This is a genomic window from Burkholderia theae, assembly GCF_048565265.1.
GTDB lineage: Bacteria > Pseudomonadota > Gammaproteobacteria > Burkholderiales > Burkholderiaceae > Burkholderia > Burkholderia theae.
This window is the reverse complement of the sequence record NZ_CP183462.1, coordinates 1-115,343: the sequence shown is the minus strand read 5'-3', so window position 1 is coordinate 115,343 and position 115,343 is coordinate 1. Positions and strand designations below refer to the sequence as shown.

Below are 115,343 nucleotides of genomic sequence, written 5' to 3'. Positions count from 1 at the left end.
ACGGCATCGCGAGCAGGATCTTCGCAGGGCGTTCCGAGCGGTTGTGCAGCGAACGCCGCTCGTCCGGCGCAAGACGGCACGAATCGAACGGCTGCAATTCGACTTCGACGCCGTCCACACTCACGCACACCTCGCCTTCCAGCACGACGTAATGCTTCTCGACGCCGGATCCGTCCATCGTCGTGTGCCCGCCCGGCTCGATCGTCGACACGCCGAGCCACAGCGATTCGGCCGGGCCTGCCTCGCGCCCTTGCAGGCGCACGCATTGCATGCCGAAGTGATTCGGCGGGAAGTATTCGGGTGCGTCGCGAAAACGCGTGACGTTCATGGCTTGAGCAGCACCCGGTTCGCGGTGCCGCCGAATACCGCCCGATACGCGTGCGCCGCGTCCGCAAGATCGAACACCGAGTCGGCATCGATCGGGAACGGCTTCAACGCACCGCGTTCGAAAGATGGCAACAACGCATCGAGAACATCCGCGCAGTGCTGCGTGTCGAGCGCGAGCGTGTCGATCCCGACGTAGGTGTGCTGCCCGCGATAGAACGCGAAGATGTCGAACGGCACCGCACGCTCGATCGTCGAGATGAGGATCTGCGTGCCGCGCACGGCCATCGCACGATTCGCACGCTCGAAGTACGGACTCCCGACCGTGTTGTACACGATGTTTGCGCCACGGCCGGCGGTCATCTCGAGCACGAGCTCGTCGAACGGCTCCGCTGACGCGTTGATCATCGTCACATCGGCGCTTGCGTGCCCGATGTACGACGGATCGTCGCGCACGACACCGATCACTTCCGCCCCCGCCATGGTCGCCAGTTGGACCGCCGCTTGCCCGACCTTGCCGTTGGCACCCAGCACGAGCACGACGTCGCCGCGCCGCACGCCGCCGGCACGGTGCAAGCCCTCGAACGCGGTGACGAACGGCACGCCGATCGCGCCCGCCTCGTCCATCGTCAGGTTGGCCGGTTTCGCGCGCACGCTGTGCGCCGGCACGACGAGATGGCTGGCGTGGGTGCCGTCGCGACGGATGCCCAGTTCGCCGCTGCTGCCCCAGACCTCCTTGCCGACCATCTCCGGCGGCCCGTCGATCACGCGCCCCGCGTAGTCTCGCCCCGGCGTGCGCGGCCATACCGCATGCGGCATGAAACCGAGTACGGCCTTCACGTCGCTCGGGTTGACGCCCGCGCTCGCGATCTCGATCAGGCAGTCGGTCGTATCGACCTGCGGAACAGGCTGGGTGTCGATGCTCAGTGCGAGCGCGCTGATATCAGCGCTTTTCTGCTGGACGCGAATGCATTTCATGCTCGATGGTTTCCTGGAAAATGTCGATTCGGACGCATGACGCGATGACCGTCGGGTCAGCGCGCATCGATCCGTGGCGTTGAATGTCGAACGTTGGATTGCGTTCAGGACGAGAGGCCGAGGCTTTCACGCGCGTCGCGGCTGGTCGCGATCTCGCCACCGAGCAGCGTGACGATCTCGCGGGCCCGCGCGACGAGCGCCGCGTTGCTTTCGGCCAGCACGCCCTTCTCGATATAGATGTTGTCCTCGAGGCCGACCCGCACGTGTCCGCCCGCGAGCCACGCCTGCGCGACGATCGGGAATTCGAAACGCCCGACCCCGAACGCGGACCAGATCGCCCCCGGCGGCAACAGGCCGCGCGCATAGAGCAGCGTTTCCGGTGACGCCCCGAACCCGTACTTGACGCCGCTGACGAAGGTCCACAGCCCGGGGCCGTCGAGCACGCCGCTCGCGATGAGATCCCGCGCCAGATGGATATCGCCGGAATCGAAGATCTCGAGTTCCGGCTTGACGCCGGCCCGGCGGATCACCTCGGCCATCCGCGTAACGTTCTTCGGGGTGTTGATCACGACCTCGGCGCCCGAGTTCATCGTGTTCAGGTCGAGACTGCAGATGTCGGGTTTCAGCGCGAGAATGTGCTCCACGCGCTTTTCGGGTGGCAGCAGCGTGGTGCCCGGCGCAGCCACCTTGGGATCGTCGTCGCTCGGAATGAAACGTCCGCCCGGGCCCGTCGTCAGATTGATGATCAGTTCGCGATCGACCGCGCGAATCCGGTCGATGACGTCGCGATAAAGCTCGAGGTCCATCGACGGTCTGCCGGTGGCCGGATCGCGGACGTGAATGTGCACGACGGCGGCGCCGGCCTGCGCGGCTTCGAGCGACGCATTCGCGATCTGCTCGGGCGTGACCGGCAGGCCCGGATGCTGGTCGGGTCGCGTGATGTTGCCCGTGACCGCGCACGTAATGATGGTCTTGCGAGGGTGCATCGGAAAGTCTCCAGGCAATCAGTTCAGCCGGCGGCCGCCATCGACGACGATCGTCGTGCCGGTACTGAACGTCAGCGTCGTTGCGCACGCAACGATGGCGGCAGCAACATCGTCCGGCGCGCCGATCCGGCGCAGCGGCGTCGTCGCGGCGGCCTTCTCGTTGAAATCGTCGCCGCGCCCGGGCACGAACTGCGTATCCACCACGCCGGGCGACACGTTCACGACCCGAATGCGCGGCGCAAGCGCGCGGCCGAGCGACTGCGCCATCACGTCGAGGCCCGCCTTGGCCGCGCAGTACGCGACATTGCTGCCGTTGCCGGTCGTGCCCGCGATGGACGACACGTTGACGACGAGCCCGTCGCCCGATTCGTCGAGCAGCGCACGGAATGCCCGGATCGCCGCGAACTGGCCGCGCCAGTTGACCTTCATGATCTCGTCGATCAGGTCGTCGGTCAGCGCGTCGAGGTCCGCGTGACGAACCGGCTTCGTGAAGCCGGCGGCATTCACCAGGATGCCCGCTCGCCCGTAACGCTTGCGCACATCGTCGGCGAGCGCGGCGAGCGTCGCGCTGTCGGTGATCGTCGCGAGCGCGCCCGAATGCCCTTCGCCGGGCAGTTTGTCGGCGATGCGCTGCGTGGCATCCAGGTCGCTTCGTCCGACCACGACAACGCGCGCGCCCGCTTCGGCAAAATGCAATGCAGTCGTGATGCCGATCCCGCCGGTGCCGCCGAGAATGACCGCGACTTTCTCGTTCAGGTTGCGTGACACTGTCCCCTCCTGTTCAGTCGATGGGCGGCGTCGGGTACGTCGGCGTACCGTCGGCCATGACGAATTCGAAATCGAGCGTGTAATACGCTTCGCCGGTTTCCGCGTGCGGCCCCGTCTGCGCGTCGTGGCGCTCGAAATTGCCGACGAGGCGACGATTCACGCCGAATACGACGTCCGAGTCGAGATGCTCCGAATCATCGGCAAACACCTGCGACACCAGCGTCGCATGACCTTCCGCGACGATCACGAAGTGAATGTGCGCGGGCCGGTACGGATGGCGGTTCTGCGCCGCGAGCAGCGTGCCGACGGGGCCGTTGATGGGCACCGGGTATCCGGCGGGGCGCACGGTTTTGAAGTGGAACCACCCTTGCGCATCGGTATGAAAGCGGCCGCGCAGGTTGCGGTCGGGCTGGCTCTGATCCTGGTTCTCGTAGAGCCCGACGGGCGATGCCTGCCAGACTTCGACCATCGCGTTCTTCACCGGCCGGCCCGACACGTCGACGACACGGCCGCGCATGAACAGCGGCGAGCCGGGCGACCCCGGGCTTGCGATCGACTGGCCGTTTTCGTAGGTCGGCGAACCGCCGCGGTAGAACGGCCCGAGCAACGCGCCCGGCGTGCGCTCCGTCGCGTCGGAATTGTTCAGCAACGCGACGAGCGTCGAAAAACCCAGCACGTCGGACAGCAGCACGACCTCGTTGTGCCGCTCGTTGCATGCGTGCCCTGCGGCACGGATAAACGAGAGGCCACGCTCGAACTCCTCGTCGGTCAGCTTCACCTGCTTCAGGAACGCGTGCCCGTGATCGACCAGCGCGTTGACGATCTCCTTCAGCCGAGCGTCCTGAGTCCCCGCCATCGCCGCCTTGACGATCGCGGTAACCGACGCGGGATCGTCGGTAATCGCACTTGCAACCGCATCTTCCGCCATGATTTCCTCAATGCAACCGTTTGCATAAATTGATGCAATAGTACTCGCCGGCCAGCCGCGACGGATAGAGCGTTAACCCTGAATCAGGCGAAATTTACGGAGGATATGGATATCATGCGAAACGCAACCGTTTGCACGAAAATGGTTCAGAAGCATGAACGGTGCCGACGATTGCATGCTGCGGGCGCGTGAGAGCGCGCCTGGAGATACGGCGGGGTGCCGTGCCCGACCCGCGCCGGCGCGGCGGCGCGGGTCGCAGCGCTGGAGCGTTACTGCCCAGGCGGGGTCGAGTCGTCGGCGCCTTTCTGGGCGGCGGCCTTGTGCTCTGCCCTTTGGAGGCTCTGAGGATAGTGATCGTCCTTGCTCACGCGATAACCATTCTTCTCGAGCGTGCTCAACTCCTGGTTCCGTTTGACCCGAGCCGCTTTGCGTTGCGCCTTGCGTTGCGCTTTCAGCGCCTGCTTCGACGTCGGGGCGTCGGGGGTGGCCGATGTTCCGTCCGCATCCTGTGCGTACGCGACCGGCGCACCCAGCAGCACGACTCCCGTCAGGACTGCGAGCACGAGCGGCGCCAAGCTGGACTTCTTCATGTGATTCTCCTTTTTTCGTCGATGATTGAATGACAGGGTTCTGCGTGCCGTCACCATTTCGACTGATATCGATCATGGCCTCATCCGATTCACGCCCTCCACAAGTAACACGACCGCAAAATGATTTTTCTTAAGACACCTGAATTCTCCTGATCGATCAACTAAACGATATGGCCATTTAATCGAACGCATAGCACGCTGTATGGCCCGCCGCGAATGGAATGCGAAAGCAACGCAAGCGCGTCGGGCATACACACGTTATTGCACTGAGGAAAGGGGTCATGAAGCTGTCACTCGAAGCCATCGAGATACTGGATGCGATCGACCGGACCAGCACGTTCGCCGAAGCGGCGACGATGCTGCATCGCGTGCCGTCGACGCTCAGTTATCTCGTGCAAAAAATCGAGAGCGACCTGGGGGTCGCGCTGTTCGATCGCAGTGGCCGCCGTGCGCAGTTGACGCGCGCGGGGCGCGTCGTGGTCGAGGAAGGCCGCCGGCTGCTCGTCGCGGCCGAGCAACTCGAGCGGAAGGCGCAGCGGATCCACGATGGCTGGGAGGCCGAGTTGCGCGTATGCGTCGACGAAATTCTTCCGTTCGCAAGATTCTGGCCCTACGTGCATGAGTTCGACGCGCTCGCGATGGATACGCGTTTGCGCCTGTCGACCAACGTGCTCGGCGGCACCTGGGATGCGCTGGTGTCGAGGCGCGCGGACCTGGTAGTCGGGGCGACGGGCGAGCCGCCCGCACTGACGGACATCGTCGCGCGCCCGATCGGCACGCTGCGTTATGTGTTCGCGGTGGCGCCGCATCACCCGCTCGCGCGGATGCCGGAACCGATTACGCTGCAAGTCGTGACGCAATATCGCTGCGCCGTGGTCAACGGCCCGTCACGTGAATCGCCGCTGCGCTCGACGGCGTTCGATCCTTCTCAACCCTGTCTCGCGGTACCTACCCTGGCGGCAAAACTTGCGGCGCAATGCGAAGGGCTCACCGTCGGCACGCTTCCCGCCAGCATCGCGGCCCGCGCGATCGACGAAGGCAGGCTCGTCACGCGCCGCGTGACCGGGATGCGCGAAACGGCCGAGTGCTACCTGGCATGGCGCGACGACGAAGCCGGACGCGCGCTGCAATGGTGGCGCGAGCGGTTCGACCACCGGGATCTGCTCGATCGATTCATTGCGCGAAAGTAAAGACTTCTGCGCTCGAACGATTCCCTGTTATTTCCCCTCTTTGATACTTCGAACATTTCGAATCAATAGATCGACTTTTTCGAAATGACATTCCGGAAACCTAAATTGATATTTTAAGCAATAATGTTTTACCAGCACGCGGATGCGGTCTCGGCTACACTGTTCTTACCGGTAGCTGACAAAGAGGTTGGAAGCGCCGTGCATAATCCGCATCCGAGGTAAATCGTTATGGAATCCTTGATTAAAGTATTGGCAATCGGCGTGATGATCGCCGTTCCCGCCGTGTCGTTCGCTCAATCGGAGCAACCGGCGAAGACCCGCGCGGAAGTCCGCAAGGAACTCATTCAAATCGAAAAGGCGGGTTACAAGCCGTCCATGGCAAGAAGTACGCAGTTCCCGGAAAACCTGCAGGCTGCCCAGGCGCGCGCCGCCGCGATGAACAACCCGAACACGGGCAACGGCCCGGCACAATGAGCGGCTCGTCGCAGTCCGGCCGCACCACGCCATCCAAAACGCAATAGTCCGACATTCGGCCCGCGGGCGCTCCCCGCGGCGGCCGAGCCCCTCACAGCAGCGGCAGCGTGAGCCGGATATGCTCGGCGAACGCCGCCGTCAGATGCGACGGCCGTTTCCGGTCAAATTTCAGCGTGATTCCTACAGCCGGCAACGGCGGCAACCGCGGATCGCCGTTGACGATCGCCAGGTCGGCCGGCACCGCCGTCTGCGTCATCACCGCGAACGCCTGCCCCGAGCGCACCAGCGCGATCAGCCCCGCGAGACTGCTGCTCGCATACGCGACCCGGTAATCGCGACCGGCGCGGTTCAACGCTTCGCACGCCGCGATGTGGTCGAGCGTGTCGCGATCGGACAGCGCGAGCGGCAGCGGATCGAAATGCGCGGGCTCGAGCCCCGGGTAGCCGATCCAGACCAGTTGCTCGCGGCGAATGATGTCGTCGTTCACACCATCGTCCGGCAATGAAATCATCGCGAGATCGACCGCGCGCTTCTCCAGCTGTTCGAGCAGCCGCGGCGTCGGCCCGCACACGATTTCCACGATCGCCTGCGGATGCTGGCTTGAAAACTGCCGCAGCAGCGACGGCAGAAACACCTCGGCGTAATCGTCCGGGCAGCCGAACCGGATGGTGCCCGACAACCCCGTGCCGCACAGGTCGGCCATCGCCTCGTCGTGCAACCGCAGGATCCGCTGTGCATGCACGAGCAGCCGCTCGCCCGGGTGGGTCAGCACCACGCCGCGGCCGGTGCGCTGGAACAGCGGCTGGTCGACGATATCCTCGAGCCGCTTCATCTGCTGGCTGAGCGCGGACTGCGTGCGCCCGACACGCGCGGCCGCGCGGCTCAGCGCGCGCACCTCGGCGATCACGACGAACGAACGCAGCAGGTCGATTTCAAGCGAAAGCCCCAAGGTATTAGCCCCTTTTCTAGCTCGCATAAGAACTATTCGTTTCCATCAAACCAGACGCGCGCCTAGACTGCAAGCGATCCCTGCCCTTGCCCGGAGAAGCCCGATGTCCCTGAACGACGACGCAACCTTCTGGCACAACGCCAGGCAGCATCTGGTCCGCTACGGCGGTACGTTCGAGCCGATGATCATCGAGCGCGCGAAAGGCAGCTTCGTCTACGACGCGGACGGCCGTGCGATCCTCGATTTCACGTCGGGGCAGATGAGCGCGGTGCTCGGCCACAGCCATCCGGACATCGTCTCCGTCATCAGCGAATACGCAGGCAAGCTCGACCACCTGTTCAGCGGGATGCTGTCGCGGCCGGTCGTCGACCTCGCGACGCGCCTCGCCGACATCACGCCCGACGGGCTCGATCGCGCGCTGCTTCTCAGCACCGGCGCGGAATCGAACGAAGCGGCGATCCGGATGGCGAAGCTCGTCACCGGCAAGTACGAGATCGTCGGCTTCGCGCAGTCGTGGCACGGGATGACGGGCGCGGCCGCATCGGCCACCTACAGCGCCGGCCGCAAGGGCGTCGGCCCGGCCGCCGTCGGCTCGTTCGCGATTCCCGCACCGTTCACGTACCGGCCGCGCTTCGAGCGCAACGGCACCTACGACTTTCTTGCCGAACTCGACTACGCGTTCGACCTGATCGATCGCCAGTCGAGCGGCAACCTCGCCGCGTTCATCGCGGAGCCGATCCTCAGTTCGGGCGGGATCATCGAGTTGCCGGAAGGCTATATGGCGGCGCTCAAGCGCAAGTGCGAAGAGCGCGGCATGCTGCTGATCCTCGACGAAGCGCAGACCGGCGTCGGACGCACCGGCACGATGTTCGCGTGCCAGCGCGACGGCGTGACGCCCGACATCCTGACGCTGTCGAAGACGCTGGGCGCCGGGCTGCCGCTCGCGGCCATCGTGACGTCCGCGGCGATCGAGGAACGCGCGCACGAACTCGGCTACCTGTTCTACACGACGCACGTATCGGATCCGCTGCCGGCGGCCGTCGGCCTGCGCGTGCTGGACGTGGTGCAGCGCGACGGGCTCGTCGCGCGGGCCAACGTGATGGGCGACCGGCTCCGGCGCGGCCTGCTCGACCTGATGGAACGATTCGACTGCATCGGCGACGTGCGCGGACGCGGGCTGCTGCTCGGCGTCGAAATCGTCACGGATCGCCGGACCAAGGAACCGGCCGACGGGCTCGGCGCGAAGATCACGCGCGAGTGCATGAACCTCGGCCTCAGCATGAACATCGTGCAGTTGCCCGGCATGGGCGGCGTGTTCCGCATCGCGCCGCCGCTGACCGTCAGCGACGAAGAGATCGACCTCGGCCTGGCGTTGCTGGAACAGGCGATCGCACGCGCGCTGTAACGGCGCGTGGTAACGCCCTTCCCCGCATGAAGCGATCCGTCGCGCCGGTTCGACCGACCGGCGCGACGGAAACGCAAACGTGTCGTCCGGATTCCCGCCCGATCAGCGCACGCCGGCCGCCCACGCCTCCGCATCCGCGCCGGCCGGAATGCGCATCGGGCTCGACGGATCGGTCGCCGCGCGCCACACCGCTTCGGCGACATCCTGCGCATGAGTGACCTGCCCCGACGGATCGAGCATGCGCGCGACCGCCTGCCCGACAAACTCCGCATACGCCTCGTGTTCGAAGCCGTGCATGTGCGCCCGCGCGTTGTCGCCGAAACGCGTGTCGGGCGCGCGGCCCGGCAGCACGAGATGCGTGCGCACGCCGAACGGTTCGAGTTCGACCGCCATCGATTCGGTGAACGCGTTGACCGCCGCCTTGCTGGCCCGATACGCGCTGACCAGCGGCAGCGCCTTCAGCGTGACGCTCGACGTGACGTTCACGACCACCCCGGCCCCGCGCCGGCGAAACTGCGGCAGCACCGCCTGCGTGACCGCGATCGTACCGATCGTGTTGGTCTCGAACAGCGCGCGCACCGTATCGAGCGGCGTGAGTTCGGCCGGCGCGGCCGCGCCGAAACCCGCGTTGTTGACGAGCACGTCGATCGGGCCTGCCGCGTCGATCGCCGCGCGGATGCTGTCCGCGTTCGTCACGTCGAGCGCCAGCACGCGCAGGCGCTCGGACGGCGGCAGCACGTCCTCGCGCGGCGTGCGCATCGTCGCGACGACCTGCCAGTCGCGGGCCAGGAAATGGCGGGCGATTTCGAGGCCGAAGCCGGAGGAACAGCCGGTAATCAGTACGGTCTTCATGCGAACTCCTGGGATGTGTGGGGCATGTGTCCGTACGATAGATGGCCGGATCCGTATTCGCTACAATTGAAAATCCGCTTTTCTTTTGCGAGAGTCCGGCGATGATCGATCCGCTGACCGAAGTCGTGACGCTGCTGCAACCGGGCGCGCGGCACTCCAAGTCCGTTCAATGCGCGAGCCCCTGGTCCGTCAGCCGCGCGGTCGCCGGCGAGCCGTTTTATTGCGCGATCCTCGACGGCGGGTGCCGCATCGCGATCGACGGGCACGCGCCGATCGAACTGCTGCCCGGTGATTTCATCCTGATCCCGGCGGCCTACGGCATCGCGATGTCGAGTCTCGCGCCGCTGCCGCCGGGGGTCAAAACGGGCCCGCCGCTCATGCTCGACAGCGGCGAACACCGGGTCGGCGATCCGGGCAACCCGGTCGATACGCGGATGATGGTCGGCCACTGCAGCTTCGGCTCGCCCGACGCGGCGCTGCTGGTGTCGCTGCTGCCGCAATGCGTGCACGTGCGCGGCGAACCGCGGCTGACCACGCTCGTGCAACTGGTGCGCGACGAATCGCGTGCGCAGCGGCCCGCGCGCGAGATCGTGCTGTCACGCCTGCTGGAAGTGTTGCTGATCGAGGCGTTGCGGTTCACGGCCGGCACGAACGCATCGCCCGGCCTCGTGCGCGGGCTCGCCGACAGCCGCCTCGCGGCCGCGATCCGCCGGATGCACGAACGCCCCGCGCATCCGTGGACGATCGTCGAGCTGGCGAAGGAAGCGGCACTGTCGCGCTCGACGTTCTTCGAACGCTTCAGCCGCGCGGTCGGCGTCGCGCCGATGGAATACCTGCTCACGTGGCGCATGGCGCTCGCGAAGGATCTGCTCCGCCGCAACGAAGGCCGCATCGCCGAGATCGCGGGGCGCGTCGGCTACAGTTCCGCGAGCACGTTCAGTGTCGCGTTCACGCGGCATGTCGGGCGGCCGCCGGCGCGGTATGCGCGTGATGAACAGGTGGTGGTGAACGAGGTCAGCGATGCACCAGCACGTTGACGAGCTTGCCGAACGGATCGCGCACATAAAAGCGCCGCACGCCCCACGGCTCGTCGACCGGGCCATATTCGACGGAAATGCCCGCCTCATGCACACGCACGAGCGCTTCGTCGAGATCGTCGACTTCGATCGACAGGTCGGGCGTCGGCGTGCCCGACCCGCCTTGCGCTGCAAAGCTGATCTGCACGTCCATCTGCTCGGCATTGCCGTAGGTCGCGATCCAGCCGTGGTCCATCAGCAGATCGAGACTGAAGATCTGCTGATAGAAGCGCTTTGCGTCGTCGACCGACTGTGTGTCGATATTGGCGACGATCCGTTTGACTTTCATCGGGTTCCTCCGCGAACCGGGTCGTTTCGCGAAGCTACACCGGAACCGCCTGCGCAACCAGCGGCTCAGCGCCCGGCCGCCTCCATCTCCGCGCGCCGGGCTCGCGTGGCCCGCTCGCCTGGCTTGCTGGCCAGCCACACGCCGATCGCGACGACAACGATGCCGAGGTAAGTCGACAGCTGGATGCTGTCACCGAACATCCACGCGGCCCAGGTCAGCGTCACGGGCGGTTCGAGATAAACGAGGGTCGCCACGCGCGTCGCGGGCATGCGCTTGAGCAGTGCCCACAACGTCAGGTACGCCATGAAGGTCGAGAACACCGTCAACCACACGACGGACACCCAGACATTCGGCTGGGTCGGCACGTGCAGGTCGCCCGTGACGATCCCGCACACCGCGAACAGGACGAGGCTGACGCCCCCCTGCACGAACAGCGGCAGAAACAGCCCGTCCTCGTTGCTGCGCGCGGCCGTCAGCGCGCGCCGCCGCTGATAGATCGTCGCGACCGACAGCCCCAGCGCGGAAACCAGCGGCAGGATGTACATGACGATGCTGACCGACCCGGTCGGCAACGCGTATTGCCCGCCGATCACGATGCCCACGCCGACGAATCCGGCGACGAGCCCGACCCACTGCCGCGCCCCGCTGCGCTCGCTGCCCTCCAGCGTCGTCATCGCTGCCGTGATGAGCGGTTGCAATGCGGCAATGACCGCCGCGATGCCCGGCGGCAGGCCATGCTGAATGGCCACGTAGACGCAGCTCAGATACAGGAACTGCGACAGGAAGCCGATCACCGCGTGATAGCGGATTTTTTCCAGCGTCAGGCGCCCGAGCTGCCGGTTGAGGACGATCGCCAGGCACAGCGTCACGAGCAGGAAACGCCAGAAGAGCAGGTTGAACGCACCGGCCGTCTCCGCGCCGAGCTTCGCACCGATGAAGCCCGAACTCCACGACAACACGAAAACAAGCTGGATCAGGAATAGCTGCATGGGCGAAGGCGCTCAGGATGTTGCCATGGACAAGCGGGTGTCTTTCAGATCCTCGGCCCGGATCGGTGCGAGCCCGAGGCGGTGGTACTGCATCTCCGCGTTGTCCCTGAGGCTGCGCCGCAGGGCCAGCCAGTTGACGATGGTGCGCGGAATGCCGTCGTCCGACGCGAGATGCCAGAAGCCGTTATCGTCCTCGCGCGTGTACGGGCAATGGAACGACAACACCAGCGACATGCGACGCCCCGCCGTTACCGGCTCGACGCCATGGAACAGCTTGCTGCCGTAGATGAGCAGCGCATCGCCCGCTCTGTCCAGGTTCGCCGTCTTCACATGCGTGCGCGCCGGGTCATGCCGGTCGAACGTCTCGGCGGTCGATTCGTAGAACAGAAAATTGCCGCCGGCATAGTCGGATCGATCCGACAGCACGATATTCAGCACGAAGCTCGTGCCGTCCGTGTGCCACATGCCCAACTGTTCCTTGCCGTCGTGCTGCGCCGTCGGATAGTAATAGTTGAACTGCGACCGCGCATTGACCATCGGATACGGGATCAGCGGCGCGCCGGCGAGACGCGACAGCCTCAACAGGAACGCGCGGTCGTGCATCATGTCGTCGATGAACCGCGAGCGGTTCGTCACCGCGCGTACCCGCTTCGAGATGATCCAGTTGCTGCTCGACGCGCTGCCTTCCAGCGCCCGGCCGATCTCGCGCAACGCGGCGATCGCCTCGTCGGTGAACAGCCCGCGCAGGCTGCACACCGCATTGAGCGCGCTCGTGCGCGTGCCGCGCATCGGCTCGTCGCCGTAGCCGAGATCGTCGAGGTTGCGGCGATATCGCAACTCGTAGCCGTCGCGCAGGCAATCGCTCGTCCAGCGCATCGGTTCCGTCGACGCATCCAGCGTGCCGCCGACGTTCGCGCCGCCGGCGAGCGACGTCTGCAACGCAAGCCTCACCCGGTCGAACCCGCGCGCAAACACCGGCAATGCATTCCCCTTGTTCATCGCGTGCCTCGCTTTCGCCGTTGCGGCGTTCAGCCCTTGAACTGGGCGATCTGGTACACGACGCTGCCATCCCCGCTGCGCAGCTCGTCGATCACGCGGCAATTGCCGTGACTGGCACGCACGTGGCGAAATTGCTCCGGCGTGTATTTCAGGCAGATGTTGGTGATCAGATGCCCGTCGGCGCCGGCTTTCGACACCGGCTGCAACGTGACCGCGACATGGAACTGGTCGCCGAGCAGGTTGAGCCGGACGATCGAAACATGATGCTCGCCGAGCGGCTCGAAGCCCTGCTGCCGGCTGACGATTTCGGAGAACCGCACCATGTTCTCGTTCCGGTAGAAGTTGTAGATCGGCTCTTCGCGGCCATCGACGAGCAGTTGCATCTCCGACACGACGTAGGTCGACTTGCCGCCGAGATTGCGAATCAGCCGGCCGATCGTCACGGGCAATTCATTGCCCTCCTGGAAACCGAGCATCGTGATCAAGGTCACGTCCTGGCCCAGGTCGATGTGATCCCACTGCACGTTCCGATAATCGTCGGCGATGTAGTTGAAGCAGCCGGGCGTCTTCAGGAACGGCATGATCGCGTGCCGCATCGCGTCTTCCGACGACTCGTTGATGTCGACGGCCGTGTAGCGCAAATGGTCCGGCCCGCCGCCGCTGACGGCCTTCATCAGTTCGGTCGTCTTGACCGGCTCCGGCCCGAGTTCGATGTAGTGCACATCGCGGCCGCGCGACAGCGTCGCAAGACGTTCGCTCAACGCACCGATCGCTTCCCGCAACGATCCGTTGCCGTCGCGGTCCGCGCACAGCGCCGGACTCCGTACGCCCAGTTCGTTCAGGTTCCGCATCAGCGAAAAAACTTCGCGCCCTGCCTCCCTGCGCTGCGCGCCATCGTCATGCCGCGCCAGCGTCGAATATTTTTCGTGATTCTCGACCGTCCATACCGACTCCGCCTTCAGCTTCCTGTCCCGCACCAGCGCATCTACGACAAAATCATTGATAGACATGAAATCGTTCCCCGGATACGTGTCACGCTTGATCGACCTGCCTGCATTCGTCTGCCTGTTGACCCGAGGATAGGGACGCTTAATAATTCCGTCAATCGACATTACGTGAATCACTAATTCGGAAAATCAGAATCATGCCGCGCACCCTGGACGTCGATCTGCTGCGTACCTTCCACGCCGTCGCGAAGCTCGGCCGCTTCAAGGACGCGGCCGTCTATGTGAACCGCAGCCCGTCGTCGGTCACCGCGCAGATCCAGAAGCTGGAAGAGATGGTCGCGCAGCGCTTGTTCACGCGAAACAACCAGTCGGTCGAACTCACGCAGTACGGCCACAAGCTGCTCGGCGACACCACGGAATTCCTGTTGAGCCACGATCGGCTCGTCGAATCGCTGTCGCCGCAGATGCTGACCGGCAAGCTGCGGCTCGGCATCCCCGATTCGTACGCGGCGCACTTCATGGCCGAGTTCCTGCCGCGCTTCGCCGCCGACCGGCCGTTGCTCGAACTGACGGTCGAAGCACGCTCCAGCGAGGAACTGCAGCTGCTGTTCGCGCGCGGCCAGCTGGACATCACGATCGCCGTGGTACCGAAGGCGCTGCCGCATGGCGAGCTGCTCAGCAAGACCCATCCGGTCTGGGTCGCTGCGCGGACGTTCAAGTTCAACCCCGATGCGCCGCTGCCGATCGCGGTGCAATTGCAGGGATGCCCGTACCGGGACACCGCGCTGAACGCGCTGAAGAAGGAGCGGATCGCACACCGGATGCTGCTCGAGAGCGCGAGTTCGCCGGCGGTCGAAGCCTGTATCGCCAACGGCCTCGCGGTCGGCCTGATCGAGCACGATCGCGTGTCCGGCAACCTGACGAGCCACGTTACGGGCATCGTGCTGCCCGATCTGCCGCCGCACCTGATCTATATCCTGACCGACGACGGCAATCGCGCCGCGCTGCATCTGCGCGACGTGCTGAAAAGCACGTTCAGGATCGGACAATGAAAACAGGGCCTCGAAAGGCCCTGTGTGAGTCGGTCTTGCGTTGGCGCTTCAAAACGACAGCGGCTATTTATTGCGCGTCCAGCAACTCGGGTTTGTTCGTCGTCACCCACGCCTTCACGTCGGTCATGAGCGCCGTCGCACTGGCAAGACATTCATTGACCGCGGACGCTTGAACCACGTCTCCGGAGTAATCGGACAGATTGCGCTGCTTGCGCAGCGCATCGAGGCTAACGCCGAGTAAGTTCTGCAAGGTCATCGTCGCTACCGATCAGGAAGATCTTGGGTTTTCCAAGCACGTCCCGCAAGAATGCGTCGTGCCCTTCGACACCGGCACGAAACTCGTCGGCTGACAGTACCTGAGGATTGATATCCCGCCCCAATGTCGCTTGAGCATCGTAAAGCATCCCTACCACCGCGGCGAACCCGACCGAACCGATCACCATCACGTCGACATCGCTGTCCGCCGTCTCCTGGCCGCGCGCGACCGAGCCGAACACGAAGGCCACGGCGATTTGCTCGGCGCAAGGCAGCAGTGCTTCAGCCAGCACGTCACCCATGCCTGAGGTCTTTCGCATGATCGAAGCCAGCTCCTCATAGATCGGACAGCTTCGATTGGCGCGATAAACCACCTGATTGCCCTGTCGATCCCGGCTCAAGATGCCAGCTTCGGCCAGTTTGCTCAGTTCCTTGTGCAGCGTACCGGGGGTTGTGCCCGTCAAACGGGCAATTTCGCGAACGTGCAACGCCTGATCAGGCCGCAACAGGAGCAGGCCCAGCACACGGCGCCGGTAGTCGCTAAATAGGGTCGGGGCGATGGATCGTAGCATGATTGGCTACGATTGTAGCCGAATTGGCTACGATATGTTGTTACGCTGAATGCGCTTGTCGGTCCGGATCGGCAAGCTGAATGTAGCCGATTAGGCTACGATCGAAGCCAGATCAGCTACATAATCGCTGCAAATCTGTGTTCCAAAGCGTCACAAGACGAAGACCACGCCAATCAGATCAGCACCGCCGCCGGCCCGTTGCAGGCCGGCGGCGTCCCTCCATCAACCGCCGAGATAAGCCTGCTTGATCCGGTCGTTCGCGAGCAGGTTCGAGCCCGTATCGGCGAGCACCACGCGCCCCGTTTCCAGCACATACCCGCGATCGGCCACACCGAGCGCCTTGTTCGCGTTCTGCTCGACCAGAAACACCGTCACGCCTTCCTCGCGGATCGTCCGAATGATGTCGAAGATCTGCGCGATCACGAGCGGCGCGAGGCCAAGCGTCGGCTCGTCGAGCAGCAACAAACGCGGCTTGCTCATCAGCGCGCGGCCGATCGCGAGCATCTGCTGCTCGCCGCCCGACATCGTGCCCGCCCGCTGCGTCGCACGCTCCTTCAAACGCGGAAACAGCTTGAACACATGCTCGGTGCCTTCGTCGATCTCGTGACGGCTCGCGAAGAACCCGCCCATCTTCAGGTTCTCGAGCACCGTCAGGCTCGGAAACACGCGCCGCCCTTCCGGCGAGATCGCCATCCCCTGCCGCATGATCTGGTGCGTCGACATCGCGGTGATGTCCTTGCCCTCGAACAGCACGCGGCCCGACGAGGCGCGCGGCGTGCCGCACACGGTCATCATCAGCGTCGTCTTGCCGGCGCCGTTACTGCCGATCAGCGTGACGATCTCGCCCTTGTTCACCTCGATCGACACGCCCGCGAGCGCTTCGACCGCGCCGTAGTGCGTATGGACCTGTTCCAGCTTCAGCATCACTCTTCCCCCAGATACGCCTTGATCACGCGCGGGTCGTTGCGGACCGCTTCCGGCGTGCCGATCACGATCGGCCGGCCGTGCTCCATCACGAGGATGCGGTCCGACACGCCCATCACGAGGCTCATGTCGTGTTCGATCAGCAGCACCGACACGCCGAACTCGCGGCGCAGCTTGTCGATCAGGTGCTGCAGCTCGATCTTCTCCTGCGGGTTGAGACCGGCCGCCGGCTCGTCGAGCATCAAGAGACGCGGCTCGGTGATCATGCAGCGCGCGATCTCCAGACGCCGCTGATGCCCGTACGACAGCGTGCCGGCCGGCCGGTTGGCGACCGACTTCAGCCCCATCCGTTCGAGCCACACGGCCGCGCGTTCGAGCGCTTCCTTCTCGGCGCGGCGATACGCGGGCGTCGAGAACAGACCGGGCAGCAGCCCTGCCTTCACCTTGCGGTGCTGCGCGACGAGCAGGTTCTCGACGACCGTCAGCGACTTGAACAGGCGGATGTTCTGGAACGTGCGCACCAGGCCCTTCAGCGCGATCTTGTGGCTCGGCAGCCCGGCGATCTGGTGGCCGTCGAGCTCGACCGCGCCGGAAGTCGGCTTGTAGAAGCCGCCGACGCAGTTGAACACCGTGGTCTTGCCCGCGCCGTTCGGCCCGATGATCGCGAACACCTCGTCGCGGCGCACGTCGAAATCGATGCCGTCCACCGCGAGCAACCCGCCGAAGCGCATCTGCAGCCCGGCGACCGTCAACAGTTCTGCATTCGCGCTCATTGCGGCAGCTCCACGTGGGGACGGCTCGCGGGCAGCAGGCCCTGCGGACGCCACATCATCATCAACACCATCACGAGACCGAAAATCAGCATCCGGTATTCGGCGAAGCCGCGCGCGACTTCCGGCAGCACGGTCAGCAGGATCGCCGCGAGAATCACGCCGAGCTGCGAGCCCATCCCGCCGAGCACGACGATCGCGAGGATCAGCGCCGACTCGATGAAGGTGAACGATTCAGGATTCACGAGGCCCTGACGCGCCGCGAAGAACGCGCCGCCGATACCGGCGAACGACGCGCCGAGCGTGAACGCCGACAGCTTGATGCGCGTCGGGTTCAGGCCGAGCGAACGGCACGCGATCTCGTCGTCGCGCAGCGCTTCCCACGCACGGCCCATCGGCATGCGGATCAGGCGGCTCGTCACGAACAGCGTGAAGCCGACCAGCACCAGCGCGATCAGGTACAGGAAGATCACCATGTGCTCGCCGCTGTATTCCAGCCCGATCAGTTCATGGAAGGTCTTCGCGCCTTCGACGCTCGCCGAGCGCGCCATCTCGAAGCCGAACACCGTCGGCTTCGCGATGCCCGAGATGCCGTCCGGGCCGCCCGTCAGGCTCGTCAGGTTGTTCGCCATCAGCCGGATGATTTCGCCGAAGCCGAGCGTGACGATCGCGAGATAGTCGCCGCGCAGCCGCAGCACCGGGAAGCCGAGCAGGAAGCCGAACGTCGCCGCCGCGATCGCGGCCAGCGGCAGGCATTCCCAGAACGACAGCCCGAAATACTGGTTGAGCATCGCGTACGTATAACCGCCGACCGCGTAGAACCCGACATAACCGAGATCCAGCAGCCCCGCGAAACCGACGACGATGTTCAGCCCGAGGCCGAGGATCACGTAGATCAGCGCGAGCGTCGCGACGTCCACCGCGCCGCGCGAACCGAAGAACGGCCACACGAGCCCGACCGCGAGCAGCACCCACACGATCACGCGCTGCTGCTGCGCGCCCATCGCGGGCACTGCCGGCAGCTTCACCGCCGATTTCGCGCGCATGAGCCACGGCTTGAACAGCTGGAACAGGAACACGGCCGCGACCGCGATCCACACCGGCCGCCAGTGCGGCGTCAGCACGACCTGATAACCGTCGAGCTGCAACTGCAGGCCGAGCACGGGGATCGTGAGGATCGCCGTCAGGAACGCGGCGGCCACGGCGTTTTTCAGCGCCTGGCCGAACGATGCGTCGGCGGCCGGGCGGCGAACGGAAATGACAGTACTCATCTGCGTCTCCCTCAAACCTTTTCGATGTCCGACTTGCCGAGCAGGCCGGTCGGGCGGAAGAGCAGGATCAGCACGAGCAGGCCGAACGCGACGACGTCCTTGTACTCGGCCGGCATGTAGCCTGCGGCAAAGGTTTCCGCGAGGCCGAGCAGCACGCCGCCGAGCATCGCGCCCGGGATGCTGCCGATCCCGCCGAGCACCGCGGCGGTGAACGCCTTGATGCCCGCGACGAAGCCGATATACGGATTCAGCTTGCCGATCGTCAGCCCGATCAGCACGCCACCGACGGCGGCCAGCATCGCGCCGAGCACGAACGTGAACGAGATCACGCGGTTCGTGTCGATGCCGAGCAGGTTCGCCATCTTCATGTCCTCGGCGCACGCGCGGCACGCACGGCCCATCCGCGAATGCCCGATGAACAGCGTGAGCGCGATCATCAGCACCACCGTCACGCAGACGATCATCAGGCGCGAATACGGGATGGTCACGTCGAAGTCGCCGCCGAGATGGATGTCGAACGCGCCGGAGATCAGCACCGGCACGGACACGTCGCGCGCGCCCTGGCCGATCTGCACGTAGTTCTGCAGGAAGATCGACATGCCGATCGCGGAGATCAGCGGCACGAGGCGCGGGCCACCGCGCAGCGGCCGATACGCGACGCGCTCGACCGCGAAGCCGTACAGGCCCGTGACGATCACCGACACGATCAGTGCGGCGCCGAGCACGAGCGGCAGCGGATAACCGGCGGAGACGCCGATCGCGGTCAGGGTCACGAGGCCCACGTACGCGCCGATCATGTAGATCTCGCCGTGGGCGAAGTTGATCATGCCGATGATGCCGTAGACCATCGAATAGCCGATGGCGATCAGCGCATAGATCGCACCCAGCGTCAGGCCGTTGACCAGCTGCTGGGCGAATTGAGGAAAGAAGTCAGTCATGTGCGGGAAGCTCCCGTTGGCACTGCGCCGCAGGCCGCAACCGGATCACGGCGCGACCGCGCGCAACGCACGGTGTTCGTCTCGGACCGCCCGTCAGCCGCGGAACGGCCAAATGCGCACGCGCCCTGCCCGGGTCACGGGCAGAGCGGGTGCGCGGGGCGGGTACTCCGTTTTTAGTTGGCGGCGGTCTTCGTCGCGTCCTTGTGCCACGTGTAGACGACGAACTTGAACGCCTTCAGGTCGCCCTGAGCGTCATACGCCACCTTGCCGATCGGCGTGTCGAACGTCGTCTTGTGCATGTACGCGGCGACCTTGGTCGGGTCGGTCGTCTTTGCGCCAGCGATCGCGTCGGCGATGATCTTCACCGCGGCGTACGACGGCATCTGGAACGGGCCGTTCGCATCGCGCTTCTTGTCCGCGAACGCCTTCACCAGTGCTGCGTTGGCCGGATCGGCCGTGAAGTCGGCCGGCAGCGTGACGAGCATGCCTTCCGAAGCCGGGCCGGCGATTGCCGTCACGTCCTTGTTGCCCACGCCTTCAGGCCCCATGAACGTTGCCTTCACGCCCTGCTCGCGCGCCTGGCGCATCAGCAGGCCCATTTCCGGGTGGTAGCCGCCGAAGTAGACGAAATCGACGCCTTGCGACTTCAGCTTCGTGATGATCGCCGAGTAATCCGAATCGCCGGCGTTGATGCCTTCGAACAGCACGACCGGGATCTTCGCGGCTTCGAGGTCCTTCTTCACCGACGACGCGATGCCTTGGCCGTACGACTGCTTGTCGTGCAGCACCGCAACCTTCTTCGGCTTCACGTTGTTGATGATGTACTTCGCGGCGGCCGGGCCTTGCTGGTCGTCACGGCCGATCGTGCGGAAGATGAAGTGACGCTTCTTGCCTTCGGTCAGCTGCGGCGCGGTGGCCGACGGCGTGACCATCACGATGCCTTCGTTCTCGTAGATGTCGGATGCGGGGATCGTCGAGCCCGAGCACACGTGGCCGATCACGTACTTGATCTTCTGGCTGACGATCTTGTTCGCGACGGCGACGGCCTGCTTCGGTTCGCATGCGTCGTCCATCATCACGACTTCGAACTTGTTGCCGCCCGCACCGCCTGCTGCGTTGATCTGTTCGATCGCGGTCAGCGCGCCGGCCTTCACCATGTCGCCATATTGGGCGACCGAGCCGCTCATCGGACCAGCGATGGCGATCTTCACGGTTTCCGCTTGCGCGGTGGCGGCGCCGGCGGCGAACAGCACGGCGGCGACGGAAATGGACGTAAGACGGGACAGCGTCATCTGGGAGCTCCTCGATGTTGTTTAGTCATACGGGCAAAGGCGGCATGACTTGCGCAATCGAACAGCACCCGGGGCGAGGACATGGGACACGCCCGAGACACATAGAAGACGGAACTCCAGCGGAATGTTGCGTAGCGGGGCCCGGCTCTTGCAGTCCCCGAAGGGGACGTCTGGTTCGGAAAGACATCATCGTGATGCGTCTTGCATTGCGCAAGCGTTTCGCCTGCCCCGCTTGCCAAACCGCTTGATCGGAGGGATGGTCCGACAGCCGTTGGCAAGGCAGTCGAAATTATATGGGCGTTTTTAAATCGTCTGTCAAAAATGCCGGTCGACCGAGGGAAAACACGTAGGGATGAGGGGGGGTCGGTAGCAATGACGGCGCAACCTTTCGGCTTCGATAACGGCTGCAGGGAGTGCAATCTGGTTGCTATTGAAGGGAGTGGTCGGGCGCTGTGCCTTGGTGGGTATGACATCTGCTGACAGGCGGTCGTGTTCGGTGTACTTCGGGCCGGCAAAGGGCCGTATCGGCGCGGTTCAATCGACTGATGATTGGTTTGGCGAGCACCATTGAGGTGCGTTGGATGGGGGTGCTCAAACCTACCGTTAGCCGACGGTTTTCTCGTCTTCGAAAGGTTGTAGTTATTAATATGAAATAATGTAGGCTCGCCTCTGCAATCCAGCCAGCCTCCCCGCGAAGCGCGTCCGCCGCGCTTCGTCGTCGCTTCAGAGCCGTTTCGACGGCCATCCGTTGCCCAGCCGCCAGCCAGTGATCTGCCGTTTTTTTCAATGCACATCACCTGATTTGGATCGCTGATGAATCATTCCTTCTGCCTGTCTTCCGCCGCCGCGATTGCGTGTGCGCTTTCTGTTTCCGCCGCCGATGCGTCGGGGCGCGATACGCTGACCGATCGGTCGGCCGGGACCAATGTGTTTCGCGCGGAGCGTCGTGCCGCCGCTCGTGACGATGGGCACGCGGCACGTGCGAATCGTCGCGTGCAGTACGCCGCGCCCGCCAAGCGCGGCCCGTTCGATACGCCCGATACGCGGCCGCTGCGTGTTTCGGGCGATGCGCTTGAGCCGCAGCCCTCTCGTGCGCGTGAATCTGATTGGGACTTGCCGGCAAACCGTGTCGCGCTCGGTGCAGGCGGCAGCGACAGCCTCGGGCGCGCATTGCCCGGAACCGAACAGCGCGCGCAGAACTGGAATGAATATCTGCGGGCTAACGGTTCGCGGCCGGCGGGTAGTAGCGGCTCATATGCGCCGACGCGGCCGTACGATGCCCCGCGTGGTCCGCATGGGGCACCGAATCCGTTTGATCCTTCGGTGCCGCAACCGGAGACGCGCACGTTTTACGACAACGGCGCAGGTACGCATTGCACAGCGACGGGTGGCGCGGGGACGTCGCGATCGTCTTGCAATATCGCCTGGTGATGCGTGGCGTCGGGCGGTAGCAACTGCCCGGCGCGCTGCGCGCCTTCGCGCAGCGCGGCCGCATCCTGCGGCGTTGCCTGTTACAGCTGCTTGATGACCAGCCTTCCCGGCTCAATCGTGATCTGCACCTTTCGGCCCGGGATAAAACGCGCATCGTTGACGAGCCACATTCCGCCGATCTTCATATACGGATAAAACGTATCCGGCCTGATGTGCATGCGTTTCGGTACACCCCAGGATTCCTGGATCGTTACGAAGCGTTCCGTGATCGGGGGACGTGCTTTATCATTCGCCTTAGCCATGGGCAACTCCACTGTAGTTGGCTGTGGTTAGCGGGTCGTGAGTGTTGGTAGCACTTGCGGCCCGCGCTCGTTTACGGCGGTGTTTGTGTGGTTTGGATTCCTCTGTTGTTGGTGGGTCGGTGGAAACGGGACTGCGACATGTGGATCAGGACGTCTGGCGTATCAATCCGCGCGCGCGATTATCACTGGCTGAACATTGCCCATTAGACAGTGTTTGTTGCTTGGGCGCACCCTATCCATTGGTTATAGGCGATCAAGGAGATCCACGCTCACGAACACTGCGAGCGCTGATGGGCGGCGAAAGCGAATCAGCGCGAACATCGATCTGTCGCAGCGAGCGATTGATCAGAACTTGACGATTCGAAACAGTTCGAATGAATCGGACCCGATTGAATACGTACGCTTAGATATGGATGTGACTATTACTCCGCCTTCGTGGTCATACAAATACACAAGAAGCTCTTGCATGGAATGTCCATGTTCAGCGTCTTACGCAGTCCGCAATCAATCTGAAGCGGGCGTCGAATATCCTGCAACCAACGTCCGCTTTTACTCAATTCCGGAACGGTCGCACATGCTATGTGCATAGCGTTGCCTAGCGGCACTTTAAACATTCGGGACCACCGGAGGTTGTAGCGAAGTAAAGGCCTCCAAGCGGGAACCATAGTGCTTTTCAAAGATAGCGCTGATCCTATCGTTAAATTCATCTTCGTCGCGCGGCAATACAAGCCAGGAATAATTAAGAACGAAGTCGCCGCTCTGCAATACCCATTGCCTCGTCAAATCGTAGAGAACTACTGCCGCAAAAAACTGATTGAACACCACAAGCACTTTCTCCTCCTCATGGTCCCTCAACTTTCGCGCAAAAATCCGCCCATCGTCTTCCCGGTCGGAAAACAAAGATAAATGAAATAGCCAAAGATCAAGATCGGACTTACTCGTCGCATGCGTAAGCCAGTAGCCCGGCCAGCAGAAAAAATCGGGGCGATCGAGCTTATCTTCGTTATATTTCAAGAACTCAGAAAACAAGACTCGCGGCACGATATTGTCAGAAGAAAAAGCAAATTTTTCGTGCTCTTCAATGAGCCTTTCTATTTTAGGCTGCCTCAATCTCCAACGCCTAATGATTTTCAACACATCTTTGTAACCATCGAAACCAGCTGCATCACACAGCCTATCCGTGACCTCCCAATATTCCTCCGCACTGTAATCAACGATTGCGGAACGAAGATCGGGCAACTCATCGCCAATAACCTTACATAAAATCGCAAACCTAATTCCCGGATCAGCATCCCGAAAAAAATACTGATAATCTTCAATAGGAATCGGAAAACCAGCCGTCGGATTAATGGACAGATCACAAACCAGAAGAAACAAAGCTACCAGCGGATCATCAACATTCATCGGCTCTGTTGAGTTCGTCAAACTGAGGAAAACTTTAAACGCCTCCCCATATACGTCTTCCAATAAACCGCCAGTCCGTGCCTGTTCGAACGTCAACCCCTCCCCGGCAAAGCCTACGAATTGCAGCTGATTGAAGCGCGCCTGCCCTTCGTAAATTTGGTGCAACCCTAATGGCGCTCGGACAATAGGTGTACCCAGATAGTAACCTTCCATCCTGTTCGCCTTCAGATTCGTAAGATTTACTTCGATTGGTTGCGGGTCAGGTATTACCAACCCTTCCTCATCAAATATTGTGCGAAGAAAACCGAGTACGTGATCGTACGTAACCAAAAAGGAGTGGCCAGCTGATTCAAAATAGCTATCTTTATAAATTTGAATATCGAACCTCGCCGGATCCATGGTAAGAAGAAGATAAAACTCCGTATCCATGAAATTATTGGTCACCGAATTCGCCAGCGAACCAACAGGCGAGTCGGCCGCCAACATCCCAAGCTCTCCTTGAAGACCAAGAGTTTTAATCGATTTTTTTGGGCCAACATCGTCAACAATCGAGCAGAGATTTTCTAGATTGACGTGAGCTTGCAGCGGCGGCAGCATACTCCTAATAAACCCACTAATTGATCCTTTGTGCTGCCACCAATGAATAGTCTCATGCAGGTAAGTAGAATAAGCTTGAATTTCTTCACTTGTAAATTCATCCTCCCCGCGCTCTGATTTATCAACAATAGAATCAACCAAATTATGAATTCGCGGATTCAAACGAAGAACAAATCGACGGCTCTCATACACTCCTCGCGCGTTCAAGCACGAGGCAAAATCTCCGCCTATAAATGCATAATCAGGGTCAAGCAGATCATGCAAAAAATCGAGGGGCTCACCGTCACCGATACGCATACGACTCCCGCCAGGTAAATTTTCATTCGATTGAGGATGCTCTCATTCTTACATCATAGTATCCGATCGGCATTTTTCGTTAAAGTTAAATGTTACATAGGTTGATCCAATGTAGCTTGTAAGTTTCAATACAATTTCCCCAAGCACCACCTTGACCACAAAATTGGGCGTTGACAGCCTTGTGGCAGCGAACTTCTGCTGAATTAACCGGAAGATCATCGCCTATCGGCAATGCCTTCCTCTGTCTCGCTAAGCAGCCTAATCGACCCGTTTGAGTCATACGAGTCGCTGCGCGGGAAGCGGTCATTTTCGAAATCCACCAGTCATTCGCTCACGCGGGTTCTCCGCCGCTTGTCGTTGCGATCGTCCCTTAGCACCACTCTGAGGGATAACCACCGTGTGAAGCCCTGGACTGGGTCAAGATCAAGGTCACATCTATGCCGATACGGCACTCGTCATTCGCGTTGCTTGTGTGTCAATCTCGATCGCTGAATGGTGTCGTTTTTCACACCTTCAAGGTATGCGATTGAAAAATCTTCGCTCTAGAGCAGTGGCTTGCCGAGAACAACCTACAAGAGAGTAGAATAGCACCATCTCAAACGATGCCATTTTGCCGTATGTATGCAAAAGAATATTCGCAACGAGCTTTGGATGCGTTGATACAGACCGACGAGATATCCGCGTTTCCCGCATTGTCCAAGAGACATAACCGCGACGACTACGTTCGGCGCATTTCAGCAAGCATTGCCAACAGAACATTCCGTTTCGCGCGCTTCGAACGATTACGCGTCGGCAAATTCCACGCATATGAGCCAACAAAACTGGGAGATCGCCTAATACTTCGCCGCCTTAATAATATTTTAAGACGAATATATCGAATTAAACAGTCTGACCGCAGCGATGTCGTTCAGCAATCTGTAAAGCTAATGACCGAACCTGCAGAAAAGTACGTCATCAAGCTCGATATAAAGGGATTCTACGAATCTATCGATCGAACAAAGCTGCTCGCGCAGCTTGATGAAGATCAGTTGCTCTCCGATCGATCACGATGGCTGTTGCGAGAGATTTTCAACAGTCTAGCCTCGGAAGTGCCTACCGGGTTGCCCCGAGGAATAAGTGTTAGTGCTACTCTATCCGAGATATTGATGCGGCGCATCGACCAGAAGGTCCGGCAAATAGATGGGGTTTATTTTGCTGCGAGGTATGTCGATGACTTGCTTCTATTTTGCACAAGCAGCCCTGCCGACATCGCGCAGAAAGTGCAAGCGTTACTGCCAGTTGGTATGACACTCAACGAAGCTAAGACACAAATCATCTTTGTCGGCTGTTGTTGTTCTCACGGATGCGTTCACATTGCTTCTGCCTGCCCATGTGCGTCGAAGTGTACATGCACGCCAGATCCACTTCAGCAGCGGGAGCTTAGTTATCTCGGCTATCGCATCAGCTTCCACAACGTTCCGAGTTCAAGCGAAAAGAAGAAAGGTATGAAAGTGGATGTTGGTCTATCGAAATCGAAGGTCAATCGATACAAGACGAGAATTGTGCTAGCGTTCTTAAGCCATATCAAAAATCCAGACTTTGAACTACTCCGCCAGCGTATTCGCTTTCTATGTGAGAACTCTCGATTCACCGGCCCCGGACTTCGTGGTCGACTCAAGACCGGGATCAGGTTCAACTATCCGCTAATCAATGATTACGTGGATCTGGTTGAACTTGACCGTTTTCTTCGAACACAGATATTCTCTAGCACTGGAGCTTACGGCGCCAAAATGGTGGCGTCGCTTAGCACAAGTCAAAAAGCCATATTAGCCACTTATTCTTTTCGATCAGGTCATCAAAGCCATCGATCCCGGCCGGTCCATTCGACGGCATTCAGCAAAATAAGAGCCTGCTGGAAACATGCGTAAGAAAATCGACGTCGACAAAAGCGACAAGCATCGGATCTTACATACAGAACTTCTTCCCTACGAAGTTCCACTTTTCTTTAACAATGATCGGCTGTACACGTTTGCGAAGTCTGAAGGCAAAATGGTTGTTCCCGAGATCGTGCGTATATTCATGACACAGGAGCGGTACACCGTTCCGTTCGAGTATCACGTTCGTCACGGCGTCGCTAGCAAACGAATGTTGGGAATCATCCATCCGGGTACGCAGCTCCGGTTCGCCAATTTCTATAGCGACTATCACCAGCTGTTGCTCTCGTTGTGTGGTAGAAGTGACTACACTCTTCGAGCTCCATTCCGTGTAGCGACACATTTTATTGAACGAAATTTGGCCACGCATGACAACGCCCTTAATGACGGCGACGTCGACACCGATGCCGGAAACGAGAGTGTTTCACAGTTTGCCTCATCCTATTTTTCCTACGGGAAGTATTCTCAGTTACATCAATTTATAGATTCCACGGAATTTCTTTATTTGGAATCTAAATTCTCAAAACTCATGAAGTTTGATGTAAAAAAATGTTTTGCAAGCATCTACACCCATTCGATTGCCTGGGCAGTCAAGGGAAAGGAACACGCCAAAGCGAATCGCCAGTTCGATTCCTTTGAGCAGGATTTTGATCGCCTTATGCATCAGGCGAATTACGATGAAACCAACGGAATCGTGGTTGGCCCCGAAGTGTCGCGGATATTTGCGGAAATTATCCTACAGCGCATTGACTTGAATATCGCAAGCACGCTAAAAAAACAAGGGCGTTCAAGCGAGTCATTTGCCATAAGACGCTATGTCGACGATTATTTTTTGTTCGCCAACGATGACAAGTCGCTACAAGATATTTTCAACGTCGCACAGCAAGAATTGCAGTTCTACAAGCTCTACGTCAACGAAGTCAAAACAACGAACGTTGACAGACCTTTCTCAACTCCAGAGTCAGCGGCAAAGTCCGCTGTGCAGCACGTGTTAGCCTCCACTCTGCTGGGTTGGTTGAAAGAACTTCGTCAATCCTTGGTGGCAGGCGAAGTTGAAACACTCTTGCCTCGGAGTGTGGAACTGCAACTTAGCGCCCCATTTCGGCTGGCGACGCGTATCGCCCGTGACGTCAAGATTGCAGTGAAACAGGCTAACGTCGATTTTGCGGTCACTACGGGCTATGCGCTTGGCGCGCTCACAAAGGAAATCTGGCGGCTACGGAAACACTTGGATATCAAGCGTCTTGCCCCCCAACAGATAGATCTGGTCACGAATCTGCTACTAGCGACCGTAGAAATATTGGTGTTCTTTTTGTCGATGGACTTTAGGGTTCGTCCAGCAATCCGCGCAACTCAGTGTATGGTCATGCTAAACGCCATGACCAATCGTGAAAACGGACTCAACGCCAACATTACCGAACTATTCGCGCGACGAACCAATGAGCTACTCCTCGCTCGCTCTATTGATGGACCAGGAGGGGTTGAGGCACTTAACCTATTGGCGACAGTTAAGGTTATCCGTGGTGATATTCTACTTTCAAGCAACGATTTACTCAGAGTGATTGGTGGCGCACCCTCGACCGCAATGGACAATCCTTACGCCGGGTTTTCTTATTTTGATTTTGTCTCAATTTTATTTTACATGGAAGACGGCGCTGATTTTACCGACATTAAATTAAAAATAGAAGAAGAAATAATCCGGCGATTCCGTGATGCAACGCAACTTTCCAATCAAACTGATCTGTGCATGTTATTCATGGATATCATCGGATGTCCGTGGGTATCGGACGCATCGAAGCTAGAGATCATCAAATTTGCGTTCCGGAAACTAAAAAATAGAGATCCCCAGATAAACGAAATAGGTCACGTGAAATCGTTCACCTCCAGTAAGCTAGGGTTTGTCGATTGGCACGGAATGTTGCATTTCGAGCGCATTTTGAATCGGAAAGAGTTGAAGGCCGTATACGACATGTAGTAGTCTCTCGGCGTGGGGTGTTGATGAGCTTACGGATTCATATACATTGGCCGTCCGGCCCAGTTTTACAGTGCCATGCAGCATCGACACTGTTGGGACGCCGGCTACTGACAGCCATACAGATGGACTTGTCCAGATGGTGCTTTTGGCCAGAGTGTCGACCAGAAGAGGAGCAAGGCATGTTGCTATGCGCTTGCTCCTGCGCTCACACGCCAGCAAGCGAGGCAGCACTTCACGCCCATCGATAGAAGGCCTCCCAGCGAACTCAATCAGCTGTTTCAATGACCGAATGCCAGCGCGTTAGCGAGCGACCGTTCTTGGCCCTACCATGACGCTCCCGTGTCGACCTGAACAGACCAGCCCGCCCGCTTTTTAGCAGGTAATCTCTCTCAATCGCTGCACGCAATTGCACGATTTTCCCCACCCTGCCCTGAAACAACGCCCCCTCACCTCGGCGAAACCACAATCGCCGCCCGCCGATTCTGCGCCCTCCCCACCGGCGTCTTGTTATCCCCCACCGGATCGCTCTTCCCCTTCCCGACAATCACGATCCGCTTCGCATCCAACCCCACATCAACGAGCTCAATCTCCACAACCTCAGCCCGTCTCCTGGACAACTCGAAGTCATAGTCATCCGCCCCTTCTTGATCCGAGTACCCATAAACCCGCACCCCATTAATCCCCACCGACTTGAGCGTCCGCCCGATCCTTTCGACAATCCGCCGCACATCCGGCTTGAGGTTGTACCGATCGAAGTCGAACAAAATCGGCCCGGTCGACCCGAATTCGAACCCCTCTCCGGTCTCCTGGAAACCGGCCGACTTGAGCGCCGTGACCTGCGTCTGCGTCAGCCCACGGTGAAGCGGCGGCGTCTTGCAGCCGCCCAGCAGCATGCACAGCAGCAGCGCGCCGCCGATGCACATCCGCCCAATGAACACTGGATACGAGTTTTTCATCTTCGACCCCTTCGAATGCGCCCGCATCGCGCGCGCATTTATTCATTAAACCTCTACTGCGGCCTCGTCCGCAGGGAAAAACGCTCAACCTCAAGCTGACCCGACAACGCCTTCAGCCAACTGCCACGACCCCGGCCGCGCACGCTTGGCGCGGTACATCGCGGCATCCGCCGCGCGCAGCAAGCCGCTCGCGTCCGACGCGTGATCGGGATACAGCGCAATACCGGCACTCATCATGGTGGCCACCATGCGGCCGTCGGACAGCTCGATCGACGGCACCATGCCTGACAAAATCTCGTCGGCGACACGGCAGACGCTGCCCGCTTCGCGCACCGCCGCCAACATCACCGCGAATTCGTCGCCGCCCAGGCGGGCGACGAGATCGGCCTCGCGCACCTGCGTGCGCAGCCGCGCCGCGATGCCGATCAGCACCGCGTCACCGGCGTCGTGGCCGAGACAATCGTTGATCTCCTTGAAGCGGTCGCAATCCAGATACAGAATGCCGACCCGCTGCCCCGTCACCCCGGCGTCGCGAAGAGCAAGCGCGAGGCGCGACTCGAACTGCACGCGGTTGGGCAGGCCCGTGAGCGCATCGTGCGTCGCCTTGTGTTCGAGCGACGCGTTTTCGTCGCGCAGCGTGTTCTGCCATTCTTCGAATTCGTCGAGCAACGCATTGAAGTCGTCACCGAGCTCGTTCAGTTCGGCAATCGTGGCAGGCTCGACGCGTTGCGCAAATGCACGCTCGCGTCGCACGGCGTGAGCAACGCCGGCCAGCGCGCGCAGCGGCGAAACGATGTTGCGCAGCAGACGCTTCGAGCTGACATACGCCCCGAGCACGCTGACGGCCAGGCAGCCGAGAATGCCGCTGACGCCGCCGAGCAGGAAGCCGAAGAACTGATGTCCGCGGCCGCGCACGACAACCTGGCCGACGATGATGCCGTCGTGCATCACCGGGACGGCCACGGGCCCGGGCAGCGCAAGGTCGGCAACGCCTCGCTCGAGCCGCGCGAGCTCGCCGCTGGCAGGCAACTGCCACGTTGCGAACGGCTGGCCCTTGCTGTCCGTGACCTCCACCTGCGCCACGTCCTCATCGCTGGCGATCAAGCCGATCGCCTCGTTCGCCGCGACGCGGTCGCCGAACACGAGTGCCGCCTCGACCGTATAACCGAGCGAGCGGGCCAACAGGTTCAGGTTGTTGCCGGCATACGCACGCAATGCGATCACGGCGACCACGATCAACGACACGGCGGCCATCGCGACGGCGACGAACGCGAGGCGCAGGTGCGCACGGCGCAACACGCTTTGCAGCGTCGGACGCGGCACGCGAGAAAGGGAAACGGGAGGCGCGTGCCGTGTCATGGTGCCCCCGGCCGTCGCGCGAGATTGAGCACGTTCGGGTGCACGCGCACGCCGCTGCGCGCGACGGCATCGAGATTGATGTCGAACGACACGCGTTCGCCGTCGACGTTGAGACAGAACATGCTGCCGGTGGTGCAGGACGGATCGTGTTCCGAGATCGTCAGGACCGGATGGCCGGCCACCGCGGTTCTCACCCGCGCTCTCTCGTCGTCGCCCAGGGTGCCGAGATAGACGACGTCGCAGGCCATGCCGAGCGACGGATCGTCGAAGCGGACGCGCTGCACGTCGAGCAGCGTCGAGCCGGCCTGCAGCGTGTCGGTCAGGCCGCGCGCGTAGTCGGGTCGGCCGGTTACGCACAGATGCAGGCGGACGGGTGTCGTTGGCCAGCGCGTGAAACTGATGATGCCCAGCACGACCTGACGCACGGCGGAGTCGTGTGACGAAACGGCGGGATCGGCTGGGTTTGCGGGGTTCGCGGCGGCGACGATGCGCACGGTGTCAGGCGAGTCGTTCACATCGGCAGGCGTCCCGGCGAGCACGCCGGGTGCCGCACCCAGCGCGCAAACGATTGCGATCAGTGCGTGGCGCAGCGAAGTAGCCCGGCCGGGTCGGCCGGACGTCGTCCGCGCGGCGATTGCCGCCGCGTCCGTTGGCGTCGTTGCAGTCGCAAGACTGGCAGCCGCCGCGCACACTCTCGCATCCATGATGGAAACATCCGCTGGCGTTGCCCCCCGGCGTTACCCTCTCCCTTCAACCATGCGCGCGCAGGCACCGTATCACGCACATGATTGCTTCATCTTAGGTAGAAAATCGCATCATCAACCAGTGGGATACACCCGCGAGAAAGGGTGGAAAGTATGGGGAATTGGTGCGGTGGGAGGCGATGCTTGCAAACGCAGAGCGGACGTCGATCCGGTGTCGGCGCGGGTGGATTGATCAGTGGATTGGATGAACGGCTGTGCCAACCTTCGTATGTTCTTTGGGGGAGCCGAGCCGCTTAGCAGTGCATGGGGGCAGCTATCCGAAACCACCCAGTTCGCGTTGACGGTATACGACGAGCCGAAGCTCGGGTTTCACCGTCGCATCGTTCCGCCGTCTGCGATCCGTCCTTGCTCCCAAACCTGAACGAATCGATGCAGTACTGATCCTTCTGGAACAATCCGCGCACCTTCCAACTAACGTAGGCCATCGCCATCGCATCGCCGCCCTGCCCCTTGCTCGCCGCAGCGGCCATCAACCGATAGCCTCGACATCGCCCTCGTTCGAAGCAGGCGTGAACACCGAGCCCGGCATCCGCCGGGCTCGGTGTTCAGCTCTTGCGGTCAGACTTGAACCATGGACCGAATTTCTCGGGATCGTCGCTCAGCATCCCGGCATTGCGTAGTGGCTTCGGTAAGTGCTTCACAAATACGATGAATTGAACAATAAACGCGGGCAGCCCAACTCCAAAGACCGAAACCCCATCGCTCCAGCCAAGTAGCAGTCTGCATACCCCGATCACCACAACTGTATTGCAGCCAGCCCCAGACGCCAAACAAACTACGAACCATATTTGGAGCGTCGCGTACAACCTGCACCAGTTCATTTTTGATCCCCCACTGCCTGCCGCACGTCATTGACGACCGCGGCCCCTTTCGACTCGACACCAAGAAGGAGTGCCCCTGCTTCGCGCCGTAGGGCCACGGCTGCTTAAGGAAAGGCAGCCAGTTCACGTTATCAATACGCGGGACCGTCACACCAAACATCGAAACAGGTCGATTGAGACCATCAGCAACACCAACCGGGTCGTTCTCCAACGAATCGCCGACCGTCTGCAACGGCTTGTACTCGAACAAACCTACTTCCTTCTGCCGGTTCACTCAATCCAACTGCGGCTTCAACTGCGCAGCCTCGACCTCGCTAATGAAGCTCCCGTTCCGCTCATCGCTTCCCGCTGGATACTCCGCCCAGCACTTCACCGCATAGCACACCGCGCGCGTCAGCGTCTCCTGCTCCACCTTGCCCTTACCTGCTTTCTCCGCGATCACCTGCCTCTCGTTGTCATGCAACCTCTGATTAAACCGATCAATCCCGCACGATTGGCATAACGTAATTCTTGTTTATACATGATGGAAACACAGATGAAACCCCACCAGAACCCATCACCTCAGCAAGTTTTGGCAATACCTTGGCATTCCACCCATTGAGAATTAACCACACATCCTTATCCGTTCTCCCCAAGAAATGAAGAAGCTCGCCGACAGAATAATCTTTATCGGCATAGAATTCCCATGCTCCATTCAACTTTTGAGCTATTTCATCGAGCGGTCCATCACATTCGATCAGGCGATGATGGTAAAATAGCGCAGTTTCCCACCGAAGTTGATAATCCAAATCCAATGGAAGATCTTCTTTGAAAATGATCCCCATATGTTGATTCGCCAGTCGCTCTGACAGATACCAAATATAACTATCTTCATACACAATACTACGACTACCCCCTGCAAAAACCGGGGATCCACACCCCATCAAAACAACAAAAAACATTACAAAATATCGAACAAAAGCACCACTCGCCACCTGCAAACTCTTCATACATCAGACCCCTCTCATATTAAAAAACGCACCGACCACCCGCTCCTTTCACACCCTGCATGTTTCACATGCGCTTTCGCATTGCCTTTAACACTGACCGAAAATGAAATTCAACTTCAGGCTCATCAGGCTCTCGAGCACTTTGAATATCGATCGATGCCAACGTCCCGGTTGTCAGCAGGCCCTTGTTCTGCGTCGCGGAACTCGCAATATAGGCACTCTATCGACCCGATCTCTTCTTCTCAGCGAACCATGTCACCGTGCCCGCGAACAAACCGAACAGAACTACAAACACCGCCATTCGACCTGCTCTATTCCATGTCGGCAACTGATATGGAATATCGTTAAACAACCACTGCAATGCCGGACCGGCAGCCAATTCCGAGATAGCAGTGCCAATTCCCATAACAAGAAACCAAAGCAGCACGTTGTATATCCAGCGAAACCATTCAAAGCCGGCCTTCGGTTTCATTTCTTCCCGGCTCCGTCAAGCCCGTTCTGTACAGTGGCGCCCGCTTTCTCTTGCACCACTCCGCCAACTGCACCACTTGCCCATGATGGAATTGGACTCAGAGGAACATACTTCGAGATACCCATTCCGATATCCTGCCACTCCTGCCGATTTCAGCTCGTCCGGTCAGACTTGAACCATGGACCGAATTTCTCAGGATCGTCACTTAACATTCCAGCTTTTCGCAACGGCTTCGGCAAAAATCGAATGTGAAAAATCAGAAGAACAATAAAGAATGGAAGGCCTATAGCAAATACAGAGATTCCATCACTCAGCCCCATCAGTTTCCGGCAAACTCCAATTACAACGACCGTATAGCAACCCGTACTAAAAACTGATACCAGGCAAACCATGAACCATATTTGAGCCGTCGCATAGAGTCGTCTCCAATTCATTTCTGCTCTCCTGCATGACGCATATCATTGATAACCGTTGATCCCTTCGAACCAATACCAAACAGCAGAATGCCCTGAGTCGTCCCATATGGTGCCGCTTGGTTGACGAATGGAATCAAGGTGTTGTTGTTGATACGCGGCACGGTTACACCAAACATCGAACCTGGACGATTCATACCATCAGCATTACCCATCTTGAGCGAGACTGGTGCTTTCAACGCCGCAATAGCAGCTAGCAGATTCAACCCATCATATGCGACATTCCCCCAACCGGCAGGCAATACTTCGTTAAATCCATACCGCAAAGGATTCACACCAGGAGAACTGATGCCACTGTAACGATTGTAAAGACCATCCGCACCTTCAGCGATATCACCCAATCCAAAAACGATCATTCCTCCACCGCCGAGAGCACAACCCAGACCGCTTGTACAAAGTCCCGCTCCCGTCTTTACTGTCACCCCCCCGACCACCACCTTGGCCGCATCCTTCGCCACTCCAACCGGATCGTTCTTCACCGCATCGCCAACCTTCTGCAACGGCGCGTATTCAAACAAACCCGATTCCTTCTGCCGATTCACCCATTCCAGTTGCGGCTGCAACTGCGCTGCCTCGACCTCGCTCACAAAGTTCTTAGTCCGGGCCTCGCTTTCCGCCGGATACTCCGCCCAGCACTTCACCGCATAGCACGCCGCGCGCGTCAACTTCTCCTCTTCTGCCTTATCCTTGCCCGCTTTCTCCGCGATCGCCTTCTTCTCCTCGGCATGCAACTGCCGATTAAACCGATCCACCCCCGCCCCGGCCATCGCCCCCGTCCCACCACCCACCAACGCACCCGCCCCACCCGCCAACACATTCGACGCAAGGTTCCCCAGCATTTCATCGACATTCGCGTTACCCGTCGGCCCCGCGTCCTTGATCGACTTGGCGATTTCATTCAATTCCGGCGCGAGCTTCGCCGACACCCCCGCACCCGCCGCCCCGCCAACCGCCCCCAGCCCACCACCAGTCAAGCCCCCTGTCAACGCACCACCAGCAACATGTAGCGCAGCCCGACTATCACCACCTTCGGCCCAATCCTTCGCGTCCTGCTGATACTGAGCCTTAAGCACTGGATCGCTCGTGCCGTCCGCATTCCTCAGCGCTTCATCGCGCTTCTTGTCCGCATACGATCCGACCTGCTTCGCAATCGTCTCCGCCGCCGCCTGCGCCGCATTGATCAGATCCGACTGATTGCCCAGCACCTGTTGCAAATCCGGCGTCTTGCCGACCGTGCCATTCAGGTTCGACGTATCACGCTCCAGCATCGCCACATCCTGCTTCTGATTCGCCTGATCCGTAATCGTGATGCTGCCGGCACTGACCGCGCTCTTCGTCGTTGCGCTACTGCTGTCGCTCTCGCTCACATACAGCGGCAACGCACCACCCGTGTTCTTCCCGCTCGTCGGCCCGTGCGTCGCGTAGTTGTTGCCGCCATTACCGACACCACCGCCCGCACTAACCCCAACGCTGCTCGCGTCGTATGCCGAGTGATTCTGGATATCCGAGAACGTCAGCGTTCCGGTCGTCAGCTGGTTCTTGTCCTGCGTCGCGGTACTCGCGATATACGCGCCCTTCAGGTCCGTATTGCCCTTGACCGTGATGTCGAAGCCGCCGTCTCCCGCCTGAATGCCTGTCTGCTCGTGCACGCCCGCATAGTTACCGCTCGCGCGACCGTTCTGCATGCTGACGCTGGCGCTCGCGCCGCCCATGCTCGCGTTGAACCCACCGCCCGAACTGCTCTGATGCGCGGCGCTCTGGCTCGTATCCTGCACCGACGCAAGATTCAGGTTCCCGCCGACATCCGCGATGACCTTGTGCGCATTGACGTTCGCTCCGACGATATTGGTATCGCCGCCGCTGACGATCGTCACGGTATTGGCCGCATTGATATGCGTGTTGTTCTGCGTCGCGGCATCCGAGTTCGCATCGCCATGCGCACGCGACATCGACGCCGACACCCCGAACCCACCCGTTCCATACGAAACACCCACGCCCGCACTCTTCGACTCGTTCGTGCTGCGCGTGCTGTCCTTGTCCGTGCTGTTGATCAGGTTGACCTTGTTGGTCGCTTCCAGCAGCACGTTCTTCGCCGTGACGTCCGAACCCTGGATCGTCACGTTGCCCTGCCCCGCGTTCTTGTCACCGGTCGCCACGAACGCGGCCGTCCCGCCCGCCTTCACGGTGCTGCCGTTGCTCCGCGTACTGTCCGCGGTGAACGTCGACTTGCTATGTGACGAACCGAAGCTCAGTTCCATCTTCGCATCGAGCTTGCCCTTCGGATCGTTCAGCGCGTTCGTCAGGTTGCCGGTCGCGCCGACCAGATCGGCCATGCCGCCCGCCGCCGCAATCGCGTGAAGCGCTGCCGCCCGTCCGTCCTGGCTGCCGCCCGCGCCCTGCGCCTGCTGGTTCACGTTCTGGACCGCATCGATCACCGGCGACTTCACCGCCAACGTGAAACCCGAGGTCTTCACTTCGTGGGTTTCTTCGTGATGACGATCCGTCCGCGACGCATCGATCACCACCTCCTTCGCGATGCCGATCACGTCGTTGCGCGCGACGATATCCGAGCCCGTGACATGCAGCTTGTTGCCGGCCTGCATGAAGACACTGCCATCGGTGCTGCCGATCAGGCTGCCCTGCGAACCCTTCACCGTATCGCGGCTGCTATCGATCGTCTGGTTCGTGCCATACGAGATCCCCGCGCCCGCACTACCGAGACCGGACTTCTTCACGTCCTTGTAGTGATATTCGCTCGAGGCCGTGTCCGCGGTCGTGACGGTAAGGTCGTGTCCTGCGACGAGGTTCACGTCGTGGGTGGCAGCAATCGTCGCGGCCTGCGCCGTGAGGTCGTTTCCGGCCTGCACGACGACGGCATTGCCCGACAAGGTCGTGCCGACCGCTTGGGTATAACTGCTCGAATCGATCGTGTGCGTCGACTTCGACGACAGGAAGCCGTGTTCCTTGCGATAGTGCTCGTCGTTCGCGCTCGCGCTCCGTTCACCGGCGTTCAGGTTGACGTCGTGCCCGGCGCTGATGCCGATCGCACCCCGCGCGTTCGCATACGCAGCCGTCGTGTTCACGTCATGGCCGGCGACGATCGCCAGGTTGCCGCCCGTCGCGATCTGCGTACCCGTGTCGCTCGACGCCGAATGTTCCGCGTGATTGCGGGCGTCCCACTTCACCGCGTCCTGGCTGCTCTGGCGAACCGCATTCAGATTGACGTCGTTTTCTGCTGCCAGCACCGCATCGCCGGTCGTCGCAATGACAGCCGCATTGGCGTTCAGGTTCCGACCGGCGACGGCCTGCAACGTGCCCGCATTGACCGTCGATACGCGATCGATACCGGTCGCGCTGCCATTCGCCGCCTTCGCCGAACTGGTCGTGCTCGTCAGGTTGAGGTCGCGTCCGGCCGACAGCGCCACGGTGTTGCCTTGAATCAACCCGCCAAGATTGTTGAGATCCTGGTTCGCACTCGCGAGCACCGTTCCGCCCGACACCGTACCGCCGTTGTCGATCGAATCGGCGTGAATGATCGTGACGTTGCGGCTGGCGACCGTGCCGGTGTTCCTGTACGCGCCATCCGATTCAATGGTGACGTTCTTGCCGGCGACGATCGCGCCTTCGCCGGTCACGTCGGCCGCGTTCGCGCGCAGATAGACCTGCGGCACCAGCACCGTCTGCTGGCTGCCGTCCGCCATGGTCACCGTCTGATTCACGAGCCAGACGATGTCGCTCGTCAGCGCGGCCATTTGCGCATCGGTCAGTGCCGTGCCGACGTTCAGCCCGAACTGCTGCGACACCTTCACGCCATTCGCCATCAGCGCTTCGTATTCGCGCTGGTTGTCCGTGTAGTCGCCGATGAAACGCTGACCCGTCGCATGGATGATCTGTTGCTGAATCAGTTGCTGCTCGTAGAAACCATCCCCGATGCGCTTGAGCACCGCGTTCGGATCGACCTTGAGCGCAGCCAGCATCGTGTCGCTCGACAACCACTTCCGGTAATCGGTAAAGCGCGGGTCCGACTCGATCAGGAAGCGGCTGCCCGGATCGCTCGTCACCCGATACAGTGCATTGTTCGGCAAGCGCGTGTTCGGCGTCACCGTGCGCACGACCACGTCGCCGACGTGGGCCTTCACGGCCGATACGGCGCCGACATCCACGCCCGACACGTCCGTATCGACCCGTACCTGGCCGCCCACGTCCTTGCCCGCTACTGGCGTCACGCCAGCCCCGCTCGCGCCCTGCGCGGCGGACGTCGCCACCGCCACGCTCTTGACCGGCGTGGACGGCTTGCCCGGATCGGTCAGCACCACCGGCAGATCGATCGTTTGCGACGGGATGGCCGGCGAGTATTGGGTCGGCGAGGTCGCGCGTTCGTCACCACGGAACGCGCCGGCCGACTGAACCCATGTGTAAATCGCCTTGCCCGAGCCCGTGAATGTCTCGGTACCCGTCGCACCGATGTTCTGCACGTTCTTCGGATCGTTGCCGTCGCCGGCCACGATCCGGCTCTTGTCGTTGACACCGGACGCGGTATTGATCGTGATGTGCCGGCCGGACGTGATCGTGCCGGGTTGTGACGCCGTGACGACGTCCTTGGTCGATTTCACGTCGACCGTATAGACGGTATAGGTCTGCACGAGGCGGCCCGCCACGTCCGCGTTGTATCCGGCAAGCGCCTGGTTCAGGTTCCGGTACGCGGCGACGGTGGCGTTGTACCACTGCTGGAACGGCGCGCAGGCAGTATGTGTCGAGGTCAGGCACGACGGGCTCGGTTGACCGAACGGAGGCGGTTTCGCACCCGTCACATCGGCTTCCGTCGGCGGCTTGACGGTGAACCAGTCGTTGCCGACGCCGCGCCTGCCGGACAATATTCCGCCGATCATCGACATGAGGAACGGCCCCTGCGTGGTCCACGCCGGATTCTCGTCCGGCGGCGGTGCGACACCAAACTGCGCCCAGATGTCAGCCGGCACCGTCCGATACGCGCCGGTCTGAGCCGCCTTGTCGCCATTGACGAAGTTCGCCGCGGGATACGCCGTGTCGTCGATCCTGCCCGCGACACCGTTCATTGTGTACTTCGCATACTCGGCGAACGGATACTGGGTCGACGGCAGCAGAATGAACTTCTGGTCGTCGTCCAGTGCCCATCGGTAGTCGATGCCCGGACGAATTTCCTGGCTGTTCTTCTGGTACAGGTAAACCGTCGAAGAATCGATCCTTTCCGTCGAACCCGGCACCTGGTACCACAACACGTTGCCGCTGTCGGTCGTGACCGTCGAGGTCCGGAAGTTCGAATTCAGGTTCTCGAACCGGTTTGCGCCGATCGTGATGTCTCGACCGGCATCGATCTGCGCGCCGTCGTTCGTCACGGTTTGCGCGCTGCCGGTTGCCTGATGGTTCGCATCCAGCGTACCGCCGACGCGAATGTCGTTGCTCGCGTAAATCAGTGCGTCGTTCTGGTTCTTGAGCGTCTGCGCACCGATGTCGATGTCGCCGCGCGATGCGATCACACCACCCACGCCGTGGTCATTCCGGTCGTTGACGACCGTGTTCGCACGCACCGCGACCGTATCGCCGTAGATTCGACCGCCCGCGTTCGTCACGGTGTCGCCCGCGGTCACTGTCGTTGCACCACCATCGATCAGGCCTTCGTTCGTGATCGACTGGTTCGCGTGAACGTTGGTAGCGTTGCCACCGATGATCTCGCCGGTCGCACGATTCCGAATGGAATGGGCGGCCACGTTGGCGGCATTGCCCGCCGACAGTACGCCGCTGTTGTCGAGCGTGCCGCCGGCCGTGGTCGTCAGATCGTGACCCGCTACGATCTGGCCGGTGTTGGCCAGATCGCCTTGCGTCGTCACGGTGACGTCGCCCATCGACTGGAGCTTGCCGTCGTTGTCGAGCGCGCCTGTCGAGATCGTCAGCCGCTGACTGCCATTGATGTCGCCCTGCCTGTTGATCAGCGCATTCGCTGCCGCCAGCGTTGCGGTGCCTTTCGCCTGGATGCTGCCCGACGTATTGTCGATGGTGGGTGCGGTCAGCTGCGTATCCTTGTCGGCACGAATCGCACCGGCCGTATTGTCGATCGCGTGGTTCGCGCTGAGAGCAACGCTGGCGCCTTCCATCCCTGCGGCCAAACCCGGCACGCCTGCCGTAGTCGGAAGCGTCGAATTGGCAGTCTGCGCGTTGCGAATCGTATCGCCTGTCACCGATAACGTGCTGCTGGCGTGCATCGCGCCGCGCGTGTTGTCGACTGTCGTACCGGACACCGTCACATCGCTGTTGCCGCCGATCTGGCCCGCCACGTTCGACACCGTGCCGGCGCTCCGTACGGTCAATGCGCCATCCGCGACAAGCGAACCCGCATCATTGGTCACGGATGCCGCGTTGACGGTCGCCGCACCGCTCGACGAGATTGCACCACCCGCGTTGCTCAGCGCTCCCGTTGTCAGCGTTACGCCATTGCCGAGAACCTGACCACCCGTGGATTGTCCTGCGAGTACGCCGTTGTCGAACGTCCGGCCGCGCGTATCGACATCGAGCGCTCCCGTCGCCTGCACCAGCCCGGACCGGTTGTCGAACGCACTCGAACGGCTCGTCAGCGACTGGCTTGCCGCCACGTTGCCGAGTGTGTTGTCGATGGCATGTTGCCCCGACGCGAGCGTGACGTTCGTGCCCGTGATCGTGCCGCCCGCGTTCAGCAACCCCGCGTTGGTCAGGCTCGTATCGCCCGACGCCAGCAGCTTGCCGCCTGCGTTATCCGTCGTGCCCGACGTCGTCACCGACAATGCACCGGAGACAGAGCCGATGGTGCCGCGGTGGTTCGTAACGGTCTGTGCGGCCACGGTCGTTTCATTTGTCGCCGCGATTGTGCCGTCGGTATTCGTCAACGCGCTTGTTACGTCGAGCTTCGCCGCATCCGCCGAAACCGCACCTTGCGAATTGTCGAACGTACCGGCATGCGTATTCAGCACGCCAGCAGCGGCAATCTTGCCCTGGGTATTGTCGAGTGCCTGTGAGACGGTCAGCGTCATGTCGCCGGTGGTCGTGCCGATCTGGCCTGCATGGTTGCCTAGCGCGGCGGCCGTTGCCGATAGCCCGGTTGCCCCTATCAATTTGCCGCTGTCGTTCGACACCGTACGCGTGGCGTTCAGCGACAACGCATCCGACGAGGACCCGATCTGGCCGCCCGCATTGACGAGATCCCCCGTCCGGATTTGCGCACCGCGCTCAGCGGCCATACTCCCGTTCGAGTTGTCGATCGTGTCGCTTGCAACGACGAGCGCACCGGCCGAACTCACCGTGCCGCCGGTGTTCGTCAGGGACTGCGTCGCGCGCAACGTCGTATCGCCGGCGGCCGATCCGATCGTGCCCGACGCATTGCCAATGCTGCTTGCCGTCACCGACAGACCATTGCCGCCGACCATCGCACCAGACCGATTCGAGATGGTGTTGGTCGCCGTCACGGCCAACGCGCCCGTGGTGCCGATCCGGCCGCCCGTGTTCACGACATCGTTCGCGGTGATCCGTGCAGCATCTGCGGCGATCGAGCCGGCCGCGTTGTCGAGATGGGCTGTGTGAATCGACAGGTCGTTACCGGACGCAATCTTGCCGCTCGCGTTGTTCAGCGACAACGTGACGTCGAGCGAGGTATCACCCGCCACGGAGCCGATCTGGCCTTGTGCGTTGGAAACCGTATTCGCCGTCAGCGCGAGACCATTGCCGCCGGCGATCTTCCCGTCGTCATTCGATACGCTCCCGGTCGCCGTCAGTGCCAACGCACCCGTCGACGTGCCGATCTCGCCTGCGGCATTCGTGAAGTCGGTGGCAGCGACCTGCGCCGTGCGCGCAATCAATTTCCCCCGGGTATTGTCAATCACGCCGGCCGATTTCAGCGACAGCGCATCCGCCACCAACGTACCGGCCCGATTCGAAACCGCTTGCGCCGTCACGTTCGCAAGGTGCTGCGAACTGATGGCGCCCGAGTCGTTGACCAATTGCCCCGCATCGAGCGTCAGATTCTGGCCGGTCATTGTTCCGCCAACGTTCGACAGCGTGCCGTTCGTGGTCACGTTGATCGCACTGGCCGCGTTGACGGTTCCATGGTCGAGCGTCACATCGTTCGCGAACAGATTGACGTTGTCGCCCGCGGCCAGCGTGCCGCTGCTCGCCACATTCGCCGCGCGCGCCGTGATCGAGCCGCCGCCGACGAGATCGCCGGCGGAATCCGCACCCGCGTACGCCTGCCCGCTATTAGTGAACGAGGTTGCCGCCATCAGGTTCGTATTGCCGCCCGACGCAATCGTTCCGGCGTTCGACAGCGCCTGGGACGCGTTCAGATCCGTCGCCTGCGCGCTGACGATCGAGCCTTGCTGCGCGACGTTCGCGCCCTCGATCCGGGTGTTCGCGGCCGACTGAAGACGCGCGGTCGGCGCAATCGTCACATCGCCGTTGTTCGAGACGTGGATATCGCCGGTCAGCGACGTGACGGAACCGGCATCTCGCACGCCCACGCCGGCCTCGGTTCCGATCATCCGGACGCTGTTGGCAAACATGCTGCCCAGCGCCTGCACATCGATCGCGACGCCCGGCGTCGCACCTGTACCGGACTGTGCGTGCGCGGTGTTGCTCGCATAATCGACGCGGTTCGCGCCTGCGACCGCGTTGATCGAATCCGCCCAGACCTGACCGTTGATCGTCATCGCGCGTGCGATCAGGTCGATCGCACTACCGTGGGCGTCGAGCCCTGCACCGTCGACGCCGATGTGCCCCTGCTTGACGTTGAACCCGGCCAATGTGCCATCGGGATTGAAGGTCGACATGCCGGTCGTCAGCGTCACGCGCGGGACATTCAGAAAGCCGCACCCCGCGCAGGTGATGCCGGCCGGATTCGCGATCACGAGATTCGCGCGATTGCCGGCGATCTCGGTCGGGCCGAGCAATCGACTGGGATTGCCCGACGTGACCTGATTGACGATCACGCGCGCCGTGTTGTTGCCGAGAAACGGATTCCCCTGAACCCAGCCCGCGAGCTGCGTCTGTGAATTCCGACTGCTGTTGACCAGCACCGCGCCCTTCGTCCCGACGTTGTACTGCGTAAAGCTGTTCAGCGACACGCCGTTCTTCGGTGCGGTAATGTTGACGAGCGGCACGCCCGATGCCGACACGCCGACGACCGGATGCGTCGGCCCGCTGCGATCCGGTGTGATCGGCAGCGTTGCCTGCGCTTCGGCGACCAGCGGTTGCATGCCGAACGTGCACAGCGACGCAAACGCGATCGCACGCGCGGCAAACCAGATCGAGATTCCGGATTCCACAGATTCAGCGCGTACCGGTCGGCGCACACGACCGCGCTCGCCGCCCCCGCGCGCTGACGCATGTTCGTCGACGGCCACCCGCATGCCGCGCACGGCATTGAACACCAGGCGAAAGATTCCGGAATTCATGATCGATTTCTTCCTGAAAATACGTCGGGCCAGCGACATCGCTCATGCGTCGATGCCGCTGGCCGCGTTCACACGTTACTTGCAGCTCAACACCGCCAGACCGTTCACACCGCCCACCGTCGGTGCATGAACGCCATACGACACGACGAGATACGGCGTCGCTTCATTCGGTCCCATGAAGCGGGAAAACAGCGACGACTTTGTCGTAACCGACGTCGACATCGAACCGACCTGCGTGCTGCCGCTGAACGTCTGATTCGTGTCCGCGCCGATCGAGTACTGCAGCGTCAAGGCCGCGTTCGCCTGGAGGTAGCCGAATGCGTCTTTCTTGCTGGTCACGACCGCTGCCGCACCGACAAGCGATCCCGGTGCGGTATTGCCGTCGATCGAGGTAGGACGCGTTGCGGCAGCAAGCTCGCAGATCAACTGCGTCTGATCGGTCAGGCCAACCGTGACCGGGGCGCCGACTGCCCAGGTCTGGCCCTGGTTCCCGGTGTACGAGTGGCCGGCGGAGTCGCTACCCGCTGTCCAGCGGCCGATCGCGTAATCGCCATTGCCTGCGATGTCAGTCACGGTGCCGGTCGACAGACTGAGCACGTCGCTGGTTCGCGGCAGCGTGGTGTACGCGCCCGGTGCTTGCGACTTGAGTTGCGATGCGTCGACGCCATTGCTCGACAGCGTGAACGACCCACCCGGGAACGACCCGTCCGCTTTCCACGATACGGGCGGCGTCATCACACTCACGGTCGCGAGGCTGCTCGACAGGGCCTGAGACTGACCCTCCACGCGAATCGACGACGCAGCACCGCCCGGCACATGACCGCCGGCGGATGCGTCGGTCGATGCCGCGGCGCTTCCGCTGCCACCGTCGTCGCCGCCACCACACGCGCTCAGACCAAGCGCGGCCACCACCGCAAACGTTGCCGTCGCGGCTTGCAAGATATGACGCTTCCGATACATGAATTGCATGGTTACTCCTTAGTTCTACTTGACGATCAACGAAATGCCGACCCAAGATCCATGACCTCGATCGGCCCACCCCAACTACGCTCAGAACAACGTGCTGACCTGAAACAACAACGTCGGCGAATCGGTGTTGAAGCCTGGCGGTTTCGACAACGGCCAGCCGAGCGAGACGTCGTAGTTCAGCGCTGCACCGAGCACGTTTTTCGGTGCGAGCTGTCCGCGCACGCCGACGACGGCACCCACGAGCGTGTCGCCGATCAGGTATTGCGCGGCCGGCCCGCGCACACGCCCGGCATCGATGCCGACATACAGCGCCTGCGTGCCGACCGGCGTCGGCACATACCAGTCGAGTTCGTTGGAAACCGCCCAGCCGCTCTCCGCGGCAAGCGTCAGTTGTTGATCGAAACCGCGTACGGCATAACGCGTTCCGATCGTGAAATAGTCGGAAGGGGTCAGCGGTGTGCGTGCGTTCTGCATGTTCCACGCGAACTGGTACGAGAACGCCTGACCGCCGAGCTTGAAAGGCACTTGGGCATTGAAGCTCGCCAGCTCGACCTGCGTCTTGCCGTCGAAGTCCGGCGCACCCACCACCGTGCCGGCATTGCCGGACAAGCCCGGCAATGACGCGCGCCACGCAAGCGAACCGTCGAGCACGACGTTGCCGATGGTTTGCCGATGCGCCAGACCCAGTTCGTAGCCGATGACGTCGCGATGCTGCACCGGAACGTCCACGCCATCGATCGCATTGCGGCTGATCTTGCGGAACAGGTTGCCGCGCAGCTCCGTCCGCGCGTAGGCGTTCCGATGGATCACGCCGGATAGTCCGGCCTGAAGCTGGGACTGAACACCGCTGTATTCGATCGGCTCGTCAAACCCCGCGACGGTCTGCTGGTAGCGCGAGCGGCTCGCGTTCAACGTCAGCATCGCGTAACCGATCGGCACGCTGTAGTTGGCTGACACCGACTGGTTGCCGTGGTCGGATGCGCCGAAGTTTGCGTTCGTCGTACCGGCGATCTGCAGCTGGTCGTAGAGGTGAAATGGCGAGTCGAACGTGATCGAGCCTGACAGTTCGTACTTTCCCGTCGAGTCGAGGCCCGCGTTGTCCGCCCCGATGACGGCGTGCCAGCGCTTGCCGGTTCCGGGATGCAGGACGACCTCCGAGTCGCCGGGATTCACACCCGGCGCAATGTCGAAGGTGGCATCGGACTGCGATTGAAGGCGGCGCAGGTTCTCCAGCCCCTGATCGATGTCGCGCTGGTTCAACAGCGTGCCTTTCGAAGCAGGCAGTGCCGCACGCAACCAGCCGATGGTGGATGGGTCTGCTCGGACGTCGCTGATGCGCCCCGGGACGACACGCAGCGTCAACGTCCCCGATTGCACCGATTGCGTCGGCACGAGAACGCGAGACGTGACATAACCGCGCCCGATCAGTGCGTTATTGGCGGCGTCCTGAATCTGCTTGAGTGCAGTCTTGCCGACACATTGCCCGACGACCGGCTGCAAGAAGCGCGCGAGCCATCCGAACGTGTTGCCTTCCAGCGCGATGGTCGTGACCGGAAAACACGGCGTGTCGAGCGGCAAGCTCGCGACACCGGTCTTCGACGACGTCTCTCCGGTCGGCGTCAGCACATTGGCGCGCGGATTCAGTTCCTTGGCGGCTTCCAGTTGTTGCTGCTGCAAACGCTGAATTTGCGGGCCAGGCGTAATTTCAGACGGCGGAACGGCTTGCGCTAACGTGGAAACACTCGCCAACACCGAAATCAACACGGCCGAAGTTTCTCGATACTTCATGGGTTGGCGGCGTAATGATTGGTCTCGCACGCATCGTAATTCAATGAAACATATTCAGGCAGATTGCCTGAAATACGAATAATCGTTGTCCGATTGTTATTCCACCTTGCCTTTCAAACTCGTCCTATATTTTTACGGAACCATCCTGTGCAGCCATCGGCACTCACACAATAAATTTGACGATTGGAAAGCTTCTTCGGTGCTGACATTTTTATATTTTTCGGCACCTTGATCACCCAAAACACCGCCTCACACGCCTCCTTCGGCTATCTAGTCACGACAATCCCAATCTTTATTTCCATGGAATCTGCAACAGATATCCTCGCGAACACATCTCCACCAAATCTTAATTTCTTTTACCGATACTCAATCCCTCACAAATCACAATTATGCGAATTATTTATCCCGATAAGCCAACCTCAATTTCATTGACATCCGTTTTATTGATTTATCAGTCATCACAATAGGTCGAATACGATCGGTACGAATTTCGTCATGTCGCACATTCACAACAGATGACCGACTACATCGAACCACGCGTTCCTCACCGCCCGGCATTCCGCCGCCCCTAGCTCGGTTGGCGTTCTCATCCCGCCGAATTCTTGGTGCGCCATGCGCGCGCGAGTATGCTTGTAGCTCGAACGACTTCCCACACCGGCAGCGCAGCGCATGCGACCTCGCGCTGGCGTAGCCAACCGCCATCTACCATTCATGGACTTCGACGTAATCGTTCTGGGCGCCGGCATCGTCGGCGTCTCCGCCGCGCTGCACCTGCAGGACCGCAGCCGCAAGGTCGCCCTCGTCGATCGCGGTGCGCCCGGCGAAGGCACGAGCTTCGGCAACGCGGGGCTGATCGAGCGCTCGTCGGTCGAGCCGTATCCGTTCCCGCGCAGCCCGTTCACGCTGATGCGCTATGCGCTGAACCGCTCGACCGATCTCTACTGGCACAGCGCGTCGCTGCCCGCGTTCGCGCCGTGGCTCGCGCGCTTCTGGTGGGAATCGGCGCCGATGCGTCACGCGGCGGCGTCGCGCGACATGCTGCCGCTGATCGAGCGCTGCCTCGTCGAGCACGACGCGCTGATCGCGCGGGCCGGCGCCGGGGAGCTGATCCGTGCGAACGGCTGGCTGGAAGCGTTCCGCACGCCGGCCGCGTTCGAACGCGGCGTGGCCGAAGCCGGCCTCACCGCGCGCCGCCACGGGCTCGGTATCACGCCGCTCGATGCCGCAGCGCTGCTCGCGCACGAACCGAGCCTCGCGCCCGGCTTCTGCGGCGCGCTGCACTGGCTCGATCCGAAAAGCGTCGTCGATCCGTCCGCGCTCGTCAAAGCGTACGCGCAGCTCTTCGTGCAAAACGGCGGCACGCTGCTGACCGGCGACGCCGCGAGCCTCGACGCGCTGTCGCCCGGCTGGCAGGTCAACACGCAGGACGGCACGGCCGCGGCACCGGCCGTCGTCGTCGCGCTCGGCCCGTGGTCCGACACGGTGTTCGTCAAGTTCGGCTACAAGATTCCGCTGCGCGAGAAGCGCGGTTATCACATGCACTACGCGCCTTCCGCGCAGGGCGTGCCGTCGGCGCCGATCGTCGATCGCGAATACGGTTACGTGATCGCGCCGATGCGGCGCGGGCTGCGGCTCACGACCGGCGTCGAGATCGCGCGGCGCGGCCTGCCGCCGACCGGCGTGCAGCTCGAACGCGCGGAACGCATCGCGCGCCCCGTGTTCGGTTTCGGCGAACGGCTCGACCCGCAACCGTGGCTCGGCTTCCGGCCTTGCACGCCCGACATGCGCCCGGTGATCGGCCCCGCGCCCGCGCACCGCGGGCTGTGGTTCTCGTTCGGGCACAACCATCACGGGCTGACGCTCGGCCCCGTCAGCGGCCGCCTGCTGGCCGAGATGATGACGGGCGAAACACCGTTCACCGATCCGGCGCCGTATCGCGCCGACCGCTTCTGAACGTCTAACGCGAGAACGCGCGCTCAGTCGAGCGCGCGGCCGAAGATGCGGATCACTTCGTCGAGATGCTCGGCCATCGCGCGGCGCGCGGCTTCCGGATCGCGCGCGCGGATCGCGTCGAGGATCGCGCGGTGCTCCAGTTCCGACCGGTGCGGCATGTCGTTCGGCATGTAGAGCGACTGCAGCCGCTGGAACATCAGGTCGTACTTGTGCGCGAGCAGCTGCTTGATCATCAGCGCATACGCGGGGTTGTCGCTCGCTTCCGCGATGCGGATATGGAACAGCCGGTCGCCCGGGTGCGTGAGCGAGCCGCTGCGGTTGTCTTCCTGGTTGCGCAGGAACGCTTCGTGGATGCCTTCGATCTGCTCGTCCGAGCCGTGCTTCGCGGCGAGCGACGCGGCTTCCGGCTCGATCAGCCGGCGCGCCTGCAACAGCGCGAACGGCGGGATTTCGGTATCGAGGTCGAGCGCGATGCCGAGTTCGGGATCGATCTCGACGATCGTGAACGGCGCGGCTTTCGCGTCGGGTTCGGGCTCGGGTGCGGCGGCCGTTTCGGGATGGCGCACCTTCACGCCGTCGCCGACGCGCACGCTGACGAGCCCGCTCACTTCGAGCGCGATCAGCGCTTCGCGCACCGACGTGCGCGACACGCCGAACTGTTCGGCCAGTTCGCGCTCGGGCGGCAGATAACTTCCCGGCGGAAAATCGCCGGACTCGATCATCGCACTGAGCTTGTCGGCGATCTGCTGGTAAAGGCGGCGGTTCTGAATCGGCTGGATGGACATACGTTGATGCTGGTGATCGGTTTCGTTGCGTACGGTCTGACGAATCGCACAGACCGTTCGCGCCTATTTTATATGCCGCGCTTCACATCGCCCGGCACCGCATAGCATCGCGCGGCCGTGCCGCCCCACAGCGCGTTGCGTTCAGCGGCCGACAGCCGCGATTCGGCCCAGCGTTCGACGATCGACGCCACTTCGTCATACGACGCGGCGAGCAGGCATACGGGCCAGTCCGACCCGAACATCAGCCGCTGCGGCCCGAACGCGTCGAGCGCCGCATCGAGGCATTGCTCGATGTGCCGGATATCCTGCCCGCGCAACCCGCGCCGCCAGTCGGTCTCGGTCACGAGCCCCGACAGCTTGCACGCGACATGCGGCAACGCACCCAGCTCGCGCAACGCGGCGCGCCAGCGCGCGAGCGCCGTTTCGTCGCGCTCGAACTCGGCGAGCGGGGGCTTGCCGACATGATCGAGCACGAGCCAGTGCGCGTCGTGCCGTGCGCAGAACGCATGCACGTCCGGCAACTGGCGCTCGAACACGAGCACGTCGTACACATAGCCGTGCGCCTGCAGCCACGCAACGCCGCGATTGAAACCGGGATCCGCGACGAACGAATCGACGTCGGCTTCGTCCTGTATCTGGTGACGAAAGCCGCGCAGCTTCGGGCTGGCCCATTCGGCGATACGGTCCGCGAGTTGCGGCGCACCGAGATCCTCCCAGCCGACCACCGCCGCGATACGCGCGTCGTCGCGGGCGAGATCGAGCAGGAACGCCGTCTCGTCGCGCCCCGCGCGCGCCTGCACCGCGATCGACGCGCCGAGTGCCTGCGTATGCATCAGCGGCCACAACGCGTCAGGCAGGTAGTCGTGCGCGAGCACGTCCATTCCGGGGCCGATCCACGGATAGTCGGCCGCGCGATAACGCCAGAAGTGCTGGTGGGAATCGATGCGCACTGCGCCCATGGTGTCCTCGTGTTCGGTCGTCGCGGCGGCGACGTGCGCCACCGCGACGCAACGTTCAGTCGTACAGCACCGCCGCGATCTTCGGATCGTCGATATTGGTCTTGTCATACCAGTAGAAACCGGTATCGATGACCTTCGGCAGCTTCGCGCCCTTGATCGCCTTCACGGCCGCCTCGACCGTCTTGTAGCCGATCCCGATCGGGTTCTGCGTGATCGCGCCGGCCATCAGCCCGCTGCGGATCGCATCCTTCTGCTGCTTGCCCGAATCGTAGCCGACGATCACGACCTTGCGCTTCATTTCGCGCACGCCGTTGACCACGCCGATCGCCGAGCCTTCGTTGGTGCCGAACAGCCCCTTGAGCTTCGGATACGCCTGCAGGATCGACTTCGTCACCTCGGTCGACTTCAGCTGGTCGCCTTCGCCGTACTGCACGGTCACGACCTGCACCTTCGGGTGCGCCGACTTCATCCGTTCGAGAAAACCGTCGCGGCGGTCGATGCCGGTGCGGCTCGTCTGGTCGTGCGCGACCACGGCCACCTCGCCTTCGTCGCCGATCAGCGCGGCGAGCTTGTCGGCGGCGAGCGATGCGGCGGCCTTGTTGTTGGTCGCGGCGGTCGTCACCGGGATGTCGCTGTCGACACCCGAGTCGAACGCGATCACCGGGATCTTCTCGGCCTGCGCCTTCTTCAGCAGCGGCAGCGCGGCCTTGCTGTCGAGCGCCGCGAAGCCGAGCGCGGCCGGTTTCTTCGCGATCGCGGCCGACAGCATGTCGATCTGCTTGTCGACCATCGCCTCGGTTTCGGGCCCCTCGAACGTCACCTTCACCTTGTAGTCCTTCGCGGCCTGCAGCGCGCCCGATTTCACGGCCTGCCAGAACTGATGCTGGAAGCCCTTCGAGATCAGCGGGATATAGGTTTCCTGCGCGTGCGCGCCGGCCGTGACGCCCACGGCGAACGTCAGCCCGACGATCGCGTTCAACACCTTGCTCCTGATCACTTCGCGTCTCCTTTTTTCGTTTCGAATGGAACGCCGGCCGAAACCGGCGGTGAAGCGCATTCCTGCATCGGTCGCGTCGTTCAGCGGCGGCGCCGGCGCAGGATGTCGACGTAGACGGCCAGGATGATGATCACGCCCGTCACGACCGTCTGCCATTCCTGCGCGACCGACATGATGCGCAGGCCGTTGGTCAGCACGCTCATGATGAACGCGCCGATGATGGTGCCGACGATGCTGCCCGCGCCGCCCGACAGCGACGTGCCGCCGATCACGACGGCCGCGATCGCGTCGAGCTCGTAGCCCTGCCCGAGCGCGGGCTGCGCGGAATTCAGCCGCGACGCGATCAACAGCCCCGCGATCCCGCACACCGCGCCGCTGAACGTGTAGACCGCGATCTTCCACGCATCGACGTTCACACCCGACAGCCGCAGCGCTTCCTCGTTGCTGCCGAGCGCGAACGTGTAGCGGCCGAAGATCGTCCGGTTCAGCACGATCGACGCGCCGATCGCGACGAGGAACAGGATCAGCACCGCGTTCGGAATCGGCAGCGCGGGAATCAGGTTGCCGATCAGCGAATCCTGCGCGATCGACGTGAAGCCCGGCGTGTCGTTGAAGTAGATCGGCCGCGTGCCCGAGATCACGAGCGACAGCCCCTTGAGCAGCATCATCATGCCGAGCGTCGCGATGAACGGCGGCACCTTCATCTTCGCGATCACGAAGCCCGACACGCTGCCCGACAGCGCACCGAACAACAGCGCGGCCAGGATCCCGAGCGGCAGCGGCATCCCCCATTTCGTCAGCACGACGCCGGCCATCACCGCGCAGAACGTCATCAGCGTGCCGACCGACAGGTCGATGCCCGACGTGATGATCACGTAGGTACAGGCGACGGCCAGCACGCCGTTCACGGCGGTGGCCTGCAGGATCGTGACGAGGTTGTCGACTTCGAGGAAGTTCGGCGATGCGATGCTGAAAAACACGATCAGCAGCACGAGGCTCGCGAATGCGAGCAGCTTCTGGCGTGCGGCCGGGTTGAAGAAACGGGCGCGGAAGCCGGGGGTGCCGGCCTGCGAATCGCCGGAAGCCAGGGGCGGGACGGGATGCGTATCGTTGGGCATGATCGGGTAAGCGTCTGAATCAGGACAATACGGTCGACTCGCGCTGCGTCGCGAGCTGCATGATCTTTTCCTGCGTGGCGTCGGCCGCGCGCAATTCGCCGGTGACGCGACCTTCGCACATCACGAGAATCCGGTGGCTCATGCGCAGCACCTCAGGCAATTCCGACGAGATCATCACGATCGCCTTGCCATCGGCGGCGAGCGCGTCGAGCAGCTTGTAGATCTCGCTTTTCGCGCCGACGTCGATACCGCGTGTCGGCTCGTCGAAGAACAGGATGTCGCAGTCGCGCAGCAGCCACTTCGCGATCACGATCTTCTGCTGGTTGCCGCCCGACAGCAGCCGTGTGGGCTGCGCGACCGACGGCGTGCGGATCGCGAGCTGCCGCACGTAGGCCTGCGCGGTGTCGCGCATCTCGCGCGCGTCGAGGAACACGCCGCGCCGCACGAAGCGGTGCATGCTCGACAGCGCGATGTTGTTCTGCACATCCATCCCGACCGCGAGCCCGAAGTGCTTGCGATCCTCGGACAGGTAGCCGATCCCGTGCGCGACCGCGTCGGCCGGCGTGCGGATCGTCACGGTCTTGCCGTGCACGCGGATCTCGCCCGCGTCGACCGGGTCCGCGCCGAACACCGCACGCGCGACCTCGGTGCGGCCCGCGCCCATCAGCCCCGCGAAGCCGAGGATCTCGCCGCGCCGCAGCGTGAAGCCGACATCGCGGATCGCACGGCCGCGCGACAGCCCGCGCACTTCGAGCGCGACGTCGTTCGCGGACGTATCGGGCGGCGTGCGGTATTCGGTATCGAGCTGGCGGCCGACCATCATGGAGATGATGGTATCCATCGACGTGTCCGCCATCGGCACGGTCGCGACGTACTTGCCGTCGCGCATCACGGTCACGCGATCGGCGATCTGGCGCAGTTCGTCCATCTTGTGCGAGATGTAGACGATGCCGACGCCGTGCGCGCGCAGGTCGCCGATGATGCGGAACAGCTCGGCGATCTCCGCGTTGTTGAGCGCGGCGGTCGGCTCGTCCATGATCAGCACGCGCGAGTCGAACGACAGCGCCTTCGCGATCTCGACCATCTGCTGCTTCGCGACCGTCAGCCGGCCGACCGGCGTGCGCGGATCGAGATCGAGCCGCATCCGTGCGAAGATCGCGGCTGCGTCGCGGTTCAGTTTGTCCTCGTCGACGAACACGCCGAAGCGGCCGCGCGGCTCGCGGCCGATGAAGATGTTCTGCGCGACGCTCAGGTGGTTCATCAGGTTCAGTTCCTGATGGATGATGCCGATTCCGAGCGCCTGTGCGGCACGCGGATCGGCGATCTCCACCGCGCGGCCGTCCATCCGGATCTCACCTTCGTCGCGCTGGTACACGCCCGCGAGGATCTTCATCAGTGTCGACTTGCCGGCGCCGTTCTCGCCCATCAGTGCATGCACTTCGCCGGCACGCAGGTCGAAACGGCAATCGTCGAGCGCCTGTACGCCCGGAAAGCGCTTGCCGATGCCGCTCAATGCAATCAGCGGCGGCGCGGCGTTCAGGTTCGGGTCGGGTTGCATGGGGTCGGGGCTCCGCTGCATTCAGCCGATCGCGCGATCGAGATGCGTATAACCGCCATCGACGAACAGCCACTGGCCCGTCGTGTGCGACGCGCGTTCCGACAGCAGGAACACCGCGGTGTCGGCGATTTCCTCGGCCGTCGTGAAGCGCTTGCCGAGCGGCACCTTGTCGGCGATTCCCGCGAGCTTCGCATCGGGATCGTCGAAACCGGCGAGCCAGTTCCTGTAAAGCGGCGTCATCACCTCGGCCGGGATCACCGCGTTCACGCGCACGCCGTCGTCGCGCAACGCGACGGCCCACTCGCGCGTCAACGCGAGTTGCGCGCCCTTCGCTGCGCAATAGCCGCTCGTGTTGCCCTGCCCGGTGACGGCCGTCTTCGACGAGATGTTGACGATCGCGCCGCGCGTCGCCTTCAAGTGCGGCACGCAGTAGTGCGCCATCACGTAGTAGTGGATCAGGTTGCGTTCGAGCGACGCGACGAAGGCGTCGCGCCCGGCGTCGAGCCCGATGCCGTCGTTGATGCCCGCGTTGTTGACGAGGCCGTCGATGCGGCCGAACTGCGCGATGGTTTGCGCAACCGCGTCGCGGCACTGCGCGTCGTCCTGCAGCTCGACGGACACGCACGCGGCACGCGGCTGCTTCTGCGCAAGCTCGCGCCAGAACGCGTCGTCGGGCGCGTGGCGCGCGAACACCACCGGAATCGCGCCTTCGCCGGCGAGCCGCATCGAGATGGCGGCGCCGATGCCCGACGCGCCGCCGGTCACGATCACGACCTTGTCTTGCAGATTCAAATCCACTTCGCGTCTCCGTCGTTCATGTTGTCGCCGCGCACGTCGTGCGGTGTGCCGCGTGCATCGCCGTGCTTCAGCCGCGGAACCGGTATTGCTCCAGCGATTCGGGCTTCATCTCGATCGAGAAACCGGGCGCCGTCGGCGGCATGTAGGCCGCGTCGCGCACGACGCACGGTTCGACGAAATGCTCGTGCAGGTGATCGACGTATTCGGTCACGCGCCCTTCCTTCGTGCCGGAAATGCACACGTAGTCGATCATCGACAGGTGCTGCACGTACTCGCACAGCCCGACACCGCCCGCATGCGGGCACACCGGCAGCCCGTACTTCGCGGCCATCAGCATCACCGCGAGAATCTCGTTCACGCCACCGAGCCGGCACGCGTCGATCTGCACGACGTCGATCGCGCCGCGCGCGATGAACTGCTTGAACAGCACGCGGTTCTGGCACATCTCGCCGGTCGCGACCTGCACGGGCGCGATCGCCTTGCGGATCTTGCGATGCCCTTCGACGTCGTCGGGGCTCGTCGGCTCCTCGATAAACCACGGCCGCGCGAATGCCAGCTCGCGCACCCAGTCGATCGCTTCGTCGACTTCCCACACCTGGTTTGCATCGATCATCAACTTGCGGTCCGGGCCGATCACCTCGCGCGCGATCGTCACGCGGCGGATGTCGTCCTCGAGGTTCGCACCGACCTTCAGTTTCACGTAATCGAAACCGGCGTCCACCGCCTCGCGGCACAGCCGGCGCAGCTTCTCGTCGCTGTAACCGAGCCAGCCCGCCGACGTCGTGTAGCACGGGTAGCCGTCGCGTTCGAGAATCGCGATCCGTTCGGCCTTGCCGGGCGCCTGCCGGCGCAGCAGGTCGAGCGCTTCGTCCGGCGTCAGGCAGTCGGTCAGGTAGCGGAAATCGATCGCACGCACCAGTTCCTCCGGGCTCATGTCGGCAACGAGCCGCCACAGCGGCTTGCCCACCGCCTTCGCCCACAGATCCCACACCGCGTTGACCACCGCGCCGGTCGCCAGGTGGATCGCGCCCTTGTCGGGGCCGATCCAGCGCAACTGGCTGTCCGACGTCACGTGCCGCCAGAAGCGGCCCATGTCCTCGCGGATCCAGTCGAGGTCGAGGCCGACGACGAGGTGACGCATCGCGTCGATCGCCGCGCAGCAGATTTCGTTGCCGCGCCCGATGGTGAACGTGAGCCCGTGACCTTCGAGCCCGTCGCGGTCGGTTTCGAGCACGACGTAGGCGGCCGAATAATCGGGGTCCGGATTCATCGCATCGGAGCCGTCAAGCTGGCGCGAGGTCGGGAAGCGCACGTCGAGGACGCGCATCGATCGAATGATAGGCATGGCGAACCGTCCGGGAAAAGGGAATCAGGCCTGCACGGTGCGCTGGCGTTGCTCGCCGAGCCCGTCGATGCCGAGCGTGATCACCTGCCCGGCGCGCAGATACACGGGCGGCTTCTGCCCGAGGCCGACGCCCGGCGGCGTGCCGGTCGAGATCACGTCGCCCGGCTGCAGGCTCATGAAGCGGCTCAGGTAGCTGATCAGGTGCGGCACGCGGAACACCATCGTCGCGGTCGTGCCGTTCTGGTAGCGATGGCCGTCGACGTCGAGCCACAGCCGCAGCGCGTGCGGATCGGGCACCTCGTCGGCCGTCACGAGCCACGGGCCGAGCGGCCCGAACGTGTCGTTGCCCTTGCCCTTGTCCCACGTGCCGCCGCGTTCGAGCTGGTATTCGCGCTCCGACACGTCGTTCACGACGCAGTAGCCCGCAACGTGCGACAACGCGTCGGCTTCCGCGATGTAGCGGCCGCCCTGGCCGATCACCACGCCGAGCTCGACTTCCCAGTCGGTCTTTTCCGAACCGCGCGGAATCTCGACGTCGTCGTTCGGCCCCGAGATCGCGCTCGTCCACTTGCCGAACACGACGGGCTCCTTCGGCACCTCCATCCCCGATTCGGCCGCGTGGTCCGAATAGTTGAGCCCGATGCAGATGAACTTGCCGACCCGGCCGACGCACGGGCCGAGCCGCGGCGTGCCTTCGACCAACGGCAGCGACGACGGCGGAATATCGCGCAGCCGCGCGAGCGACGCCGGTGTCAGCACCTCGCCCGCGATGTCGTCGACCACGCCGGACAGGTCGCGGAGGTGGCCCTGCGCATCGAGCAGGCCCGGCTTTTCATGGTGTTTGTCGCCAAATCTCAGCAGTTTCATAGCGTCTGAACGGAATCGGAAAGTGAAGGGGAACGCGCGGTCAGTTCGTCATGGTCAGTTGGACCAGCCGCCGTCGATCAGGTGAATCGCGCCGGTCGTGAACGACGCTTCGTCGGATGCCAGGTACAGCGCCAGCGCGGCCACTTCGTCCGCGCTGCCGATGCGCCCAATTGGCTGGCGCGCGACGAACGCCTGGCGCACCTCGTCGGTCGACACGTGACGCGTGCGCGCCTGGTCGGCAATGCGCTGCTCCAGCGACGGCGACTCGATCGTGCCCGGGCAGATCGCGTTGCAGCGGATGTTCTGCGCGACGAAATCGGCGGCCACCGCCTTGGTCAGCCCGATCACGGCCGCCTTGGTCGTGCCGTACACGAAGCGGTTCGGCACGCCCTTCACGCTCGACGCGGCCGATGCCATGTTGATGATCGACGCGCCGCCGGCTTCGAGCATCGCCGGCAGCAGCGCGCGGATCAGCCGGTACATCGACGTGACGTTCAGGTTCAGCGAGAACGCCCATGCGTCGTCGTCGCAATCGAGGATCGAGCCGTGGTGCACATAACCCGCGCAGTTGAACAGCACGTCGAACGCGCGTTCCTGCGCGGCGAGCGCCGCGACGTCGTGCGCGTCGGTGACGTCGAGCCGCCGCGTGGTCAGCCGACCGCCCACGCATTCGGCGTCGGCCTCGAGCCGCACGAGCGCGGCCTCGTTGATGTCGGTCGCCAGCACGTCGGCGCCCTCGCTCGCGAACCGCAGCGCGGTCGCGCGGCCAATGCCCTGCCCGGCCGCCGTGACCAGCGCGCGCTTGCCCTGCAATCTCATGAGGTCGTCTCCCGAAAAACAGGCCGTCAGCCGGCCGATTGGCACAAAGGACTAAAGGTCCAACCAATCATAGGGAGTGATCGCGCGTTTGTCACGAATTCGCGATTCAGTATTTACCCGGGCCGCTCAATCCGTCTGGCAGGCAATCGTCCGGCGCTCGGCAGGCCCCGCCAGTGCGCCCATGGATTCGCGCAAACCCAATGCCGGCGGGCCTCTCAGCGGATTTTCCGCACACGCCCAGCGCGGCTGCCGCGCGAAACTGACAAAAACGTCATGTGCGCGTCAGGGTCTCAACGGGTAGCGCGCGCCATCATGGCGTTACCGGACCGCGCTTCCGGTGCATCGCCACCCCGCCCGCGTTCGATCCCTGCGGGCACCTCCGTCCCCCGGCGATGTACTTCCGTGACTGGGCGAGCAGACACGGCGCGCGGGCCGATTTCGCGCCCCGGGCTTTCGGTCCGGGGCGTTTTTGTCCGTGGATTCCAAGAAAGTAAGCATGGATTGTTTCTAAATCGGCAAAAGGTAATTTGAGCCAGACAGGATGTTTTTTCCGGTCACAGACGCTTACATTTAGCGCACCACTCATGGAAACCGCTACGGATTCGCCATCGGGTAGTGACATCCACTGCCAAGGACGATCCGCACGAGCTTTAGGAAACGGCAAATGAAGGCCTCCCAATCCCTGCCTGCGCTCGATCCCGCCGACGTCCACGTCGAAATTCTCGAACGTTCCGATACGCTGCTCGTCGTCCGCTGGGTCGAGCCCGGCCGCTGTCACTACGGTGAACAGCGCTGGCGCCGCCGCTTCGCGCAACGCACCGGCACCTGCGCGCTGTCGCGCCAAGTCATCCACCGCGGCGACGAAGTCTTCCGCCCGGCCGAACGCCCGGCGCCCGCGAACGCGGCCGCGATGATCTCCGCCGCCGAAGTCCTCGCGCTGGCCGGAGGCAGGTAAATCCTGCCGGCTGCGTGCCGGGGGCCCGCTGCGCCGCACGGCGCGCCAGCCCTAGAATCGCCGGTCTAATTCCCCCGCTTGTCTGCCACGCCCGCGCGCACTATCGTTACACCACTCAATGTAACGATTACGCGCCGCGACCGACCGGTCGCGCCGCTGGAGGCAGACATGCATGCATGGAGCGCGCGCCACGTCCCGGCGCAGGGCGGCAAGGTCGCGGTCGTGACCGGCGCCAACAGCGGTCTCGGCTGGCAGCTCGCGGAAACGCTGGCCGCGAAAGGCGCGACGGTCGTGATGGGCTGCCGCGACGCCGCGCGCGCCGCGCAGGCGGCCGATGCGATCCGCCAGCTCCATCCCGATGCACGCGTCGAAGTCGACCCGCTCGACCTCGCCGATCTCGCGTCGATCGAACGCTTCGCGGCCGACGTGGCCGAACGCCACGGCCGCGTCGACATCCTCTGCAACAACGCCGGCGTGATGTTCCTGCCGCTGCGGCATACGCTCGACGGCTTCGAGATGCAGTTCGGCACCAACCACCTCGGCCATTTCGCGCTGACCGGCCATCTGCTGCCCGCGCTGCGCGCCGCGCGGCGGGCGCGCGTCGTGACGATGTCGAGCGGCTTCAACCGAGGCGGCCGGATTCGCGTCGACGACCTGCGCGCCGAGCACCGCTACAACCGTTATCTCGCCTATTGCGACAGCAAGCTCGCGAACCTGGTGTTCGCGATCGAACTGCAGCGCCGCTTCGAGCGTGCCGCGTTCGCCGGGATCAGCGTGGCCGCGCATCCCGGCTATGCGGCGACCAACCTGCAGTTCGCCGGCCCCGCGATGGACAGCTCGCCTGCCCGCGCGGCGCTGATGCGCGCCGCGAACCGTTATCTCGCGCAGCCGGCCGACCAGGGCGCGCTGCCCGCGATCCATGCGGCGACCTCGCCCGATCTCGCGGGCGGCGCGTACATCGGGCCGTCCGGCTGGTTCGAATCGCGCGGGCTGCCAGCGCCCGCGAGCGTGCCGCGTTCGGCGCGCGACGTGGCCTCGGGGGCGCTGCTGTGGGAGGCGTCGGAAGCCGCAACGGGCGTGCGCTTCCTCAGCTCGGGTGCGCCGGCCGGGCGCTCGCCGGGCCGGCCGTTCGACACGGCAGCCCAGGCGCGCTGAAACGCGCGCCGCCATCCGCAACATTCCTCATACTTATTACGCCAACCGAAAAGAAAGCCGGTTGAAAGACTGGATCGGCGCGCCACTGTTACCGAACAGGAAACAATTTATCGTCAAAATCAGCGTTTACCCTCAACCGTCCGATGACTAAGATTTGATCAATCGCTTAAGACATGGTGTCGAGAGCGAACTCAATAAAACACCGGAGGTCATCATGAAATCGCTCATTTCCGCAGTCGTTGCCGCTGCCGCCCTGTCCGCTTCGTTTGGCGCATTCGCGCAAAGCACCGTGACCCGCGCTCAAGTGAAGAACGAACTGGTTCAGCTCGAACAAGCCGGCTACAAGCCGGGTGTGTCGAGCCCGTATTACCCGAACGACATCCAGAGCGCCGAAGCACGCGTTCATGGCGCCGACACCAGCGGCTACGGCGCGCAACCGGCTCCGGCCGTCCACTCGGGCGCCCCGGCTGCAACGTCGTCGAACGCACGCGACTCGGTCTTCTTCGGCCAGTAAGCCGAGACGCCCCCGGCGGGCGCCGCGCATCGCGCGATGAAGACGTATCAGGACGAGCCCCCTAGCGGGGCTCGTCCTTTTTTATGAAACGCATACCTCCGCCGCCCGGCAGCGGGTGGCTTCGCCCGGGCGCGTTGCGTCCGGGCGCTTTTTCGTTTGCGAGGCAGGCGTGGGGGGATGGGGTCAGGCGCGCCGGTCAGCGCGCCGCGGCTGCCGCAGGCGCCGAACGCGACAACACCCGCCACCGCGACAGCAGTTCATCGCGATCGACATAGCAACCCTGCAAGTGCCGGCGGCCGGTCGACGGATCGAACTCGGTGCGCGCATGCAGCACGCGCCGGTTGTCGAACGCCCACATGTCGCCCGCCCGCAGCCGTCGCTGCACGCGAAAGCGCGGCTCGCGCGCGAGCGCGAGGAACCGCCGGTACGCGCGATAGACGGCCGCGACCGATCCGGCCGGCGCATCGAGCGGCCCGCGCAGGAAGTTCGCGACACGCACCTCGGTCACGTTGCCGCGCGCATCGAGCCCGATCACCGGCGCCGAACAGCGGTAGTCGCTGTTCGCACTCTTGTTCCAGAACTCGAACGGCGTCGACGCAAGTTGCGCGAAATCGGCCGGATGCTCGCGCCGCAGCGCATCCGCGAGTGCGAAACCGTCGAGGAACACACTGTCGCCGCCCGTCGCATCGTTCGCGAGGCAATGCAGGAACTGCACACCCGGCTGCAACTCGCGCGTCGGCAAATCGGTGTGCGGCGGCAGGTTGAGCGACGTATACGCATTGCTGTCCGGGCGCGGCTTCGATTCAACGTCGAACAACACGCCGAAATTGCTCTCACGAATCAAGCCGACGCGGCGTGCAATCTCGTCGACGCGGCCGCGCTCGGCCGGCACGCCTTCGACGAGCGTCAAGCCGGTGCGTTGCAACGCGTCGAGCCAAGCGAGCAATGCGCCGTCGTCCTCCATCACGTCACGCCACGCGAACACACCGATCGCCGTCGCATCGTCGCCGGCCCACACGTGCCGTCCGTGCGCGGCCAAACGCTCCGCGCGCGACGCGTCATCGTATGCATGCGCGCGCAACCAGCCCGGCGACCACGCGCTGCGGTGCCCGTCGTTCCACTCGACATGCAGCGCCCCATCGGCTTCGACGTACACCGTGAGTGCCGACAGATCCTCGCGCGCATCAGCAATCTCGAACACCTGTTCACGCGTGATCGCATGCACGCACGCGGAACATGCGCAGTTGTCGCGCAGCCAGTCGAAATGGAACGGCGATCGTCGCGTGTCGCTCCACTCGACGTCCACCGCTTCTGCGCCGATCGTTGCCTCCGCAATGGCCACGTCGGCGGAAAACGTCCGCCAGTCCTCGATACGGTGTTGCGCTGCCTGCATCGTTGCCTCCTGGAAACGCCCGCTACGCGTGTGGTGCGAGCAGAAACCCGCCGACCATCCGGTGCAGCCGCGCCGCCTGCGGACTCGTCCCGAGCGCGCGCCAGCAGCCGTGCACCAGCCCCTCTCCCATCCAGTACTGCGCGACGCCGCCGGCCGCGCGAATCCGTTCGACATACACACGCGCATCGTCGCGCAGCGGATCGTGTTCCGCGCCGATCGCGAGCACGGGCGGCAGGCCGTCGAAACGCGCCGCCGCGAGCGGCACCGACGCGCGTAACAGCGGGTCGCCGTCCAACTGGCCGTCCCAATACAACGCGCGATAACGGTGGACGTCATCGAGCGTCAGCATCGGCGCGTGCGCTTCCGTTTCGCGCGCGGGCGACTGCGGTTCGACGCCAAGCATCGGATAAACGAGCGCGATGCCGTCGAGGCCGCCTTCGCCCGCATCGCGCAGCGCGGTGGCGACGGCCGCCGCGAGCATGCCGCCCGCGCTGTCGCCCGCAAGCGTCAGCGGATACACGCACGCCCCGAACGGCCAGCGTGCGTCGCGCGCGGCACGCGTGACGGCCAGGCAATCGTCGAGCGCGGCCGGCGCGCGGTATTCGGGTGCAAGCCGGTAGTCGACGGCGATCACGTCGAGCCCCGTGTCGGCCGCCAGTTGCGCGGTGATCAGCGCATGACTGTCGAGCGAGCCGACGACGAAACCGCCGCCATGAAAAAACAGCACCGTGCCGCGCGACGCGCCGTGCGCGGCCGTGTAGCGCCGCAGCGCGATCGCGTGCCCGTCGGGCGCGTGCCATACGGCATCCTGCTGCACGATGCCGGCCGGCAACGCGGCAGGTGTCCATGCGGCCGCGAAGCGATCGTAGAGACGGCGCTGCTCGTCGGGCGAGCGCGCCGCCGCGTCGGCCGGATACCACGCGTCGACGGCGGCGACGAACGCCGCGATTTCCGGTTCGAGCATCGGGTGCGCTCCGTGGTTGAAGGTCGACGCTAACGGCGCGGCGGCAGGCCGATCACACGGCCCGCATACGCAGGCGCCGCGCAATCGCGCTGCAACGCATGAAGCTCGGCCACGCGCGCGGCAACGTCGTCGTCGAACGGCGCCGATTTCGCGCCGTCGCGCGTATCGACATGCAGCAGCATCTGCTCGCTCGCCGATACCGCGTCGTCATGCCCATCCGCGAACAGTTCGAGATACAGGTGCAGCCGCTTCGCGTCGTGCGCGAGCACACGCGCATCGACACGCACCGGCGTGCCCTCCTTGATCTCGTGCAGATAGTTCACGTGCGCCTCGAGCGTGTAGACCGAGCGGCCCCGCTCGCGACGCGCGGCATCGTCGAGCCCGATGCGATCCAGCAACGCATCGGTCGCGAAGCTGAAGATCAGCAGGTAGAACGCATCGCGCAGGTGGCCGTTGTAGTCGACCCACTCGGGCCGCACCACGTCGCGGTAAATCGTCAGCGGGGTATCGCCCGTCATCGCCTGTCCTTTATTCCTCGAATCGCATCCCGTGCCGCGCCTTCACCGCGGCAATCGACTTCAGCACCTCGGTGATGCACTCGTCGCGATAGCGTTCGAGTTCCTTGATGCTGCGCGTGCCCTGCTGTTCGGTCGTGCCGTCGACGACGCTGTCGATCAGCGCATCGGTCAGCGTCGGCGCGACCAGCTTCGTCCACGGCAGTTCGAGCGCGGGGCCGAACTGCTGCATGAAGTGTCGCATGCCTGCGTCGCCACCGGCCAGCGTGTAGGTCAGGAACGTGCCCATGAACGACCAGCGGATGCCCGCGCCGAAGCGGATCGCATCGTCGATCTCGCCGGTCGTCGCGACGCCTTCGTTGACCAGATGCAGCGCCTCGCGCCACAGCGCTTCGAGCAGCCGGTCCGCGATGAAACCCGGCACTTCCTTGCGCACGTGCAGCGGCCGCATGCCGAGCTTGCGATAGATCTCCATCGCGGCTTCGACCGCTTCCGGCGACGTGCGCTCGCCGCCGAGCACCTCGACGAGCGGCAGCAGGTAAACCGGATTGAACGGATGGCCGACGACGCAGCGCTCCGGATGCGTCGCACGTGCATAGAAATCCGTCGGCAGCAGCCCCGACGTCGACGACGCGATGATCGCGTCGGGCTTCGCCGCACGGCTGATCTGCTCGTGCAGTTCGAGCTTCAATGCCTCGCGCTCGGGCGCGCTTTCCTGGATGAAATCGGCATCGGCGACGCACGCTTCGATCGTCGCCACGAAACGCAGCCGCGCGGGATCGGCGCCCGGCGCGAGGCCGACGCGTTCGAGCGCGGGCCACGCATTGGCGACGTTCGCGCGCAACCGCTCTTCCGCGCCCGGCGCGGGGTCCCACACGACCACGTCGAGACCGTGCGCGAGCGCGCGGGAGATCCACCCGCTGCCGATCACGCCGGTGCCGATGGCGGCGAACGTCTTGATGTCGGTCTTCACAGCCATGTCAACGCATCCTTCAAATCAGGGGAAATCGGTGGGCGGCCGCGCCCGTGCGCGCCGCCCGGTCGTATCGGTCAGCGAAAAAACTCACGCGAACTCGGCGATCGCGCGGCGTTCGAGCGCCCGCTCGCCACGCGCCGGCAGGCCGAGCTTGCGGCGGCCTTCGGCCGGCGTCAGCACGCGGGCGCCGAGCCGTTCGATGATCTCGCGGGCGCGCTCGACGAGCGTGCCGTTGGTCGCATGCACGCCGCGATCGAGCCAGATGTTGTCTTCGAGGCCGACGCGCACGTGGCCGCCGAGCAGCATCGCCTGCGCGACCATCGGCATCTGCATGCGGCCGATCCCGAAGCCGGCCCAGTGCGCGCCCGGCGGCAGGTTGTCGACCATCGCCTTCATCGTGCCCGTATCGGCCGGTGCGCCCCACGGAATGCCGAGGCAGAGCTGGAACAGCGGCGGATCGTCGAGCAGCCCTTCCTTCAGCAACTGCTTCGCGAACCACAGATGGCCGGTATCGAAGATCTCCAGTTCCGGCTTCACGCCGAGTTCCTGGATGCGCTTCGCGCCGGCGCGCAATTGCGCGGGCGTCGACACGTAGATGTAGTCGCCGTCGCCGAAATTCAGCGTGCCGCAGTCGAGCGTGCAGATCTCCGGCAGCAGTTCCTCGACGTGCGCGAGGCGCGTGAGGCCGCCGACGAGATCGGTGCCCTTGCCGAAGCGCATCGGGTCTTCGCCCGGGCCGATCTCGAGATCGCCGCCCATGCCGGCCGTCAGGTTGATGATCACGTCGACGTCGGCGGAGCGGATGCGGTCGACCACTTCGCGGTACAGGTTCGGGTCACGGCTGCCGCGTCCCGTCTGCGGATCGCGCACGTGGCAATGCGCGACGGTCGCGCCGGCCTTCGCGGCCTCGATCGCGGCGGCCGCGATCTCCTTCGGCGTGACCGGAATCGCCGGATGCTTGCCGACCGTATCGCCCGCGCCGGTGACGGCGCAGGTAATGATGACTTCGTGATTCATGCTGTTTGCCTCGCTTGATTCTGGTTGTTTCGCATTGCTTATGTTTTGTCCGTGCGCGCGTCGTGCAGCGCGCAAGCCATTACAGGCCGAGATACGCCTTCACGGCCGGCAGGCCATCCTTGCCGTCGAACGTCTTCACGCCCGCGAGCCACGGATCGAGCACCTGCGGGTTCTTCTTCAGGTAGGCCTTCGCGGCGTCGGCCGGCTTCGTCTTGTTCATCACCGACTGCATCAGCTGGTTCTCGAGCTGCGTCGAGAAGCGCAGGTTCGTGACGAGCTTGCCGGCATTCGGGCAGCGCGCAATGAAGTCGGGCGCGGTCAACGTGTACACGCGCGCTTCGCCGTAGTTCGGCCCGAACGACGCGTCGCCGCCGGACAGGTAGTTCATGCTGAGCTGGATGTTCATCGGGTGCGGCTCCCAGCCCAGGAACACGACCCACTTCTTCTCGCGGACCGCGCGCTCGACCGTCACCAGCATCCCGGCCTCGCTCGATTCGACGAGCTTGAAGCCGCCGAGCCCGTACTGGTTCGTGTCGATCATCTTCTGGATCGTCGCGTTCGCGCTGCTGCCCGGCTCGATCCCGTAGATCTTGCCGTCGAGTTCCGCGCGGTGTTTCGCGATGTCGTCGAAGGTCTTCAGGCCGGCCTGGTATTCATAGCTCGGCACCGCGAGCGTCGCCTTCGCGCCCGACAGGTTCGGCGTGTCGACGACGTTGATCGACTTGCTGTCGAGGAACGGCTGGAGCTGTTTCTGCTGCACGGGCCACCAGTAACCGAGCGACACGTCGAGCTGCTTGCTCTTCAAGCCGGCGAACGAGATCGGCACCGACGCGATCGTCGTCGTCGGCTTGTAGCCGAGCGCCTCGAACACGGTCGACGCGAGCGCCGTGGTCGACGTGATGTCGGTCCAGCCGATATCCGCGAAACGCACGGTGCGGCAGGTCGCGGCTTCCGTTTCGGCAAGCGCCGCATTCGTGAACGCGCCTGTCGCCAGCACGGCCGCGACAAGCGCGGCGATCTTCGTCGACTTCATGGTTCCTCCCGGTTGGACTGGTGCGCGGCCGTTGCACGGGGTGTGCGCCGGCCTGCATCGTGGGAGTAAAAGTAACGAGCCATATTCGCCGCGAGAAGACCCGTGGCGACCTGTTCTTGACTATTTGCGACTATGCGTGGAAACCACTAGGGTTTGGGAGAGGCTTGGCGGGTGGGGGTTTGGGACGAATTTTGGCGAAAACGCGATTGTCCGGGTGCGTCGTTGATCTTTCAGACGGTCGGGACGCGGGTGTCGGGGGTGCGCTTCAATCGACGCGCAGACATTCGACTCATGCGGCGCCGCCTGCAAACCTTTCGGCCAACCGCTCCCGCTCGAACGCTTCGACAACGAAGTCGACGAACACGCGCGTTTTCGCCGGCAGAAGCGCTCGCGTCGCGTAATAGATCGAGATCGCCCCGGCGTCCACGTACCAGTGCGGAAGCAATCGCACGAGTTCCCCCCGTTCGATCGACGACAGCACGTCCGACACGGACAGCAGCGCAACGCCCAGCCCGAGAATGGCTGCTTCACGCATGGCCGCCGGGTCGTTGACGACGATGTTCTCGCCGAGCAGCGCAGGCATTTCGCCGCCTGCTGCGTCGCGCATCGTCCGCTGCCGCACGCGGCCGGTGCGGCTCGAGCGCATCACGATGCCGCCGAGTTCCGCAAGGTCGCCCGGATCGGTCGGCGGCGTGCGGCCGGCCATGTAGGCCGGCGACGCAACCGCCACGAGATGCGCAGGCGCCAATGGACGAGACACGACGCCCGGTGCGAGATCGAATCCGCCACCCAGCGCTGCATCGTATCCCTCCGCAATCAGGTCGACCGGTCGGTTCTCGAAGTACCAGTCCGGGCGAACCATCGGATAGCGCGCGAGGAACGCCGGCAGCAGCGGCATGACGTAGGTCATGCCGAACGTCGGCGCCATGCTGACTTTCAGCACGCCGGCCGGCTCGCTGCGATCGGTCGACACGGACGCGATCGCGGCCTGGAGCGCGTCCAGATTGCCGCCAATTTCCACGAGAAAGCGCGCGCCCGCCTCGGTCAGCGTGAGCTTGCGCGTCGAGCGCTGGAACAGTCGCACGCCGAGATTGCGTTCCAGCAGCGCAACGTTGCGGCTGACCGCGGCGGGCGTCAGCGCAAGACGCCGCGCGGCCGCGGAGAAGCTGCCCGTTTCAGCGCTGCGCACGAACGATTCCAGGTTGGCGAGTGTTTCCATGCGTCAATCTTAAAGCATTGATTGAAAATAATTCAAACGATTACCCGCTAATCATCGAGCAATAAAGGCGGCAACATTCGCTCAACCAGCCTTGGGGAGCGAACTTCACCGGTTGCTCTCCTCGCCGACACCGGCATCGGCTGCCACTTGATTCATCCCTCTTCACCAGGAGCATCGTCATGAGCACCATCGGTATCATCGGAGCAGGCGCCATCGGGTCCGCGTTCGCGAAAGCGCTGGCGCGCAAAGGCGTCGAGGCCATCATCTCGAACAGCCGAGGCCCGGAATCGCTCGCGGATCTCGCACGCGAACTCGGTCCCTCAATTACGCCGGGAACGCGCGAACAAGCGGCCGCACAGGACATCGTCCTCGTCGCCGTGAACTGGGCGAAGCTGCCGTCCGCCCTCTCCGGGTTGCCGGACTTCGGCGGACGCATCGTGATCGACGCGAACAACCCGATCGAGGCACCGACGTTCGAACCCGCCGAATTGCATGGCCGGACGTCGAGCGAAGTATTCGCGGACCTCGTGCCGGGCGCACGCGTCGTGAAGGCGTTCAATCATCTCCCCGCGCACTTCCTTTCCGACGATCCGCAGGCCGAGGGCGGACACCGCGTGTTGTTCCTCGCGGGAGACGACGTGCAGGCGAAATCGGCTGTGAGCGGACTGATCGCGCGGCTCGGCTTCTTCGGCATCGACCTGGGTTTGCTCGTAGACGGCGGGCAACTGGTGCAAATCCCGGGCGGCCCGTTGCCGGTGCTCGATCTCGTCAAATTCGGCTAGCCCCTTGGCCGACGCAATTGACGGTCTCGAATGTCGGCTCGCGCCTGATCCGAGCGGGCGCAACCTGCCCCGCAATCGACCATGCCGCGTCCGACCCTCGATTCGCCGTCAAGCGCGAATGCGATTCCCGGCCAACCGGGTTTGTTAGTTCGATGCGCGCGACTATACTTCGATCGTCTGATGAAATTGGGCCAGTCTTCAGGGCGGAGCTTGATCGCAAAACATGAACAGCCCGCCATACGGGGTACGTCGGAAAGTCGACATTGACGCATTGAACCCACATCGCTTCACGCATGAAGCGAACGGAATCGTCAAACTGTCCTAAGCAATCGATTATTCGCGGCCTGCCCCGCCACCATCGCGTATTCGACCGACCTCGCACCGACGGTTGGTTCGATACGCGTGCGATGGGCAGGATCGATGCACCCCTATACGTGTTTCGGTGCACTTTTTGTTGGCGAGGCATCCGAGATCGGTTCGTTGCAGCGACAGCCGTTAGCGGGATTGCGGGGAGAATCTGGCATGCGATTTCAATCCAGGCTTCACCACGGACAAGGGGGCGCGCGGTCCTCGCCTCACGCCGGGTTCGACATGAAATCGCACTGGCTGCCCTGGGGTGTACGTGCCGGCAAACACAGCGCGGCGACACCTGCCAGGGCGAGATCGTTGCCCTGGCCCCACCACGGGCACAGTGAAGAGCCTCGCGGAAACGCGCAGGGCGAGCCGGTCAATCGTCGCGTCCTCGTGATCGACGACAAGGCTGCGACTCACCGGAATCTCCGCAAGATTCTCGCTCGCCCGCTGGACAGCGAAACTGCGCCAACCACAACCGAGGCGCCTTTTTTCGACGAGGCGCCATCCGATCGCTCGGCGTTTCAAATCGATTCCGCCTTTCAGGGCCGGGAAGCGCTGGCGCGGGTCGTGCAAGCGCTGGCGGAGAACAAGCCCTATGCGATGGCCTTTGTCGACACGCACATGCTGCACGGCTGGAACTGCGTTCAGACCATCGAGCGACTCTGGCAAGTGGACCCGACGCTGCAGGTTGCCCTGTGCAGCCTGCCTTCCGATCCCCCTTGGGGCACCCTGGCCCGGCATCTGGGCGCAGACGACCGGCTGCTCGTTCTCAAGAAGCCATTGAACAACATCGAGGTCCGTCAGGCGGCCAGCGTGCTGACCGCGAAATGGCTGATGACGAAAGAAGCGGCCGTCAAGCCGAGCGACCTGGAAGCGCTCGTCGAGGAAAGAATCCATGCGCTGGCTGAAGCCAACATCATCGTCCGGAACAGTCCGGTCATCCTTTACCGTCTGCGCGGCGTGCCGTCGTTTCCGCTCATCTACATCTCGCATGACATCGCCACGTTCGGCCACGACCGCGCTGCATTGCTCGCGTCGCCCGTCTGGGCCAACGAACTTGTCGCCCCGGAAGACCAGGCGAAAGTCGATGCAGCACTGGCGCGAATACTGGAAACGGACGCCGAAGGCGTGTCGATCGAGTTCCGCTTGCGCACGGGCGACGGCGCTGACCGTTGGGTCGAGAATCGCTATGTGCCGGTCCGCGACAACGACGGACGGCTGATCGAAGTCGAAGGGATCATCATCGACATCACCGGGCGCAAGGCAGCGGAGGAAAAGGTCGCACGGCTCGCCGGCACGGATGCGCTCACGGGCTTGGCGAATCGGGCCCGCTTCATCGCGCAGGTTCGCCAGGCTTGCGCCGCAGCCCAACATGGCGCGATGCCGTTTGCGATCCTCTTTGTCGCGCTCGACGACTTCACGCTGATCAACGACAGACTGGATCACCCGGTCGGCGACCTGTTGCTTCGGGAAGTGGCTGAACGTCTCAGGCATGCCGCTCAAGAAAGCGACCTGGTTGCGCGGTTGAGCGGCGATACGTTTGCCGTGCTGCAGGGCGAGATGATCGAGCCGGCCAACGCCGCGGCGCTGGCGGCGAAGCTTCAGGCGGCGCTGGCGGCGCCCTGTCTGCTCGATGGCAACGACGTGCGTTTCTCGGCGAGTATCGGCATTCGTGCGTACGTCCCGGGCGACCGTGGTGCAGACGTCATGCTGATGCAGACTGACTTGGCGCTGCGCCGTGCGAAGCACAAGGGCGGCAACCGGTATCACTTTCATTCCGACGAACTCGACCAGGCGGCGCGCGATCGGGTTGCACTCGCCGACGAACTGAGCGGCGCGATCGATCGCGGCGAGTTCGAACTCCGGTACCAACCCGAGGTCGAGTTGTCCTCCGGAAACATTCTGGGGATGGAGGCGCTGGCACGCTGGCATCATCCGACGCGCGGCCTGATTGCCCCCGGTGTGTTCATTCCGATCGCCGAGCGGGACGGCACCATGGCAGCGCTCGGGCGCTGGGTGCTGGATCAGGCGTGCCGGCAAATGAGAGCATGGCGCGACGAAGGGGTGGCCCCGTTGATGATCGCGATCAATCTGACTCAGTTCGAGCTCACGGGTGCTCAAACGTTCGTGCGCGATGTCGCGGAAGCGACCGCGAAGTGGCGTCTCGCCCCGTCGGATCTGGAATTCGACGTGACCGAGGCGACGCTTGCCCGGCTGTCGTGGGCACGAAGCGACATCCTCCCGCAGCTGCATGAGCTCGGCGCAAAGATTGCCATTGATGATTTTGGCAGCAGTTACGCGTCATTCGAGTACGTGAAGGCTTATCGCGTGAATCATCTCAAGATCGCGCGATCCCTCATCCACCGGTCTACCCGCGACCCGGAGAGTGCGGCGACGATACGTGCCATCGTCACCCTGGCGCACAGTCTCGGGATCGGAGTCATTGCCCAAGGCGTGGAGACCGAGCAACAGCGTGCGCTGCTGGCGGCGACGAACCGGGCAACAAGCGCGCAAGGTTTCCGTTTCAGCGAAGCGGTAGGGGCCGATCGAGCCAGCGAGCTTCTACGCCAAGGCCATATCGCACCATCCGCGACGCCTGGTTCGGAAGGGTAAGCGTTCGATTGTCGCGGCTGCACGTTCCGCCTCGAAAGGAGCCGTTGAGGTCATGGCGGATTGAATCCGCAGTCGCGAACCGCCACTTCCGACGACGCACGGCCGAGATCGATGCGCGCGTGACGCGCGATCGGTCAGTCCGATACGCGATGCGGATTGCAGTTCGCCGCGTACTCCGCCTGTTCGCCGTTCACGCGCACGACCAGCGTCGCGTGGCACGTGTCGTCCGGACCGACGCTCAGTTGCAGCGTCCCGAGCGGCCTGTCTTCACCGTCGGCGAGCTGCGACTGGCCGGAACGCGTCAGCGTGACCGAACCCGCGCCGCCGGCTTTCGTCACATGCAGGCTATAGGACAGATCGAGCGACGCGGCCGCGCGCACATGCGGCACGATGTTCACACCGCCGGCGCTGGCGGCAATGTCGAAATAGGCATTCAGAGCGTGAATTCCAACCATGATCGTTTCCTGTCGGACGAGGCGGAGCCGGCGCGAAACGCGATGCGCCGCTCGCGGATGAAACAAAAAAAGCCGAACGGGCGACCGTCCGGCCTTCCGATCACAACGGCGATGCTCAGTGCTGCTTGACCGTTGCGGAGTTGCCGAAGCCGACCTGGCTGATGTTCGCGTAGTTGGCGTTGCCCTGCTGCTGCAGCGCGACGTTGTTGTTGTAGCCGATCTGCGTCACGTAGCCCTGGTTGCCCGTGCCGGACAGTTGCGCCGCGGTGATGACGTTGGAACCGCCCGACTGCGAGAGCGTCAGCGTATCGTCCGCGCCGAACTGCGTCGCGTTGGCCAGGTTGCCGACATCCCCCGACTGGTGCGCCGACACCGTCGAGTTCGACGCCGTCTGGGTCACGTTCGCCTGGTTGTTCGCCGAATCCTGCTCGATCGAAGCCTTCGAGTTCGACGAGCCGCTCTGCCAGATCGTGGCGAGGTTGTTCGCGGCGGTTTGCGTGATGGTCGCGGTATTGCCATGGCCGAACTGTTGCGTGATCGTCGCCGTGTTCGACGCGGCCGACTGGTTAATCGTCGCGGTATCGGCGTAATCCAGCGCCTGGTTCACCGTTGCCTTGTTGTTGTCGGCGGTTTGCGTGATCGACGTCGTATCGTTGTTCGACAGGAACTGATTCACCGTCGCGTTGTTGCCGGCCACGCCACCCGACTGCGAGATCGTCGTCACGTTGCCGCCGCCGAACGACGACGTCACATTGGCCGTCTCGACACCGTTCTGGTGCGTCGTCACGCTGTCGCCGTATTCCGCGAACTGCGTCACGCTCGCATGGGTCGAGCCGCCCGTTTGCGTGATCGACGTCGTATTGCCGCCGCCCCAGTTCGTCTGGACGGATGCCGTGCCGCCCACGCCCGTCTGCGTGATACCGACGTTGTTCGAGTAGGTATCGGCCTGCGTCACGGTCGCGTTGTTCAGCGCTGCGTACCGGCTCGGCGAACCCTGGTTGATCGTCACCGTGTTCCAGCCGCCACCCTGCTGCGAGATCGACGCGCTGTTCGCCCAGTCGTACTGGTTGATGATGTTGGTATCGTATCGCGCGCCGCCCGTGAAGGCCGACACCGTCTCCAGCACCTTCGCCGAGAAGTTGCCGCCACCGACCTGCGTGATGGTGTTCCTTTCGTTCGACGTGCCCGTCTGATCCACCGTTGCGCTCGACGCCGGTTGCGCCCAGTTGGACCACTGCGAAATCACCGTCGTATCGCCCGACCCGCCCTGGGTCGTCACCTTGGCGCTGAACGGATACAGCGACGTCGAGGCCGCCGATTGCGTGATCGACACGTTGTCGCCGGTCGTCGCCGTCTGATCGACGCTCGCCGAATTGAAGCTGCCGAACTGGTTCACGTTCACCGTATTGCCCGACGAATCGGCATGGGCCGCGGCCGATGCGAGCGCGAGCACTGCCATTGCGATTGCAGACTTGGTCACCGTCATTTTTTGCTCCTGATTCGAAAGAAAATTTGCCGGAAAAGACTGGCCTTTCCCGGCGCCCCCGCCAGTTGAGGTTGCCCCCACCTTGTAAAACGCCTCACACCTGCATCAATGCGTGAGCACCGTGGCGCGCGCCCCGTTGCCCGACTGAATCACCTGGATCCCGGTGTTCGATCCGCCCTGCACCAGGTTCACCGCGTTGTTGTTGCCGTTCTGCGTGACGCGCGCCGACAGCGACGTGCCGTTCTGCGTCGCGTCGACCGAGTTGCCCGCGCCGTTCTGTTGCACCCGCAACGTGTTGCCGCTACCGCGTTGCGCGGCATTCAGCGTGTTGCCGCTGCCGGACTGCGACGCGCCCACCCAGTTCTGCGCGCCGACCTGCCGGGACGTAATCGTGTTGCCGTCGCCGGTCTGCCAGACCGCTGCCCCGTTCCGGCCGGCCTGGTCGAGCGATGCGGCATTGCCGCTGCCCACTTGCTGGAGCGTCAGGATGTTGCCGCTGTAGTCGAACGCGGGCTCCGGCGGCCCCAGGTCATTGAGCGGCACCGGCGCACCGGCCGCGGCGTGGGCCGCCGCGACGAGCGAGACGGCCGCCAGCGCCCGCCACGCGAAACCCGCGCGTGCGCGTCGATCGAACTGTCGATTCATCATGTTTTCTCCGAGACCTGATGCCGGTTAATGACTGGATGCGCCCTGACGATCGACCTTCTGCGGGTCATACGCCGTATTGACGTCCTCCATGTCCTGCGCGTACTGCCGGTCCTCCTGCAGGTACCGCTGCATCGTCGGGTCGTACCAGTCCTGGTCGTTCTTCAGCGCCCACGTCTGGTTCTCGACGCCCTGAACGATCAGGTGGGTCAGCGCCGACTCGATCGCTTCGTTCACGCAGATCTGCGCGGGTTCATTGCGGGTCATCCCGACTTCCGCCTGCAGCAGGTCCTTGAAACCGACGAAGCGATAGACGCCCGTATCGACCTGATACGAATAAACCGTCTTGGTCGTCGATACGCTGTTGAGCACCTGGCCGGTGCGGATATCGATCGCGCGCAGGTTGACCGTGACCTGATCGATCCGGTACTGGGCGGATCCGCTGATCCCCAGATAGGCAACACCGGCCCCGCCGGTGCGCACGTTCGTGTCGTAGCCGACGATCCCGCCTTCGAGCACGATGTTCGCGGGCATGAGCGGCGCCATTCCGTCGTTCTGTGCCTTCTTCGCGTCCGCACCGTCGATCGCGCGCATGATCTTGCGTTCGGTCAGGAGATCCTGGAGGTTCTCGCGCTCGACCGGCGTGAACCAGCCCGAGTCGCGCATCGCCTTGACCAGGAACGACGCGCCGCCCTGCGTGACCTGCGACGAGAACGAGCTGTCGGGCGACGCCTTGTACTGGCCCGTCAGATCGCGAAAGCCGTACACGGCGGCGACGATCCTGCCTTTCGGCGGCGGCAGGTGGGTCAGGTCGCGCGTGGTGCGTGTCGGCGGCGTCAGCGTCGCATTGCTCGCGGCCGGCATCGGACGCGTGACGCATCCGACCATCGACAGCACCAGCGTCGCCCCCAATGCGGCGCGCGTCATCCCCGTCGCGCCGCGCGCGATGTCGATCATTTTTTTCATGGTCTGCTCGGTTGCTTTTCGATTTATTGGCCGTTGCTTACGATGAACGTCGAGGTCGCCCCGGTCGTCTTGTCCGTCGTCGTCACCTGAAGGTTGCCGTTGCCGGCCTGGCTGACGACGATCGTGAAGTTGCCGGTGCTGATGGTCCCCGGCTTGAGTTCGCCGTTGGTTCCGACGATCGAGTTCGTCACCGAGCCGGCGACGCGCGACAGGATCGCCTGCTGCAACTGCGCGTTGAACTGATCCAGCGACGACTGCGACGTCGACGGAGACGACGACAGCGACGGATCGGTGTGCTTGTTCTGCGCGTTGGCCTCGTTCAGCAGGTTCGGGCCATTGGCAGGATTGCCGCCGAAGTTCGGATTGTTCGGCGTATAGACGAGCGCTGAAGCCGACGCGAACGTCGACGCCGACATCATCGCCATCAGTACAACTAATTTCATGGTTTTCATATCAGTCCTCTCCTCGTTCCTTCACAACATTTTTTGGTTAAATCTCGTCCTTCGCGAGGTCGACGTCGGGGAACAGCAGATTCGACAGGTCGTCCTGAATGACGGTTTGAAAGGCCAGATTGGCGGCGCTCTCCGCCACCCCGCGGACATTGGAGCGCGCGATCGGCAGGAAGGTCTGAAACACGCGCTTTTGCTGATACTCGACCCAGATCAGGCTGCCGTACCGCCCCGACGGGCGTTCGTGAATGGCAACCACATAACGCTCGCTCAACGGAATCTCCGTCCATGCGCGCGAGAAGTAAGTAAAGAAGTCGCGGCCGGCGAGCGTCACGGCGTCGGTGGTAACCGTGCCGCCGAGTCGATCTTCAGGAAGCGGCTTGCGGGGTGCGGGGGTAATGGCGCGCGATGCAGCGCCGGTGGCCGGCTTCGCCGCGACCACGCCCGGATTCGCGGCCGGCGGCGGCGGTTCCATGACGCGTTCGGCGTTCAGCAGCGTCGAAGGCGGAGCGATGGGGTGTCCGACGGGCGCTGCCGACGGCGACAGGTCGATCGTGTCCTGGGCGCCGGCCGTCGCGCAGAGCGACAGGCACAACAGCGCCCCTCCCGCCATTCGCAGGCGTGAACTCGAAATCATTTTCCCCAACCCCCGGTTGACTTGTACTAACTATGACGCCGGTCTGTCTTTCGTTTTCACCGGACTGCGTCTAGCGTGATGCGGCACATGGGTCGTTGAAGGAGCAAGAGGCATGCCTGACTAGAATTTATTGACGGCGCGTTATTTTCTCGAAAGGCGATTATTCCGCATTACATATTTTCTTCACGTAAAACGTTTGCGATACTGAATTCATTAAAAAGCATTCTTGTTTACCCGCCCCTTCCGGATCGTAATGTCATATGAATGTCCGCATTTTCCTGAACCCGATTATGCCGGGCCGCGAAACGTAACGTTCCAATACGAACACATCCGTAACGACACACCATAACGTCCTGTCACGGGATGATAATTGTCCGATGAAAGCCGGTTTTTGTATGACGTGAGCCCGAACGGGCGGTCGATTATCGTTCTCTGATATAAGAAATGCGTTGCAGGTCAAGCGATTTCGGTGTGCACGGCAGCGGCGCGATTATTGTTTTTCTAATTAATACGTCAGCGCTTTAAATCGAAGTGAAATCAGATGTGTTTCGCTTTCGGTGTACTCGTCGATCACCGCGCGCCCGAGCTCACGCCCGAAGCCCGACTGCTTCATCCCGCCGAACGGCATCGCGTTGTCGAGCAGCGAATGGCCATTGACCCACGGAGGGCCGGCTGCGATACGCGGAACGAGTTGATGAATCGCGAACGGCAAGGTGCCGTTCGTCTCCATGTCCGCTCTTGATTCCTCGAATGGTTCGGTCAGTAGCGCTCCGTGACGCCGTCGATCCCGCGCGCCTGCAACGCGCGGACGAGGCCGGCGCGCACGGTCGCGACGTCGGAAAAAGCGGGACGGCGGTGCGCGGCGACTTCGGCGGCCGTATAGGGCTTGAAGTCACGCGGCAGCGCATCGCGGTTCATGGTCGTGAGCACCCAGTTGAGTACGTCGGCCAGATCCTGATCCGACAGCGCCGAGTTCGACGCGCCGGGCACGCGCATCACGTACTCGCGCCCCGCCGGCAGATGCGTGAAATAGCCGAGCGAGTTCGCGAGCGGCGGCACCTTGCCGGGAATGCCGCCGCCCGTTGCCGTGTGGCAGCCCATGCAGTTGAGCACCCAGTGCTGCCTCGCAAGGGCCGCGTCGGCCGCACCGTCGGCATGCGCCGGCGTGGCGGCCACGCATGCTGCTGCGACGGCAAGCAGCAGCAACGACGACAGGCGATGCGACAGGCCACCGATCCACGCTACCGCGTTCGACGTGCGCCGTGCGCCCCGCATCGGCTCGCCAACGCGCGATGCACGGGCGCCGTTCACAGGCCCAGCCCCTTGATCACCACGTCGCGTTGCGCATGAACCGCTGTGCCGTCCATCTCCTTCGCACGCGCCGCGCGGATCTCGGCGGCCGTGAACGGCTTCGCGTCACCGTGCTGCGCGTTGAGGTCGAACACGACGTAGTTGAGCACGTGCGCGATGTCGTCGTCGCTCGCGCTCGCAAACGACGGCATCTTGAAGTTGTAGCTCTTGTCGCGCACCGTGATCTCGCCGAACATCCCGTGCAGCAGCGTCGCGACCAGTTGCGTGCGTCCGGCGTCGGCCGCCGCGTACTTGCCCGGATATTCAGTGAGCGGCGGCGCAAGGCCGTCCTGCCCCTTGCCGCCCGCCTGGTGGCACACCGCGCACTGCGCGTCGAACAGGCTCTTGCCGGCCGGGTAATGCACGGCCTGCTGCGCGCCGGCGATACCCGGCAACGCGATGGCCGCGACGGTCGCCACGCACGCGATCACACGCTTTCCTGCTTGCTTCACTTTCATTGCTTTGCCGCTCCGAGCAGAACCGAAACCGAACAGTGGTAATTCGAATTACCGTTCGCCATGCACCAGTTGATGTCGTTGTTCAACGACAGCTTGTACAGCGGCTTCTCGCGCTCGTTGCGATTGCAGAAGCACTTGCCGCACGACGTCTTGCCGCAGCAATCGTTGTACGACACGATGTAGTCCGACCCGTCGTGCGGATTGCGGCAGGTGCCGATCCACGTGATCGGCGAAGGCGTCGTGCCTGGCGGGCAACTGCTCGACGTGCCGCCGCAGCAGCTGCAGAGCCAGCCGTCGATCGCGCAGTATTTCCAGTAGTCGCAGCTCATCGGGTCGTCGCTTGCCCCCGCTGCAGCCGCGCCCGACGCCGCATCGGCCGCATACGCGGTGCGATCGACGGGCAGCAGCGGCAGCATCGCCGATCCCACCAGCACCTTGCCGAGCTTCGCCATCGCGCTGCGCCGCGAACTGTGCTGCGCGACGCCGCGCGCCGACCGCTCGAACCATGAATCAAACAGGCCCATGTCGTTGTTCTCCCATGACGTTGAAAGGGGTTCGGCCGGTCAGGCGTGCTGCGCGTGGGCGTCGTGGCTGTGATCGCCGTGCACGAACTGCTGCAGCGACGCGACGCCGCGCTCCTTCGCCTCGAACAGGCTCTCGAGATGCTCGCGCGTGTTGACGAGCCCCTTCGCGCGCACCGTGCCGGTTTCGTCGAGCAGCACGGCGTACGGCAGCTTGCCGATCTGGTAGGCGAGCCCAAGCTCCTGCGACAGCACGTACGGGAAGCGCCCGAGGTCGTGCTTCCGCGCGAAGCGTGTGTGCTCGTCGAGATCGCCGTCGCTCGCGAGCACGATGTTCACCGGCGTCGATTCGCTCGCCTGCAGCGACGGCAACAGCGGCAGCAGCTTCTTGCAGACCGGGCACGTCGGCGACAGGAAAAACAGCAGCGTCGCCTTGCCCGACGCGTCGATGCCGCCGACCTTCACCTGCGCGCCGCGAATGTCGGCCAGCTCGAACATCGGCGCGATCGCGCCGACCGCCGGCCCCTTGTCGATCATCAGCGCGCCGGCCGGCATGATGCGTTCGTACAGGATGCCGATCTGGCGCACGAGCGCGAGACAGATCGCGCCGAGCGCGAGGACGGCGACCCACAACAGGGCGGTGGAAACGGTGAGAGCGGTTTGCATCATGAATTCCTCAGGTGGGAAAGGCGCGGTACGTTGGCGAGCAGCACGTCGACGGTGAGCAGCGCGCAGACGATCAGCAGCACGGAGAAGAACAGCGTCAGGTAGTCGAACCACACGACCGCGCGGGTGCCCGGCTCGACGAGTGCGGTCGCGGCCAGCGCGACGAGCAGCAGCACGCGGCCGACATGCAGCCAGCCGATGCCGCGCGGCGCATCCGTGCGTGCAGCCGTGAAGCCGGAACAGCCGCAGTCGATGTCGGTGTGGCCGCGCAGCAGGTTGATCGCGATGCCGGCGGCGAACACCAGGAGCAACGCGATCAGGCCGAGCGCGCCGGCCGTGCGCGTATCGGGAAACAGCAGCGCCGCGGCGCCGACAGTTTCCGCGAGCGGAATCGCGAACGCGACGGGCGCGGTCAGCGCGTCGGGCAGCAGACGGTAACCGGCGAGCGCCTGGCGAAACGCCGCGGGCCGGCGCATCTTCGCGAAGGCGCCGAGCAACACGGCGGCGGCCGCGCCGGCCTGCGCGCTGGTGGCAAGTACGGGATCGAGGGTCATCGCGGCCTCACGGGTTGACGAGCAGTGACGACGTATTGCCGATCTGCTTCTCGATGTTCTGCAGCCGGCCGGTGCGCGCATCCATCACGACGAGGTCCGACGTCGCCGTCAGCCCGTAGAACAGCGGCTTGTCGTCCTCGCTGACCTGGATCGACACGAGCGGATCGACCTTCTGCTGCGCGAGATCCCAGCGCTCGACGCGCTGCTTCGACTTCAGGTCATACACCCACACCTGCGTGCCGGGATCCTTGTGCGAGCCGTCGACGCCCTTGTGCATCAGCACGTAGTAGCGGTTCTGCTTCGCCTGCACGGCCGTCTGCTGCATGCCGCCCGGACGCCAGCCTTCGGCGCGCTCGGCGTCCGTCAGCAGCGGCCACGGCTTGCCGAACGCCGGCTTGTCGCCGCTGAAATCCGCGCTGCGCACGTTGCCGCCATACGTCGTGAACAGATAGTCGCCGTGATACCGCGATGCGTTCACGAACGCCGGATCCTTGTCGACGTCGATGAACGCATCCGACATCACGCGCTTCGTTTCCTTGCCGTTCGCGTCGAGCGTGACGGTCAGCGCCTTGCCGCTTTCGCACAGCGCGGTGAAGCGGTCATTCCCGGACGGATACGCGAGCACGCACGCGGCCGTGTCGATCTCGGACAGCACCTTCTTCGAGACCGCGTCGATCACCGTCACCGAGGCGGCCGGCGTGATGTTCGCGACGTACAGCCGCTTGCCGTCGGTGCTGAACGCGGTGTTGTACGGCGACGGCACATGCTGCCCGTGCTTCGGCGGGATCACGATCTCGCCCGCGTGATCGAGCGTCGTGTTGTCCGTCATCTCGACGACGTCGGTGCGCGTGCCGTGCGAGCCGCGCGAGAAGTAGGTCGTCGCGACGAAGCTCGTCTTGTGGTCGGGTGAAATCGCGAAGCCGGGGCCGAAGCCGCCGTCGATCTGGCCGAGCAGCTTCTTCGCGTCGGCGTCGTACACGTAGATGCGCCCGTCGGTCATCGACGGCATCGAGATGTCGACGATATAGACCTCGTGCGGATGCCACGGCGGCATCTTCTGCACGATCAGCTCCTCCGGCTTTTCCGTCGCTTGCGCATTGCCGATCCATGCCGCCGCGAACACCAGCGTCGCCGCGAGCGCCGCGGTTCGTCGCCTTGTCCTCATGTCGCCTCCAGTTGGGGATTCACGTGATGTGGGGCGACTGTAGTTCGACAATAAATGCCGTCAGCACCCGGACCGGCAACGCGTGCGTGCCGATTCGGGATATTGGAAATGCACGTGAAAGGCACCTGCGCGCGCGGCTTCCGACCCTCTGACCCATGCGCGCCGAATCGCACTCCTCCTTATTGCGCCGACCGCGCGGTCGGTTTAATCTTGCGCGGTCCTGCTCGACATCCCCGGAGGCGCTGTGTTCGTGTTCCACGAGAAGTTCGACGACGCGGACCGGCATGCCGAGGCGCTGCGCGGCTGGAACCAGCGCTACGACCAGATCGGTTCGGGCGCGTACCGCAGCGCGGTCAAGCACGTCGTGCTCGACGGCATGCAACTGTTTCAGGAAGCCGCGAACGTTCGCATCATCCAGCGCGGCCGGCTCCCGCCCGGCCATACGGTATTCGGCATGCCGCTCACCGGCTCGGGTGCATTCGCATTCGGTGGCGCGCGCATCGAACGCGGCACGATGGTGATGGCGCGCGGCGGCGCGCCGTTCGAACTGCATTCGCCCGACGACATGTCGCTGATCGGCGTCGTCGTCGATGCCGAACTGACGCAGCAGATCGAGGATGCGGCCGATGTGCGGCTCGACGAAGCCACGCTGCGCCGCGGCGTCGTCGACATGCCGACCGCCGTGCTGATGCGCGCGAGCCTGCAGGTCGCGACGCAGCTCGAACGCGTGCTCGCGGCACCCGACGCGTTCGTCGACGCACACGCGCAGTGCGAACTGCGCGGCGACATCGGCAACGTGCTCGTCGATCTCCTCACGTACCGGATGCCCGAACCGCCGAACCGGCTCACGCACGCGTGCCGCGCCGACATCGTGCGCCGCGTGCACGACCACGTGATCGAACACCCCGAGGCGCCCGTCGACATCCTGAGCCTGTGCGCGCAGCTGCGCGTGAGCCGGCGCACGATGCAGAACAGCTTCCAGTCGGTCGTGCAGACCAGCCCGCTGCACTACGTGCGCTCGCTGCGCCTGTCGCAGGTGCGGCGCATGCTGCTTGACACGCGGCAGGCCGACCTGCCGATCAGCGACGCGGCCGCGCGCTGGGGCTTCATCCATCTCGGGCATTTCGCGAACGCGTACAAGGCCCAGTTTGGCGAACTGCCGTCGACCACCGCGCGCCGGTCCGTGCGCGCTGCAAAAACACGCTGAACCCCGCAAAACCCGCGATAATCTCCCGCTGACCGTTCGGCGACTGCGAACCGGCCACGGCGTGTGCCGGGCCGATCGCCGCCCCCCGCGTTGCGTGACGACCACCGGATTCCATCCCCTGCCCCGATGCCCGAGGATTTCCACTTCCTGTTGCTGCCCGGCTTCTCCGCGCTCGGCTTCATGTCCGCGGTCGAACCGCTGCGCGTCGCGAACCGCTTTCGCACCGAGCTTTATCGCTGGCACGTGATCAGCGCCGACGGCGCGCCCGTCGCCGCAAGCAACGGCATTCCGGTCGCCGCCGAAGCCGCGTGCGCGGACGTCGCGCAGGTCGATACGGTGTTCGTCGTCGCGGGTTTCGATCCGCTCGTGTGCTACACGCGCGCGCTCGGCGACTGGCTGCGCCGCCAGCACCGGCACGGCGCGACGCTCGGCGGGATCGACACGGGCAGCTTCGTGCTCGCGGAAGCCGGGCTGTTCGACGCATCGCAGCCGCTCACGCTGCACTGGGAAGCGCTTGCGGCGTTCCGCGAGCGCTATCCCGGCCTGAACGCGACGCAGGAGCTGTTCGAGATCGACGAACGGCGCATCACGTGTGCAGGCGGCACCGCATCGATCGACATGATGCTCGACCTGATCGGGCGCCGGCACGGCGCCGATCTCGCGGCGGCGATCTCCGAACAGTTCGTCGTCAGCCGGATCCGGCAGCGCTCGGACAGCCAGCGGCTCGAGATTGCCGCGCGCTACGGCGTGCACAACCGCAAGCTGATCCAGGTGATCGGCACGATGCAGCGGCACATGGAAAATCCGCTCGGCTCCGATGCGCTCGCGCAGGAGGTATCGATCACGCGGCGCCAGCTCGAACGGCTGTTCAGCGCGACGCTGAACGACACGCCGACGCGCTTCTACCTGAACCTGCGCCTCGATCGTGCCCGCGAGCTGCTGCAGCAGACCGACATGAGCATCACGTCGGTGTGCGTCGCGTGCGGGTTCGAATCGCCGTCCCATTTCTCGCGCACGTATCGCGCGCGCTTCGGCGTAAGCCCGCGCAGCGATCGACGCGCCACACGCTGATCGTCGCGGATTTTAATCACAATCCGGCGCGGTATTACGCGTTCCGGCAGCGTTTCCCGCCGCTCGCTGAACAATGCCGGCAATTGATCGACGGACCGAAGCGATCATCGAAAATAATTTGCAATGTCGCTGAAAATATTCTGTAACATATCCTGAAATTAGATAGGCAGCCTAACGAGACGCGCTCGGGTTCGATGCACATCGAACCGCGCGGGCTGCCCACCGATATCGATTCCGATCCGAGGGGTATGACATGACGATGCTCGATTCGCCGTCGCCGCACCTGCCTGCCGTTCGCTTCTCCGTCACGTTTCCCGCCTATTTCTTTTCGACCTGACATTTAGGTTTCCTAAGTCAGTCGACACCCCAACACCGCTTCGTCGCGCCGGTTCCATCGAACCGGCGCGCGGGCCGTGTCGTGCCTGCGCGCCACGAGCGCGCGGGCGTGTCCAACCGTTGAGATGAGGATCACGTATGCAGACATCACGCAAAGCATTGCCGCTCGCCCTGGGTCTCGCGCTCGGTTTCGGCATCGTCGGCGGTACCTCGGCCGATACAAAAGTCTCGAACCCGCAAGCAACGAGCCTGCGCGAAAGCCTCACGCGCGGCGTCGCGCCGCCGGCCGCGAAAGCCGATACGGCCGGCGGGCAGTTCCGTGCGGACGGCGTCGCCGTCACGCTGTACAACCCCGCGTATCGCGTGAAGAAGGCCGCCACGACGCCCGCCGCCACCGCGCGCGACTTCGTCGCGTCGCAAGCCACGCAGCTCGGGCTCGACCCGGCCGCACTCGCGAGCCTCGTCGTCACGTCGGAGCGCAACGACGCCGACTTCACCGTCGTGCGCCTGCAGCAGCAGGCAGCCGGGCTGCCCGTGTACGGCAGCGACATCGCGGTGACGGTCGCAAAGGACGGCCGCATCCTGTATGTGGCGAGCAACACGATCAACGGCGTGGTCGCGACGTCGCGCAAGTCACAGGCCGTCGACCAGCAACAAGCGCTCGACCGTGCCCGCGCGTATCTCGGCGTGAGCGGCTTCACGAATCTGGATGCGCAGCTCGTCGCCTTTGTCGACAAGACCGGCACGCACACCGCGTGGAAGGTGCGCGGCCGTCCGCAGGACGGCCCGAAGGGCGACTGGGAACTGCTGATCGACTCGGGCAGCGGCGAAGTGCTGCGCGCCGAGGACAAGGCGTTCTACGCCACCGACGGCACCGGCTTCGTGTTCCGGCCCGACCCGCTGTCGTCGACGAAGAGCAGCTACGGCAGCGCGGGCTACAAGGACAACAACGACGCCGATTCGTCGCAGCTCACCGCCGCGCGCGTGCGCGTGACGCTGAAGGATCTCGCACAATCGGGCTCGCGCTATTCGCTGTCGGGCCCGTACGCGGTGTGCGTCGATTTCGATGCGCCGCTCGACAAAGCGTGCCCCGTGCAATCGACGCCCGCGTTCGAGTTCACGCGCGGCAACCTGTATTTCGAGGCCGTGAACGCGTACTACCACATCGACACGTTCCTGCGCTACGTGAACCAGACGCTCGGCATCAAGGCGCTGCCGTACCAGTACACGGGCGGCGTGCAGTACGACCCGCACGGCGAATCGGGCGACGACAACTCGTCGTACTCGTCGAGCAGCGGCCGGCTGACGTTCGGGCAAGGCGGCGTCGACGATGCGGAAGATGCGGACGTCGTGATCCACGAGCTCGGCCACGGCATCCACGACTGGGTGACGAACGGCGGACTGTCGCAGCAGGAAGGGCTATCCGAAGGCACGGGCGACTATCTCGCCGCCGCGTACAGCCGCGACTTCAACCAGTGGAGCCCGTCGGATGCGCAGTACCACTGGGTCTACAACTGGGACGGCCACAACGAGTTCTGGGGCGGCCGCGTGACCAACTGGAACGTCGGGCGCACCTATGCGCAGGCGCGCGGCGCGGAGATCCACACGGCCGGCCAGTACTGGGCCTCGTGCAACCTCGTCGCGCGCGACGCGATCGGCGCGCAGGCGATGGACAAGGCGTTCCTGAAGGGGCTGTCGATGACGAACAGCTCGACCAACCAGAAGGCCGCCGCGCAGGCCGTGCTGACGGCCGCTTCCGCACTCGGCTACAGCAACGCGCAGCTCACCGCGATCGGCAATGCGTACAACAAGAGCTGCACGTACGGCGTGACCGTGCCGCAGAAATCGTAATCCCGCAGCAGGCGGGGGCGCATCGCACGACCTGCGGCACGCCCTCTTCCTCGACATCGCTACCCTCACGAGATCGAACATGCCTACTCTGAAATTGACCCGCCTGAGTGCCGCGCTGGGCGGCATGCTGCTGACCGCCGCCGCGCACGCGACGCCCGTGTGGATCACGCTCGGCGACGCGTCGTTCCGCCAGCTTCAACGCATCGATGCGAGCGCAACCGCGCAATACAGCACGACCGTCGACGCCGGCAAGACGGCCGACGGCACCACGCGCCGCGAAACCGTTCACGTCGTCGAGGTCGACGACGCGCGGCTCGGCGAACTGGCCCATGCGGTCCACCATACGCGCGGCCACGGGCCCGGTTACGTCGTGCACGATTCGTTCGACGAAGCACGCCAGGCGCTGCAGCCGTTGCCCGCCACGCTCGCGAAGCAGGCGGCCGCACCCGTGTTCAAGGTATCGAATGCACCGCAGATCAGCACCTGGATCCAGCAACTGCAGGCCAGCAACATCGTCGGCACGATCACGTCGCTGTCGAGCTTCACGAACCGCTACTACACGACATCGCACGGCGTCGCCGCATCGGACTGGCTCGCGCTGCAGTGGAAGCAACTCGCGGGTTCGCGTGCCGACATCACCGTCGAGCAATTCGCGCACACGGGCTTTCCGCAGAAGTCCGTGATCCTGACGATCCGCGGCAGCGATCCCGCCGCGGGCACCGTCGTGCTGGGCGGCCACCTCGATTCGACCGTCGGCCGCACGACGGAAAACACGCGCTCGCCCGGCGCGGACGACGATGCGTCGGGTATCGCGAGTCTCACCGAGGCGCTGCGCGTGCTGCTCGCGAACAACTACCGGCCGAAGCGAACGATCAAGGTCATCGGGTATGCGGCCGAGGAAGCCGGGTTGCTCGGCTCGAAGGCGATCGCGAAACAGTTCCGCGCGCAGAATGCGAACGTGGTCGGCGTGTTGCAGCTCGACATGACGAACTACAAGGGCGATCCGAAGGACATTTACCTGATCACCGACTACACGAATGCGGCGCAGAACACCTACCTGACGAATCTGGCGAAGACTTACCTGCCGGAACTCGCGATCGGCACGTCGCAGTGCGGGTATGCGTGCTCGGATCACGCGTCGTGGAATGCGCAGGGTTATCCGGCGTCGTTCCCGTTCGAGGCCGACCAGAATGACAGCCCGTATATCCATACCGTGAACGACACGCTGGAGAACTCGGATCGCCAGGCGAACCATGCGCTGAAGTTCGGCAAGCTGGCGCTGGCCTATGCGGTCGATCTCGGCGGGGATGGCAGTACGGCAGTGAAGCCCTGACGGCGCGCTGACGGATCGTTTGTCGGTCCATCCGTGCGGAAACGAAGGAAGCGTGTGCGCGTCGTTCGCACATGCTTCCTTCCTGACGATTCCGGCCAGCGTCCCGAAGAGACGCATGCGCTAACAACCCTCTCGAAAGCCCTCATGGAACGCCACGTGCAGGGCGATCGACTCGATCGAACCGGGCGCACACGCGCATCCGGATAGAATCGTCACTCGACCACTCCGCTAAACGCCTCCCGCCATGACCGACACCTCCCGCTCCCTCGACGACCTGTCGCCCGCTCGCGTCACGACCGCCTTCGACCTGCCCGGCCATACGACCGTCCGCTCGCTCGGCGTCGCACAGGGCATCATCGTGCGCTCGCGTTCGATCGTCGGCTCGTTCGGCGCATCGCTGCAGACGATCTTCGGCGGCAACATCACGCTCTATACGTCGCTGTGCGAGAAGGCTCGCCAGCATGCATTCGACAAGATGCTCGACGATGCGCGCAAGCTCGGCGCGAACGCGATCGTCGCGATGCGCTACGACTCGACCGAGATCGGCGCGGGCGTGACGGAAGTCATCTGCTACGGCACGGCCGTGCGCGTGACGCAGGACGCGTAATGCGTGACGCGCGTCAGACGTCGCGCTCGAGCGATTTCATGTTCGTGAGCTGCGGAAACAACCGCATCCATGCGAGCGCGACGGCGATCGTCGCGGCGCCGCCGACGACGATCGCCGTCGGCGCGCCCCACCATGCGGCCGTCACGCCCGATTCGAATTCGCCGAGCTGATTCGACGTGCCGATGAACAGCGAATTGACCGCGCTCACGCGGCCGAGCATGTCGTCGGGCGTGCGAAGCTGCACGAGCGACAGCCGCACGACGACACTGACCACGTCCGATGCGCCAAGCGCGGCCAGCGCCACGAGCGACAGCGCGAAGTGCCGCGACACCCCGAACACGATCGTCGCGATACCGAACGCGATCACGCCGCCGAACATCGCACGGCCCGGCCGCCCCTTCAGCGGAAAACGCGTGAGCCACAGCGTGCCCGCGAGCGCGCCGACCGCGGGTGCCGCGCGCAGCGCGCCGAGCCCCCACGGGCCGACCTGCAGGATATCGCGCGCGTAGATCGGCAGCAGCGCGGTCGCGCCGCCGAACAGCACCGCGAACAGGTCGAGCGACAGTGCGCCGAGGATCGCCGGTTCGCGCCGGATGAACGCGATCCCGGAAAACACCGAGCGCAACGTGACCGGCTCGCGTGCGGGCGGCGCGCTGCGCAGCGGAATCGTGCCGCTCAGCATCGCCGCGATCGCGAACGCCACGACGCTCGTGCCGAACGCGGCGGGTGCACCGACTCCGTATAGCAAGCCGCCGAACGCGGGCCCGAGGATCTGCGCGGCCTGGTTGGCCGACGTCGACAGCGCGGTTGCGCGCGGCAGGTCGGTGCGCGGCACCACGGCCGGCAGCAGCGACGAAACCGACGGCGACTCGAACGCGCGGGCCGTGCCGACGATCGCCGCGAGCGCATACACGGCCGGCGCGGCCAGCCATCCCTGCACCGCACCGAGCAGGAACACGCCGGCGGCCAGCGCCTCGACGCCCTGGCAGATCGTCGCGATGCGCCGGCGATCGTAGCGGTCGGCCACCTGCCCGACGACGAGCGTCAGCGCGAACATCGGCACGAACTGCGCGAGGCCGACGAGACCGAGCGCAAAGGCGCTGTGCGTGAGCGCATAGACGTACCAGCCGATCGCGACCGACAGGATCTGAAATGCCAGGGACGACATCACGCGCGTGCCCCAGAAGCGCTGGAACGGTGCGTGACGGAACAGGTTCGCGGGTAACGGGGATAAAGGACTGGGGTCGGGCACGGAGTCGGTCATCGAGGTCTCGGCGGTTGGCCCAAGGCTGTCGCTGCCAGGCCAGGCGTCGATGATAAGCCAAACGCGGCCGCGAGCGCGTCATGCACGCGCGACCCCGTCCCTCAGGTCGAATCGACTCGCTGCCGCCGCTTGGGTCAGCAGGACCGTTACCGAGAACGGCGCCGCGACTGCACGCGCCCGCATCGGGCACTCACCTGCGGGCGGGACGCAGATCGCATCCGTACCGCGCCCGCATGTCATCCGGCGACGAGCGCGGACAATGCCTGCACCAGACACCCGTCCGGACGCGCCAGTTCGTCGAGCACCGAAAAATGCGTGCACCCCGCAACGTGGATCAGATCGACGGTCTCGCCGACTGCCCGGCAGGCGGCGGCATAGTCGTCCGAATGGCGCACGAGCTCCGGCAGCTCCGCGCCACCGACCGCGACGACGATCGGCACCCCGCTGCCGACATGCCGCAACGGGCTGAACGCGTCGATCTCATGCTTCGACAGCTTCAGCTTGGCGTCGAGCCAGGACAGGCTGATCGGCTCCAGGTCGACGAGCGCGCTGATCGGCAGCGCGGCCGTGACGGCCCGGTGCGAGCGATGCTGCAAGGTCAGGTGACCGCCTGCCGAGTGGCCGCTCAGCACCAGCGGCTTGCCGGCGATCCGAAGCCGGTCGCGATCGCCGGCGAGATGGTCGAGCAGGCGGCCGATTTCGCCGACGATCTGCGTCATCGACGCATCGGGCGCCAGCGTATATTCGGCCAGCACGACGTTGAACCCCGCAGCAAGCGGCCCGTTCGCGACGTACGCGAAATCCTCTTTCGTACAGTGCTGCCAGTAGCCGCCGTGAATGAACACGAACGTCGGCGCATTCGGCCGCTCGCAGGCGAACCAGTCGTAACGCTCACGCGGTCGATCGCCGTAGCGAAGGTCGCGCCAGCACGACGCCGTGTCGTAAAGCTTCGCGCTGCGCGCCTGGCAATCCGCCAGCACGGCCGGGAAATCCGGTACGGCCTTGGTGTTGTCGTACGCGGCGTCGAGCGCGATGCGATCCATGCCGCGATAAAGGTAGGTCATGCTCATGCTCCGATGAAGGGTGTCCGTCGAGACAGGGGGTCGCCGTGTGGCGCGCGGGCGGACGGCCGTTGCATCGACGCGGGCCGCGCGCCCGCGGATTCACGCATGGCCGTCGACGAGCAGGACCGGCTTCAGCGTCAAGCCGGCTTCGCTGTCCGCCGCCGCCCGGTTGATGTCGGCGAACGGATAGAACGTCACGAGCCGGTCGAACGCGAAGCGGCCCTGCATGTGCAGTTCGACCAGCTCCGGAATGAATTTGCGAGGCACGCTGTCGCCTTCGCAGATGCCCTGGATGCGCTTGCCCGCGATCATCAGGTCGTTGAGGTCGAAGGCGGCTTGCGTGCCCTGCGGCGACGCGCCCACGACACCGAGTACGCCCCGCGGCCCCAGCGCCGCCACGCCTTGCGCGAGAATCGCCGGGCGCCCGGTCGATTCGAGCGCGAAATCGGCGCCGCCGCCGGTGATGTCCCTGACGGCCTCGACCCAACCGGGCTCCCGGCTGTCGATCGCGTGCGTCGCACCGAGCTCACACGCGAGCGCCAGCCGGGTGGGCACGACGTCCACCGCGACGATGGTGCCCGCGCCCGCCAGCCGGGCCGCGAGCACGGCGGATATGCCAACCGCGCCGGCGCCCAGCACCAGAAAGCGGCTGCCCGGCGTCACCTTCAACGAATGAATGACCGCGCCCGCGCCGGTCTGGATTCCGCAGCCGAGCGGCCCCAGCAGGCTCAGCGGAGCTGCCTTCGTCACCTTGATCGCACTGCTTTCGCGGCTCAGCGCGTAGGTCGCGAACGACGACTGCGCGAAGAAGTGATCGTGGAGCAGCGCACCGTCCGGCGTCGTGATCGCGACCTGCCCGTCTTCTCCACTGCCGCCGAAGTTGCGCCTGAAGAAATCCGTGCAGTAGGACGTGTGGCCGGCGCAGCAGGACAGGCAATGCCCGCAATGCCCGTACGTCAGCACCACGTGATCGCCCGGCGACAGCGACCTGACCTCGGGACCGACCGCTTCCACGACGCCGGCGCCTTCGTGCCCGAGCACGGCCGGCAATGGCATCGGGTAATACTGATCGCGAATGATCAGGTCGGTATGGCACATGCCGGCGGCCACGATGCGCACCCGTACTTCGTCGTTCACCGGCGCGCGCAGGCGCGCCGGCTCCAGCGTAAACGGTGCGCCCTTGCTGCGGGTGACGGCTGCAACGATGTCGCGAAACGCGGGCTTGCTCATCGGGAGATCCTCCTGTCGGTTGCCGCCGCACGCGGCGGCGCCTGAACGAATCGCACCCATGTCACGCGGCGGACGACGGTGCAGCCACGCGGTTCCGGATCGTCACGGACTTCACGTGCGAATAGAGATTGAGCGTTTCGCGGCAATGCTCGACTCCGATGCCGCTTTCCTTGATGCCGCCGAACGGCACGCCGCCGGCGAGATTGAAATACTGGTTGATCCACACCGATCCGGCCTCGAGCGCATCGGCCGTGCGCATCGCGTTGTCGAGATCGGACGTGTAGATGCCGGCGGCGAGCCCGTACGGGACGTCGTTCGCTTCCGCCAGCATCCGGTCGACGTCGCTCCAGCGCAGCACGCACAGCACCGGCCCGAAGATTTCCTCCTGCGCGACACGCATGTTGTTGCGCGCCTCCAGCAGCGTCGGCTGGATGAAGTAGCCGGCCTCGCAGCCCGGTACCTTCGCGCGCGCGCCGCCGAACAGCACCTTCGCCCCCTCCTCCTTGCCGATGCCGATGTAATCCAGCACGCGCTCGCCCTGCTTCGCGGAGACGAGACAGCTCAGGTCCACGTCCTTGTCGAGCGGATCGCCGATCCTCATGCGCGCGGCGGCCGCGATCAGCTTGTCGACGAACGGCGCGTAGATGTCGTCGTGCACGAACAGGCGCGTGCCGGCCAGACACGACTGGCCGTTGCAGTACATCGCGGCGAACAGCGCGTCGTCGACGACCGCATCGATGCGCTCCACGTCCGGGAACACGATGTTGGGACTCTTGCCGCCCAGTTCGAGCGACACGGGCACCAGGCGATCCGCGCCCGCGCGGCCGATGAGGCGGCCGACCTCCGGGCTCCCGGTGAAAGCCAGCTTCGCCACGTGCGGATGCGAGGTCAGCGCGGCGCCGACCTCGTCGCCGAAACCCGGTACGACGTTGATGACGCCCGGCGGGAAGATGCCGCCCGCGATCTCCGCGAACGCAAGCGTGGACAACGACGCGTTCTCGTCCGGCTTCAGCACGACGGTGTTGCCCGCCGCGACGGCCGGCGCCACTTTCAACGCGACCATCAGCGCCGGCACGTTCCACGGGATGATCTGGCCAATCACGCCGATCGGCTCGCGCTTCACGACCAGGTAGCCGTCGGGAATCGGCTTCCCGTACCCCTCGTGGGTCAGGATCGCGCCCGCGAAATAGCGGTATTGCGCGATCGCCTTCTCGTGATCGATGCGCGTCTCGGCGATACGTCGCCCGATGTCCCGCGCGTCGAGCTCGGCGAGGCGCGGCAGTGCCTGCTCCAGCGTATCGGCAAGCCGGCTCAGCAGCGCGGCCCGGGTCTCGTACGACGTTGCCTTCCAGGCCGGCAGCGCGCGCCTTGCGGCCTCGACCGCCGCGGCGACGTCGGCCGCGCCGCATCGCGCGATCTCCGCAAGATGCTCGCCGGTGGCCGGGTTGACGGCGGCGAAGGTCGCGCCGCCGCGCGGGCGGACGAACCCGCCGTCGATGTACGCCGTATAATTTCCGCTCATTGAATGCTCCATGGTTCCGTTGCGATCCGCTCAACATCCACACGGCCCCATGATTCCCGGCGCGGGCGCGGGCGACTATCGCTTCGGCGCCACCGGCATCGGAAACGCGCCACTATTCGATGCGGTGTCTCCGCTTCCGCCAGAAGGGACCCCATGAACGATCGCCTTCCCCGGTCCGGCCTGTCGCTGCCGGCGTTCCCGCCACCGCTATCCGACGGCGACATCCCGCGCGGCGCGATGCTGTTCGAATCCGACGATCTGGAAATCGCCCGCCGCGAGATCGGCAAGGTCTATCGTCCGTACGCGTTCAGCGCGGCCCGGCACCGCGCGATGCCCGCCACCATGTTCAAGCTCGACGGCGACAATGTCGCACTGTCGTGGTTCGCGTACGGGACGGAAATCGCAATCCGGCCGGAAGTCTTCGGCGATTTCGTCCTGGTGCTCACGACGCTGGCCGGACATGCGGACATTCGCAGCGGCCGGCTCGCGCACGCCGGCGGGCACGGGTCGACCGTGCTCGTCACCTCGGACGAGCGCGCGCAATTCCGTTACAGCGAGGACAACGTCCAGATGGGCGTGCGCATCGACGCGCAGCGCATCGCCGATCTCTGGCGCCGCGTATCGGGACGCGCGCCGCCGTCCTCACTGCCGTCGTGCACGCTGCTCGACGCGCACCGCAACCGCTGGCTAGCGTCGGTGCAGACGTTGCGGCAATTGCTGGATCCCGGCACGCCGTCCGCGCTGAAGGCGATGCAACTGCCGCTGGTGGAAGAGTTGCTGATCATGAGCCTCGTCGGCGAGCAGCTGGCGCGCGCGGCGCCGGCCCGCGACGACGTGGCGCCGGCGTGTGTGAAGCGTGCCGTCGCGTACATCGACGAGCATGCCGGCGAGCCGCTGACGCTATCCGACATCGCGGCCGCCGCGCATTGCAGCGTGCGCACGCTGCAGCGCGCGTTCCGGCAATGGCGCGACACCGGCACGATGCGCTACCTGAAGGAAATCCGCCTGCAGCGCGCCCGGGCGGCGCTGCAGGCGCCGGACGAATCCGCTTCGATCACCGAGATCGCGACACGCTGGGGGTTCGGCCATCTCGGCGAATTCGCCGCGGATTACCGGCACATGTTCGGCGAACGCCCGTCCGATACGCGCACGAAGCGCTGAGCCGTCGCTTCGTCGCGGTCGGCACAACGTTCAACGCACGCATCGCATTCGATGCCGCCGCGAGCGTCGCCAACCGTGCAACCCGCCCCATCGATCGGGCTGCGCACGCCTGTCTCGAATTTGTTTCGGCAAACTGACCGAATCGTGTCGCGTGCGCTCGCCGATACGATCGGCCCGGGCAAATCCCGCTGTCGACCGGGCCCACGCTCGCCGGAGCGAAATGCCCCCGAACGCCGCACGAAACGACCACGAAGTTTTCGATTGACGCGCCGCGCGATTCCCTCTTAACATCGCACTCGTTTCGATTCATGGAGGCGTCTGTGCCTACCGATGCGAGTTGTAGTTGGTCCTGTACCAACCTGACTGCCGCCTGAGGAAGCTTCGCAGAGCCTTGTCTTCTGCCGCATCCCGGGATAGCAGGATGCGGTGTCTTTCCGGGTCGGCATTCCGTCGATCCGAAATTCCCGTACTCGACATTTCAGTTGCCGCTCGACACTCGGGCGGTATCCGTGCGTGACCCGCGTCGCGCGCGCGTTTCCGGCCGCATGCCTGCGCATGCGCCGCCGTTGCACGCGTGCGTCGCACCGATCGACAGGAGTTCGAAATGGATGACGACAGTAGCCGATTAAGCTGCGCCGGCGTGCGTTCGCGCGCCATGCCGGCGAACACCCGACTCTCAGCCTTTGATCAGCCGATCGCGCCCGACGCGACGCGGCGGGAAGCGTTCGTCCGTCGTTGACGTCGTGACGCTCCCGCCGTGTGCAGTCCGGCGCCAGGAGCACGCATGACACGACTCGATATTTCCGCCCATCCGGCCACGCAACACAGCCTCATCCACGACAGCCGGTACGACGCACACCCGCGTCGCGACCTCGCACGTCATTCGCGTCGATACGCCACGGTTCCGTCACGCGCGCTGCGATGACGCCGCCCGGATCGCGCCCGCCGCGCCCCGCCGCCGTGCTCCGGCCATGCGGAAACGCCCGCCTTTCGGGATTGCCGCCAGCCGGGCCGGCACCACTCCATGTCCGATGTACCGGGAGAACACCATGCAAACCAGTATGAAACTCCATGCCAGCCGCCTGATCCGCGATAGCTACGTCTACTTCAAGATGCCGTACGCGCTGCTCATGCATTTCGACCGGATCGCGGCAGCCTACGACCAGCTGGACCGCAAGCAAAAGCACGCGTTCTCGTTTCCGGACCAGACCGACGGATTCCTGCCGTTCGGGCTCGAATACTCGAATACGCCCGAGCGGCCGGACCTGTGCGACCGCTTCTGCTACTGGGTCGCGCGACGCGACGCGCATCGCGGATTTCCGCTGGTCAAATCCGCGTTCTATCGCGAGATGGCCGCATACGAAGCCTGCATCAACGCGATCGCGCAGGACCTGCTCGACGCGGTATGCGAAAACCTCGGCGGCGCATCGCAGCCGCCCGTCCGGCACAGCTCCTACCTGCAGTTCTGCGCATACGAGCAGCACCACGGCAGGCACGACCGCGCGTACCTGCAGGACCCGCACGAGGACGGCCATCTGCTGTCGTTCATCAGGCCGACCGCACCCGGCCTGGTCCTGCTGCCCGATTCGGTACCGATCGCCGCGCTGCCGCGACCCGACGAAATGATCGTCCTGGCCGGCTCGCTTCTCGAGGCACTCACCGACGGGGAAGTGCCGGCGATGCAGCACGCCGTCGAACGCCCGCGCACGCGCGCGCGACGCAGGTCGCTGATGTACTTCGTCAATCCCGACCTGTCCGCGGGGCACGCCAGCACGATCGTCAACCGGCGGCCGCTGGACCTGCGGGCACTCGCCGAACGCCGGCACGTCGCGTTCGGCAACAGCACGCTGTGCCGCCCGTGCACCGCCTGACCCGGCTCATCCCGCCCACCCTTTCCCCGGAGAATCCATGCTTGGACGCCTCCTCCCCGTCGAAACCCGCTTTTTCGACCTCTTCGATACGCATGCGCAGCACATCGTCCTGGCCGCGTGCGAGCTTCAGATGCTCCTCGAGAATCTCGACGATGCCGAGCTGGCCATGGCCAACGTTCAAACCACTGAACGAACCGGCGACAAGCTCGCGCACGAAGCGATCGACCTGCTGCACAAGACGTTCATCACGCCGCTCGATCGCGACGAGATCCACAAGCTGATCACGACGATGGACGACATCCTCGACCTGATGGAAGACGTCGCGACCACGGTCGTGGTCTACGACCTGAAGTCGGTGACCGGGGAAGCCAACGAACTCGCGGACATCGTCGTGCAGTCGTCGTTGCAGGCGCAACTGGCGATCAACCGGCTGTCCGACATGAAGCAGTCGGTGCAGATCCTCAAGGCGTGCGAGGAGATCGACGCGCTCGAAACCCGTGCCGATCGCGTGCTGCGATCAGCGATATCCAAACTCTTTCGCGACGACATCGACGTGAAGACACTCATCAAGCTGAAGGGCGTCTACGACCTGCTCGAACGCATTACCGACAAATTCGAGGATGTCGCGAACATCGTCGAAGGCATCGTGCTGGAAAACGCCTGAGCGAATCAAGAAGATGCATTCGATACAACTCGCCCTATGGATGGTCGCGACGCTGGTGCTCGTCGCGCTCGTATTCGACTTCATGAACGGCTTTCACGACGCGGCGAACTCGATCGCCACCGTCGTGTCCACCGGGGTGCTGAAACCCCAGCAGGCCGTGGTGTTCGCGGCCGCGTTCAACGTCATCGCGTATTTCATCTTCCACCTGAAAGTCGCGCAGACCGTCGGTAAAGGCACGATCGATCCCGAGATCGTCGATCACTATGTCGTGTTCGGCGCGCTGGTCGGTGCGATCGGCTGGAACGTGATCACCTGGTACTACGGGATTCCGTCGAGCTCGTCGCACGCGCTGATCGGCGGCCTGGTCGGCGCGGCACTCGCGAAGTCGGGCTGGAGCTCGCTGAACATGGACGGGCTGATGAAGACCGTCGCGTTCATCTTCATTTCGCCGCTGCTCGGCTTCGTGCTCGGTTCGCTGTTCATGCTCGGCGTGTCCTGGCTGTATTTCCGTACCGCGCCCAGCAAGGTCGACCGGCGGTTCCGGCGGCTCCAGCTGCTGTCGGCCGGCCTGTACAGCCTTGGCCACGGCGGCAACGACGCGCAGAAGACGATCGGCATCATCTGGATGCTGCTGATCGCGTCGGGTTATGCGTCGGCGACCGCCGATGCGCCGCCCGCGTGGGTCATCGGCGCGTGTTACCTGTCGATGGGCCTCGGCACGCTGTTCGGCGGCTGGCGCATCGTGCGCACGATGGGCCAGAAGATCACGAAGCTCAAGCCGGTCGGTGGTTTCTGTGCGGAAAGCGGTGGCGCGATCACGCTGTTCATCGCGTCGTTCCTCGGCATTCCCGTGTCGACCACGCATACGATCACCGGTGCGATCGTCGGCGTCGGCGCGACGCGCAAGCTGTCGGCCGTGCGCTGGGGCGTGGCCGGCAACATCGTGTGGGCATGGGTGCTGACGATTCCCGCGTCCGCGCTGATCGCGGCCGGCGGATGGTGGCTCGGACACCGGATCTTCTGACGGGGTCGGCGCGTCTTCAGCAAAAAAAAAAGCGCGAACCGCGGTTCGCGCCAAAGAGAGACCTCGCTGAAGACGTCGCTGCTCCAAACCACCCTGCTCAGAACGAATGCCGCATCCCGATCCGCACGTCGGCCTGCGTCTGCGTCGTCGACGGCGTGAAGCTGTAGCCGATCACCGCATCGACGCCCTGCGACGCACGCAGGTAATCGCCGGAGATGTACACGTCCGTGCGCTTCGACAGCATGTAGTGCAGACCCGCCGTGCCCTGGTTCCAGTGATGGCCTTCGAAGCGCGTGTGCTGGTAACCCGCGATCAGGCTCAGCGCCGGCGTGAACTGGTACGAACCGCCGCCTTCATACACCTGCATGTGCGACGACTGGCCAAAGCCCTTGATCGTCGTGTACGAGAAGTTGGCGTCGAGCGTCAGCTTGTCGATCGTGTAGCTCGTGCCGATGCCGAACGTGCCCTGGCTGTCGACGTCCATCGGCGTGTTCGCGAACAGGTCGGTCCGTGCGCCGGTCGCCGGATCGACGGTGACGGTCTGCTGGCCGAGGAACGTGTGCGTGCCGATCATCGCGTACGGGTCGAACGCGTAGATACCGTTCGGGTTGTTCAGGCGCGTGTACGCGGCGCCGATCGAGAAGTCGCCCTTCGTGAAGCTCGCGCCCGCGCTCCATGCGCTGTTGCGGTGGAAGTTGCCCGCGACGTTGCCGAACGAGTACATCGCGCCGAACTTGAAGCCGCTGAGATCGTTCGACAGGAACTTCACCGAATTCGGCAGGCGGTCGCCGTTGAAGCGGTCGAAGTCGCCCTGGTGGATCGCATAACCGCTGCCCCACGCCGAGATGTTGTAGATCGACACGAGTTCGTTCGTGATGTCGAGCTGGTTGCCGAACGACAGCGTGCCCCAGTCGTTCTGCAGGCCGACATACGCCTGCCGGCCGAACTCCGAGCCACCGAAGCCGAGTTGCCCGGTGCCGAGGCGGAAGCCGCTTTCGAGGGTGAACACCGCTTTCAGGCCACCGCCCAGGTCTTCCGTGCCCTTCAGGCCGAAGCGGTTCCCGTACGCGACGCCGTCGTCGAACTTGACCACGTGCGAGCCGCCGGTGTTGTTCACATACGTGATGCCCGCGTCGAGAATCCCGTACAGCGTCACGCTGCTCTGGGCATGCCCGATGGCGGGAATGCTGGCCGCGCATGCAAGCGCGGCGGCTACGGCGACTTTCGTGTGCTTCATTATCGACCACCCTCCCTGAACCATTCGATGGAAAGAACCTCGTCCCGGCGCGTACCGCGATGCGCCGGTGGATTCGAATTCAGTACGCCCGCTGGCTCCGGCATTTCGTTTTTCGCAATAACGCAGCCATTGGCGAAAAATACAAACCCATATTTCGGGTCACCCGTCTGAAGGCGACACCAAATGGTCACGATGCGACCGGTCGGGAAAACACGTAGACAGGCGGCACGGCAAAAAGCCGGCCGCCAGAGGGGAGGTCAATGGCTGTCGAGGGCCGCGCGCACGGCCGGCAGGCCCGGTGCGCCGGCGGCGGTCGTCACGCCGTCCAGCCAGCCGGCGACCAGCGCCGGGTCGGCCTTCAGCGCATGCTGCGCCGCGACTGCGGGCGAGGTTTTGTGGTCGAGCATGTCGGCGATCATCCGGTTCTCGACGTCGACGGAGAACGTCATCTGCCGGAACAGCCGCGCCAGGTTCGCGCACTGGCCGGCAAACCCGGCGCGCGTGACCGTGTTGACCGTCGCGCCGCCGTAGTTCGGGCCGAAATACGTATCGCCGCCGGACAGGTAGGTCAGGTGGAACTTCGTGTTCATCAGGTGCGGCTCCCACGCGAGGAACACGATCCAGCGCTTGTCGCGCACCGCGCGCTCGACCTGCGTGAGCATGCCCGTCTCGCTCGATTCGACGAGCGACCAGTTCGCCGGGCCGAGCGCATGGTCGGACAGCATCCGCTTGATGTTCTGGTTCGCGGGCGCGCCGGGCTCGATCCCGTAGATCTTGCCGCCGAAGCGATCGGCGTAGCGCGCGAGATCGGCGAACGTATGCACGCCCGCGGCCGCCACGTAGTCGGGCACGGCGAGCGTGAACTTCGCGCCGCTCAGGTTCGCGTGCAGCACGTCGATCGACTTCTCGTCGACGAACGGCTTCACGAGCGGCGCCTGCGCGGGCATCCAGTTGCCGAGGAACACGTCGACCTGCCCTTTCTTGAGCCCCTGGTACGTGATCGGCACCGACAGGTTCGCCACGTCCTGCCGATAGCCGAGCGCCTTCAGCACGACGCCCGCCATCGCGTTCGTCGCGTCGATGTCGGTCCAGCCGGGCGCCGCCATCTTCACGTCGCCGCACGTCTGCGGGTCGGCCGCGTGCGCGCCCTGCGTCGTCATCACGCAGGCGGCCGCGGCAAGCGCCGCGCCGATCCGGATTGCTGTGTTGCATTGCCGTTCCATCGTCCGCTTCCTCCGTCGTTCGTTCAGGTTCGCGATGCGGGACACTCAGCGCCCGACACGCGGAAAACGCGCCATCGCCTCGAGCGTGTCGAGTTCGATGTGATTGCGCATGTAACGCTGGCTCGCGTCGGTGAACGGCTGCCAGTCCCACGCCTGGATGCGGCCCTGCGTCGTCGCCGCGTAATGGAAGCGCCGGCGCCGCTGGCTCGCGCGCACCTGTCGGTCGAGTTCGGGCAGGTTCCAGCGTCGCGCGGCTTGCGCACGGAACGCCGCGAGCACGTCGGCGGCTTCCGGCGCGCAGGCCAGGTTCGTCAGCTCGCGCGGGTCGTCCGCGAGGTGGTAGAGCTGGTCTGGATCGGCCGGGCAATGCACGTACTTCCAGTCGCCGCGGCGAATCATCACGACCGGCGCGACCGCGCCTTCCGCGAGGTATTCGCCGAGCGCGACATCGTGCGCGGGCGTGCCGTGCAGGTGCGGCACGAGACTCGCACCGTCGACGGGGTCGGGCCAGCCGCCAGCGGGCGCTGCGCCGGCCAGGTCGACGAGGGTCGGCAGCAGGTCGACGTGCGACACCGGTCCACGCACGCGCGCGGCGCCGAAACGGCCCGGCGCATGGACGATCAGCGGCACGCGGCAGCCGCCTTCGAAGAACGTCATCTTGTACCAGAGCCCGCGCTCGCCGAGCATGTCGCCGTGGTCCGACGTGACGATCACGATCGTGTCGTCGGCGAACCCGCACTGCTCGAGCGCGGCCAGCACGCTGCCGAACTGCGTGTCGACGTAGGACGTCGCACCGTAGTACGCACGGCGCGCGGCGCGGATCTGCGCGTCGGTCGGCGGCGTGCAGTCGTTCTCGCAGACGAAGCGCAGCCGCTGCGAATGCGGGTCGCTGTCCGCCGCGCCGAGCCGCACGGCCGGCATGTCGATTTCGTCGTCGCGGTACAGGTCCCAGTATTCGCGCGTGATCGCATACGGGTCGTGCGGATGGGTCAGCGACACGACCATGCAGAACGGCCGTGCATCGTGGCCGGCCGCGCGTTCGCGCGCGACGTCGTACAGCTTCTGCTTCGCGGCGAACGTGACCTCGTCGTCGAAATCGAGCTGGTTGGTCCGCACGCACGGGCCGGCCTCCAGCACCGAACTCATGTTGTGATACCAGCTCGGCCGCTCCGTCGGGCTGTCCCAGTCGGGCACCCAGCCGAAATCGGCCGGATAGATGTCGGTCGTGAGCCGCTCCTCGAAGCCGTGCAACTGGTCGGGCCCGCAAAAATGCATCTTGCCGGACAGCATCGTCCGGTAGCCGCCCGCGCGCAGGTAGTGCGCGAACGTCAGCGTTTGCGCCGGCAATTCGGCGGCGTTATCGTAGGCGCCGATCCCCGACGGCAGCTTGCCGGTCAGCAGCGAGAAACGCGACGGCGCGCACAGCGGGCTCGCGCAGTACGCGGCGTCGAACACCACGCCTTGCGCGGCAAGACGGTCGAGCGTCGGCGTGCGTGCGACGCGGTTGCCGTACGCCGGCAGCGCGAACGGCGTGAGCTGGTCGGCCATCAGGATCAGGATGTTGGGTGTCGGGTTCGTCATCGGCGGTCGTGGGGAAAGCGGTGTTCGAATGGAACGGCGCGCCGCTCGGGCAGCGAGACGTCCGGCATGACGGAAGCGGCCCGCAGAAAGTGCCGCGCGTGCCCGTCGCGACTGGCTAGAATCGCGGAAGGCCGGGTGCTGCGGCCGTGAAGCGCGCGTGCCGTGCCGTCCGATGCACTATCACCCGTCCGAATTCGGGCGGGTAGGCGTCCTGCCCTTATGGGGCCATTAGAGGGGCTTATGTCGAAATCCGAACCGTTACCGTCGATGCAGGCGCTGCGCGCGTTCGAGTCGGCTGCCCGGCTCGCGAGCTTCACGGCCGCCGCGCGCGAGCTCGGCTCGACGCAGCCGGCGGTGAGCCAGCAGGTGTTCCAGCTCGAGGCCGAGCTCGGCGTGCCGCTGTTCGAGCGCAGCCCGCGCGGCGTCACGCTGACGGCTGACGGCGAGTGCCTGTACGAAGCCGTGCGGCTGAGCCTCGACACGCTGCGCGGCGCCACCGCAACGCTGCGCGCGCGCCGGGAGCATGGCGCGCTCACGATCGTCACCGACTTCGGCTTCGCGACCTACTGGCTGATGCCGCGCCTGGCGGGCCTGAAGCGCGTGATGCCGGATGTCGACGTGCGCGTGGTCACGTCACAGGATTACGACGCGCAGCGCGACCACGGCGACATCGCGATCCTGTTCGGCGACGGCCACTGGCCGTCGTGCACGGCCGCGCGGCTCTTTCCGGAATCCGTCACGCCCGTGTGCTCGCCCGCGTTCCGCAATGCGCACCCGCACGTCGCGCGGGCCGACCAGCTGCTCGCGCTGCCACTGCTGCACGTGCAGCCGACGCGCCCCGAGCGCTGGCTGTCGTGGTCCGGCTGGTTCGACGCGCACGGCCTCGACACGGCGGCCGCCGCGCGCGGCGTGACCTTCAACAGCTACGCGCTCGTGATCCACGCGGCGCTGCTCGGCGAAGGCGTCGCGCTCGGCTGGTCGCCGCTCGTCGACGAACTCGTCGCGTCCGGGCAGCTCGTGAAGCTCGTCGACGCGCCCGTCGTCACGTCGCGCGGCTACTTCCTGGTGCGGCCGCCGCAACGGCCCGAGCCGGACGCAACCCACGTGTTCCGGCGCTGGCTGCTCGACGCGTGCGCGAGCGCCTGACGCACCGAGCCTCCCCCTCCGCGCGCTGGCGCGCCGATACCAGCCACACGGCGCGTTGGTTCTATCCTCCCCAAAATCGTCCTGATTTACTTGAGCCTCCCGCCAACCGCGCGGCGCGGCGCCTTCGTGCGCCGCCGCACGGCCGTGCGCCCCATGCAAACCGAGGAGTCTCATGACCGCCGAGCACCGCCCCGATCAATTCGTCCTGACACTGTCGTGCCCGAGCGCGGCCGGCCAGGTCGCCGCCGTCGTCGGCTTTCTCGATCGCCATCGCTGTTACGTCGATGCGCTGAACGTGTTCGACGACGATCTCAGCAACCGTTTCTTCGTGCGCTGCGTCTTTCATCCGACGGATGAAACGCTGCAGATCGACGCGCTGCGCCAGGAATTCGCGCCGATCGCAGCCGCGCTCGGCGGCCACGACGGCGACATGCAATGGGCGATCCACGACGTGAACGCACGGCCGAAGGTGCTGATCATGGTCTCGAAGCTCGAGCACTGCCTCGCGGACCTGCTGTTCCGCTGGCGGATGGGCGAACTGAAGATGGACATCGTCGGCATCGTGTCGAACCATCCCGACTTCGAGCCACTCGCCGCGCAGCACGGGCTGCCGTTCCGGCATTTCCCGATCACGGCCGACACCAAGGCGCAGCAGGAAGCGCAGTGGCTCGACTTCTTCGAGTCGAGCGGTGCCGAGCTCGTGATCCTCGCGCGCTACATGCAGGTGCTGTCGCAGGAAACGAGCGCCAAACTCGCGAACCGCGCGATCAACATCCATCACTCGTTCCTGCCCGGCTTCAAGGGCGCGAAGCCGTATCACCAGGCCCATGCGCGCGGCGTGAAGCTGATCGGCGCGACCGCGCACTTCGTCACCGACGATCTCGACGAAGGCCCGATCATCGAGCAGGTCGTCGAGCGCGTCGATCACGCGCTGCGTCCCGAGCAGCTGCTCGCGGTCGGTCGCGACGTCGAATCGATCACGCTTGCGCGTGCAGTGAAGGCGTTCATCGAGCGGCGCGTGTTCCTGAACGGCGATCGGACGGTGGTGTTTTCGTAAGCGGACAGCACGTTCGTTCGAACCCCGAGAAAACAAAAAAGGCCCGACGGCTGTACCGTCAGGCCTTTTTTTCGATCGCGTTGCATTTGACGTTTCACGCGATGGCCCCGTGTGCGGTTTCCGGGGACCATCGCGCGCAGCGACGCACGCATTACCTCGTCACTTCACCCACGCAAAGTAATACGACAACCAGATCGTCAGCCCCGCGCCGATCAGCGCTGCATAAGGCGTCAGATTCAGCCACATCGCGCGCTTCGGCACTTCGAGCTCCATGTCGCGCTGCATCTGCGCGGGGAACCGGCCGCGATCCTGCCAGTAGTGACGATAGAGAAACACCGGCACGATCAGCAGCATCGCGATCAGCCCGTTGCGCAGCGTGCCGTCGCCCTGCAGGTTCGCGCCCGCGCCGACATAAACGAGGTTCGCATAACCGCAGATCGCGCCACCGACGAGCAGCCAGGTCGGGCAGCGGAACGGCCGATCCCAGTCGCCGCGATCCATCCGGTGGATCCAGCCCGACTGGAGATTCAGGAATACGAACAACATGTAGCAAACGTTCGAGATCGACAGCACCGTCATGTAGTCCGACATCATCAGCAACACGAGGTTGAAGCCGAGGTCGGTCCACATCGCGCGCGTGGGCGAGCCGTGCTCGTTCACATGCGACAGGTACTTCGGCAGCCAGCCGTCGACCGATGCCTGATACAGCGTGCGCGACGAGCCCATCATCGACGTCATCACGATCAGCAGGATCGACAGCATCAGCATCACGACGACCGCATTCGCGACCCATGCGCCGCCGCCGACGATCTTCGCCATCGCGGCCGCCACGCCGGTGCCGTCGCCGATCGACGGATCGAGCATCGCCTGCGTGCCGAGCGCGCCCTGGAACGCCAGCGGCACGAGCGTCATCACGACGAGACACAATGCACCCGACCAGAAGATCGCCTTCGCGGTATCGCGGCGTGGATCGCGGAATTCGCGTGTGTAGCACACGGCCGTTTCGAAGCCGTACGACGCCCAGCCGGCCATGAACATCGCGCCGAGCGCCATCGTGACACCCTGCCCGTTCCACGAGCCGAACGTCGCGGCCGTGAGGTTGCCGTGCGCGTCGTGACCGAGCGGCAGCAGCGGGAGCAGGTTCGACATCGGCACGTCGCCGGTGACGAACGGCACGATGCCGACGATCAACAGCGGCGTGAGCGACGCGATGCCGAGAATGCGCTGCGTGCGCGCAGCCTTCGATGCACCGCTGTGTTGAAGCTTGAACGTGATGAGAAGCAGGATCGTCGCGATGATGAACGTCGCGTTGATCCGCAGGGACAGACCCGGCTTGATGAACCCGAGATCCGCAACCTTGAGCTGCCAGTGCAGCACCGCCGCGTTGGCGGGAAAGAGACTCGTGAGCGCATAACTCGCCGCGAGGCCGCAGCCGAGCGCGAGCATCGGCGACCACGCGAGCCAGTTGCACCACACGGACACCGGGGCAATCAGCTTGCTGTAACGGACCCAGCCGATCGCGCCATACACCGACGCGCCGCCCGATTTATGGGGAAATAGCCCCGATATTTCCGCATAAGTCGCGCTTTGAATCAGCCCCATCGTGATCGCGGCGATCCAGATCGCCCACGCGGGCTGGCCGATCGTCGCGCATACGCCGCCGATCGTGAACAGCACGCCTGCCGGCACGCCGCTCGTTACCCAGAATGCGTCTTTCCAAGTCAGGCCACGATGCAGCGTGTGGCCCGTCGAATCATGTGAGATGGTTGCCTCAACATCACTGGTGCGGTTCGCACGCAGTCCTGCCTGACTCATCCAATTCCTCCTCTCGATCAGAGTTAGCGCTTCAGCGCTTACTCTGTTCCGATGCAAAGCAGATGACTCCGCACAAGAGGCGCAGTGTAACAACCTTTGCGCTTTCTTGCACAATCATCAAAAAAATTCCGGGATATGGCTGGATAGTTTCAAATTTTATTAGGAATCCTGCCAACCATCCCCGGACTGCTTGTTTTAGGGATTCTTGTGACGATTTACTGCGTGCCTTCCGTCCACGCATTCACGCGGTCTGCATGCGCCGCAATCCACGCATCGGCGGCCGCTTCCGGCTTCGAACCGTTCTGGATCGCCAGCATCACGCTGTCGATTTCACCCGGCTTCCACTGGAATTTTTTCAGGAACGCGGCGACCGGCTTGGCCTTCGTTTCAAGCGACGGATTCGCGACGCTGTCGACGTGCTCGGCGCCGCCGAACACCTTCTTCGGATCCTCGAGGAAGCGCAGCTTCCACTTCGCGAACATCCAGTGCGGTGCCCAGCCGGTCACGATGACGGGTTTGTTCGCATTGACCGAACGCGACAGCTCGGCCGTCATCGCGCTGCCCGAACTCGGCATCAGCGTGTAGTTCAGCCCGTAGCTCTTGATCGCTTCGTCGGTCTTTCGCATCACGCCGGCACCCGCGTCGATACCGACGATCCGGCCGCCGAAATTGGCCTTCTCCGCGTTCAGGTCGTCGATGCTCTTCGCCTTCACATATGCAGGCACGATCAGGCCGATCTTCGCATCCGGGAAATTCGCGCCGAGGTCGACGACCTTGGCCTTGTACTCATCCCAGTACGAGCCGTGCGTCACCGGCAGCCATGCGGACAGCGTCGCATCGAGATCGCCGCGCGCGACACCCTGCCACATGATCCCGGCCGCGACCGGCACGAGCTGGACCTGGTAACCGAGCTTCTTCTCGATCACGCGGGCCGCGACGTTCGACGTCGCGACGCTGTCGTCCCAGCCTTCGACGTAGCCGATCTTCAGCGTCGGTTTCGTATCGGCGAGCGCCGACGCGCTCAATGCCACCATTGCCGACAGCGCGCCGGTCCACAACAATTTTCCGAACAGCTTCATGGTCGATCTCCTTGATGTGCGCCTGCGCGCGTTGTCTCTCTAGGTTCTTCAACCACAAATCCGCGGTATCGTTGTTTTCCGACGGATGCTTGTCCGGACACGACGCGTCCGGACAGCCGATGGCGTGTTGCGACTACTTGTCGATCACGAGGTCGGACAGCGGCTTGCTGCAGCACAGCAGCACCATGCCCTGATCGATCTCGCGCTGGCGGATGCCGCCGTTGTGCTTCATCTCGACCTGCCCCGATACGAGCTTCACCTTGCAGGTGCCGCACATGCCCTGCGTGCACGATGCCGGCAGCCGCACGCCCGACTGGCGTGCCGCGTCCAGCACGTGCTGCGCCGAGCCGCACGCGATCTCGCGGTTGCTCTTCGCGAAGCTGACCGTGAACTGCTTGGTCGCGGCGTCGCCGTCTTCTGCCGGCGGTGCGAGATCGGCGAGCAATTCGTCGCTCGCGGTTTGCGCGAGCGTCTCGAACGAGAAACTCTCCTCGTGATACTGCTTGCGATCGAAACCGGCTTCGTCGAGCAGGTCGCGCACCGCCTTCATGTACGGCGCAGGGCCGCACGTGAAGATCTCGCGTTCCATGAAATCCGGCGCGATCAGCTTCAGCAGCGGCAGCGTCAGGAATCCCGTGACGCCCGGCCAGTTGGTGCGCGCACCCAGGCGTTCGACGACGAACGACGTGCGGAAATTCGTGTGATTCGACGCGATCAGGTCCAACTCGCGCGCGAAGATGATGTCGTCCGGCGTACGCGCGCTGTGCACGAACAGGATGTCGCGATCCTCGGCGAGATCATGGTGTGCGCGGCTCATCGACATCAGCGGCGTGACGCCCGAGCCGGCCGACAGGAACAGGTACTTGCGCGCCGGATGCCGCGCGCACGTGAATTCGCCGGCCGGACCGAGCACGCGCACCGGCGCGCCCGGCTGCAGGTTGTCGTGCAGCCAGTTCGACACCTTGCCGCCCGGCACGCGCTTGACCGTGATCGACACCGTATGCGGCCGCGCGGGCGACGACGAGATCGTGTAGCAGCGGTTGATCGTCTCGCCGTCGATGTCGAGCTCGAGCGTGAGGAACTGCCCGGGCTCGAACGAGAACGAGCGGCCTTGCGGCGAACGGAAGAAGAAGCTCTTCACGTCATGCGTTTCCTGCCGCACGTGGCAGCACACCAGCGTTTCCTCGACGTCGCTCGTCCAGCGCTCGGGAAGGGCGTTCCAGAACGCCGGGCGCGTCACCCGGCTGTCCGTCGGCTCGAAATTGGCCGCATCTCGCATCATGTCTTGCTCCGCTTGTTCGCTGCTATGTGCTATTCGCCGGTTTTTTCGGCGAGCCGGCCGATGTACCAGGCCGAGAATTTTTCGACGAGACCTTCCGTGAACGGCGAATACGGACCCGGCTCGTACGCGCTGCTGGTCGCGCCGCGCTGCGAGAATTCGACGAGCGCACGATCCTGGTCGTTGGTCGCATTCCACACGGCCGTGAGGTTCTTCACGTCGTAGTCGATGCCTTCCTTCGCGTCCTTGTGCACGAGCCACTTCGTGCGCACGAGCGTCTTGCCGGCCGACAGCGGGATCACCGAGAACGTCACGATGTGATCGCTCATGAAGTGGTGCCACGAATTCGGCTGCGTCCAGAACGACAGCCCGCCGAGGTCGGCCTTGTCGAAACCGCCGAGCAGCTTCTTCGACGCAACCTTCGCATCGAGCGTCTGCGATTCGCCATGACGATCGAGCGGCAGGCGCTGCGTGCGGAAACCCGTCACGTCGAGCAGCTTTTCGATCTCGGCGGACGGCAGGCCCATTTCGGCCCACTCCTTGCCGCGCCGCACGCACGTCTCGGCGAACGCGTCCATGCCTTCGGCGTTGGCGTCGGAACGCTGGTAGCCGAAGCCGTATTCGTACAGCGAAATCGTCAGCTCCGGATGGTTCGCGACGCAGTGATAGCACTCGCGGTTGTTCTCCATCGTGAGCTTCCAGTTGCCTTCCTCGATGATGTCGATCTGCGCGGCGATCTTCGTGCTCGGCAGGTCGTGCGGCAACAGGTACGGCTCCATCTCGGCGCGCATCTTCGCGAAGTCGACCGGCGGCTCGTCGGCGAGGCAGATGAAGATCAGGCCCGCGAGGTTCTCGACGTGCACCGACTTCAGGCTGTGCTTGCAGCGGTCGAACTTCTCGCCCATGTGCTCGGCGAACATCAGCTGGCCCGTCAGGTTGTAGGTCCAGCTGTGGTACGGGCACACGATGTTGCCGACCGAACCTTTATCCTCGTTGCACAGGCGCGCGCCGCGGTGACGGCACACGTTGTGGAACGCGCGGATCGCCATGTCGTCGTCACGCACGATCAGGATCGAATCGCTCCCCAGTTCCACGGTCACGTAGTCGCCCGGCTCGGGAATATCCGGCTCGACCGCCACCTGGATCCAGTGCTGGCGGAAAATCGCCTCCATGTCGAGCGCGAAGATGTCCTCGCTCGTGTAGAACGGCGCATCGAGGCTGTGCCCTTCCTTGCGCCGCTCGATCAATGCACGAATGTCTGCCGATACTTTCATCGTTTGCTCCGGATTCCTTGCATCCCTGGGTTCTTGCCGACAGGCATCAAAATCAGTAGTCGATGAGCTGATGCTCGCGCAAATACGCGAGTATCACTTGTGCTTTTTCGACCGAACTCCCTTCATTTACGACGTTGCCGCCACGGCTTTCGGTCGTCGTCGCGGACAGCATCCGGGCATGCCCGGAGCGCTTCTCGGCGGCGACCAGTTTTACGGGTTTACGCTCGACCGGACCGACCGTCCAGGCGGCCGCGTCGGCGTCCGCGCCGGGCGCCGCGAGCGCAGGCCGGATCGCGCCGGCGCGCAGCCTCGCATACGCGTAGCGCGGCTCGGCATTGGCCAGCGGATGGACGGCAACGACGGCCGGCAGCGCCGCATCGACGCGCCGCCGCAAACCTTTCGGCAAAAATTGCCGGACCGCCGCGCGGCCGCCTTCGACCGTCACGTCGACCGCCGAACCGACGAGCGGATAACCGAGCGCGGCGGCGATGCGATACGGCAGCATCCCGGTGTCGTACGCGCCCTCGGCGCGCGTGCCGGTCAGCACGAGGTCGTAGCCTTCGACGCGTGCGGCAAGCGCGTGCACGGCATCGTCGGCGTCGCGGCAGGCGAGCACTTCGACGTCCCGCGCACCGAGCGCGAGATATTCGGCAAGTGCCGCATTCGCGGGGTCGCCCGCATGGATCACGTCGAGCCGCGCGCGATGCCGTTCGGCGAGCTGGCGGCCGGTTTCGAGCGCGGCCGCATCGTTGCGGCTGTAGCGCGCGACGCCGCTGACCGGATGCCGGCCGACGGACACGAGCACCGCGATGCGTTGCAACTGGCGGGGGGCGTTCATGCGGCAACTCCTTCCGGTTCACGGGTGCCGACCGCGGCCGGCGATTCGCCGCGCGCGGCACGCGCGGCCTGCACCTGTTCGATCAGCGCGGTGATGGTCGCCTGCGCGTCGCCCACCACCGTCAGGTTCGCGCGCTTCGCGATCGGCGCGCTGCCGTCGAGGTTCACCGCGATCACGTGGCGGCAGTCCTTGATCCCCTGCAAGTGCTGCACCGCGCCCGAGATGCCGAACGCGATGTACACGCTTGCCTCGACCGTCTTGCCGGTGGCACCGACCTGCTTGTCGCGCGTGAAGTGGCCGTTGTCGACCGCGACGCGGCTCGCGCCGATCGCCGCGCCGAATGCGCCGGCCAGCCGCTCGAACGCGCCGATGTCGGACACGCCGTTGCCGGCCGACACGATGAAGTCGGCTTCCTCGAGCGCGACCTGGGCCGCATCGATTTCGTCGAGGCCGAGATCGCGATACGGCTGCGCGGCATCGCCCGCCGGGCGGATGAAGTCGGCGGCCAGGCGCTCGCCCGCGCCGACGAACGGCAGCTTCGCGTCGACCGCGTTCTGCGCGAGCAGGATCACGTCGGGCAGCCCGCGCGTCGCGAACGCGCGGCCGGCGTGTGCATACGCGCCGACATGCTTCGCGTCGATCTCGACGACGTTCGTCGCGACGCTCGCACCGGCGGCCGCCGCGTAGCGCCGGCCGAGATCGCCGTCGCCCGTCGCGTTGTCGGGCACGAACACATGCTTCGGCGCGAGTGCCGCCACACACGCCTGCAATGCTTGCAACTCGCTTTCGGGATCGAATGCGCGGCGATCGAAGCCAGCGAGTTCAACCAGCTTGTCGACGCCGAGTTCGGCCACGTCATCCTTCAGTTCGCCGAACGCGAGCAGCGCGACTTCGGTGTGCGCGTCGGCAAGCAGCGCGGCGGCAGCGATCGCCTGCCGCGAATGGTCGTCGAGCGCACCGCGTTCGCCGTGCGCGACCACCAGCATCACGTGCTTCGGGTCCTGCACCGCGCGGCGCGGCTTCGCGGCCGCAGCGCCATGACCGTGCGCGGACCAGTGCGCGGCGTTCGCGTCGGCGCTGCCTTCCTCGCCGAGCGTGATGCGCTTCAGGCCCGCGGCCGTGATGACGAACGGCCGGCGCGGATCGATTCGTTTGATCGTGTTCATCGATTCACTCACTCCAGCGACGCAGCAACGAGTTCGGCCACATCGAGCACGTCGGGGCGCGGGCCCACGACGCCTTCGAGCATCGCCGTGCAGTTCGGGCACGCAACCGCGACCACGTCCGCGCCGATCGTGCGGGCATCGGCAATGCGGATGTCGGGAATGCGCTGCTTGCCGGGGATGTCGGTCAGCGACGCACCGCCGCCACCGCCGCAGCAGCGACCGCGCATGCCGTTGCGTTCCATCTCGACGACCTGGATGCCGATCGTCTTCAGCAGCTTGCGCGGCGCTTCCGTCTCGCCGTTGTAGCGGCCGAGGTAGCACGGGTCGTGATACGTGGTGCGCTTCTCGCGCAGCGCGTCGACGGCCTTGGGCGCGATCTTGCCGCTCTCGGCCAGTTCCGCGAGGTAGGTCGTGTGGTGCTTGACCGTCACGCGCAGCCCGAGCGCACGATATTCGTTGCGCAGGCTGTGCATCACGTGCGGGTCGGCCGTCACGATCTGCTGGTACGACAGCGTGCCGAGCGTGCCGATCAGGCGCTTCGCCATCTGCTGAAACGTCGCTTCGTCGCCGAGCCGGCGCGCAACGTCGCCCGTGTCGGTCTCGGTCGAGCCGAGCACCGCGTAGTCGACGCCGGCCTTGTTCAGCACGCTGACGAACGCGCGCAGCGTGCGCTGGTAACGCATGTCGAACGCGCCTTCGCCCGCGACGAACAGCACGTCGACCGGCTTGCCGGGCTGCGCGACGGGCGCGCTCAGGTCGACCGACCAGTCGTAGCGCGCGGCCGTGTCGTAACCGCCCATCGTGCCGGTTTCACGCAGGTTCGCGAGCACTTCCTGGCCCTTGCCGGGCACCGTGCCGTGCACGAGCGTGCGGTTGCGGCGCATGTCGACGATCGCGTCGACGTGCTCGATCAGCATCGGGCATTCCTGCACGCAAGCGCGGCAGGTCGTGCACGACCACAGCGTCTGCTCCTCGATCAGGCCCGACACGATCGGGCCGTTCGGCTCGCCGCGATGCTGGCCGACCGCGAGGCCCGGCGACGGGCTGCCTGCGTACGCCGCATCGGTGCCGCCTGCCATCCCGACGACGAGATCCTGGATCAGCTTCTTCGGGTTCAGCGGCTGGCCCGACGCGAACGCGGGGCATGCGGCTTCGCACTTGCCGCACTGCACGCATGCATCGAAGCTCAGCAGCTGGTTCCAGCGGAATTCGACCGGCTTCGCGACGCCGTACTCCTGATGCTCGAGGTCCGGCAGCTTCAGCGCGGTCGGCGGCGTGGCCGTGCCGTTGCCGGTGAACGATTCGCGCGTTGCCGCGAAACGCTCCTGGCGCGGGTGGAATGCGAGGTGCAGCAGGCCGGCGATCGCATGCTTCATCGGGCCGCCCTTCGCGGCGCCGACCGTCATCGTGAACGCGCCGACGCCGATCAGCAGCGCGCAGAGCACCGCGAACGCCCCCGACATCGCGCCGGTGGGCACCAGCATGAACAGCACGAGGCCGAGCGCGAACGAGCCGAGCAGCCAGGGCAGCGTATTCCACGGGCCGCGCGACAGGCGGGCCGGCACGTCCTTCGCCGCGCGCCGGCGCCACACGAACACCGCGCCGACCAGCATCGCGAGCGCCGCGAGGAAAATCAGCTTGTCGAGCCACGGCGAGTAGATCGCGAGGCCATAGTTGACGAACACCAGCGCGAGCGCGCCGATCGCACCGCCGGCGGTCGCGACGTGCGTCTTCGCGATGTACGGATCGCGCGCGACCACATGGTGCAGGTCGACGAAGTAACGCTTCGGAATCGCAAACAGGTTCGCGATGCCGAACGAGCCGGGCGCCGTGGCCCGGCCGAGGCGCCAGTAGGACGAGCGCTTCGCGACCGCGAACGCGAGCCCCGCCACCGACAGCCACAACAGTGCGGTAATGAGGAAGGCCGGATTCATCTTCAGAAATCCTTCACGAGACGCAGCGAGTCGTAGATCGCGCCGTGGACGTTGTGCATCGAGATGCAGTCGCCGACACGGAACAGCAGGAAGCGGCCGTTGCCGAGTTCTTCCGACAGGCACGGCTGCGGCTCGGCCGCGAACAGCGTGTGCGGATCGATCTGGCCGCGATTCAGCGATTCCGGCTTGAGCTTCCAGTACAGCTCGTCGTTCGGCGACGAGCCGTTCTCGATCACCACCTGGTCGACAGCGCGCTCTTCCAGTTCCTCGGTGTATTCGTTGCGCAGCACGGCGATCGTCTTGCCGTCTTCTTCATAGACGCGGTCGAGCATCGTGTTCGGCGTCGGGATCACGCCGAACGCGTACAGGCGACGATAGAAGATCGGGAACGTCGTGCCGCCGCAATCGTCGGCCACCTTCACGTCCGGCGTGACGACCTCGACCTTCGAACCGCGGCTCGCCATGAAGTCGGCCACGCCCGCGCCCGCATGGGTGCTCACGCCGTCGAACAGCAGCACGTTCTGCTTCGGCTCGACCTTGCCGGTCAGGATGTCCCACGAGCTGACGGCCAGGCCGTCGGCCACGCCCCAGCCCGGCACCTGCCACGTGAAGCTCGACCCGCCCGTCGCGAGCACGACGATGTCCGGCTTCTCGGCCATGATCATCTTCTCGTCGGCGGCCACACCAAGGCGACGGTCGACGCCCAGACGCTTGGTTTCCATGTCGAACCAGCGGATGATCCCCGACATCTGTTCGCGCTGCGGCGCCTTCGCGGCGATCATCACCTGGCCGCCCACTTCCGCGTTCTTCTCGAACAGCACCACGTCGTGGCCGCGCAGCTTCGCGACACGCGCCGCCTCGAGGCCTGCCGGGCCCGCGCCCACCACCACGACCTTGCGCTTCGGGCCACGCGACTTCTCGATGATGTGCGGCATCGTCGCTTCGCGTGACGTGGCCGCGTTCTGGATGCAGAGCACGTCGAGGCCGTTGTACTGGCGGTCGATGCAGTAGTTTGCGCCGACGCACTGCTTGATTTCGTCCTCGCGGCCGTCGCGGATCTTGATCACCATGTGCGGATCGGCGATCTGCGCGCGCGTCATGCCGACCAGGTCGATCATGCCGTTGGCGAGCAGGCGCTCGGCCTGGCCCGCGTCGCGGATGCTCTGCGCGTGCATCACCGGAATCTTCACCACCGACTTGATGCCGGCCGCAAGGTGCACGAACGGCTCAGGCGGCAACGCCATCGGCGGCATGCAGTTCGCGATCGTGTTGTGCGTATCGCCGCCCGAGCCGACCACGCTCAGGTAGTCGATCAGGCCCGTCTCCGACATCGCCTGCGCGATTTCCTTCAGCGCTTCGTGGTCGAGGCCGTCCTCGTGGAATTCGTCGCCGCACATGCGCAGGCCGACGCAGAAATCCTTGCCCACCGCTTCGCGCACCGCCGTCAGCACCTCGATGCCGAAACGCAGGCGGTTCTCCAGGCTGCCGCCCCATTCGTCGGTGCGATGGTTCGAACGCTGGCTCCAGAACTGGTCGATCAGGTGCTGGTGGGCCGCCGAGATTTCGATACCGTCCATGCCGGCCGCCTTCACGCGCTTCGCGGCCGCCGCGAAATCGCCGATGATGCGGCGGATTTCCTCGATCTCGATGATCTTCGCGTTGCCGCGGTGCACCGGTTCGCGCACGCCCGACGGCGACATCAGGTGCGGCCAGTGCTCGCCGTGGAACGACGAGCGGCGACCCATGTGCGTCGCCTGGATCATGATCTTCGCGCCGTGCTTGTGCATCGTGTCCGCGAGCCGCGTGAGCGGATCGATGATCTTGTCGGTCGACAGGTTCACCGATTTCCACCAGCCCTGCGGGCTGTCGATCGACACCGGGCTCGACCCGCCGCAAATGGCCAGGCCGACACCACCCTTCGCCTTTTCTTCGTAGTAGCGGATATAACGATCGCCCGGCAGGCCGCCCGGCTCGGCATACACCTCCGCGTGCGCGGTGCTGACGATCCGGTTGCGCAGCGTCAGCTGGTTCAGCTGCATGGGTTTGAACAGGTGGGGATAACGCATCGCTGGCGACCTCTGGCGTTCGAATGTCTCGTGTTGCGGGTGTTGTTTTGAATCGGTGAGTCAGTGCTTCAGTGCGTCAGTGCGCGATCGGCGACACTTCGAAGACGCAGTGGTCGTGATGCTCGGCCGCGCACTGCACTTCCTTCGATTGCGCGCGCGGCGCGCCCTTGCCTTCCGGCGTCGTGTCGTTCACCCAGTCCATCGCACCGGCGAACCAGCCCGCGAACATGTAGCAGAGCTTGCCTTCCTTGCCCGGCTGCTGGAGCACGAACGACGAGTGGCGCAGCTCGATCTTCGCGCGCGCGCTGGCCGGATCGGCCTCGATGATCGAGAACAGGCCCCAGCCGCGCTGCGACAGGCGCTTCAGGTAATGCTCGAACACCGCCATGCCGGTCAGGCCGTGCAGCTTCGCTTCCTTGTCGCACCAGTGATACGCGGACTTGTAGCCGGCCTTGTAGAGGATCTCGGCATACGCGTCGACGCCGAGCGCTTCCTCGACGGCGACGTGGTTGTTCGTGAAGAAGTGACGCGGCACGTACAGCATCGGCAGCGCGTCGGTGGTCCAGACGCCGGTATCGGGATCGACGTTGATCGGCAGTTGCGGTTGCATCGTGGTGACTCC

The 115,343-nt window shown here is 64.2% G+C and carries 99 protein-coding genes and 1 pseudogene (1 of these 100 running past the window's edge); 25 read left to right on the top strand and 75 right to left on the bottom strand.

All coding sequences use genetic code 11. From position 1 onward, the window contains the following. The 6 genes from ACN22W_RS18050 to ACN22W_RS18025 all read right to left on the bottom strand — a co-directional run. A protein-coding gene (locus ACN22W_RS18050) for a cupin domain-containing protein (protein ID WP_419688828.1) crosses the window boundary here: on the bottom strand, positions 1–328 show its 5' portion. Its footprint begins 23 nt before the window's first position; only the first 328 of its 351 coding nucleotides appear in the window; it begins with the start codon at positions 326–328; the stop codon falls past the left edge of the window. Further along, positions 325–1,302 carry a quinone oxidoreductase family protein gene (locus ACN22W_RS18045; protein WP_419688826.1) on the bottom strand — a complete coding sequence of 326 codons (978 nt, stop codon included), beginning with the start codon at positions 1,300–1,302 and terminating at the stop codon, positions 325–327. Before ACN22W_RS18045 ends, ACN22W_RS18050 begins: the two co-directional genes overlap by 4 nt. Before the next feature lie 104 nt (positions 1,303–1,406). After that, a complete protein-coding gene (locus tag ACN22W_RS18040; RefSeq protein WP_419688825.1) occupies positions 1,407–2,288 on the bottom strand; it encodes a 3-keto-5-aminohexanoate cleavage protein in 882 nt (293 codons plus the stop codon). Between the two features lie 18 nt (positions 2,289–2,306). Beyond that, positions 2,307–3,056, bottom strand: a complete 750-nt coding sequence (locus tag ACN22W_RS18035) for an SDR family NAD(P)-dependent oxidoreductase (protein ID WP_419688824.1) — start codon at positions 3,054–3,056, stop codon at positions 2,307–2,309. 13 nt (positions 3,057–3,069) lie between these two features. After that, positions 3,070–3,984 carry a dioxygenase gene (locus ACN22W_RS18030; RefSeq protein ID WP_419688822.1) on the bottom strand — a complete coding sequence of 305 codons (915 nt, stop codon included), beginning with the start codon at positions 3,982–3,984 and terminating at the stop codon, positions 3,070–3,072. Between the two features lie 269 nt (positions 3,985–4,253). Then, complete coding sequence (locus ACN22W_RS18025; protein WP_412023923.1) at positions 4,254–4,574, bottom strand: hypothetical protein; 321 nt, start codon at positions 4,572–4,574, stop codon at positions 4,254–4,256. 281 nt (positions 4,575–4,855) lie between these two features. Here ACN22W_RS18025 and ACN22W_RS18020 point away from each other — a divergent pair, with 281 nt between their 5' ends. Then, positions 4,856–5,764: a LysR family transcriptional regulator gene (locus ACN22W_RS18020; RefSeq protein WP_419688820.1), complete on the top strand. Its 909-nt coding sequence runs from the start codon at positions 4,856–4,858 to the stop codon at positions 5,762–5,764. Between the two features lie 228 nt (positions 5,765–5,992). Beyond that, positions 5,993–6,238 carry a DUF4148 domain-containing protein gene (locus ACN22W_RS18015; protein WP_419688818.1) on the top strand — a complete coding sequence of 82 codons (246 nt, stop codon included), beginning with the start codon at positions 5,993–5,995 and terminating at the stop codon, positions 6,236–6,238. Positions 6,239–6,329: 91 nt separating this feature from the next. Here the strand turns inward: ACN22W_RS18015 and ACN22W_RS18010 are convergent, their stop codons facing one another. After that, positions 6,330–7,214 carry a LysR family transcriptional regulator gene (locus ACN22W_RS18010; RefSeq protein ID WP_419688816.1) on the bottom strand — a complete coding sequence of 295 codons (885 nt, stop codon included), beginning with the start codon at positions 7,212–7,214 and terminating at the stop codon, positions 6,330–6,332. Between the two features lie 76 nt (positions 7,215–7,290). Here ACN22W_RS18010 and ACN22W_RS18005 point away from each other — a divergent pair, with 76 nt between their 5' ends. Further along, on the top strand, positions 7,291–8,592 hold the full coding sequence (locus tag ACN22W_RS18005; protein WP_419688814.1) for an aspartate aminotransferase family protein: 1,302 nt from the start codon (positions 7,291–7,293) through the stop codon (positions 8,590–8,592). A gap of 102 nt (positions 8,593–8,694) precedes the next feature. Here the strand turns inward: ACN22W_RS18005 and ACN22W_RS18000 are convergent, their stop codons facing one another. Further along, the gene (locus tag ACN22W_RS18000) at positions 8,695–9,444 is read right to left on the bottom strand and encodes an SDR family oxidoreductase (RefSeq protein ID WP_419688812.1); all 750 of its coding nucleotides are present in this window, start codon (positions 9,442–9,444) and stop codon (positions 8,695–8,697) included. Between the two features lie 41 nt (positions 9,445–9,485). On the opposite strand from ACN22W_RS18000, the gene ACN22W_RS17995 reads away from it, so the two are divergent. Beyond that, complete coding sequence (locus ACN22W_RS17995) at positions 9,486–10,481, top strand: cupin domain-containing protein (protein WP_419688810.1); 996 nt, start codon at positions 9,486–9,488, stop codon at positions 10,479–10,481. Here ACN22W_RS17995 and ACN22W_RS17990 read toward each other — a convergent pair. The 4 genes from ACN22W_RS17990 to ACN22W_RS17975 all read right to left on the bottom strand — a co-directional run bounded on the left by ACN22W_RS17990 (position 10,459) and on the right by ACN22W_RS17975 (position 13,807). Beyond that, positions 10,459–10,809 (bottom strand): VOC family protein, encoded by a 351-nt coding sequence (locus tag ACN22W_RS17990; protein ID WP_419688809.1) that lies wholly within the window; start codon positions 10,807–10,809, stop codon positions 10,459–10,461. The two genes, ACN22W_RS17995 and ACN22W_RS17990, sit on opposite strands and share 23 nt — an antisense overlap. 65 nt (positions 10,810–10,874) lie before the next feature. Further along, positions 10,875–11,798: a DMT family transporter gene (locus ACN22W_RS17985; RefSeq protein WP_419688808.1), complete on the bottom strand. Its 924-nt coding sequence runs from the start codon at positions 11,796–11,798 to the stop codon at positions 10,875–10,877. A 12-nt stretch (positions 11,799–11,810) separates the two neighbouring features. After that, positions 11,811–12,797: a 2OG-Fe(II) oxygenase gene (locus tag ACN22W_RS17980; RefSeq protein WP_419688807.1), complete on the bottom strand. Its 987-nt coding sequence runs from the start codon at positions 12,795–12,797 to the stop codon at positions 11,811–11,813. Positions 12,798–12,826: 29 nt separating this feature from the next. Continuing rightward, a complete protein-coding gene (locus ACN22W_RS17975; protein ID WP_419688806.1) occupies positions 12,827–13,807 on the bottom strand; it encodes a hypothetical protein in 981 nt (326 codons plus the stop codon). Positions 13,808–13,941: 134 nt separating this feature from the next. Here ACN22W_RS17975 and ACN22W_RS17970 point away from each other — a divergent pair, with 134 nt between their 5' ends. Continuing rightward, positions 13,942–14,796: a LysR substrate-binding domain-containing protein gene (locus ACN22W_RS17970; RefSeq protein ID WP_419688805.1), complete on the top strand. Its 855-nt coding sequence runs from the start codon at positions 13,942–13,944 to the stop codon at positions 14,794–14,796. 67 nt (positions 14,797–14,863) lie between these two features. Here ACN22W_RS17970 and ACN22W_RS17965 read toward each other — a convergent pair whose 3' ends face one another. The 7 genes from ACN22W_RS17965 to ACN22W_RS17935 all read right to left on the bottom strand — a co-directional run bounded on the left by ACN22W_RS17965 (position 14,864) and on the right by ACN22W_RS17935 (position 20,818). Next, the gene (locus ACN22W_RS17965) at positions 14,864–15,052 is read right to left on the bottom strand and encodes a hypothetical protein (RefSeq protein WP_419688804.1); all 189 of its coding nucleotides are present in this window, start codon (positions 15,050–15,052) and stop codon (positions 14,864–14,866) included. Then, entirely contained in the window at positions 15,024–15,623 is a 600-nt protein-coding gene (locus tag ACN22W_RS17960; protein WP_419688803.1) for a nucleotidyltransferase domain-containing protein, read from the bottom strand. The genes ACN22W_RS17965 and ACN22W_RS17960 overlap by 29 nt, the downstream gene beginning before the upstream one ends. Before the next feature lie 222 nt (positions 15,624–15,845). Continuing rightward, positions 15,846–16,547 carry an ABC transporter ATP-binding protein gene (locus ACN22W_RS17955; RefSeq protein WP_419688801.1) on the bottom strand — a complete coding sequence of 234 codons (702 nt, stop codon included), beginning with the start codon at positions 16,545–16,547 and terminating at the stop codon, positions 15,846–15,848. After that, the gene (gene livG / locus ACN22W_RS17950; RefSeq protein ID WP_419688800.1) at positions 16,547–17,320 is read right to left on the bottom strand and encodes a high-affinity branched-chain amino acid ABC transporter ATP-binding protein LivG; all 774 of its coding nucleotides are present in this window, start codon (positions 17,318–17,320) and stop codon (positions 16,547–16,549) included. Before livG ends, ACN22W_RS17955 begins: the two co-directional genes overlap by 1 nt. Then, entirely contained in the window at positions 17,317–18,588 is a 1,272-nt protein-coding gene (locus ACN22W_RS17945) for a high-affinity branched-chain amino acid ABC transporter permease LivM (RefSeq protein WP_419688798.1), read from the bottom strand. Before ACN22W_RS17945 ends, livG begins: the two co-directional genes overlap by 4 nt. 11 nt (positions 18,589–18,599) lie before the next feature. Continuing rightward, positions 18,600–19,526 (bottom strand): high-affinity branched-chain amino acid ABC transporter permease LivH, encoded by a 927-nt coding sequence (livH, locus tag ACN22W_RS17940; protein ID WP_048243432.1) that lies wholly within the window; start codon positions 19,524–19,526, stop codon positions 18,600–18,602. 173 nt (positions 19,527–19,699) lie between these two features. Then, positions 19,700–20,818 (bottom strand): branched-chain amino acid ABC transporter substrate-binding protein, encoded by a 1,119-nt coding sequence (locus ACN22W_RS17935; protein WP_129515573.1) that lies wholly within the window; start codon positions 20,816–20,818, stop codon positions 19,700–19,702. Positions 20,819–21,631: 813 nt separating this feature from the next. Between ACN22W_RS17935 and ACN22W_RS17930 the strand changes: the two genes are divergently transcribed. Continuing rightward, the gene (locus tag ACN22W_RS17930) at positions 21,632–22,249 is read left to right on the top strand and encodes a hypothetical protein (RefSeq protein WP_419688796.1); all 618 of its coding nucleotides are present in this window, start codon (positions 21,632–21,634) and stop codon (positions 22,247–22,249) included. A gap of 80 nt (positions 22,250–22,329) precedes the next feature. Here the strand turns inward: ACN22W_RS17930 and ACN22W_RS17925 are convergent, their stop codons facing one another. Both ACN22W_RS17925 and ACN22W_RS17920 read right to left on the bottom strand, forming a co-directional pair. Next, positions 22,330–22,551: a hypothetical protein gene (locus ACN22W_RS17925; protein ID WP_193099943.1), complete on the bottom strand. Its 222-nt coding sequence runs from the start codon at positions 22,549–22,551 to the stop codon at positions 22,330–22,332. Positions 22,552–23,157: 606 nt separating this feature from the next. Next, on the bottom strand, positions 23,158–24,849 hold the full coding sequence (locus ACN22W_RS17920; RefSeq protein ID WP_419688794.1) for a hypothetical protein: 1,692 nt from the start codon (positions 24,847–24,849) through the stop codon (positions 23,158–23,160). A gap of 617 nt (positions 24,850–25,466) precedes the next feature. Here ACN22W_RS17920 and drt3a point away from each other — a divergent pair. Both drt3a and drt3b read left to right on the top strand, forming a co-directional pair. Beyond that, a complete protein-coding gene (gene drt3a / locus ACN22W_RS17915) occupies positions 25,467–26,756 on the top strand; it encodes an antiviral reverse transcriptase Drt3a (RefSeq protein ID WP_419688792.1) in 1,290 nt (429 codons plus the stop codon). Beyond that, positions 26,749–28,737, top strand: coding sequence for an antiviral reverse transcriptase Drt3b (gene drt3b / locus ACN22W_RS17910; RefSeq protein WP_419688790.1), 1,989 nt, complete (start codon positions 26,749–26,751; stop codon positions 28,735–28,737). Before drt3a ends, drt3b begins: the two co-directional genes overlap by 8 nt. 446 nt (positions 28,738–29,183) lie before the next feature. Here the strand turns inward: drt3b and ACN22W_RS17905 are convergent, their stop codons facing one another. From ACN22W_RS17905 to ACN22W_RS17865, 9 genes are all read right to left on the bottom strand, one after another. Next, positions 29,184–29,693, bottom strand: a complete 510-nt coding sequence (locus ACN22W_RS17905) for an OmpA family protein (RefSeq protein WP_412023910.1) — start codon at positions 29,691–29,693, stop codon at positions 29,184–29,186. Positions 29,694–29,783: 90 nt separating this feature from the next. Further along, positions 29,784–31,052 (bottom strand): diguanylate cyclase domain-containing protein, encoded by a 1,269-nt coding sequence (locus ACN22W_RS17900; RefSeq protein WP_412023909.1) that lies wholly within the window; start codon positions 31,050–31,052, stop codon positions 29,784–29,786. Next, a complete protein-coding gene (locus ACN22W_RS17895) occupies positions 31,049–31,756 on the bottom strand; it encodes a YfiR family protein (protein WP_419688789.1) in 708 nt (235 codons plus the stop codon). The genes ACN22W_RS17900 and ACN22W_RS17895 overlap by 4 nt, the downstream gene beginning before the upstream one ends. 1,155 nt (positions 31,757–32,911) lie before the next feature. Further along, positions 32,912–33,079, bottom strand: coding sequence for a hypothetical protein (locus ACN22W_RS17890; protein ID WP_343493453.1), 168 nt, complete (start codon positions 33,077–33,079; stop codon positions 32,912–32,914). A 37-nt stretch (positions 33,080–33,116) separates the two neighbouring features. Continuing rightward, positions 33,117–33,626: a hypothetical protein gene (locus tag ACN22W_RS17885; RefSeq protein WP_419688787.1), complete on the bottom strand. Its 510-nt coding sequence runs from the start codon at positions 33,624–33,626 to the stop codon at positions 33,117–33,119. A 220-nt stretch (positions 33,627–33,846) separates the two neighbouring features. Continuing rightward, a complete protein-coding gene (locus tag ACN22W_RS17880; protein ID WP_419688785.1) occupies positions 33,847–34,098 on the bottom strand; it encodes a hypothetical protein in 252 nt (83 codons plus the stop codon). A 430-nt stretch (positions 34,099–34,528) separates the two neighbouring features. Further along, the gene (locus ACN22W_RS17875) at positions 34,529–44,062 is read right to left on the bottom strand and encodes a hemagglutinin repeat-containing protein (protein ID WP_419688783.1); all 9,534 of its coding nucleotides are present in this window, start codon (positions 44,060–44,062) and stop codon (positions 34,529–34,531) included. A gap of 36 nt (positions 44,063–44,098) precedes the next feature. Beyond that, positions 44,099–44,992, bottom strand: a complete 894-nt coding sequence (locus ACN22W_RS17870; protein ID WP_419688781.1) for a hypothetical protein — start codon at positions 44,990–44,992, stop codon at positions 44,099–44,101. A gap of 81 nt (positions 44,993–45,073) precedes the next feature. Continuing rightward, the gene (locus ACN22W_RS17865; protein ID WP_419688779.1) at positions 45,074–46,780 is read right to left on the bottom strand and encodes a ShlB/FhaC/HecB family hemolysin secretion/activation protein; all 1,707 of its coding nucleotides are present in this window, start codon (positions 46,778–46,780) and stop codon (positions 45,074–45,076) included. A 711-nt stretch (positions 46,781–47,491) separates the two neighbouring features. On the opposite strand from ACN22W_RS17865, the gene ACN22W_RS17860 reads away from it, so the two are divergent. Beyond that, positions 47,492–48,733: an NAD(P)/FAD-dependent oxidoreductase gene (locus ACN22W_RS17860; protein WP_419688777.1), complete on the top strand. Its 1,242-nt coding sequence runs from the start codon at positions 47,492–47,494 to the stop codon at positions 48,731–48,733. 23 nt (positions 48,734–48,756) lie between these two features. Here the strand turns inward: ACN22W_RS17860 and ACN22W_RS17855 are convergent, their stop codons facing one another. The 9 genes from ACN22W_RS17855 to ACN22W_RS17815 form a co-directional block, all read right to left on the bottom strand. After that, a complete protein-coding gene (locus ACN22W_RS17855; protein ID WP_047902565.1) occupies positions 48,757–49,518 on the bottom strand; it encodes a FadR/GntR family transcriptional regulator in 762 nt (253 codons plus the stop codon). A gap of 68 nt (positions 49,519–49,586) precedes the next feature. Then, positions 49,587–50,477 (bottom strand): amidohydrolase family protein, encoded by an 891-nt coding sequence (locus tag ACN22W_RS17850; protein WP_419688775.1) that lies wholly within the window; start codon positions 50,475–50,477, stop codon positions 49,587–49,589. 55 nt (positions 50,478–50,532) lie between these two features. Beyond that, on the bottom strand, positions 50,533–51,474 hold the full coding sequence (locus ACN22W_RS17845; RefSeq protein WP_419688774.1) for an ABC transporter substrate-binding protein: 942 nt from the start codon (positions 51,472–51,474) through the stop codon (positions 50,533–50,535). An 80-nt stretch (positions 51,475–51,554) separates the two neighbouring features. Continuing rightward, entirely contained in the window at positions 51,555–52,592 is a 1,038-nt protein-coding gene (locus tag ACN22W_RS17840) for an ABC transporter permease (protein ID WP_129515594.1), read from the bottom strand. 19 nt (positions 52,593–52,611) lie between these two features. Continuing rightward, complete coding sequence (locus ACN22W_RS17835; RefSeq protein ID WP_419688772.1) at positions 52,612–54,150, bottom strand: sugar ABC transporter ATP-binding protein; 1,539 nt, start codon at positions 54,148–54,150, stop codon at positions 52,612–52,614. Between the two features lie 21 nt (positions 54,151–54,171). Next, positions 54,172–54,948, bottom strand: coding sequence for an SDR family oxidoreductase (locus ACN22W_RS17830; RefSeq protein WP_412023896.1), 777 nt, complete (start codon positions 54,946–54,948; stop codon positions 54,172–54,174). A 67-nt stretch (positions 54,949–55,015) separates the two neighbouring features. Continuing rightward, a complete protein-coding gene (locus tag ACN22W_RS17825) occupies positions 55,016–56,293 on the bottom strand; it encodes an L-fuconate dehydratase (protein ID WP_419688770.1) in 1,278 nt (425 codons plus the stop codon). Positions 56,294–56,317: 24 nt separating this feature from the next. Next, positions 56,318–57,160, bottom strand: coding sequence for an ureidoglycolate lyase (locus tag ACN22W_RS17820; RefSeq protein ID WP_048243385.1), 843 nt, complete (start codon positions 57,158–57,160; stop codon positions 56,318–56,320). Between the two features lie 54 nt (positions 57,161–57,214). Continuing rightward, positions 57,215–57,979 carry an SDR family oxidoreductase gene (locus tag ACN22W_RS17815; protein ID WP_419688768.1) on the bottom strand — a complete coding sequence of 255 codons (765 nt, stop codon included), beginning with the start codon at positions 57,977–57,979 and terminating at the stop codon, positions 57,215–57,217. A 664-nt stretch (positions 57,980–58,643) separates the two neighbouring features. Between ACN22W_RS17815 and ACN22W_RS17810 the strand changes: the two genes are divergently transcribed. The 3 genes from ACN22W_RS17810 (at position 58,644) to ACN22W_RS17800 (ending at position 60,603) form a co-directional block, all read left to right on the top strand. Next, complete coding sequence (locus ACN22W_RS17810; RefSeq protein ID WP_048243381.1) at positions 58,644–58,934, top strand: DUF3331 domain-containing protein; 291 nt, start codon at positions 58,644–58,646, stop codon at positions 58,932–58,934. Positions 58,935–59,102: 168 nt separating this feature from the next. Next, positions 59,103–60,089, top strand: coding sequence for an oxidoreductase (locus ACN22W_RS17805; protein WP_419688766.1), 987 nt, complete (start codon positions 59,103–59,105; stop codon positions 60,087–60,089). 214 nt (positions 60,090–60,303) lie between these two features. After that, on the top strand, positions 60,304–60,603 hold the full coding sequence (locus tag ACN22W_RS17800; RefSeq protein WP_048243377.1) for a DUF4148 domain-containing protein: 300 nt from the start codon (positions 60,304–60,306) through the stop codon (positions 60,601–60,603). Between the two features lie 196 nt (positions 60,604–60,799). Here the strand turns inward: ACN22W_RS17800 and ACN22W_RS17795 are convergent, their stop codons facing one another. The 7 genes from ACN22W_RS17795 to ACN22W_RS17765 all read right to left on the bottom strand — a co-directional run bounded on the left by ACN22W_RS17795 (position 60,800) and on the right by ACN22W_RS17765 (position 67,720). Beyond that, the gene (locus ACN22W_RS17795) at positions 60,800–61,996 is read right to left on the bottom strand and encodes a TauD/TfdA family dioxygenase (RefSeq protein WP_419688764.1); all 1,197 of its coding nucleotides are present in this window, start codon (positions 61,994–61,996) and stop codon (positions 60,800–60,802) included. A gap of 22 nt (positions 61,997–62,018) precedes the next feature. Continuing rightward, positions 62,019–62,960: an alpha/beta hydrolase gene (locus tag ACN22W_RS17790; protein WP_419688763.1), complete on the bottom strand. Its 942-nt coding sequence runs from the start codon at positions 62,958–62,960 to the stop codon at positions 62,019–62,021. Positions 62,961–62,989: 29 nt separating this feature from the next. Further along, positions 62,990–63,478: a thioesterase family protein gene (locus tag ACN22W_RS17785; protein WP_048243371.1), complete on the bottom strand. Its 489-nt coding sequence runs from the start codon at positions 63,476–63,478 to the stop codon at positions 62,990–62,992. A gap of 10 nt (positions 63,479–63,488) precedes the next feature. Beyond that, positions 63,489–64,454, bottom strand: coding sequence for an L-carnitine dehydrogenase (locus ACN22W_RS17780; RefSeq protein WP_419688761.1), 966 nt, complete (start codon positions 64,452–64,454; stop codon positions 63,489–63,491). 84 nt (positions 64,455–64,538) lie between these two features. Continuing rightward, positions 64,539–65,468 carry a 3-keto-5-aminohexanoate cleavage protein gene (locus tag ACN22W_RS17775; RefSeq protein WP_129515605.1) on the bottom strand — a complete coding sequence of 310 codons (930 nt, stop codon included), beginning with the start codon at positions 65,466–65,468 and terminating at the stop codon, positions 64,539–64,541. A 79-nt stretch (positions 65,469–65,547) separates the two neighbouring features. After that, positions 65,548–66,501: a choline ABC transporter substrate-binding protein gene (locus ACN22W_RS17770; RefSeq protein WP_129515606.1), complete on the bottom strand. Its 954-nt coding sequence runs from the start codon at positions 66,499–66,501 to the stop codon at positions 65,548–65,550. Between the two features lie 289 nt (positions 66,502–66,790). After that, on the bottom strand, positions 66,791–67,720 hold the full coding sequence (locus ACN22W_RS17765; protein ID WP_419688758.1) for a LysR substrate-binding domain-containing protein: 930 nt from the start codon (positions 67,718–67,720) through the stop codon (positions 66,791–66,793). Positions 67,721–67,899: 179 nt separating this feature from the next. On the opposite strand from ACN22W_RS17765, the gene ACN22W_RS17760 reads away from it, so the two are divergent. Both ACN22W_RS17760 and ACN22W_RS17755 read left to right on the top strand, forming a co-directional pair. Further along, on the top strand, positions 67,900–68,502 hold the full coding sequence (locus tag ACN22W_RS17760) for an NADPH-dependent F420 reductase (RefSeq protein WP_419688756.1): 603 nt from the start codon (positions 67,900–67,902) through the stop codon (positions 68,500–68,502). Between the two features lie 591 nt (positions 68,503–69,093). After that, complete coding sequence (locus ACN22W_RS17755) at positions 69,094–71,469, top strand: EAL domain-containing protein (RefSeq protein WP_419688755.1); 2,376 nt, start codon at positions 69,094–69,096, stop codon at positions 71,467–71,469. Positions 71,470–71,603: 134 nt separating this feature from the next. Here ACN22W_RS17755 and csgH read toward each other — a convergent pair whose 3' ends face one another. The 13 genes and pseudogenes from csgH to ACN22W_RS17690 form a co-directional block, all read right to left on the bottom strand. Further along, positions 71,604–71,924 carry a curli-like amyloid fiber formation chaperone CsgH gene (gene csgH / locus ACN22W_RS17750; RefSeq protein WP_419688753.1) on the bottom strand — a complete coding sequence of 107 codons (321 nt, stop codon included), beginning with the start codon at positions 71,922–71,924 and terminating at the stop codon, positions 71,604–71,606. Positions 71,925–72,039: 115 nt separating this feature from the next. Beyond that, the gene (locus ACN22W_RS17745) at positions 72,040–73,410 is read right to left on the bottom strand and encodes a beta strand repeat-containing protein (RefSeq protein ID WP_419688751.1); all 1,371 of its coding nucleotides are present in this window, start codon (positions 73,408–73,410) and stop codon (positions 72,040–72,042) included. Positions 73,411–73,515: 105 nt separating this feature from the next. After that, positions 73,516–74,058 (bottom strand): hypothetical protein, encoded by a 543-nt coding sequence (locus ACN22W_RS17740; protein WP_419688750.1) that lies wholly within the window; start codon positions 74,056–74,058, stop codon positions 73,516–73,518. 24 nt (positions 74,059–74,082) lie between these two features. Then, a complete protein-coding gene (locus tag ACN22W_RS17735; protein WP_226800320.1) occupies positions 74,083–75,021 on the bottom strand; it encodes a CsgG/HfaB family protein in 939 nt (312 codons plus the stop codon). Positions 75,022–75,044: 23 nt separating this feature from the next. Next, positions 75,045–75,464, bottom strand: a complete 420-nt coding sequence (locus tag ACN22W_RS17730) for a curli assembly protein CsgF (protein WP_226800318.1) — start codon at positions 75,462–75,464, stop codon at positions 75,045–75,047. 46 nt (positions 75,465–75,510) lie between these two features. Next, entirely contained in the window at positions 75,511–76,065 is a 555-nt protein-coding gene (locus tag ACN22W_RS17725; RefSeq protein ID WP_053077581.1) for a CsgE family curli-type amyloid fiber assembly protein, read from the bottom strand. Positions 76,066–76,612: 547 nt separating this feature from the next. Further along, a pseudogene (locus tag ACN22W_RS17720) lies at positions 76,613–76,810 on the bottom strand (aldehyde dehydrogenase family protein); the annotation flags it as partial. 56 nt (positions 76,811–76,866) lie between these two features. Continuing rightward, the gene (locus ACN22W_RS17715; RefSeq protein ID WP_419688748.1) at positions 76,867–77,418 is read right to left on the bottom strand and encodes a c-type cytochrome; all 552 of its coding nucleotides are present in this window, start codon (positions 77,416–77,418) and stop codon (positions 76,867–76,869) included. Further along, positions 77,415–77,915, bottom strand: coding sequence for a c-type cytochrome (locus tag ACN22W_RS17710; RefSeq protein WP_419688746.1), 501 nt, complete (start codon positions 77,913–77,915; stop codon positions 77,415–77,417). Before ACN22W_RS17710 ends, ACN22W_RS17715 begins: the two co-directional genes overlap by 4 nt. Beyond that, a complete protein-coding gene (locus ACN22W_RS17705; protein ID WP_193099910.1) occupies positions 77,912–78,439 on the bottom strand; it encodes a methylamine dehydrogenase light chain in 528 nt (175 codons plus the stop codon). The genes ACN22W_RS17710 and ACN22W_RS17705 overlap by 4 nt, the downstream gene beginning before the upstream one ends. A 39-nt stretch (positions 78,440–78,478) precedes the next feature. Then, positions 78,479–79,105 (bottom strand): methylamine dehydrogenase accessory protein MauD, encoded by a 627-nt coding sequence (mauD, locus tag ACN22W_RS17700; protein ID WP_412023881.1) that lies wholly within the window; start codon positions 79,103–79,105, stop codon positions 78,479–78,481. Then, the gene (locus ACN22W_RS17695; protein ID WP_419688744.1) at positions 79,102–79,656 is read right to left on the bottom strand and encodes a MauE/DoxX family redox-associated membrane protein; all 555 of its coding nucleotides are present in this window, start codon (positions 79,654–79,656) and stop codon (positions 79,102–79,104) included. Before ACN22W_RS17695 ends, mauD begins: the two co-directional genes overlap by 4 nt. Positions 79,657–79,663: 7 nt before the next feature. Further along, a complete protein-coding gene (locus ACN22W_RS17690; protein ID WP_419688742.1) occupies positions 79,664–80,821 on the bottom strand; it encodes an amine dehydrogenase large subunit in 1,158 nt (385 codons plus the stop codon). A gap of 244 nt (positions 80,822–81,065) precedes the next feature. On the opposite strand from ACN22W_RS17690, the gene ACN22W_RS17685 reads away from it, so the two are divergent. The 5 genes from ACN22W_RS17685 to ACN22W_RS17665 all read left to right on the top strand — a co-directional run bounded on the left by ACN22W_RS17685 (position 81,066) and on the right by ACN22W_RS17665 (position 87,226). Beyond that, positions 81,066–82,028, top strand: coding sequence for a helix-turn-helix domain-containing protein (locus ACN22W_RS17685; protein ID WP_419688740.1), 963 nt, complete (start codon positions 81,066–81,068; stop codon positions 82,026–82,028). A gap of 126 nt (positions 82,029–82,154) precedes the next feature. Next, positions 82,155–83,099: a GlxA family transcriptional regulator gene (locus ACN22W_RS17680; RefSeq protein ID WP_129515624.1), complete on the top strand. Its 945-nt coding sequence runs from the start codon at positions 82,155–82,157 to the stop codon at positions 83,097–83,099. A 474-nt stretch (positions 83,100–83,573) separates the two neighbouring features. Further along, positions 83,574–85,286, top strand: coding sequence for a peptidase (locus ACN22W_RS17675; RefSeq protein WP_419688738.1), 1,713 nt, complete (start codon positions 83,574–83,576; stop codon positions 85,284–85,286). 79 nt (positions 85,287–85,365) lie between these two features. Beyond that, complete coding sequence (locus ACN22W_RS17670; protein ID WP_419688737.1) at positions 85,366–86,619, top strand: M20/M25/M40 family metallo-hydrolase; 1,254 nt, start codon at positions 85,366–85,368, stop codon at positions 86,617–86,619. Between the two features lie 244 nt (positions 86,620–86,863). Beyond that, positions 86,864–87,226 carry a YbjQ family protein gene (locus ACN22W_RS17665; RefSeq protein WP_419688735.1) on the top strand — a complete coding sequence of 121 codons (363 nt, stop codon included), beginning with the start codon at positions 86,864–86,866 and terminating at the stop codon, positions 87,224–87,226. A gap of 13 nt (positions 87,227–87,239) precedes the next feature. On the opposite strand, the gene ACN22W_RS17660 is transcribed toward ACN22W_RS17665, so the two are convergent. From ACN22W_RS17660 to ACN22W_RS17645, 4 genes are all read right to left on the bottom strand, one after another. Next, positions 87,240–88,490, bottom strand: a complete 1,251-nt coding sequence (locus ACN22W_RS17660; RefSeq protein WP_419688733.1) for an MFS transporter — start codon at positions 88,488–88,490, stop codon at positions 87,240–87,242. 236 nt (positions 88,491–88,726) lie between these two features. Continuing rightward, positions 88,727–89,560 (bottom strand): alpha/beta hydrolase, encoded by an 834-nt coding sequence (locus ACN22W_RS17655; protein ID WP_419688732.1) that lies wholly within the window; start codon positions 89,558–89,560, stop codon positions 88,727–88,729. A 93-nt stretch (positions 89,561–89,653) separates the two neighbouring features. After that, the gene (locus ACN22W_RS17650; protein WP_419688731.1) at positions 89,654–90,784 is read right to left on the bottom strand and encodes an NAD(P)-dependent alcohol dehydrogenase; all 1,131 of its coding nucleotides are present in this window, start codon (positions 90,782–90,784) and stop codon (positions 89,654–89,656) included. Positions 90,785–90,845: 61 nt separating this feature from the next. After that, complete coding sequence (locus ACN22W_RS17645) at positions 90,846–92,306, bottom strand: aldehyde dehydrogenase family protein (RefSeq protein ID WP_419688729.1); 1,461 nt, start codon at positions 92,304–92,306, stop codon at positions 90,846–90,848. A gap of 153 nt (positions 92,307–92,459) precedes the next feature. On the opposite strand from ACN22W_RS17645, the gene ACN22W_RS17640 reads away from it, so the two are divergent. From ACN22W_RS17640 to ACN22W_RS17625, 4 genes are all read left to right on the top strand, one after another. Further along, positions 92,460–93,467 carry an AraC family transcriptional regulator gene (locus ACN22W_RS17640; protein WP_419688727.1) on the top strand — a complete coding sequence of 336 codons (1,008 nt, stop codon included), beginning with the start codon at positions 92,460–92,462 and terminating at the stop codon, positions 93,465–93,467. A 1,049-nt stretch (positions 93,468–94,516) separates the two neighbouring features. Next, on the top strand, positions 94,517–95,338 hold the full coding sequence (locus tag ACN22W_RS17635; protein WP_419688725.1) for a 2OG-Fe(II) oxygenase family protein: 822 nt from the start codon (positions 94,517–94,519) through the stop codon (positions 95,336–95,338). A 37-nt stretch (positions 95,339–95,375) separates the two neighbouring features. Further along, positions 95,376–96,002: a DUF47 domain-containing protein gene (locus ACN22W_RS17630; protein WP_419688723.1), complete on the top strand. Its 627-nt coding sequence runs from the start codon at positions 95,376–95,378 to the stop codon at positions 96,000–96,002. A gap of 13 nt (positions 96,003–96,015) precedes the next feature. Beyond that, positions 96,016–97,026, top strand: coding sequence for an anion permease (locus tag ACN22W_RS17625; RefSeq protein ID WP_419688721.1), 1,011 nt, complete (start codon positions 96,016–96,018; stop codon positions 97,024–97,026). A 97-nt stretch (positions 97,027–97,123) separates the two neighbouring features. Here ACN22W_RS17625 and ACN22W_RS17620 read toward each other — a convergent pair whose 3' ends face one another. The 3 genes from ACN22W_RS17620 to betC form a co-directional block, all read right to left on the bottom strand. Beyond that, positions 97,124–98,263: a porin gene (locus ACN22W_RS17620; RefSeq protein ID WP_129515630.1), complete on the bottom strand. Its 1,140-nt coding sequence runs from the start codon at positions 98,261–98,263 to the stop codon at positions 97,124–97,126. Between the two features lie 257 nt (positions 98,264–98,520). Further along, positions 98,521–99,486 (bottom strand): choline ABC transporter substrate-binding protein, encoded by a 966-nt coding sequence (gene choX, locus ACN22W_RS17615; RefSeq protein ID WP_412023866.1) that lies wholly within the window; start codon positions 99,484–99,486, stop codon positions 98,521–98,523. Positions 99,487–99,531: 45 nt separating this feature from the next. Next, on the bottom strand, positions 99,532–101,067 hold the full coding sequence (gene betC, locus ACN22W_RS17610) for a choline-sulfatase (RefSeq protein ID WP_419688719.1): 1,536 nt from the start codon (positions 101,065–101,067) through the stop codon (positions 99,532–99,534). 240 nt (positions 101,068–101,307) lie between these two features. Between betC and ACN22W_RS17605 the strand changes: the two genes are divergently transcribed. After that, a complete protein-coding gene (locus tag ACN22W_RS17605; protein WP_048243314.1) occupies positions 101,308–102,213 on the top strand; it encodes a choline sulfate utilization transcriptional regulator in 906 nt (301 codons plus the stop codon). A gap of 172 nt (positions 102,214–102,385) precedes the next feature. After that, positions 102,386–103,270 (top strand): formyltetrahydrofolate deformylase, encoded by an 885-nt coding sequence (gene purU / locus ACN22W_RS17600; protein ID WP_193099895.1) that lies wholly within the window; start codon positions 102,386–102,388, stop codon positions 103,268–103,270. A gap of 159 nt (positions 103,271–103,429) precedes the next feature. Here purU and ACN22W_RS17595 read toward each other — a convergent pair whose 3' ends face one another. From ACN22W_RS17595 to ACN22W_RS17555, 9 genes are all read right to left on the bottom strand, one after another. After that, a complete protein-coding gene (locus ACN22W_RS17595) occupies positions 103,430–105,085 on the bottom strand; it encodes an APC family permease (protein WP_419688716.1) in 1,656 nt (551 codons plus the stop codon). A 215-nt stretch (positions 105,086–105,300) separates the two neighbouring features. Continuing rightward, positions 105,301–106,164: a glycine betaine ABC transporter substrate-binding protein gene (locus ACN22W_RS17590; RefSeq protein ID WP_343493499.1), complete on the bottom strand. Its 864-nt coding sequence runs from the start codon at positions 106,162–106,164 to the stop codon at positions 105,301–105,303. Between the two features lie 133 nt (positions 106,165–106,297). After that, a complete protein-coding gene (locus ACN22W_RS17585) occupies positions 106,298–107,446 on the bottom strand; it encodes an FAD-binding oxidoreductase (RefSeq protein ID WP_419688714.1) in 1,149 nt (382 codons plus the stop codon). 29 nt (positions 107,447–107,475) lie between these two features. Next, positions 107,476–108,717, bottom strand: a complete 1,242-nt coding sequence (locus ACN22W_RS17580; protein WP_129515638.1) for an aromatic ring-hydroxylating oxygenase subunit alpha — start codon at positions 108,715–108,717, stop codon at positions 107,476–107,478. 52 nt (positions 108,718–108,769) lie between these two features. Beyond that, complete coding sequence (locus ACN22W_RS17575; protein ID WP_419688712.1) at positions 108,770–109,555, bottom strand: electron transfer flavoprotein subunit beta/FixA family protein; 786 nt, start codon at positions 109,553–109,555, stop codon at positions 108,770–108,772. Then, positions 109,552–110,721 carry an electron transfer flavoprotein subunit alpha/FixB family protein gene (locus tag ACN22W_RS17570; RefSeq protein WP_419688710.1) on the bottom strand — a complete coding sequence of 390 codons (1,170 nt, stop codon included), beginning with the start codon at positions 110,719–110,721 and terminating at the stop codon, positions 109,552–109,554. Before ACN22W_RS17570 ends, ACN22W_RS17575 begins: the two co-directional genes overlap by 4 nt. 8 nt (positions 110,722–110,729) lie before the next feature. Continuing rightward, positions 110,730–112,655: a (Fe-S)-binding protein gene (locus ACN22W_RS17565; RefSeq protein ID WP_419688708.1), complete on the bottom strand. Its 1,926-nt coding sequence runs from the start codon at positions 112,653–112,655 to the stop codon at positions 110,730–110,732. A gap of 2 nt (positions 112,656–112,657) precedes the next feature. Continuing rightward, the gene (locus ACN22W_RS17560) at positions 112,658–114,721 is read right to left on the bottom strand and encodes an NADH:flavin oxidoreductase (RefSeq protein ID WP_193099885.1); all 2,064 of its coding nucleotides are present in this window, start codon (positions 114,719–114,721) and stop codon (positions 112,658–112,660) included. Between the two features lie 76 nt (positions 114,722–114,797). Next, on the bottom strand, positions 114,798–115,331 hold the full coding sequence (locus ACN22W_RS17555) for a DUF5943 domain-containing protein (protein WP_048243292.1): 534 nt from the start codon (positions 115,329–115,331) through the stop codon (positions 114,798–114,800). Positions 115,332–115,343 lie beyond the last annotated feature (12 nt).

Coding starts and splice junctions, on each gene's coding strand:
- ACN22W_RS17865 (WP_419688779.1), bottom strand. CDS start 46,780: ATGAAGTATCGAGAAACTTCGGCCGTGTTGATTTCGGTGTTGGCGAGT.
- ACN22W_RS17740 (WP_419688750.1), bottom strand. CDS start 74,058: ATGATGAATCGACAGTTCGATCGACGCGCACGCGCGGGTTTCGCGTGG.
- livG (WP_419688800.1), bottom strand. CDS start 17,320: ATGAGCGCGAATGCAGAACTGTTGACGGTCGCCGGGCTGCAGATGCGC.
- ACN22W_RS17710 (WP_419688746.1), bottom strand. CDS start 77,915: ATGAAAGTGAAGCAAGCAGGAAAGCGTGTGATCGCGTGCGTGGCGACC.
- ACN22W_RS18030 (WP_419688822.1), bottom strand. CDS start 3,984: ATGGCGGAAGATGCGGTTGCAAGTGCGATTACCGACGATCCCGCGTCG.
- ACN22W_RS17900 (WP_412023909.1), bottom strand. CDS start 31,052: ATGACACGGCACGCGCCTCCCGTTTCCCTTTCTCGCGTGCCGCGTCCG.
- ACN22W_RS17680 (WP_129515624.1), top strand. CDS start 82,155: ATGCCCGAGGATTTCCACTTCCTGTTGCTGCCCGGCTTCTCCGCGCTC.
- ACN22W_RS17800 (WP_048243377.1), top strand. CDS start 60,304: ATGAAATCGCTCATTTCCGCAGTCGTTGCCGCTGCCGCCCTGTCCGCT.
- ACN22W_RS17855 (WP_047902565.1), bottom strand. CDS start 49,518: ATGTCCATCCAGCCGATTCAGAACCGCCGCCTTTACCAGCAGATCGCC.
- ACN22W_RS17955 (WP_419688801.1), bottom strand. CDS start 16,547: ATGCTGAAGCTGGAACAGGTCCATACGCACTACGGCGCGGTCGAAGCG.
- ACN22W_RS17660 (WP_419688733.1), bottom strand. CDS start 88,490: ATGACCGACTCCGTGCCCGACCCCAGTCCTTTATCCCCGTTACCCGCG.
- ACN22W_RS17735 (WP_226800320.1), bottom strand. CDS start 75,021: ATGAAAAAAATGATCGACATCGCGCGCGGCGCGACGGGGATGACGCGC.
- ACN22W_RS17870 (WP_419688781.1), bottom strand. CDS start 44,992: ATGCAATTCATGTATCGGAAGCGTCATATCTTGCAAGCCGCGACGGCA.
- ACN22W_RS17975 (WP_419688806.1), bottom strand. CDS start 13,807: ATGTCTATCAATGATTTTGTCGTAGATGCGCTGGTGCGGGACAGGAAG.
- ACN22W_RS18010 (WP_419688816.1), bottom strand. CDS start 7,214: ATGCGAGCTAGAAAAGGGGCTAATACCTTGGGGCTTTCGCTTGAAATC.
- ACN22W_RS17590 (WP_343493499.1), bottom strand. CDS start 106,164: ATGAAGCTGTTCGGAAAATTGTTGTGGACCGGCGCGCTGTCGGCAATG.
- ACN22W_RS17920 (WP_419688794.1), bottom strand. CDS start 24,849: ATGCGTATCGGTGACGGTGAGCCCCTCGATTTTTTGCATGATCTGCTT.
- ACN22W_RS17655 (WP_419688732.1), bottom strand. CDS start 89,560: ATGAGCATGACCTACCTTTATCGCGGCATGGATCGCATCGCGCTCGAC.
- ACN22W_RS17775 (WP_129515605.1), bottom strand. CDS start 65,468: ATGAATCACGAAGTCATCATTACCTGCGCCGTCACCGGCGCGGGCGAT.
- ACN22W_RS17850 (WP_419688775.1), bottom strand. CDS start 50,477: ATGGGCGCAGTGCGCATCGATTCCCACCAGCACTTCTGGCGTTATCGC.
- betC (WP_419688719.1), bottom strand. CDS start 101,067: ATGACGAACCCGACACCCAACATCCTGATCCTGATGGCCGACCAGCTC.
- ACN22W_RS17760 (WP_419688756.1), top strand. CDS start 67,900: ATGAGCACCATCGGTATCATCGGAGCAGGCGCCATCGGGTCCGCGTTC.
- livH (WP_048243432.1), bottom strand. CDS start 19,526: ATGACTGACTTCTTTCCTCAATTCGCCCAGCAGCTGGTCAACGGCCTG.
- ACN22W_RS17825 (WP_419688770.1), bottom strand. CDS start 56,293: ATGCCTATCATTCGATCGATGCGCGTCCTCGACGTGCGCTTCCCGACC.
- ACN22W_RS17595 (WP_419688716.1), bottom strand. CDS start 105,085: ATGAGTCAGGCAGGACTGCGTGCGAACCGCACCAGTGATGTTGAGGCA.
- ACN22W_RS17765 (WP_419688758.1), bottom strand. CDS start 67,720: ATGGAAACACTCGCCAACCTGGAATCGTTCGTGCGCAGCGCTGAAACG.
- ACN22W_RS17555 (WP_048243292.1), bottom strand. CDS start 115,331: ATGCAACCGCAACTGCCGATCAACGTCGATCCCGATACCGGCGTCTGG.
- ACN22W_RS17990 (WP_419688809.1), bottom strand. CDS start 10,809: ATGAAAGTCAAACGGATCGTCGCCAATATCGACACACAGTCGGTCGAC.
- ACN22W_RS17885 (WP_419688787.1), bottom strand. CDS start 33,626: ATGAAGAGTTTGCAGGTGGCGAGTGGTGCTTTTGTTCGATATTTTGTA.
- ACN22W_RS17980 (WP_419688807.1), bottom strand. CDS start 12,797: ATGAACAAGGGGAATGCATTGCCGGTGTTTGCGCGCGGGTTCGACCGG.
- ACN22W_RS17625 (WP_419688721.1), top strand. CDS start 96,016: ATGCATTCGATACAACTCGCCCTATGGATGGTCGCGACGCTGGTGCTC.
- ACN22W_RS17565 (WP_419688708.1), bottom strand. CDS start 112,655: ATGAATCCGGCCTTCCTCATTACCGCACTGTTGTGGCTGTCGGTGGCG.
- ACN22W_RS17810 (WP_048243381.1), top strand. CDS start 58,644: ATGAAGGCCTCCCAATCCCTGCCTGCGCTCGATCCCGCCGACGTCCAC.
- ACN22W_RS17585 (WP_419688714.1), bottom strand. CDS start 107,446: ATGATGCGAGATGCGGCCAATTTCGAGCCGACGGACAGCCGGGTGACG.
- ACN22W_RS17580 (WP_129515638.1), bottom strand. CDS start 108,717: ATGAAAGTATCGGCAGACATTCGTGCATTGATCGAGCGGCGCAAGGAA.
- ACN22W_RS17835 (WP_419688772.1), bottom strand. CDS start 54,150: ATGCAACCCGACCCGAACCTGAACGCCGCGCCGCCGCTGATTGCATTG.
- mauD (WP_412023881.1), bottom strand. CDS start 79,105: ATGATGCAAACCGCTCTCACCGTTTCCACCGCCCTGTTGTGGGTCGCC.
- drt3a (WP_419688792.1), top strand. CDS start 25,467: ATGTATGCAAAAGAATATTCGCAACGAGCTTTGGATGCGTTGATACAG.
- ACN22W_RS18045 (WP_419688826.1), bottom strand. CDS start 1,302: ATGAAATGCATTCGCGTCCAGCAGAAAAGCGCTGATATCAGCGCGCTC.
- ACN22W_RS17895 (WP_419688789.1), bottom strand. CDS start 31,756: ATGGATGCGAGAGTGTGCGCGGCGGCTGCCAGTCTTGCGACTGCAACG.
- ACN22W_RS17935 (WP_129515573.1), bottom strand. CDS start 20,818: ATGACGCTGTCCCGTCTTACGTCCATTTCCGTCGCCGCCGTGCTGTTC.
- ACN22W_RS17805 (WP_419688766.1), top strand. CDS start 59,103: ATGCATGCATGGAGCGCGCGCCACGTCCCGGCGCAGGGCGGCAAGGTC.
- ACN22W_RS17705 (WP_193099910.1), bottom strand. CDS start 78,439: ATGGGCCTGTTTGATTCATGGTTCGAGCGGTCGGCGCGCGGCGTCGCG.
- ACN22W_RS17675 (WP_419688738.1), top strand. CDS start 83,574: ATGCAGACATCACGCAAAGCATTGCCGCTCGCCCTGGGTCTCGCGCTC.
- ACN22W_RS17620 (WP_129515630.1), bottom strand. CDS start 98,263: ATGAAGCACACGAAAGTCGCCGTAGCCGCCGCGCTTGCATGCGCGGCC.
- ACN22W_RS17820 (WP_048243385.1), bottom strand. CDS start 57,160: ATGAAACTGCTGAGATTTGGCGACAAACACCATGAAAAGCCGGGCCTG.
- ACN22W_RS17880 (WP_419688785.1), bottom strand. CDS start 34,098: ATGAAACCGAAGGCCGGCTTTGAATGGTTTCGCTGGATATACAACGTG.
- ACN22W_RS18020 (WP_419688820.1), top strand. CDS start 4,856: ATGAAGCTGTCACTCGAAGCCATCGAGATACTGGATGCGATCGACCGG.
- ACN22W_RS17875 (WP_419688783.1), bottom strand. CDS start 44,062: ATGTCGCTGGCCCGACGTATTTTCAGGAAGAAATCGATCATGAATTCC.
- ACN22W_RS17730 (WP_226800318.1), bottom strand. CDS start 75,464: ATGAAATTAGTTGTACTGATGGCGATGATGTCGGCGTCGACGTTCGCG.
- ACN22W_RS18005 (WP_419688814.1), top strand. CDS start 7,291: ATGTCCCTGAACGACGACGCAACCTTCTGGCACAACGCCAGGCAGCAT.
- ACN22W_RS17985 (WP_419688808.1), bottom strand. CDS start 11,798: ATGCAGCTATTCCTGATCCAGCTTGTTTTCGTGTTGTCGTGGAGTTCG.
- ACN22W_RS17965 (WP_419688804.1), bottom strand. CDS start 15,052: ATGACCTTGCAGAACTTACTCGGCGTTAGCCTCGATGCGCTGCGCAAG.
- ACN22W_RS17905 (WP_412023910.1), bottom strand. CDS start 29,693: ATGAAAAACTCGTATCCAGTGTTCATTGGGCGGATGTGCATCGGCGGC.
- ACN22W_RS17780 (WP_419688761.1), bottom strand. CDS start 64,454: ATGGCTGTGAAGACCGACATCAAGACGTTCGCCGCCATCGGCACCGGC.
- ACN22W_RS17645 (WP_419688729.1), bottom strand. CDS start 92,306: ATGAGCGGAAATTATACGGCGTACATCGACGGCGGGTTCGTCCGCCCG.
- ACN22W_RS17630 (WP_419688723.1), top strand. CDS start 95,376: ATGCTTGGACGCCTCCTCCCCGTCGAAACCCGCTTTTTCGACCTCTTC.
- csgH (WP_419688753.1), bottom strand. CDS start 71,924: ATGGTTGGAATTCACGCTCTGAATGCCTATTTCGACATTGCCGCCAGC.
- ACN22W_RS17790 (WP_419688763.1), bottom strand. CDS start 62,960: ATGCTCGAACCGGAAATCGCGGCGTTCGTCGCCGCCGTCGACGCGTGG.
- purU (WP_193099895.1), top strand. CDS start 102,386: ATGACCGCCGAGCACCGCCCCGATCAATTCGTCCTGACACTGTCGTGC.
- ACN22W_RS17815 (WP_419688768.1), bottom strand. CDS start 57,979: ATGAGATTGCAGGGCAAGCGCGCGCTGGTCACGGCGGCCGGGCAGGGC.
- ACN22W_RS17995 (WP_419688810.1), top strand. CDS start 9,486: ATGGCCGGATCCGTATTCGCTACAATTGAAAATCCGCTTTTCTTTTGC.
- ACN22W_RS17860 (WP_419688777.1), top strand. CDS start 47,492: ATGGACTTCGACGTAATCGTTCTGGGCGCCGGCATCGTCGGCGTCTCC.
- ACN22W_RS17635 (WP_419688725.1), top strand. CDS start 94,517: ATGCAAACCAGTATGAAACTCCATGCCAGCCGCCTGATCCGCGATAGC.
- ACN22W_RS17560 (WP_193099885.1), bottom strand. CDS start 114,721: ATGCGTTATCCCCACCTGTTCAAACCCATGCAGCTGAACCAGCTGACG.
- ACN22W_RS17695 (WP_419688744.1), bottom strand. CDS start 79,656: ATGACCCTCGATCCCGTACTTGCCACCAGCGCGCAGGCCGGCGCGGCC.
- ACN22W_RS18025 (WP_412023923.1), bottom strand. CDS start 4,574: ATGAAGAAGTCCAGCTTGGCGCCGCTCGTGCTCGCAGTCCTGACGGGA.
- ACN22W_RS17785 (WP_048243371.1), bottom strand. CDS start 63,478: ATGACGGGCGATACCCCGCTGACGATTTACCGCGACGTGGTGCGGCCC.
- ACN22W_RS17605 (WP_048243314.1), top strand. CDS start 101,308: ATGTCGAAATCCGAACCGTTACCGTCGATGCAGGCGCTGCGCGCGTTC.
- ACN22W_RS17570 (WP_419688710.1), bottom strand. CDS start 110,721: ATGAACACGATCAAACGAATCGATCCGCGCCGGCCGTTCGTCATCACG.
- ACN22W_RS18015 (WP_419688818.1), top strand. CDS start 5,993: ATGGAATCCTTGATTAAAGTATTGGCAATCGGCGTGATGATCGCCGTT.
- ACN22W_RS17925 (WP_193099943.1), bottom strand. CDS start 22,551: ATGGCTAAGGCGAATGATAAAGCACGTCCCCCGATCACGGAACGCTTC.
- ACN22W_RS17745 (WP_419688751.1), bottom strand. CDS start 73,410: ATGACGGTGACCAAGTCTGCAATCGCAATGGCAGTGCTCGCGCTCGCA.
- ACN22W_RS17960 (WP_419688803.1), bottom strand. CDS start 15,623: ATGCTACGATCCATCGCCCCGACCCTATTTAGCGACTACCGGCGCCGT.
- ACN22W_RS18040 (WP_419688825.1), bottom strand. CDS start 2,288: ATGCACCCTCGCAAGACCATCATTACGTGCGCGGTCACGGGCAACATC.
- ACN22W_RS17795 (WP_419688764.1), bottom strand. CDS start 61,996: ATGCAGGCAGCGCAACACCGTATCGAGGACTGGCGGACGTTTTCCGCC.
- ACN22W_RS17665 (WP_419688735.1), top strand. CDS start 86,864: ATGACCGACACCTCCCGCTCCCTCGACGACCTGTCGCCCGCTCGCGTC.
- ACN22W_RS17575 (WP_419688712.1), bottom strand. CDS start 109,555: ATGAACGCCCCCCGCCAGTTGCAACGCATCGCGGTGCTCGTGTCCGTC.
- choX (WP_412023866.1), bottom strand. CDS start 99,486: ATGGAACGGCAATGCAACACAGCAATCCGGATCGGCGCGGCGCTTGCC.
- ACN22W_RS17690 (WP_419688742.1), bottom strand. CDS start 80,821: ATGAGGACAAGGCGACGAACCGCGGCGCTCGCGGCGACGCTGGTGTTC.
- ACN22W_RS17650 (WP_419688731.1), bottom strand. CDS start 90,784: ATGAGCAAGCCCGCGTTTCGCGACATCGTTGCAGCCGTCACCCGCAGC.
- ACN22W_RS17670 (WP_419688737.1), top strand. CDS start 85,366: ATGCCTACTCTGAAATTGACCCGCCTGAGTGCCGCGCTGGGCGGCATG.
- ACN22W_RS17755 (WP_419688755.1), top strand. CDS start 69,094: ATGAAATCGCACTGGCTGCCCTGGGGTGTACGTGCCGGCAAACACAGC.
- drt3b (WP_419688790.1), top strand. CDS start 26,749: ATGCGTAAGAAAATCGACGTCGACAAAAGCGACAAGCATCGGATCTTA.
- ACN22W_RS17970 (WP_419688805.1), top strand. CDS start 13,942: ATGCCGCGCACCCTGGACGTCGATCTGCTGCGTACCTTCCACGCCGTC.
- ACN22W_RS17770 (WP_129515606.1), bottom strand. CDS start 66,501: ATGAAGTCGACGAAGATCGCCGCGCTTGTCGCGGCCGTGCTGGCGACA.
- ACN22W_RS17930 (WP_419688796.1), top strand. CDS start 21,632: ATGAATCATTCCTTCTGCCTGTCTTCCGCCGCCGCGATTGCGTGTGCG.
- ACN22W_RS17945 (WP_419688798.1), bottom strand. CDS start 18,588: ATGAGTACTGTCATTTCCGTTCGCCGCCCGGCCGCCGACGCATCGTTC.
- ACN22W_RS18000 (WP_419688812.1), bottom strand. CDS start 9,444: ATGAAGACCGTACTGATTACCGGCTGTTCCTCCGGCTTCGGCCTCGAA.
- ACN22W_RS17840 (WP_129515594.1), bottom strand. CDS start 52,592: ATGCCCAACGATACGCATCCCGTCCCGCCCCTGGCTTCCGGCGATTCG.
- ACN22W_RS17640 (WP_419688727.1), top strand. CDS start 92,460: ATGAACGATCGCCTTCCCCGGTCCGGCCTGTCGCTGCCGGCGTTCCCG.